Below are 84,619 nucleotides of genomic sequence, written 5' to 3'. Positions count from 1 at the left end.
ACATCGCGCTTGACGTAGAACTCCAGCGGCTTGCAGGCCAGACGCTCGCTGACATGCTCGCCGATGGCCACCAGCGCGCTGTTGCACTGCGGACAGTTGCAGTTGGCCGGCTCATGCCGGGTTTCTACACGCTCAAGATGCTCGGGTAACGGCTTGCGCCCGGCGTTTGCTGCACGCCGACGCTTCTGGGTCACCGCTGCGGTCTCGCCCTCGGCCTGGAGCGCGGCCAACTGCGCTTCCACTGCGGCGATATCGGCGGCCATGGTGTCTTCGAACAGCTGGCGCTGGTCCGGGTCCATGCGCTCGGTCTTGGCCGAGAATTGCAGCCGGCGCAGGCGGGCGATCTCGGCGGTGAGCGCGGCGATCTGCGCATCGCGCAGGGTGATGGTGCGTTCGCGCGTATCGATCAACGCCTGTTGACGTTCAATGGTGGTGTGCGCGGTCGCCAGCAAGGCGCGCAGCGCCTTGGGATCATCAATGGTATCGAGAGCGGACAGGTCCATGTCCGCCACGATGCCATGGGTTACAGCTGACGCACACCTGCCATTGGTGCAATGGACAAACGCTGCCAGTCCACGCCCACGCACAACCAGACCCATTGCTCAGCGCTCAAGGTCCACGCGGTATCGCCCACACGCGGCCAGATGAAGTGTCCCTGATGCAGCCGGCGCGCGCACAGCCAGACACCATGACGATCAACGCACAGCACCTTGAGGCGGCTACGCGCGCGATTGACGACGACGTAGGCCTCGCCCTCGGCCACGGGGCGATCCAGCACTGACTGCATCTGCAGCAACAGCCGATCCATGCCACAGCGCAGATCCACCGGGGCGGTGACAAGATGCCACGCCGACACGCTCAGCACGCACCAAGCTCGCGCAGCAGACGCGCAAGCCAGCTCGGATCGCCGGCCGCCACGCTGAGGCTGATGCCACCGGCGAGACGGATCTCCACGCTGGTCGTGGGGACGGCGGGGGTGATGTGCAGCGGTAGCGTGGCTGGAAGTGCTGCAGACGCTGCAAGTTTGCCGCGCCAGTAGGTGAAGCTGCTCAACGAGACGCCGTGCTCGCGGCACCACGCCGATGGCATGGCGCCGCTGGCGGACCAGGCAGCAATGCGGTGGGACCAATCATCGTGCTTTGAAGACATCAGGGAGATCCGTTGGGAAGAGCGCGATATCCCAACGGGCTGCTGGCTGCTTGTATAGGTGAGGTTGGCGGACGCTTACAATAGTTTTATATATTTGCGGGAGGGGAAATCGATCTGCGGGGTGATCTTCGTCGTCCCAAGACTCCTTCACTCTGCGGCCAGTCGTTCGAGTCATTGCGGTTGCACCAGCCGGCCCCCGCTGCCGCCTTGGATGTGGGGCGGCGGATCGTGCCGGTTGACTGGGCGGGGACTGCATCGATGACAGTTCCGGTGCGGAATCCGTGGGTGACACGCGGGCCTTGCAAATAGCAGTGGGCGTAGAATCGCCCCATGAGCAACACATCCCCCGACTACCCCACCCTCCAATCCATCGGCTGGCCCTGGCCTGGTCCTCCCGAGGAGGCCGCCTGGCAGGCGATCTTCGCTGCGCATCCGCAGGCATTGCCGGCGCGGGTGGTGGAGCAGCATCGCACCGGCTATGTGGTGGCCGATACGCCGGAGGCAAGCCTGAAGGCCGAGTCGTTGCCGGAGTGGCAGCGTCCGCGCTTTCCCAGCCATGAGCGGGCGGCGGTGGGCGATTGGGTGCTGATGGAGGGCAAGCGCATCGTGGCCTTGCTGCCGCGGCGCACCTCGATCAAGCGCGGGGCGGCCGGTGAGCATTACCACCAGCAGGTGATCGCGGCCAATATCGATACGGTGTTCATCGTGTGCGGGCTGGATGCGGACTTCAATCCGCGCCGCATCGAGCGTTATCTGCTGCTGGTGGGCGGCGGCGGTGCGCAGCCGGTGGTGGTGCTGACCAAGGCCGACCAGACCGAGTACGCCGAGGATGCGTTGGCGGTGCTGGAGGAGCTGGAGGCGCAGAACATTCCGTTGCGTGCGGTCAATGCGCGAGATCCGGCCAGCGTGGCGGCCTTGCGGCCGTGGCTGGGCGATGGGCGTACCGCGGTGCTGGTGGGCTCGTCCGGTGCGGGCAAGTCCACCTTGACCAATACCTTGCTGGGCACCGAGAAGATGAAGACCAACGCGGTGCGCGAGAACGATTCGCGTGGCCGGCATACCACCACGCATCGTGCGTTGATTCCGTTGCCCACCGGTGCCTGCCTGATCGATACACCCGGCATGCGCGAACTCAAGCCTACCGGCGAGGAAGATCTGGCCGAAGGCGGCTTCTCCGATGTGGAGGCGCTGGCGGCGCAATGCCGTTTCAACGACTGCGCGCATATCGCCGAGCCGGGATGCGCGGTGCAGGCGGCGATCGCAGCTGGCGAACTGGATCCGGAGCGAGTGGCCAACTACATGAAGCTGCGCGTGGAAGTGGCCAGCGCGGCGGAAAAACTCGCCATCCGCGTGGCGCAGAACACCCGTGGCAAGGGGTCGGGCAAGCGCCCGGCCAGCGTCGATCGCAGCGGGCGACGCTGAGCATGCCATTGCGCAAGGGTCCGCCGGAGATCGTCCACCACGCGGCGCTGGATGCGCGCCTGGTCAAGGCCGTGCGCGGTGTGCGCCTGCTCGCCCTGGCGAGCTGGCCGCGCGCGCTGCAGGAGCCGTTCCTGCAAAGCGTGGCACGCGGGCAGCCGGAGCTGCCGCAGGTGGAGTACCCGGTACTGGATTTTGCCGATACCCGGCGCGAGCTGTCCGCAATTGCGAAAGCGGCCGATCCACACCACCCGATCGGCGCCTACCTGATCGATTCCACCCATAGCTGGGATCTGGCCGCCGGCCTGCTGGAGTCGCTGGGGACCGCGGCGGTCAGCGATTATTCGGCGCAGTTGTTCGGCGTGCCCGACGACCCGATGCCGGGCAACGGCCCGAGCACGCGCGAGGCGGCGCGGCATTTCATCCAGATCGCGCAGGAGCTGGACCGCGAATTGCTCGCGCCGGAAAAGCAGGTGCCGGTGTCGGCCACCGCCTTGCGCATGCAGTTGCAGAACGACCTGGACGGCTTTTTCGAAGGGCGCGTCATCACCGTGACGCTGGATCCGGATCTGCTGGCCAAGGCGGCGGCCGGCGCGCACCGCATCCGCCTGCGCAGCGGGGCCACCTTCAGCGATTACGACCGCGCGCAGCTGTTCCATCATGAGGCGCTGGTGCATTCGCTCACCGCGCTCAACGGTCGCGCGCAGCTGCATCTGCCCAGCCTGGGGATTTCCTCGCCGCGCACCACCGCGACACAGGAAGGCTTGGCGACATTTGCCGAGCAGATCACCGGCAGCATCGATATCGAACGCATGAAGCGCATCAGTATGCGCATTGAGGCGATTGCGATGGCGCGGGCAGGCGCGAATTTCATAGAGGTGTTTCGCTACTTCACCAATGGCGGGCAGAACGCGGCGGAGAGTTTTTCCTCGGCGCAGCGGGTGTTTCGCGGGGTACCCACCCATGGCGGTGGTGCGTTCACCAAGGACACGGTGTACCTGCGCGGTTTGGTCGCGGTGCACACCTTCTTCCGGCATGCCCTGCAGCGCGACCAGTTGCAGCTGTGCCGCTATCTGTTCGCTGGCAAGATGGCCTTGGGCGATGTGGCGCGGTTTGCGCCACTGTTCGACAGCGGTGTGCTGGTGGCGCCACGCTGGCTGCCGCCGTGGGTGAGCCGGGTCAGCGGGCTGGCCGGCATGCTGGCGTTTTCGTTGTTCGCCAATCGCATCCGCATGGACCAACTGCAGCCGCCAGCGATCAATGTGTGAACTGTGCGACGCAGTGGCCTCTTCGCAATGATGGAGCGACTACATCCATGAACACATTCGATGCTCACCACGCGCTCTACACGATGCTGCAACGGGCAGAACTGCACACTGGCTGCCTCGCCCGAGATGGGCAACAACGCGAGGCAATGCGATGAAGATCCTGATGGTGCTCACGTCCCACGATACGCTGGGCGACACCGGTAAGAAGACCGGCTTCTGGCTGGAAGAGTTTGCCGCGCCGTATTACGTGTTCAAGGACGCTGGTGCCGACATCACCCTGGTCTCGCCCAAAGGCGGCCAGCCGCCGCTGGACCCGAAGAGCGACGAACCCGATGCGCAAACCGAGGCGACCAAGCGCTTCAAGCAGGACAGTGCCGCGCAACAGGCCCTGGCTAGCACGCATCGTCTTGCCGACGTAAAGGCCGACGACTTCGATGCGGTGTTCTACCCGGGTGGCCACGGTCCGTTGTGGGATCTGGCCGAAGACGCGCACTCGATCGCGCTGATCGAAGCCTTTGCCAAGGCCGACAAACCGCATGGTTTGGTCTGCCATGCGCCGGGCGCACTGCGTCGGGTCAAGGGCAGCGACGGCAAGCCGCTGGTCAATGGCCGCCGCGTCACCGGTTTCACCAATGGTGAGGAAGAGGGCGTGGGCCTGACCAAGATCGTGCCGTTCCTGGTGGAAGACGTGCTGACCGAACTCGGCGGGCGCTACGAGAAAGGTGCCGATTGGGGTGAACATGTGGTCGCCGATGGCACGCTGGTGACCGGGCAGAATCCGGCGTCGTCGGAGAAGACCGCGCAGACCCTGCTGGAACTGCTGAAGCGCTGAGTCGCCGGCCGACGTGCGGTTTTGCAGCAGCGGTGGCGAAAGATGCATCGCTGCTGCCACGTGCACAGCGCAGTCTTGGGACAGCGCAGTCTTCGGTATGCCGCCTGCGTTGGGGTATGCCGCTCGAGTGGAAATGCGTGCGAAGCCCCTCTCCCATCGGGAGAGGGGTTGGGGTGAGGGTACGGCCGATGCACCAGCCAAGCCGCCGCACCCACATCGATCAATCAATACGTTCCAACCAGCGCACGGCATACCCCGGCAGTACAAGGCGCATGTCATCGCCCAGTGGTGCTGCAGCCGATTCGCTTCGATCTCCCAACACTCGCCAACGGCCGTTGACCTTGCCCGCAAGCTCCGCGTGCAGCGGTCGATCACTGAAGTTGTGGAGGGCGAGAAAGCTCTCGCCACGCGTCAGTGCAAACAACTGCGCATCAGCCAACCGGATGCTGCCCAGTGATTGATCTGCAGCAAGCACTAGTAGCGCTGCACGTTGCCGAATCAACGCGTGCAGCCGCTGATAGATCTGTCCACTCACACTGTCACGATCATGCCGTTGCGCCGCGCGTTGCCAGTCCATGACCGGCCGATGCAGCCAGCGGCCCTCGTGCCGGCGTTCGGCATCGCGGCGGTAACGGGTGTCGTTGGGCAAGCCGAGTTCGTCGCCCATGTAGATCAGCGGGATACCGGGCATCGCCAGGGCGAGCGCGTAGAGCAGCACCAGCCGGTCCACTGCCAGCGCCAGCGCTGTCGCATCTGCGCTTTCAATGGCCGCCTGGATGCCGGTCAGCGCCGCGGCCATGCCGTTGGTGCCATGCACGCCGTCGCCGCTGCTCTGGAAGGGTTCGCCGCGCGCGTAGCTGCCAGGCACCTCGTTGGCATAGAAGCGCGCGACATCGCGTAGTGCGAAGGGCGGCTGTGCGGCATTGCCTGCCGCTTCGTGCTGCAACACGTTCCAACCGATGTCGTCGTGACAACGCACATAGCTCAGCCACGCGCAGTTGGCCGGCAGCGGTGGGCTGGTGCTGATGACGTGATGCAGGAGATCACCGCGTTGCAGTGCCAATGCCGACCAGCCAGCCGCCATCAGCGTGCTGTGGTAGGCCAGGTGACATTCATGGCCCTGGTCGGCGCCGCTGCCGAAGTACGGTGGCAGTTCGGCCATCGGCACGATGGCTTCGGCCTTCATCGCCACCGCCGGCGCCACGATATCGGCCACCGCACGCAGCGCGACCAGGAGGGTGTGGGCCTCGGGCTGGTTCATGCAATTGGTGCCGGGGCGCTTCCACAGGTAGGCGGTGGAATCCAGGCGGAAGGCTTCCACGCCCAGGTTGGCCAGCTGCAGCAGTGCCAGCGCCATCTCGCCGAACACCGCCGGGTTGCTCCAATTCAGATCCCACTGATAGGGATAGAACGTGGTCCACATCCACTGCCCGGTGGCCTCCATCCAGGTGAAGTTGCCCGGTGCGGTCTTCGGAAAGACCTGCACCAGCGTGCAGTCGTACTGGTCGGGAAGCTGGCGGTCGGCAAAGTGGTGGTAGTAGTCGAGGTAACGCGTGTCGCCGGCCCGTGCGGCGCGGGCCCAGGCATGGTCGTCGGCAGTATGGTTGAGGACGAAGTCCGCACACAGGCTGATGCCGGCCTCGCGCAGCCGTGTGGTGAGCGCGACCAGATCGTCGTTGCTGCCGAGGCTGGGGTCGACCTGGCCGTAGTCGCTGACGGCAAAGCCGCCATCGTTGTCGCCGGCGCGTGCGCGCAGAAACGGTAGCAGGTGCAGGTAGCGCACGCCTAGCTCCTGCAGGTAAGGCACGCGTTCGGCCACGCCCTGCAGCGTGCCGGCAAAACGGTCCACGTAGGCGCTGTAGCCCAGCATGTGCTGCTCGCCGAACCAGCCCGGTTTGCGCGTTGCGTCCAGCTGTTGCAGCGCCTGCGGACGCTGCTGCGCACTGCGGCCAAGCGCAGCCAGCCAGTGTGTGAGCCATTGCGCGTAGTCGCTGCGCTCGCCATACAGCGTGTGCAGCGCCGCCAGCAGGCGCGTTGCGTGGCGATCGAAGCGCGCCAGCAGCGCGCCTGCCTGCGCTGCATCCAGCGACGCGGCAAATGCCGCGCGCCATGAGGTGAGATCGTTGGGGGAGGTGCTCATTGGCAGCGGCCGGGCAGCGCCCGGCACGGGGTCCTTAGAAGTCGTAACGCAGGCTGATGCTGGTGGTACGGCCGGCGATCGAGCGCGCGCGGATGATGCCGTTGGCCGGAATCGTGGCTTCTTCGGCTTCGGTCAGGCCAAAGGTGTTGAACAGGTTGTTGACATTGAGCGCCACGGTGAGCGCGTCGGTCACGCGGTAGTCGCCGAACAGGTTCACCTGCGTATAGCCCGGCATCTTCAACTGGTTGGAATCCTGGGTGTAGGCGTCGGTGGTACCGATCAGGTTCACGCCGAACTGGTAGCCGTCGCCGCGGTAGCTGGGCGTGAGCTGCCACACCACATCGGCTTGGCGACGCGGCACATTGCCGGTGTTTTCCGGGGTGATCTGGTCGCGGGAGATTTCTGCATCGGTCCAGGTCAGGCCGCCGTTGACGGTGAAGCCTTCGTAGCGGTAGCTGGCTTCCAGCTCCACGCCGTGTGCTTGGTAGCTCCGGTTGAAGAAGCGCTGGCTGGTGACTTCGAAGTTTTGCTCCTGGGTACGTGCGGAGAACGCGGTGGCGAACAGGCTCAATCCATCGCGGCGCCACTTCAGGCCGGCTTCGGCCTGGCGTACCACGTTGACGCCTTCATCGGACGATACCGAGCCGTCGTCGCGCACCACGCCGAACAACAACCGGTCTGCGTTGGCGCGTGCGCCGCGGCTGATGCGTGCAAATGCGCCCAGGTCGTCGTTGATCAGGTAATTGGTGCCCAGCGAATACGACAGGTAGTTCCAGTCGTAGTCCACCGGCCGTGCGTTGACGGTGTCCACGGTGGCCACGCGTTGTTCCACCGGCTGGATGACGCCATCGCCGTTGACGTCCAGGTTTTGTGCAATGGCGGTGCCGTTGTAGCTGCCGCGCGCATCGCCCATGTCGTAACGCAGGCTGCCGTCGATGCTGAACTTGCCGCTGTCGAAGGTCAGTGCCACATATGGTGCATTGACGTCGTAGCGCACGTCGTAGCTGCGGGTGATGCAGCAGTCGCCCCAGAACGGTGTGCCATAGGCGTACAGGCCGTTCTGCGAGCGCGACACGCCGCCGGCGTCGACCACGTTGAGCAGGCGCGAATCGCGGCCCAGGCTCTGCACGTAGGAGTTCCAGGTCCAGTCCATATCGATGGTCTGGCGCGAGCTGTAGTAGCCGGCGCGCAGGTTGAGGGTGCGGCCGTCGCCACCGAACTCGCGCGAGACACTGAGGTCGTTGGTGACGTTACCCAGGTCGTTGATGGCGACATTGAACAGATGGGTGCGGATGGCGTTGCCGGTGTAGGCCTGGCCGGCATTGGGGCCACCAGCTTCCACCAGCTGCGCGCCGGCGCCGCCGATGGACGATGCCAGCGATGCGGCATCGGTGACTTCGGCCGGGAACGGGCTGACGAAGCGGCCGCTATTGTCGGCGACGCGGAATTTCTCGCTCAGGTTCCAGCCGTTGCCCAGGTCGAACCAGGCTTCGGCACCGATGGTGCGCGAGATCGGATGCATGCCATCGCCCAGGTCGGTGCGGCGTGCCCGGTTGTTGCCGTCCAGCCCCACATCAGTGCGGAAATTGCGGCTGTACAGGGTGTCGTTGCCGGGATCGAAGCCGGGGAAACCACCCAGGTCCGGCGCGCCATCGCGGCCGCGCACGGAGGTGGGCACCGGCAGGTAGCCGGCGGCGCGGTCGTTGAGGTATTTGCCGTACAGGCGTACGTAGCCGTTGTCGAACAGGCGGGTGAGGTTGGCCTTGAGCTGGCCACCCTTGTCGGTGGTGTAGCCGGCATCGCGCACGCCATCGCCCTGGCGGAAGAAGCCGCCGATGTTGAACTGCCACTGCTCGGCAAACGGCGCGCCGTAATTGAAGTCGATGCGGGTGTTGTCGTAGTCCAGGCCGCGACTGATGCCGACGCTGCCGCCTTCGGTGTCGCCGGTCTTGCTGATGAAGTTGATGATGCCGCCGGGCGCATTGCTGGTGAACGTCGAGGCCGAGCCGCCACGAATCGCCTCGATGCGGTCCAGGGTGAAATCCGAGCGCAGGAAGATGTCGGCGTTGCCGAAGGCGATGTCGCCGAACTCCATCACCGGCAGGCCGTCTTCCTGCAATTGCAGGAACTTGGCACCGCCGGATGCGACGGGGAGGCCGCGCACGGCGATGTTGGCATTGCCTTCGCCGCCGCTGGACTCGGAGCGGATGCCTGGGATGTTGCGGAAGATTTCGGCGGTGCTGCGCGGCGCCGACTGTTCGATGGCCTCGGCGCCGACGGTGCTGACCGAGACGCTGGATTTCAACTTGGTGGTGGCTGTTGAGGTGCCGGTGACGAACACCGCGTCCAGATTGACCGCAGCACTGTCGGCAGCAGGCGGTGTGGCGGGCGGGGCGGCGGGCGTGTTCTGTGCCAGCGCGGCGGGCGCGCACAAGCAGGAGGCGACCGCGCAGGCCAGGGCATGCAGGCGCAGGGTATGCAAGGTGGACATCGCGATTCTCTCTCTCACAAGTTGTGGTCTGCCGACGCCTGCAGCGTCCCCTCCCAGGGGCTGGTCGTGTGGCCTGCAGTGCGAGCACAGTAGTACGCCGGACTACAATCGATTGCAATCCTGCAATGCAGCATTGAAAGGCATTTTTACAGTGTCCATTAAATCCGTAAGATCTGTTGCAATGCAGCGTTACAATCGATTGTATAAGCCGCAGGGTACAGTACGCTGTGGCCATCGGGTGCCGCACCGATGCCCAGGGTTCTACATGTCGTCGACCGCGTCTCCGTTCTCCTTCGCGCGCATCCTGGCACTCAATGCCGGCTTCTTCGGCGTGCAGTACAGCTTCGGGCTGCAGCAGAGCAACATGAGCCCGATCTACAACTACCTGGGCGCCGACCACGCCAGCCTGCCCTACCTGTGGCTGGCCGGGCCGATCACCGGGCTGGTGTTGCAGCCGTTCGTGGGCGCCTGGAGCGACCGCTCGGTGACCCGCTGGGGCCGGCGCATGCCGTACATGGTGCTGGGCGCGTTGGTGTGCAGCCTGTGCCTGCTGGCGATGCCGTTCAGTACCGCGCTGTGGATGGCGGTATGCCTGCTCTGGGTGCTGGATGCGGCCAACAACGTGGCGATGGAGCCTTACCGTGCGTTGGTCAGCGACGTGCTGGCGCCGCCGCAGCGGCCGTTGGGCTATCTCACCCAGAGTGCGTTCACCGGGCTGGCGCAGACGCTGGCGTATCTCACTCCGCCCGTGCTGGTGTGGATGGGCATGAACCAGGACGCCGCCAATGCGCACCATATTCCGTACGTCACCATCGCCGCGTTCGTGATCGGCGCGGGGTTCTCAGCCGCCTCCATCCTGCTCACCGCGCGCAGCGTGCGCGAGCCGGTCATCCCGCCGGCCGAGATTGCGCGCATGCGCGAGCGCGGTGCCGGCCTGGGTGCGGTGGTGCGCGAGATCGGCGGTGCGTTGCGCGACATGCCGCCGACCATGCGCCAGCTGGCGCCGGTGATGCTGTTCCAGTGGTATGCGATCTTCTGCTACTGGCAATACATCGTGCTGTCGCTGTCGACCACCTTGTTCGGTACCACCGACGCCAGCTCGCACGGTTTCCGTGAGGCGGGCCTGGTCAACGGGCAGATCGGTGGTTTCTACAATTTCGTCGCGTTCCTGGCGGCCTTTGCGATGGTGCCAGTGGTCCGCCGTTTCGGTCCCAAGGTCACGCATGCCGCGTGCCTGCTGGCGGCAGGCATCGGCATGTGGATGCTGCCGGGCATCGAAAACCGCTGGCTCCTGCTGCTGCCGATGATCGGCATTGGCCTTGCCTGGGCCAGCATGATGGGCAACCCCTACCTGATGCTGGCCGACAGCCTTCCACCCGAGCGCACCGGCGTGTACATGGGTCTGTTCAATCTGTTCATCGTGCTGCCGATGCTGATCCAGATCGTCACCCTGCCGCTGTATTACGACCGGTTATTGCACGGCGACCCACGTAATGTGATCCGCCTGGCTGGGGCGCTGATGCTGGCCGCGGCGGTGGCGATGCTGTGCGTGCGCATCCGCAAGTCGAAAGTGATCTTGGCAGACTCGTAGGAATACCTGGCTGACATCGCCGGCTGCCGAAGATGCGAGACGTGCATGCCTGCCGGGTTGCCTGGGTTGGCGAATACGGTGGACCGACTGGCCGCCCGTCCCCCTCATCCGCCCTTCGGGCACCTTCTCCCGCAGGCGGGAGAAGGAAGCGGGCTGCCGGCTGGTATCTCCGAAGCCGCGATCCGCAATCCGCAATCCGCAATCCCAATCAGCAATCAGCAATCAGCAATCAGCAATCAGCAATCAGCAATCCGATTTCCAATTCCCGATTCCCGATTCCCGATTCCCGATTCCCGATTCCAGCCTCACGCCGACTCGCGCACCACCAGCTTCACCGGCATTTCAACCGATTCCACTGCTTCGCCTGCGATCAGCGCCAACAGTCGGTCTACCAGCAGGCGCGCGGCCAGGCTCAGATCCTGCCGCACCGTGGTCAGCGGCGGCTGGCTGTAGGCGGCCAGCGGGATGTCGTCGAAGCCCACCAGCGAGATGTCCTGCGGCACGCGGTGGCCGGCCTCGACCAGGGCGCGGATGGCGCCCACGGCAATCACGTCGGAAGCGGCGAACAGGCCATCCGGCGGGTCGGTCTTCTTGAGCATGGCGCGGGTGAGGCGGTAGGCATCTTCGCTGACGAAATGGCTGCGCGCATGCAGCCGGGTGTCGAACTCCAGCCCATGCTGTTCCAGCGCATGACGGTAGCCGGCAAAGCGCGGCGCCACCTCGGGCAGCTGGTCATCGCCAAGGAAGGCGATGCGCTGGCGGCCGCTGGCGATCAGGTGTTCGGTGGCAAGGGCGCCGCCCTGGAAGTTGTCGCTGCCTACGCTGATGTACGACTGCCCATCGATGCGGCTGCCCCACACCGCCATCGGCAGGCCGTCGCGTGCGGCCTGGTCCAGCGCGGTGTGTTCGGAACTTTGCCCCAGCACGATCACCCCATCGGAGCGGTTGCCGCGTGCGAGCTGTTCCACCCAGCCATCCTGGTGCCGGTCCAGCTTGGATAGCAGCATGCTGTAGCCGCGGCCGGTGAGTTCTTCGGCCAGCAGCGCCAGCATGGTCATCAGGAACGGATCGGACAGCGGTTGATCCAGCGCATGCATCAGCGGCACCGCCACGCTTACCGTGTTGGAGCGCTTGGCACGTAGGCTGCGCGCGACCGGGTCGACCTGGTAGCCGGCATCGGCGGCGATCTGCTTGATGTAGGCGCGGGTCCGCTCGGCCACCACCGGGCTGCCGGCCAAGGCACGCGACACGGTGGACTCGGACACACCCGCCATGCGCGCGATGTCGGCCATCTGCGGGCGTGCATTGGGCGGGGTGCGTTCTGAAGGTTTGGCCATGGCAGCGCACTGCGGAAAAGCCAGAGTGTAATCAGTTCGCATTGCAGGCGGGTCGTTCGCGCAGTGGCGGCCGCTTGTGCGCGCGGGCAGGGCGCATACGCGCCCGGATCTTCTAGCCGTGTGGACGCTGCCGTAGATCGAGCGCCGGAGGTGCGGGGCAGGCGGGCAGCGGAACCTGCAGCCGTGCGCGGCGAGAGCGTGCTGTGCGTGCAGCGCAACGGCCGTGGGTCGCGCGCCCGCTCAACCCATGTAGAGGCCGCCGTTGACCGCGTAGTCGGCACCGGTGACATAGGCCGCATCGTCAGACGCCAGCCAGGCGCACAGGCCGGCCACTTCCGAGGGCTTGCCCAGGCGGCGTACCGGCACCGAGGTGGCCAGGCGGTCGAGCACATCCGGTGGAAAGCTGCTGATCGAGGCGCTGGCGATATAGCCGGGCGAAATGGTGTTGACGGTGACCCCGCGCGAGGCGACTTCCTGCGCCAGTGCGCGGCTGAAGCCATGCATGGCCGCCTTGGCGGTGGCAAAATTGATCTGCCCGATCTGGCCCTTGTGCGCGCTGACCGAACCGATGTTGACGATGCGCCCCCACCCGCGCGAGGTCATGCCGTCGACCACCTGCTTGGTGATGTTGAACAGCGAATGCAGGTTGCTGGCGATCACCGCATTCCAGTCGTCGCGGCTCATCTGACGGAACAAGGTGTCGCGGCTACCGCCGGCGTTATTGACCAGCACATCGATCTCGCCCACTTCGGCCTTGACCTTGGCGAATGCGGCGACGGTGGAATCCCAATCGGCGGCATTGCCCTCGGACGCCACGAAATCAAAGCCCTGCTCGCGCTGCTCGCGCAGCCAGGCTGATTTGCGCGGCGAATTGGGGCCGCAACCGGCCACCACGGTATGCCCGCTGCGCGCCAGCTTCTGGCAGATCGCGGTACCGACACTGCCCATGCCGCTGGTGACGTATGCAATGCGGAGAGTCATTTGTTTTAACTCCTTCGGAGTTTGGGAATGGGGAATCGGGAGTGGGGAATCGGTAGAGCAAGAGCCGCTTTTGCGGTTTCTTTTCTTCTACGTGGAAGTCAAGAATCGAAACGGCCGCACGGCGCCGCTCTTACGATTCCCGATTCCCGACTCGCCATTCCCGGCAGCGGTCAGCGCGCCAACGGGAAGAGACCAAACACCAACCCGCCGCCCAGCATCAGCAGCGAGATCAGCACCGCCCACTTCAGCGTGAAGCGTTGGTGGTCGGCGAAATCCACCTTGGCCAGGCCGACCAACAAGTAGGTCGATGGCACCAGGGGGCTGAGCAGATGCACCGGCTGGCCGGCCAGCGAGGCGCGCGCCATTTCCACCGGGGTGATGCCGTAGTGGCCGGCGGCTTCGGACAGGATGGGCAGCACGCCGAAATAGAACGCGTCGTTGGACATGAAGAACGTAAACGGCATGCTGACGATGGCGGTGATGACTGCCAGGTACGGCCCCCAGCTATCGGGAATCACCGCCAGGAAGCTGCGCGACATGGCCTCCACCATGCCGGTGTTGGACAGGATGCCGGTGAAGATGCCGGCGGCAAAAATCAGCGACACAACCGACAGCACGTTGCCGGCATGGTTGACCAAGCGACGGCGTTGTTCGGCCAGATTGGGATAGTTAATCATCAGCGCCAGCGCAAAGCCGATCATGAACAACACCGGCATCGGCAGCACGCCCACCACCAGTGCGGCCATCAACGCCAGGGTCAGCACCAGGTTCACCCACAGCAGCTTGGGGCGCTTGATGTCGTCGGTGTCTTCCACGCGCGGCAATGCGTCGTTGTCATCGGGCAGGCTGGTCTCCAGCCAATTGCCATCGGCCGGTAGGCGCACCACGCCCAGGCGTCGGCGCTCGCGCATGCCCAGCCACCACGCCAGCACAAGGATGCCGGCAATGGCCAACAGCATGGCCGGCACCAGCGGCACGAACACATCGGCCGGATCCACGTGCAGGGCGGTGGCGGCGCGCGCGGTGGGGCCACCCCATGGGGTCAGGTTCATCACGCCACCAGCGAGGATGGTCACGCAGGTCATGTTGAGCGCGTTCATGCCCAGGCGCTGGTACAGCGGCAGCATCGCCGAGACGGTAATCATGTAGGTGGTGGAGCCGTCACCGTCCAGCGAGATCAGCATCGCCAGGATCGCCGTGCCCATCACAATCTTAAGCGGGTCGCCTTTGACCAGGCGCAGGATGCGCCCGACCAGCGGGTCGAACAGGCCGGCATCGATCATCACTCCGAAGTAGAGGATGGCGAACATCAGCATCACGCCGGTGGGCGCGATCTTCTTGATGCCGTCGAGCATCATCTCGTTGATGCCGGTACCGAAGCCGCCCAGCAACGCGAACACGATCGGCACCGTAATCAGCGCCACCAAGGGCGACAGCCGCTTGCTCATGATGAGGTACATGAAGGTCATCACCATTCCGAAACCGAGCGCGGTCAGCATGCGGGCGAATCCTTTGGGGCGTGCAACAGGGGAGGATGAAACCCATCGAAGCGCGGGGCGCGCGGCGATGGCGAGACGGATGGATAGGTGCGCAGGGCAGTACGCGTGCGTCTGCGTGTTGAAGACGCATCGCCTCGCCGCAGGAGCGGCGTCGTGGCCGCATGAACATGCGCCATGCAGCTGTTACGTTGACCGTTGGCGCGACAGTGCGGTGCATCAGAAGTCGTACTGGAAGCGGCCGGTCACCGCCAGCGTGTGGTCCACCACCGCATCCATGGTGCGATCGCGGTTGCGGCTGTCGATGACGTTGAGCATCACGCGCAGGTTCGGCTTGAAATACCAGTTGCCGCCCAGCGTCCACGATTGCGTGCTGGCATCGATGAAGTTGGGCTGGCCATCCATGTGCTGGTCGCCGCGCATGTAGTCGTAACGCAAGGCCAGTTCGAACGCGCCACGGCGATGATTGGGCGTGGCGATGCGGCTGAAGCGGCCGGTCTTGCGGTCGTAGCCGCGCGATTCGCCGGTGACGAACCAGCTGACCAGGCCATAGCTGGCCAGCACCTTGGCATGCTGGCTGCCATCGTCGAGCAGGCCGCCGCTGAATTCGCTCTGCCACGACCATGGGCCGAGCACTTCGGCATATTCCAGCGACCACTTGTCGAAATCGGTATCGCGGCCATCGGCAAACCGCGCCAGGGTGATGCGGCTGTTGTTGGCCAGATCGTTTTCCGGCCGCGGGCGGATCAGCAGCGGTGCGGTGCCGGCGCTGCCGGGACGCGCGTAGCGCTCGTGCGCCAGGGAGACACCCAGATGGCGCAGGCGCGCCTGGCCCATTTCCGGTGCGAAGGTCAGGCGCGTGCCCAGTGCGCCACCCTTGGTGGCCGAGTTGTCGATGCTTTCCAGGCTGTAGAGCGCCGTGGACCAGGTGGCATCCGGGCGATTGGCCTGCCAGGAGATCGCCTTGCGGTAGATCGGCGCCAGCGTGGTGGCCGCATAGCCGCGTTCCAGGAACGGACCGTAGTTGGAGCCGGTGCGGTCGTCCAGCGAGAAGTACTGCTTGAACTGCCCCACGGTCAGCGTGCCGGCCGCGAACTTCTTGGCGAGATAGACATCGCGCGCCAGGATGCCGCGGCTTCCGGGTTCGTACTGCAGGCCGGCGAATTCTGCTTCGGCCTTGTAGTTGAAGCCGTAGAACTTGCCGGCCACATCCAGCCAGGCACGGCGGACCTGGGTGTCGTTGCGCTCGGGTGCACCGCGTTCGTCGTTATCGAATACGGTGAAATCCCAATGGAGACGCCCACCCAGTTCGGCAGTGACCGGCCCTTCGTCATCGGCCGCATGTGCCGCCGGTGCCAGGCAGAGTGCAGCACAGACAGTGAAGGCACGCAGGCGCAAGGTGTCGTTGCTCACAGACTCTCCAGGGACATGTGTGGATCACGTTCAGCGATTTACCGCACAGACCGCCGCGGCGCGTTGGCAGCAGCCTAGTCCCGGGAAGCTGTCATGGACCTGTCGTTGGGGGGGAATGGGGAATCGGGAATGGGGAATCGCAAGAGCGGGATTGGGGCAGCGGAATTGTCGGGGCGTAGAAGCTTTTATTCGCCGGGCCTGTTACCTTCCGGCCGCGACCCATCGCCGTTCCGATTCCCCATTCCCGATTCCCCATTCATGCGCCTGCTGCTAGTCGAAGACAATGCCGACCTCGCCGATGCCATCGTGCGGCGGATGCGTCGTAGCGGGCATGCGGTGGATTGGCAGGCGGATGGGTTGGCCGCGGCGAGCGTGTTGCGGTATCAGAGCTTCGATCTGGTGGTGCTGGATATCGGCCTGCCAAAACTCGACGGATTGCGCGTGCTGGCCGGGATGCGCGAGCGTGGCGACTCCACGCCGGTGCTGATGCTGACCGCGCGCGATGGCATCGAAGACCGTGTGCAGGCGCTGGATGTCGGCGCTGATGATTACCTGGGCAAGCCGTTCGATTTCCGCGAGTTCGAAGCGCGCTGCCGCGTGCTGCTACGGCGTAATCGCGGCCAAGCCAGCGAGGTGGTGCAGATCGGCGGATTCGTGTTCGATAACGCCGCACACACGTTGATGCTCGACGGCACGCCGATCGAATTGCCCAACCGCGAATACCGCTTGCTGGAAATCCTGATCGGGCGCTTGGGCCAGGTAGTGGGCAAGGACGAGATCGGCAACGGCCTGTTCGGTTTTGACGACGATGCCGGGCCGAACGCGATCGAGCTGTATGTCGGCCGCCTGCGGCGCAAGCTGGCAAGCGCGCCGCTGCGCATCGTCACCGTGCGTGGCGCCGGCTACAAGCTGGAAGCAGCCGACCCGCATGCACCGGTGGAGCCGGGTAGCGATGGCTGAGCCGCTGATGGTGGCGCCGTCGATCCGGCGCACCTTGCTGCTGTACCTGGGCAGCCTGTCGCTGCTGGGCGCGGTGGTGCTGTTCTTTGCCGCGCGCGACTACGGCGAGCGCGCGGCCAATCGTTCCTATGACCACCTGCTGGTGTCCTCGGCACTGTCCATCGTCGACAGCGTGGCATTGGTCGGCGGCCACTGGCAGGTGGATCTGCCGTATGCCTCGTTGGACCTGCTCGGCATGGCGCCGGAAGATCGCGTGTTCTATCGCGTCTTCGACGCGCAGGGCCGCACCATCACCGGCGAGGACAGCTTGCCGATGCCGGCGCAGGTACCCAGCGATAAGCGGCCGGTGTTGTTCGATGCGCAGTACAGCGGCGAGCCGGTGCGCTTTGCGGTGGTGATGAATCGGGTGGCTTCGGCTTCCGAGCAGGGCGAGGTGCGCGTGCAGGTCGGCCAGACCCGGCGTGCGCGCGATGCGGTGGCGCGCGATGTGGTGCTCAATGCCTTGATCGCGATCGGGGTGTTGTCACTGCTGGCGCTGGGCCTGGTGTGGTTGGGCGTGTACCGCGCGTTGCGGCCGTTGCAGCGGATCGAGCGCGATCTGTCGCGGCGCGAGCCGTCCGACCTCAAGCCCCTGAGCGTGCCGGCACCGCAGGAAATGCAGCTGATGGTGACCGCGCTCAATCGCTTCATGGCACGGCTGTCGTCCAGCAACGAGACCTTGCGTGCGTTCATGGCCGAAGCCGCGCACCAGATGCGCACGCCGCTGGCCGCCTTGCGTGCGCAGGCGCAGCTGGCCATGGACGACGACGACCCGCGCGAGATGCAGCGCAGCCTGGCCGCGATCGAGCGCAATGCCAGCCACATGAGCCGCTTGCTCAACCAGTTGCTCAGCGATGCCAGCGTGATCCATCGCGCCAACCTGCAGCGCTTCGCCACCGTGGATCTGGCCGAAGTACTGCACCAGGCGCTGCACGAGGCCTTGCCGCGCAGCGAGGGCGCACCGCGCGTGCAACTGGCCATCGACCCGCAACCGGCGCTGTTGCGCGGCGATGCGCTGCTGCTACGCGAAGCGCTCAAGAACCTGATCGACAACGCCTGCAAGTACGGCGCTGGCGCACCGCTGCAGGTGGCACTGACCAGCGACGGATATCAGCACGTGCTCACCATCGCCGACCATGGCCCCGGCATCCCGGCCGCCGAAGCCGAGCGTGTGTTCGAGCGGTTCGTGCGCGGTCCGGATGCACCTGCCGGCGGCGCCGGGCTGGGACTGGCCATCGTCAAGCGCGTGGTGCAGGCGCATGGCGGACGCATCGATCTGGCCAACCGGATCGGCGGCGGCCTGATCGCCTCGCTGCATTTCCCTGGAGGAACCGCATGATGCGTGCGGCATGGCTACTGGTGTTATTGCTGCTGCAAGGTGTTGCCGCTGCGGCGCCGGGCGAAGTGCGGCGGTTTCCGGCACGCGGTGCCGCACAGGCGCAGCTGCGCGTGCAGGGCTCCACCGACCTGGAGGTGTTTGCGGCGGTGATCCAGGACTACCAGCGCCTGCATCCCACCACCGAAGTGGTGTACGAGGACGTGATTGCCTGGGACATCTACGATCACTACCTGCACCCGGGCGGAAACGCGATCCAGGCGGACATGCTGATCAGTGCCAGCATGGATCTGCAGACCAAGCTGGTGAACGATGGCCACGCATTGGCGCACCGTTCTGCGCAGACCGAGGCATTGCCGGCCTGGGCGCAATGGCGGCACGAAGTGTTTGGCATCAGCTACGAGCCGGTCGCCATCGTTTACAATACGCGCAAGCTCGATCCCGCGCGGGTGCCGCGCACACGGCGGCAGTTGCTGGCATTGCTGCGCGCAGCCGACGCGCCATTGCGCGGCAAGGTGGGTACCTACGATGTGGGGCGCAGTGGCGTGGGCTATTTGTTCGCCACCCAGGACGGCCAGGTGGGCAGCATTGCCGGCGCGCTGCTGGCCGCGCTGGGGGCGAACCAGGTCAGGCTGGAAGAGCGCACCGGCACCTTGCTTGATCTCGTCAGCCGCGGCGAGTTGTTGCTGGCCTACAACGTGCTCGGGTCTTACGCACAGGCGCGCATCGATGCCGGCGCGCCGCTGGGGATCGTGCAGCCGCAGGACTACACGCTGGTGGCGCTGCGCACCGCGGTGATTCCCAGGACCGCACCGCACGCGCCGGAGGCGCGCAGGTTCCTCGATTATCTGCTGTCGCCGCGCGGCCAGCAGGTGCTGTCGCGCGAAGCGCGGCTGATGCCGATCCTGCCCGCCGCCGGCGGTCGTGGTGGTTCGGCGCAACCGCCGTTCCGGCCGATTCCGCTTGGCCCTGGCCTGCTGGTGTATCTGGATAAGCTCAAGCGCCGTCAGTTCCTGGAAGCCTGGCTGGCCAGTACGGCGCCACCGCGCTAGCGCAGGCGGCAACCTCGTGCTGCAATGGTGATCGAGGCGAGCGGCAATGTGCGCCGCCGCGCGATGTCCGGCGCTGCATGCGGGTGTGTTCTGGCGGTGTCCGCGCGCGCTCCCGTCGCCTGCGTGCATGCAGGGGCAAGCGTCGGTGCGGCACAGTGAGGCGTCGCTGTGCCAGACTTGGCGCATGGCCGATCCCACCATTCTCGTCGCCGACGACCACCCGTTGTTTCGTGCCGCCGTGATCCATGTGCTGCGGCAGACCCTCCCGCAGGCCGAGGTGGTGGAGGCCTCCAGTGCCGCCACGCTGAGTGCGATGCTGTGTGCGCATCCGCACGCCGAGCTGGTGCTGCTGGACTTGGCCATGCCGGGTGCGCGCGGGTTTTCGGCGCTGCTGCACGTGCGCGGCGAACACCCGGACATTCCGGTGGTGGTGATCTCCTCCAACGATCACCCGCGGGTGATCCGGCGGGCGCAGCAATTCGGCGCGGCCGGCTTCATTCCCAAATCCACTCCGGCCGAAACCATCGGCACGGCGGTCGCCAGCGTGCTCGACGGATGCACCTGGTTTCCACCGATGACCGCCGAACGCTCGGAGGCCGATGCGCAACTGGCCTCCAAGCTGGCGCAATTGACTCCGCAACAGTTCCGCGTGCTGCTGAGCCTGGCCGACGGCTTGCTCAACAAGCAGATCGCGCACGAGCTGGGGCTGGCCGAAAACACCGTGAAGGTGCACGTGACCGCCATCTTGAAGAAGCTCGACTGCTACAGCCGCACCCAGGCTGCCGTGCTGGTCAAGGCCTTGGAGCCGGAAGGCGAGGGCTGAGGCAGCTTGCCGGGCGGCCGGCGCCGGGTGCCTCCGGTACGCTGTTTGGCCGCACCTGGCACACACGCAGGCTGGCGCAATGCCACCACCACTGCCCCGTGGGAGCTGCGGTCAGCCCCGCCGCAACAGCATCTGAGTGACCAGTGCGCGCAGCGCCGGCGGTCGCACCGGCTTGGACAAAAAGCCCCAGCCGGCTTCGCGCGCATGGTCGCGCAATGCGGAGCTGGGTTCGGCGGTGACCAGGATCACGCGCGGCTCGCGTTGCCAGTGCCCGACCAGTTGGGGCAGCAGCATCGGGCCGTAGTGGGCGCCCATGCGCACGTCCAGTAGCAGCAGTTCAGGGGCCTCGCCGGCGGTGGCGGTGGCCAGCGCAGCGTCCGGGCCGCCCACGAAATCCACCCGGCATTCCCAGCGCTCCAGCAAGGCGCGCGTGGCCTCGCACACGCGCGGGTCGTCGTCTACGCACCACACCCGGCAGCCGTGCAGGATGGGGTCGTTGCCGGGTTCGGCAAGCATGCTGGTTGGCGGCAGCTGCTGGGCGATGGCGGCGCGTTCGCCCAACGGCAGGGTGACCGAAAACACGCTGCCGCGACCGAGTGTGGAGCGCAGGCCGATGCGGTGCCCCAGCAGCCGGCCGATGCGTTCGACGATCGCCAGGCCCAGGCCGGCGCCGCGATCGTTGGCCACGCCATCGTCCAGGCGGCGGAACTCCTCGAAAATTTCGTGCTGCAAGGCCTCCGGGATGCCTGGCCCCTGGTCGTGGACTTCGATACGCACGCCGTTGCCGTGCCTGCGGCATCCGATCAGCACACGTCCGCGCGGGGTGTAGCGGATCGCGTTGGACAGGAAATTCTGCAGGATGCGGCGCAACAGGGTTTCATCGCTCAACACCACTGCCGAGGTCGCTACCCATTCCAGGGTCAGGCCGCGGTCTCCGGCCAGAATGCCGAATTCGCGCGCCAGGGTTTCCAGCAGCGGGGCGAGTGCGAAGTGGTGCACCTGCGTCTTCAGGCTGCCGGCTTCCAGGCGCGAGATGTCGAGCAGGCTGTTGAGGATGGCATCCTGGGCGGCCAGCGCGCCGTCGATGTTGTCGACCACGCGCACGCTGCCGGCCTCGCGCAGCTGCCCACGCAGCACCGAGACGAACATGCGCGCGGCGTTGAGCGGTTGCAGCAGATCGTGCACCGCCGAGGCAACGAAGCGCGTCTTGTAGCGATTGGCGCTTTCGGCTTCGCGCTTGGCCGCAGCCAGGTCACGGGTGCGCTCGGCCACGCGGTGCTCCAGCGCATCGGCCAGCGAGCGCAGTTCGCGTGCGGCGTTCTTGTAGCTGGTGATGTCGGCGTAGCTGGTGACAAACCCGCCGTCGGGCAGCGGATTGCCGCGGATTTCCAGCACCGTGCCGTCTTCTTTCTCGCTCTCGCGCATATGCGGCCTGCCGCTGCGCAGGTGATTGAGGCGTCGCTCGATGGCCGCTTCGATCGGCCCCGGTCCGAGCAGTCCACGGCGGGCGTTGTAGCGGAACAGGTCCTCGATCGGGCGGCCGATCTGGAGCAGTTCCGACGGGAAACGGAACAGTTCCACATAGCGCGAATTCCAGGCGACCAGGGTGAGCGCAGCGTCGATCACCACCACGCCCTGCGGCAGGTGTTCCAGGCTGCGGCTCAGGCCGGCATTGGCCTGCTGCGCGGCAGTGACCACGCCGTCCTGGGCGGTGCGCAATTCTTCGGCATGCTGTTGCAGCACTGCTTCCAGCTCATGCCGACTGCGCTGGCGCAGCGCCGAGAGCCGCCGCCGCTGTTGCACGAACAGCCACAGCAACGCCAACGCCAGCCAGGCCCCGGCGGCGGCGATCGCGGCAGCGCGACCGGCCGCGCCGCTGGTGCGGGTGTCATGCAGCAGATGCAGGTTCCAGCCGCTCTCCGGCACTTCCAGGGTCTGCCACAGCACGGGCGCTTCCAGCAGCGGGTCGCGCACATCCACCAGCATGCCGCCATCGCCGGTCTGCTCGATCAGGCGCCTGCGCAGCGGCAGCAGGCCCTGGTTGGCGTACTGGCGCGTGCTGCGCAGTTCGCTGCGGTCACGCGGGCTCAGTGGTGCCAGCATGCGGTAGCGCCAGTGGGGGCGACTGGCCAGGAACACCACGTCATGCGTATCGGAGGCCAGCACGATGTCCGGCGTCTGCAGCCACTCGCGCTCCAGCGCGGCCAGCGCAATCTTGATGACCACCACGCCCTGCACCTGGCCGGCGTTGTCGACGATGGCCTGCGACAGGAAATAGCCCGGCTCGCTGGTGGTCATGCCGATGCCGTAGAAGTTGCCGCTGCCATTGGCCAGCGCCTGCTGGTAATAAGGCCGGAATGCGTAGTCCACCCCCACGTTGCTGCGCGCCGCGCGCCAGTTGCTTGCCGCCAGCGCGATGCCGTTGCGGTCGATCAAGGTCAGCGTGGACGACTGGGTGACATTGTTGGCGCGTTCGAGCTTGCGATTGAGCTGCTCCACCTGCGCGGGCGATAACGGTCCCGACACCGCCGCGCGCAGCTGTGCATCCAGCGCCAGGATCTGCGGCAGGGTGCGGTAGCGATCCACCCGTTGCTGCAGTGCCTGCGCATACAGGCCCAGCTGGCGGCGCACCGCAGTGCTTTCCTCGCGCAGCGCGCTCTGCTGCACGAAGTGCCCGGCCGCGAGCATGGCCACGACCATGCCCCCCAGCACGATGACCAGTGTGAGCAGCAGACGGCGGCGTTGCGAGGCGTACATGGCGGTAAGTATGGCCGAGGCATGCCGCAAACGACGACGGCCGCACCTGGGCAGGGGCGGCCGTGTCGGAAACATCTTCAGCGCGGCGAGACCGCGCCGGCGATCGGATAGGCGCCACCAGCAACCAGGCGGTCTGCGGCGGACGCCTCGGTGCTTGCTAGAAATTCACCTGTGCCCGCAGCTCCATCACCTTCGGAGTCACATGCACGCCGTTGCGCGAGGCATCCACCCAGCTGTAGTTGGCCTGGAACTTGAAATGGCTGGTGAGGTACCAGTTGGCGCCGATGGTGGTGTCGTGCTGACGCCCGCCATGGACGTTGTTGTCTTCCAGGTTCAGGCGGCTGTAACGGGCGGTGAGTTCCACCGCACCATAGCGATGCGTCGGCTTGAGGTTGCCCGGCACGCCGCCGGCATAGCTGCGCGATTCGCCGGTGAGCGACCAGGTGCCGTAGACGTACTGGCCCTGCGCGATGAAATGCGGCAGGCCCCGATTACGCGCCACTTCGGCACGCAAGGCCTCGCTCTGCAGCGAGAACGGGCCATGGATCCAGACCGCTTCCAGGCCGGTGCGGATCACATGGTCCACGTCCAGGATGGTGCCGGTGTCGATCAGCCGGACGTCGGTCAGGCCGGCTTCCGGGCGGGCACGCAAGCGCACGCTGGGGCCGAATGCGACACCACGGCCATCGGTGAAGCCGCGCGGGTTCTCCGTCGAACCGGCGATGCCCAGGTGCAGCACGTCACCATCGGCCTTGCGCGGGGTCCAGACCGCATGCACGGCCTGGGTGGTGCCAGGGTTATCGCCTTGCAGGTCCTGGCCGCCGTAGGCGCCGGCCTGCAACAGGTACTGCGGGCGTTCCAGCGTCCATTCCACGCCGGTCCGGCGGCCCTGGAACACGGCCTGCACCGGCAGGCCCAGTTCCATGAAGCTGCCCGCCCGCGAACTCTGCACCGCTTCCAGGCCCACCGGTACCTTCATGTAGCCCAGACGCACGCGGCCATAATCCTGGCCCAGCAGCGCCTTGGTCTCGAAGCGGAAGAACACGTCCAGCCATAACTTGGCTTCGAAATCGAAATTCACCGAGGCATCGTAGATGCCCTTCTTCCTCACGCTGGCACCGAATTCCTTGCGGCGGAAATCGGTGCGGTCTTCCAGGCGGTCGTCGCCGGAGAAGTTGTTGTCGTCATACTGGTAGTTGCCGGACACTGAGAGTTCGGTGCCATCACCGAAGGCGTACTGGGTCGGCCAGTTGTCGATGGAAGTGGCCGCATTGGCAGCGGCAGGGGCGATGGCGAACGCCACGGCCAGAACGAGCGGATTGAGGCGCATAGGAATGATCTTCGGCAATGGAATGGGGCCGGGGCGTCCTGCCATGGCCGGCGCGGTGAATGATTTCAGCAAACGCGCAGGGCCGATGGGTAACCACGCGGAATCGGTGTCTGCGTTAAATGCAATTAACGGCCTACTGCCGCCAGGCTGAAGTGCCGTAGCAGTCGGCGGGCGGGCGCTGCGTAGTACCAATGGGTTATCGGTTACGCCCACAGCGTGCGGCCAGAATGCCCGCATCGGGTGCCTGCCAGGCACCTTCCCGTTCTCCCGGAGTGGTGTCATGCACATCAGCAAGCCTGCCGGCCCGTTGCCGGCGTCCGTGCCGTTCTACCGCCAGCTGTACTTCCAGGTGGTGGTGGCGATCGTCCTTGGCGCCTTGTTGGGGCATTTCGAACCGGCCTTCGCCGAAAGCCTCAAGCCATTGGGCGATGCCTTCATCAAGCTGGTGAAGATGATTATCGCCCCGGTAATCTTCCTGACCATCGTCACCGGCATCGCCGGTATGACCCATCTCAAGACGGTCGGCCGGGTCTTCGCCAAGGCGATGATCTATTTCCTGTTCTTTTCCACGCTGGCACTGGTGGTGGGCATGGTGGTGGCGCATGTGGTGCAGCCGGGCGCCGGCATGAACATCAATCCGGCCGAGCTGGATCAAAGCGCGGTCAACACCTACGTGCAGAAGTCGCACGAGTTGAGCCTGGTCGGCTTCCTGATGGACATCATTCCGGCCACGCTGATCAGCGCGTTCGTCGATGGCAACATCCTGCAGGTGCTGTTCGTGGCGGTGTTGTTCGGCATTGCGCTGGCCCTGGTGGGCGAGCGGGGCCGCCCGGTGCTGAGCTTCCTGGAGGCGCTGACCGCGCCGGTGTTCCGCCTGGTGCACATCCTGATGAAGGCCGCGCCGATCGGTGCGTTCGGTGCGATTGCCTTCACAATCGGCAAGTATGGGGTGGAATCGCTGGTCAACCTGGCCTGGCTGGTGGGTTCGTTTTACCTGACCTCGCTGTTCTTCGTGCTGGTGATCCTGGGTCTGGTGTGCCGGTTTTGCGGGTTTTCGGTGCTCAAGTTGATTCGTTACCTCAAGGCCGAACTGTTGCTGGTACTGGGCACTTCGTCGTCGGAATCGGCACTGCCCTCGCTGATGGAAAAGATGGAAAAGGCCGGCTGCGAAAAGTCGGTGGTGGGCCTGGTGGTGCCGACCGGCTACTCGTTCAACCTGGATGGCACCAACATCTACATGACCCTGGCGGCGCTATTCATCGCCCAGGCCACCAACGTGGACCTGACCCTGGGCCAGCAGATCACCCTGCTGGCGGTGGCGATGCTCAGCTCCAAAGGTGCCGCCGGCGTGACCGGTGCCGGTTTCATCACCCTGGCCGCCACGCTGTCGGTGGTGCCGGACGTACCGGTGGCGGGCATGGCGCTGATCCTGGGCGTGGACCGTTTCATGAGCGAATGCCGCTCGCTGACCAACTTCATCGGCAACGCGGTGGCCACGGTGGTGGTGTCGCGCTGGGAAAATGCGCTGGACCGCGACCAGCTCAAGCAGGTGCTGGATGGCGGCTCGCCGCCGCTGCAGGCACCACCAGCGGCGACCGACGTGGTCGCCCCGGCCAGCGCACGCTGAGGTTTCCTACGGCCCTGTTCTCCGTCGGCGTTGCCGGCGGGGTGCAGGGCCGTTTCGCGTTGACCCGCTAGCGGATCGCCCCGTGCGCTGCGTTGCAGCATTCGATCTCCCTGCCGTGCTGACAGCTGCGCGACAGGCCCTTGTTCAGGCAGGAGGGTAGAATCCAGTCCTCCTGCGCCCTCGAGACCCACACAGCCGATGTCCACCGACGACTTCAAACAGGCCGCCCTCGACTATCACCGCCAGCAGCCGGCCGGCAAGATCAAAGTCACCGCGACCAAGCCGATGCTGACCCAGCGCGACCTGTCGCTGGCGTATTCGCCCGGCGTGGCGTTTGCCTGCGAGGCCATCGTCGAGGACGCCACCCAGGCCAGCGAGCTCACCGCCCGCGGCAACCTGGTGGCGGTCATCACCAACGGCACCGCCGTGCTGGGCCTGGGCAACATCGGCCCGCTGGCCTCCAAGCCGGTGATGGAAGGCAAGGGCGTGCTGTTCCAAAAGTTCGCCGGCATCGACGTGTTCGATATCGAAATCAACGAAAGCGACCCGGACAAGCTGGTGGACATCATCGCCAGCCTGGAGCCGACCTTTGGCGGCATCAACCTGGAAGACATCAAGGCGCCGGAATGCTTCATCGTCGAGCGCAAGCTGCGCGAGCGCATGAACATCCCGGTGTTCCATGACGACCAGCACGGCACCGCGATCATCGTCGGTGCCGCCGTGCTCAATGCGCTGGTGGTCACCGGCAAGAAGATCGAAGAGGTCAAGCTGGCCACCACCGGCATGGGCGCGGCGGGCATCTCCTGCGTCAACATGCTGGTCTCGCTGGGCCTGAAGCCGGAGAACATCCTGGCGCTGGACCGCGACGGGGTGATCCACACCGGCCGCACCGATCTGGACCCGGACAAGCAGCGTTACGCGCGCGATACCGACAAGCGCACCCTGGACGAGATCGTCGAAGGCGCCGACATCTTCCTGGGCCTGTCGGCTGCGGGCATCCTCAAGCCGGAAATGGTCGCCAGCATGGCGCGCCAGCCGGTGATCTTCGCGTTGGCCAATCCCAACCCGGAAATCACCCCGGAAGCGGCCAAGGCGGTACGCCCGGATTGCATCATCGGCACCGGCCGGTCGGACTACCCGAACCAGATCAACAACGTGCTGTGCTTCCCGTACCTGTTCCGTGGCGCGCTGGACGCCGGTGCCACTGGCATCAACGAGGAGATGAAGATCGCCTGCGTCAAGGCGATCGCCGCGATGGCGCGACGCGAAGCCTCCGACCTGGGCGCCGCCTACGGTGGCGAGACCCCGAGCTTCGGCCCGGAGTACCTGATTCCGCGTCCACTGGATCCGCGCCTGCTGGTCGAGCTGTCCTCGGCGGTGGCGCAGGCAGCAATGGATTCGGGCGTGGCCACCCGCCCGATCACCGACATGGAGGCCTACCGCGACCAGTTGAGCCAGTTCGTCTACCGCACCAGCCTGATGATGAAGCCGGTGTACGACCGTGCGCGTGCCGACAAGCAGCGCGTGGTGTATGCCGAGGGCGAGGAAGAAGTGGTGCTGCGCGCGGTGCAGAACGTGGTCGATGAAGGCCTGGCCTTCCCGATCCTGATCGGCCGCCCGGACGTCATCGAGGCACGTATCGAACGGATGGGCCTGCGCCTGACCGCTGGCGTGGACTTCGAGATCACCAACATCCTCGACGACCCCCGCTTCAACGATTACTGGCAGTACTACCACGCGCTCACCGAGCGCCGTGGCGTGACCGTCACCGCGGCCAAGGAGCTGATGCGCTCGCGTCCGACCCTGATCGCCGCCGTGATGGTGGCGCGTGGCGAAGCCGATGCGATGCTGTCGGGCGTGGTCGGCCGCTTCCACAAGAAGCTGGGTTACGCGCGCAGCGTGATCCCGCTGGAGCCGCGCGTCAGCTCCACCTCGGCGATGACCGGCGTCATCAATCAACTGGGCGTGTTCTTCTTCCTGGACACGCATGTCCAGGAAGACCCCACCGTGGAGCAGGTGGTGGAGGCCACGTTGCAGGCGGCGTACCGTCTCAAGCTGTTCGGCATCGAACCCAACATCGCGTTGCTGTCGCACTCCAACTTCGGCAGCCACGACTCGCGTGACGCGCTGAAGATGCGCCAGGTGCGCGAAGCGCTGCTCAAGCGCAAGCCTGAGCTCAACATCGACGGCGAGATGCAGGGCGACACCGCCTGGGACGAGGCGTTGCGCAAGCAGATCATGCCCAACAGCACACTCAAAGGGCGCGCGAACCTGTTCGTGTTGCCGAACCTGGAAGCGGCCAACATCGCCTACAACCTGGTGCGCGTGTTCACCGACGGCGTGGCGATCGGCCCGATCCTGATGGGGATCTCCAAGCCGGTGCACATCCTCACCACCAGCGCCACCTCGCGCCGGGTGATGAACATGACCGCGATCGCCGCGGTGGATGCGCAGATCCGCAGGCAGCGCGACGCGGAAAAAGCGGCTGCCGACAGGAGTGGCGCCTGAGCCAGGTCTCGGTCAAATTTTCGCGGGCACGCCATAAGTTTTTTGCAGATGGCTTTCTCATGATCGGCTGCTGATCGCGGAGTGCAGCCGGCGGATGTCGTGAAGCCGACGGCGCAGTGTGTGATTTTGGCGATGGCCTTGGCAGGGGCGAAGTTTCCCTGCCAAGGTCGCCGCAATGGTGGACTCGGCAAAAGTGCTCGATTGCCGCCCAATCATGGCGGTCAGCTCGGTGGCTGCCGTGGTGGGGCTGGCTTGTGCATCGAATGCTACGGTCAGCCCCGGTTTTGGATGAGGCGCGTTGGTGACGGTCCTCAGGACTATGTAGTCTCCATTAGAATCCGTCCTCAGGACGGATTCTAATGGAGACTGCTGGAAGGTGTCAACGGTGGCCATTTACGAAACTGCAATCACGGAGTACCATCCACGTCCTTAGGACGTGGATGGTACTCCGTGAAACAAAGCTCAACATCTCGCGAAGCCCTGAGTTCCCTCGCCAGGGCGATCCAGCAACGGCTGGCGACTTGGGAGCGGCCTGTCGTGACAGGATACGAACTGGGTGTTTTGGCCGCGACTCATGCTGCAACCCATCCCATTCCGTTGTCTTTGTACATGGAATTGGTTCATTTGCTGACGTCCTTCGGGTTGATTGCACCGGCGAAGGGGTTCAAGTCGGGTACGGTTTTTCATCTTTTTGGTCGAAACAAGCCGGCGCCCATGGAGGTCGCTTGCTCGGTGGACCCGTTTGCGTACGTGAGTCATCTCAGTGCCATGGAGTATCACGGCATCACAGACCGGTTTGCCAAGGTGCTATACCTGTCCACACCCCCTGCCCAGGAATGGAAAGAGCAAGCGGACGTGCGCATGGAGAAAGGCCTGAAACAACTCAAGGATGGCTACCTTGCTTCCAGGCTGCCCGCATTGAGATTTCAGAAATTCGAGCGTATCGATGGAGTACGGGTTGAGTTGATGCGGCGCTCGCATCGCGGAGCCTTCAAGACCATCAAGTCTCCGTCCATCCGCGTGGCAATGATAGGGCGAACGTTCTTGGACATGCTGCGCGAGCCGGATTCGTGCGGAGGCATGTTGCATGTCGTTGATACCTATCGTGAGTACGCTGGCAGGTATTTCAGGCTCATTCTTGATGAAGTGAGCAAGCACGGAACACTGATTGAGAAAGCGCGGGCCGGCTACTTGCTGGAAACGCTATGCCATAGGTCCGACCCCGTGATTGATGCCTGGGCTTCCCGGGTTCAGCGGGGTGGCTCCCGGAAGCTGGACCCACAAGCAGAATACGCCCCTTTCTTTTCGGAGCGTTGGGCGCTGTCAGTCAATGTTCCTGCGCTGGAAGCGGCGTCGCTGGGATCGGATACGCTATGAATGAAGTGGAAATCGATGCGTGGGTTGCGCAGGCGCCGCAGGGGCAGCAAGGCTTCAGGGAGGCAGTGCACACGGTTCTGGACAGCATCGGTCATTCCCAGAATTTGAGTGCCAGGATGGTGATGAAGGGAGGGTTGCTGCTGGCCATCCGGTACGACAGCTCCCGCTATACCCGCGACCTGGACTTTTCCACCAGGGACAGCTACACGGCGGAAAGCGCTCACGCGATTCTGGAAGAGTTGGCGGAGTGCCTGGTTTCCGCAGAAGACCGTTTGCCGTATGCAACGGCATGTCGTCTTCAGTCCCACAAGATTCAGCCAAAGGGCGAATGCAAGTCGCATCAGAATCTGGCCCTGAAAATCGGTTTTGCCGATCGAGGCAATGCGGCGGCCATGGCCCGCTTGAAGGCGGGGGCATCGCCACAGGTGGTGGAAATCGACTACAGCTTCAATGAGGCGGTCTTCGATGTGGAAGTGCTGGAACTGGATGGGGGAGCGACCATTCATTCCTATACGCTGAACAATGTGCTGGCCGAGAAGTTGCGCGCTCTGCTTCAGCAACCCCTTCGAAAACGAAACCGTCGACAGGATGTCTACGACATCTGGTTGTTGCTGGAGTCGGGTCCTGTGCTCGTCGCTGAAGCGCGTGCCAGGATTCATGAAATCCTGATGGCATCGTGTCGCTCGAAAGATATCGTCCCGAGTATCGACTCCATGCAAGCTGATGCGGTGGTCTCCATGGCCCGCATCGGCTACCGGGACCTGGCCTCCGACGTTACAGGTGACCTTCCACCATTCGACGATGCGATGGGTCGGGTGGTGACGCTGTATCGCAGCTTGCCGTGGTGAGCCGGGATGAACGAAAGGAAGAATGTGCACGCGGGGATTGCGTGACTGGCAAAAGGCCGGCGCACTGGGGTGCGGGTGCCGCCGGGCACGACAGTTCGTTGGCAGTTGCTGTCGGCAGTCGCAGTGCCGCTGTGCGACGCGCAGGCTGACAAGGCGGGCGTCTTGGCACATGTCAGCGCATGGAGACGAGGGGGTCAGCGGCGCGGGCAGCAGCCAAGCGATGGCCGCTGCTAGAATACGGGCATCCGTTTTTTTCCGACCCGCACCGCCATGAGCCAGACCGCCACCGCGCCCGCCAATGCCGAGAAGCGTTACACCGTGCACCGCAGCGATCTGCCGCTGTGCTGCCCGACGCCGCAGATGGCGCTGTGGAACTCGCATCCGCGGGTGTACCTGCCGATCGAGGATGCGCCCAACGGCGAAGCCAAGTGCCCGTACTGCGGTTCGCTGTTCGTGCTGGCCGACTGATCCTGGCCGGATGCACCGCCTGACCGTGGTGCAATTGCTGCCGGCGCTGCAATCCGGTGGCGTGGAGCGCTCCACGCTGGAAGTCGCCGCGGCACTGGTGCGTGCCGGCCATCGCGCCGTGGTGGTGTCGGCCGGCGGCCGGCTGGTGCAGCCGTTGCTGGACGCCGGTGGCGAGCACCTCACCCTGGAGATCGGCCGCAAGTCGTTGCTGACGCTGCGGCATGTGGTTGGCCTGCGCCGGCTGTTTGCCGAATTGGGTGCCGATATCGTGCACGCACGCTCGCGGCTGCCGGCCTGGCTGGGCTGGTACGCGCTGCGTGGGATGCCTGCGGCGACGCGTCCGCGCCTGGTCACCACCGTGCACGGGCTCAATTCGCCCAGCCGCTACAGCGCGGTGATGACCTATGGCGAGCGGGTCATCTGCGTGTCGCGCACGGTGCGCGATTACGTATGCACGCATTATCCGCAGACCGACCCTGGCCGTCTGCGCACGATTGCGCGCGGCGTGGATGTGGCGCAGTTCCCGCGCCGTTCGCGCCCGGACCGGGATGCGCGCGCCTGGGTGCAGACATTCCTGCCCGGCCTGCCGGCCGAGGCGCCCCTGCTGTTGCTGCCTGGCCGCGGTACCCGCCTGAAAGGGCATGCCGACGGCCTGCAGCTGCTGGCCGATGTCCGCGCTGCCGGCGTGCCGGCCTGGCTATGGCTGCCCGGGGCGCGCGAGCCCGGACGCGAGGCGTATCTGCGCGAACTGGAGGCCGAGGCGGCCCGGTTGGGGGTGGCCGAGGCGGTCGCGTTCACCGAGCCGACGGCGCGCATCGCCGACGCCTACGCCGCCAGCGATCTGGTGCTGCAGCTCTCGCGCAAGCCGGAAGCCTTCGGTCGCACCGTGGTCGAAGCGCTGTCGGTGGGGCGGCCGGTGCTGGGCTGGTCTCATGGCGGGGTGGGTGAACTGCTGGCCGAGCTGCAGCCCGGCGGCGCGGTCACGCCCTTCGATAGGCAGGCGCTGCGGGCACAGGCGCTGGTCTTGTTGCAATGCGCGCCCGTACCACCGGCGGTGATCCCCTATACGTTGCAGGCCATGCAATCGGCCACCTTGAAGGTCTATGACGAACTCCGCCGCTGACGCCCTGGCGCCCCCGCCCAGCCTGACTCCCGATGCCGGCCGCTGGGCACCCGTGTGGGTGATCCTGTTCGTTGCGCTGTGGCCTACGCCGGGTCTGGCCGAAACCGTGCTGTCGCTGGGCGCACTGTTGGCGGCCTATCGCTTGTTGCACGCGCGCTTTCGGGGTGGCACCGGATTGCTCAGTGGCGCGGCCTGGGCGCTGACCAGCGTCCTGTTCTTCGCCTATTGGCTACCGCAGCTGGTGTCGGCCTTCGATGCGCTGGATGCCGGCCGTGCGCTGCGCAAGTCGGCCACCGATCTGCGTTATCTGCCTTTCATGTGGTTGTGCGCGATCGCGGTGGCCAATCCACAGCGCCGCCGCCGCACCTTTACCGGCCTGGCGGTGATCGGTGCGGTGTGGACATTCGATGGCTTATTACAGGCGGTGTCCGGCAGCAGCCCGCTGTTCTTCGGGTTGGACCAGCTCAAGCAGCTCATCAGCGGCCACGAGCTGTGCACGGCGCGGGAGCTGGCGTTGGTGGACCGTCTCAGTGGCGTGCTGGGGCCGTGCAACCTCAAGTTCGGGCAGACCCTGGCCAGCCTGTCGCCGTTCTTGCTGCTGGCGCTGGGACGACGCCACGTCTGGGCCTGGGCGGGTGCGGCAGCCGCGGTGGGCGTGGTGCTGGTGCTGGCCGGTTCGCGTGCCTCGTGGATCACCTACGCGGTGATCGTGCTGCTGTCCGGCTGGCAATTGCTGGGCTGCCGCCGGTTGTTGGCGGTGGCCGTGGCGGGCGTGCTGTTGGCCGGCGCAGTGGTGGTGGTGGCGCCGCAGGCGCGCGAGCGCATCCAGCGCACCGCCCTGGCGTTTGGCAATGGCGGTCAGGGTGTGGATCAGGCCTTGTCCGGGCGCGGCCAGATCTGGGGCGCGGCGCTGTGCATGATTCTCGAACATCCAGTCAACGGCGTCGGCGCGCGCGGTTTCCGCCAGGCCTATCCGGCCTGCAACCCGGCCCCTGCCCAAGCGCCGGCATGGGGCGAGGGGCCGGCCCTGCATGCGCATCAGATCGTGCTGGAAATCCTGGCCGAAACCGGGCTGATCGGGCTGCTGCTGTGGCTGGCCGGTGCCGCGCAGGCGTGGCGCGCGTGGCGTTATTCGAACGCTGCTGCGCGCGAGCAGGCGCGCCCGGCGATGATCGCGCTGGTGGCCACGGTGTTCCCGTTCAACACGCACCTGGCGTTCTATTCCAGCTTCTGGGGCGGGCTGTTCCTGATGCTGGCCGGGTTGTATGCCGGCGCGTTGCTCAATGACGATGGCGAACCGTCGCCGCGCTGAGTAACGGCGCTATCAGCGCCGGCCCGTGCAGCGGCGTCATTGATAGAACGCGCTACGCCCGCCCGGTTGGCGCTTGAAGCGGCGATGGATCCACAGGTATTGATCCGGTGCTTCGCGCACCATGTCCTCGATCGCGGCGTTGACCTCGGTGGTGTCGGCGATGACATCCTCCGAGGGAATGCCCACCAGCGGCGGCGCGATCTTGAGGATGTAGCGGCCGCCTTCGCGGCGATGGAAGTACGGCACCACCGCGCAGCCGGTCAGCCGCGCCAGCTGATGGGTGGCGGTGATGGTGGACGCCGGATGGCCGAAGAACGGCACGAACACGGTGTCCTTGCCGCGCATGTCCTGGTCCGGTGCGTACCACAGCAAACCGCCGCGCTTGAGATGCTTGATGGTGGCGCGCAGGTCTTCGTTGGCAAACATGTGCGTGGCATAGCGCAGGCGGCCACGCTTGACCGCCCATTCGAACACCGGGTTGCGGTGCTTGCGGTACATGCCGGCCAGCGGGACATGGTCGCACAACAGGCGCCCGCAAATCTCCAGCGTCATGAAGTGGCCGGATACCAGCAGCACGCCGCGCTTTTGTTCCTGTAGCCGCTGCAGATGCTCCAGGCCTTCGATCTGCACACCCGGGCGAATGGCGTCGATGCTGCCCCACCAGGCGCGCGCAAATTCGAACAGGCCCACGCCCAGCGCATCGAAGCTGTCGCGCAACAGTCGTGCCCGCCAGGCATCGTCCTGCTCGGGAAAGCACAGCTTGAGGTTGACCTCGGCCGCACGCCGGCGCGTGCCGGCCAGGCGCATCGCGATCCAGCCCACGCCGCGGCCCAGCGGACGCTGCAGCGTCCAGGGCAGCCGCCCGGCCAGCACCATCACCGTCAGGCCGAGGTACATGGGCCAGTGCCTGGGATTGCGCAGGGAGGGGCGGGCGGCGAGATGGGTGGATTCGGACATGCGTCGATTCTAAGGGATCGTGCCCGGCCGATCGCGCGCGGTTGCGCGCACATGCGCAGGCTGCAGCGCTCCCGTATCCTGCATGCATGCGGAAAGACCCGATCGAATGGCTGTTGCGTGGGCTGTACTCGGCGCTGTTGTACCTGTTGCTGCCGATCACGGTGTACCACCTGGTGTGGCGCGGGTTCCGCGTGCGCGAATACTTCAATCGCTGGAACGAGCGCTACGCGTCCTACACGCACGCGCGTGGTCGCCCGCGCGTGTGGCTGCATGCGGTGTCGGTGGGGGAGGTCAATGCGGCCGCGCCATTGGTCAATGCCTTGCGTGCGCAGCGGCCGGATATCCGCTGGGTCATCACCACCATCACGCCCACTGGCTCCGAGCGCGTGCGCGCGGTGTGGGGCGATGCGGTGGATCATGTGTATCTGCCGTACGACGTGCCCGGCAGCGTGGGCCGGTTCCTGGAGCATTTCCGTCCGCGCCTTGCGCTGATCCTGGAAACCGAGTTGTGGCCGAACATGTTGTTCGGTTGCCGCGATCGCGCGATCCCGTTGTACATCCTCAATGCGCGGCTGTCGGCGCGCTCGCTGCGTGGTTACCGCGTGCTGGCCCCGTTGATCGCCCGCGCGTTGCGCACGGTGACCTGCGTGGCGGCGCAATCGCAGGACGATGCGGAACGTTTCCTCACCCTGGGCGCGCGGCCGGAGCAGGTGGTGGCGCTGGGTAACCTGAAGTTCGATATCGCCGCGCCATCCCAGTTGCAGGCGCTGGTGGCGCAGTTCCGCGCGCAGGTGCCAGCCACGCGCCCGGTGTGGATCGCTGCCAGCACGCACGAAGGCGAGGAAGCGGCGGTGCTGGATATCCATGCGCGGTTGCTGGCCCAGTTTCCCGATCTGTTGCTGTTGTGGGCGCCGCGTCATCCGGAGCGCTTTGCCAAGGTGGAGGCGCTGGCGCGCGAACGCGGCTGGCGCGTGAGTACGCGCAAGGCGCAGCAATGGCCACAGGCGCGCGATGCGGTGTTCGTCATCGATACTCTGGGTGAGTTGATGAGTTTCTATGCCTGCGCGCAGGTGGCCTTCGTCGGCGGCAGCCTGCAGCCGGTCGGCGGGCACAATCTGCTGGAACCTGCAGCGGTGGGCACGCCGGCGGTGACCGGCCCGCATCTGCATAACTTCTCGGAAATCTCGCGCCGCATGCGCGAGGCCGACGCGGTGGCCATCTGCGAGGATGCCGATGGCGTGTATCGCGATCTGGCGCGGTTGCTTGGCGACCCTGCGCAACGCGCAGCGATGGCGGCGGCGGGGTTGGCACTGGTCGCCAACGGCAAGGGGGCGGTGGCGCGAACGCTGGTGCAGATTGCGCCGGATCTGCCGCCGGTCGCCGGCAACGTCGCGCTCTGATGAGTAGCGCGGCCTGGAGCGGTCGTTCGCGTCCACGCGCCTGCCATGGGATGCACCGCCCGTCACCAGGGAGGCAGGGCTGAAGGCAGGTCGCTCCGCGCGTCGGCGTGCCGGGCCATGGCACGCTGCCTGTGCTTCGCGCTGTGGTGCCCACGCACGAAAAAGGCGGGCTTGCGCCCGCCTATACAATCTCCTGCGTGCGGCCTTACTGCAGCGAACCGCTACTGCGCAGCCCGGCTTCGGCATCCTTCGACAGCAGACGATTGACGTCCTGCAGGTCGGAGATGTCCAGCTTGCCGATGGCCTGGCCCAGCAGCAGGCGGCTCTGCAGGAAGTTGTAGCGTGCCTGTGCGTAGTTCACCTGCGCCTGGAACAGCGTGCGCTGGTTCTGCACCAGATCCAGCACGGTGCGGGTGCCCACTTCCAGGCCGACTTGCGACGCGTCGTAGGCGGCCTGCGCCGAGACCACGGCCAGGCGGCGTGCTTCCACCTCGCTGATGCCGGCGACCACGTTCTGGTAGGCATTGCGGGTGTTGCGGTCCAGCGCGCGCTTCTGCTGCTCGTAGGTGTCCTGTTGCACATCGCGGCGCGCCAGCGCCTGACGTACGGCCGATTGCGTGGCGCCGCCGGCGAAAATCGGGACGGAGACAGTGAAACCGATGGAATCGGTGTCGATGTCGCGGCCCTGCGTGGTGAATACGCCGCTTTCGGCGGCGCCAGTGCCCCAGCTGTTGCTACGCCCCACGTTACCGTTCAGGCTGATGGTCGGCAGGTGGCCCGCCCGCGCGGCGTTGACCTGCGCCTCGGCGGCGCTCACCTGCAGCTGCTGTGCCTTCAGCTCCGGGTTGTCGGCGACGGCGGCGGAGACCAGTTGATCGACATTGCCGTAGGCGGCCGGCACTTCGGGCCGGAAGTCTTCCGGCAGCGCACGCAAGGCCTGCACCGGCTGGCCGGTGAGTTCGGTCAGTGCCTGGTAGTAGTCCTTCAACAGGTTGCGCGCGTTGATGGTGTCCGCGCGCGCCTGATCGTACTGGGCACGGGCTTCATGCACGTCGGTGATCGGCGCCAGGCCAACCTCCAGGCGCTTGTCGGCAAAGTCGAACTGCTTCTTGGCAGCCGCTTCGTTGGTCTCTGCGGCGGCCAGCGATTCGATGCCCACCAGGACCTGGAAATACGCTGCCGACGTGCGGGTAATCAGGTCGTTGTTGGCCGATGCCAGGGTGAAATCCGCTGCCTTGGCAATCTCGCGCTGCGCACGCAAGGTGGCGAACTGCGACCAGTTGAAGATGGTCTGGCTGGCCTGGATCTGCTGCGAGCGCGAAGAGGTGGTGATGCGGCCATCCACGCGCTCGATCTCGCGATGCGCCTTGTTGTAATCGGCCTGCCCGTTGAGCTGCGGCAACAACGCCGCGCGCGCCTGCACCTGCCCCTCCCGATTGATCAGCCGGGTCGACTCGGCCGCAGCCAGTTGCGGGTCGCCGTTGCGGGCCATTTCGTAGACCTGCAGCAGATCGGTGGCGTGTGCAGCCATCGGTGACAGGGCGGCGGCCAGGGCCAGGGCGAGGGATCGGCGGATCATCGGGAAGCGTCCTTGGGAATCAGAAGTGGAATCGGGGCGTCGGTGCGGCGCCCTGGAGATAGGCGAGGTCGGTTTCGAACAACGATTCGATACGCGGGGCGTTGACCTCGCCACGGACCAGGACCGCTTCCATCACCGGAGCGTGACCGCGCACCACGAACAGCCGGCCATTCGGGCGCAGCCATTGCAGCCACTGGACGGGCAGCGTATCGACCGCGCCGGTGACGCAGATGGCATCGAAGCGGCGCTCGCTCTGCCAGCCGAACACGTCAGCGGTCTCGATGCGCACATTGCTGCCGAGGCCGGCGTGATCGAGATTGGCGCGTGCCGCCATGGCCAGCGCCGGATCGATCTCCAGGCTGAGCACTTCGCGGGTCAACGCGGCCAGGCAGGCGGTTGAAAAGCCGCTGCCGGTGCCGATTTCCAGCAGGTCTTCGCCCGGCTGCAGGTCCAAGGCTTGCAGCATGCGGCCTTCGACCACCGGCTTCATCATCTTGTGGCCGGCCGACAGCGGAATTTCCACATCGACATAAGCCAGGGTCTTGTAGGCCTCCGGTACGAAGGCTTCGCGCGGCAGGCGCGCCAGCACGTCGAGCACGCGCAGATCCAGCACGTCCCACGGCCGGATCTGCTGTTCGACCATCTTTTCGCGGGCCTGGGTGAAATCGATCGTCATGGTGCGGTTATCCAACGCGGCGGGGCAGACATTTTACCGGTGCACGGGGCAGCTGGCGCATCTAGCATCGCCGCGCATCGAAGGCCGGCGCAGTGCCGGAAGTCATCGCGACCAAAGGGCATCGTCGATCAACGCGGCGCATAGGCCTTCAGGAAGAAATCCACGCTGGAGGCGATGTGCTCATCCACCTGTGCACGGCTGGGCTGGCCATGCAGGCCGCACATCATCAAGGCGTACAGCTCGCCCTTGAGCAGGCTGAAGAACTGCGAGGCCGCGCGCGGCAGATCGGGAATCTCCAATTGCCCGTCGGCCACCCGCGCGGCCAGGAACTCGGCCAGCGCCTGTTGGGTTCGCTTGGGGCCGGCATTCCAGAACATCTCGCGCACATGCGCATCGCCGGTGCCCGGCGCCATCATCATGCGGTGGGTGGAAATGGCCGACTCGGTGCTGACCATGGCAAAGAACGCATGTGCGATCTCAACCAGCTGATCGCGCAACGCACCCGTTGGCGCCTGATTGAACAGGTCGTCAGGCATCATCTGCTGGCACTGCGCGCGGATCGCCTCGGAGAACAGGCTTTCCTTGTCGCCGAAGTGGCTGTAGACGGTCAGTTTGGAGACCCCCGCCAGGGCGGCGATCCCATCCATGCTGACGCCGGCGTAGCCTTGGTCCATGAACAGCGCACGGGCGGCAGCGAGAATGGCAGCGCGCTTGCCAAGATCTTTGGGACGCCCCGGGCCGGTGTTGCGGGCCTTTGGCTTGAGGGGGGGCGGGCGGGGCATGCGCTCAATACTAGACCATCGGGTTCTATATTTATACTCGGCCGGCTGAACGCATCAGTGCCGCATGCGGGCGGTGTCGTGCGGCTGGAACGTGCGTTGACCCGGGCTGCGGGAATCGGGGTGTCGATCGCTGCCGCCAATGCCGAGATCGTGATGGCCTATCATGGTTTCATTCGAATGCTCCCGGTGTCATGGTTCGCCTGGCAGCTGTGGGGAATTTACCTAGGGCGGTGCAAAGGTCCCGGTGCTAGCGTGGCAGACCGCCTGCTGGCGCTCGCTGGAGAGCAACGCCATCGGGCATGGACGGAAGAGGGGACAGGTGGACAGGGACCGGGCGTATACGCAGGCAGCTTACGTTCGCGGCAGAGGCATGCCGCGTGCGGCGCGTGCGTGGGTCTGGGCCTTGTTGTGCTGCCTGCTGCCCGGGTGGCTGCCGGCCATCGCGCAGCCACCCCGGCACACCCCCTACCACACCGTCACGCGCTGGACCATGGAGGATGGGTTGCCGCACAACCTGGTGCATGCTGTGGCCCAGGGCGCGGACGGGCTGATCTGGGTCGGCACCTGGGAAGGCGTGGCGCGCTTCAACGGCCGCGACTTCACCGTCTACGATCGCCAGAACACGCCGGGGGTGGAGTTGGGTGGCGTGTTCGTGGTGGTGCGCGACGGCGCCGCCATGCTGTTCGGCACGGCTTTCGATGGGGTGTACCGCTATCAGGACGGCAACTGGCAACAGCTGGGCGGTGCCCCGGCCCGCCACCTGGCCGTCAGTGCGTTGTTGCGCGGCGCCGACGGCGCGTTGTGGGTTGGCACGCCGCAGACGCTGTACCGCATCGAGCCGGACGGGCGGCTGCTGGACATTGGCCGTCAGGCGGGCCTGCCACGCGCGCGGATCACCGCCTTGCAGGCCGACGCTGGGGGCGATCTATGGATCGGCACCGATGTGGGGTTGTACCGCCTGCCGGCAGCAGGCGGGGCAGCGGCTGCCTGGGGCAGGGCGCACGGCATGCAGGCGGCGTCGGTACGACGTCTGGCCAGCGACCGCGACGGCGGCTTGCTGGTTGCCGGCGACGACGGCGTGTGGTGGTGGGGGCGTGGCGGTGGCCTGCAGCGCTTCCGCCAGGGGCAGCGTGTGGACGCCCTGTTGCTGGACCGGCGCGGACAGCTGTGGATGAGCATGCCGACCGGCACGCTGGTGGTGCACAACCCAGCGGATGCGCGCGATGAACAGATCGCCGTCTCCGGTGTGGCCAGCCCGGCGTTGCTGGAAGATGCCGAAGGCCTGATCTGGGTTGGCAGCACCCATGGGCTGTTCCGGATTGCCGAGGGTGCCGCGTATGGCGTCACCCAGGCCGATGGGCTGGCGTCGGACTATGTGCGCTCGGTCCTGCAGACGGCGGACGGCACCGTGTGGGTGGGCAGCGCAGTGGGACTGGATCGCTGGCGCGACGGCCGCATCAGCCGGGTCGCGCTGCAGCCCGGTGTCGATGGGCGCGTGCCGGAGCAGTCGGTGCTGTCGCTGGCCGATGCGGGCGATGGCGGCGTCTGGGCCGGCACCTACAGCCAGGGCGTGGTACGCCTGGATGCGCAAGGCCTGGTGCGGTTGCGCATCGGCATGGCCGACGGCCTGCCGTCGTCGTCGGTGCGCGTGGTGCTGCCCGATGGCGAGGATCTGTGGATCGGCACCACCGGCGGCCTGTTGCGCTGGCGGCAGGGCACGCTGCGCCGGTACACCGCCGCCGACGGCGTGCCCGACGGCTCGGTGCAGGCGCTGTACCGCGATGCGCAAGGGGTGGTGTGGAGCGGTACCGATCGCGGCATGACCGCCCTGTCGCCCGATGGCAGCACCCGTGCGTGGCTGGGCGAGCAGGATTTCCCGGGACAGAACGCCTTCGATTTCCTGCGCGATGCCAACGGCGACCTGTGGATCGCCAGCGACCGCGGCCTGCTGCGTCTGCGCGCTGGGCGCTTCCGCGTGTACGACCATCGCGTCGGACTGCCTCGCGACAAGGTGTTCCGGGTGATCGACGATGGCCGTGGCTATCTATGGCTGTCCAGCAATCATGGTGTGTTCCGCATTGCACGCAGCGACTTCGACCAGATCGATGCCGGCACCCGCGACCAACTGAGCGTGGAAGTGGTGGATCGCAGCGATGGCATGCCCGGCAACCAGGGCAACGGCAGCAGTGCGCCGGCCGGCTGGTTGACGCACGCCGGGCAGCTGTTGTTCCCCACCGCTGCCGGCCTGGGGGTGATCGATCCGGCGCGGGTCGGCACCTTGCAAGGCCATCGCGTGCCGATCGTGTTCGAGCGCCTGCTGGTCGACGGCATGGTGCAGCCGCTGAGCGGGCCGCACCGGTTCGGCGCGGACACCCGGCGCATCGCGATCGGCTATGCCGGGTTGAATTTCCGTAGGCCGGACAAGGTGCGCTACCGCTACCGGTTGGAGGGATTCGATCCGGAGTGGGTGGATGCCGATGGCGCCACCGAGGCGGTGTACACCAACCTGCCGCCGGGGCGGTTCCGTTTCCGCGTGCAGGCGATGTCGTTGCCGGTGGATTGGCGGCAGACCGCCTTGCTTGGTGAATCCAGCCTGGCGCTGGCACTGGCCCCGCCATGGTGGCGCCGTGGCGAAGTGATCGCGCTGGGCCTGTTGCTGCTGGCTGGCCTGGTCTACGCATTCTATTTATGGCGCACGGCCAGTTACCGCCGTCGCCAACGCCAGCTCAATACCGTCATCGACCGGCGCACGCGCGAGTTGCGCGACAAGAACCTGGCCTTGCAACAAGCCAGCCAGGAGCGCGAAACGCTGGTGCGTCAACTGGAATACCGCGCCAGCCACGATGTGTTGACCGCATTGCCGAACCGTCGCGAAGCCGAGCGCGTAGTGCAGCAATGGTTCGACGAGGCACGCGCCGGTGGTGCGCCATTGGCGCTGGCGTTGATGGATATCGATCACTTCAAGCGCATCAACGACACGTATGGTCATGAGGTGGGTGATGCAGTGTTGTGCGCGGTAGCCGAGGTCCTGAGTGAACATGCGCAGGGACGTTGCTTTGCCGCGCGCCATGGCGGCGAGGAGTTCCTGCTGGCGGCGACCGGGCGCGATGCGGCACAGGCGCACACGCTGTTCGAAGGCATGCGGCAACGCTTGGCGACAATCGCGATCGATGTGGACGGCGGCAGCGTGCACTGCACGGCCAGCATTGGCATGGCGATGAGTGAGGAGGCGCCGACCCGGCGCGAACTGCTCGCCCTGGCCGATCGCCGTCTGTATCAGGCCAAACGGTTGGGGCGCGACCGGTTGGTGGGATAGTAAGGCCAGCTCATGGACGCTCGGCCTGCGCGCTCAGCAGGGCAACGAAGGCCTGCGCGGCACGCGACAAGGTGCGCCCACCATGGGTCACGCAGCCCAGTTCGCGCGACAGCACCACATCGGCCACCGGCAAGGCCACGACCTGATGGTCGATCATGCGCTCGGGCAGCACGCTCCAGGCCAGCCCCACCGACACCAGCATCTTGATCGTTTCCAGATAGTTGGTGGTCATGCGCAGGCGCGGCGCAAGCCCGTGTGCGGCGAGCAAGTCGGCAACGATGCGATGGGTGAAGGTGCCCGCATCCGGCAGTACCGCCGGATGCGCCACCACGTCCTCCAGCGCCACCGCGCGCATCGCGGCCAGCGGGTGGTCGGGGGCCACCACCACCTGCAGGCGGTCGTGCCAGATCCGCTGCGCACGCAGCGGGGCGCGGGTGTCCGGCGCCAGGGTGGTCACTGCCAGTTCCACTTCCCCGCGCAGCACCGCCGCGTAAGCCAACTCCGAATCCAGGAAGCGGATGTCCAGCGCCGCCTGCGGCTGCTGTGCGGCGAAGTTGCGTAGCACTGCAGGAAGCCGATGCAGGCCGACGTGGTGGCTGGTGGCTAGGCTGAGCCGTCCACCAACTGCCGCGCCCAGGTGTTCCAGCACGCGGCGGGCGTCTTCCAGTTCGGCAAGGACGCGCTGGGCGCGCGGCAATAGCGCCTGTCCGGCTTCGGTCAGTACCACCTGGCGGCCCAGGCGATCGAACAGCCGTGCCGACAACTGCGCTTCCAGCAGTGCGATGCGCTTGCTGACCGCCGGTTGGGTCAGGTGCAGCGACTCGGCGGCGGCCGAAAAGCTGCCGCTGTCGGCGATCGCCACGAAGGCAGCGAGGCTGGCAAGATCCATTGGCATTCCTAAAATTCATTCCTTGAATAAACAATATGAATTTGCGTTATCCAAGGCAAGCTCCTAGCATCGAAACCAGCCAGATGGGCCGCCGCCCCCGCCAACCGGAACCCCGCGATGACCGCCAAGACGCTGTATGACAAGTTGTGGGACATGCACGAGGTCGCCCGCCGCGACGACGGCTCGTCGCTGATCTACATCGACCGCCACATCCTGCATGAAGTGACCTCGCCGCAGGCCTTCGAGGGCTTGCGGCTGGCCGGACGCAAGCCGTGGCGCATCGACGCCAACATCGCGACCCCCGACCACAACGTGCCCACCACCCGTGCCGAGCGCCAGGGCGGGCTGGAGTCGATCTCCGACGAAGTCTCGCGGCTGCAGGTGCAGACACTGGATGAGAACTGCGACGATTTCGGCATCCTTGAGTTCAAGATGAACGACACCCGCCAGGGCATCGTGCATGTGGTGGGCCCCGAGCAGGGCGCCACGCTGCCGGGCATGACGGTGGTCTGTGGTGATTCGCACACCTCCACGCATGGCGCATTCGGCGCGTTGGCGCACGGCATCGGTACCTCCGAAGTGGAGCATGTGCTGGCCACGCAGTGCCTGATCGCCAAGAAGATGAAGAACCTGCAGGTGCGTGTCGAAGGCACGTTGCCGTTGGGCGTGACTGCCAAGGACATCGTGCTGGCGGTGATCGGCAGGATCGGCACCGCCGGCGGCAATGGCCACGCGCTGGAATTTGCCGGCAGCGCCATCGCCGACCTGTCGATGGAAGGCCGCATGACCATCTGCAACATGTCCATCGAGGCCGGCGCGCGCGTGGGCATGGTGGCGGTGGACGAAAAGACCATTGCCTACGTCAAGGGGCGCCCGTTCGCGCCCAAGGGCGCCGACTGGGAGGCGGCGGTGGCCTTGTGGCGCACCCTGGTCTCCGATCCCGACGCACGCTTCGATACGGTGGTGGAACTGCGTGCAGAAGACATCAAGCCGCAGGTCAGCTGGGGGACGTCGCCGGAGATGGTGCTGGCGGTGGACCAGCGCGTGCCGGACCCGGCGGCCGAGCAGGACCCGACCAAGCGCGATTCGATCGAACGCGCGCTCAAGTACATGGGCTTGCGGGCCAACCAGCCGATCACCGAGATCCGCCTGGATCGCGTGTTCATCGGCTCGTGCACCAACTCGCGCATCGAAGACCTGCGCGCGGCCGCCGCGGTGGCCAAGGGTCGCAAGGTGGCGGCCACCATCAAGCAGGCTCTGGTCGTCCCCGGCTCGGGACTGGTCAAGGCGCAGGCCGAAGCCGAAGGCCTGGACAAGGTGTTTCTGGACGCCGGCTTCGAATGGCGCGAGCCGGGCTGCTCGATGTGCCTGGCCATGAACCCGGACAAGCTGGGCAGCGGCGAACATTGCGCGTCCACCTCCAACCGCAATTTCGAAGGCCGTCAGGGCGCCGGTGGCCGCACCCACCTGGTCAGCCCGGCGATGGCGGCAGCAGCAGCGGTCAGCGGGCATTTTGTCGATGTGCGTGAACTGCAGGGAATCGAGAATCGGGAATAGGGAATCGCCACGTCCCGCTTCCCGCTCTGCCCATTCCCTATTCCCTATTCCCTATTCCCTATTCCCGGCCTCTCAATGACTCCTTTCACTCAACACACCGGACTGGTGGCGCCGCTGGATCGCGCCAACGTCGACACCGACCAGATCATTCCCAAGCAGTTTCTGAAGTCGATCAAGCGCACCGGCTTCGGGCCGAACCTGTTCGACGAATGGCGCTACCTGGATATCGGCGAGCCGGGGCGCGACAACAGCACGCGTCCGCTCAATCCTGAGTTCGTACTCAATTTCCCGCGTTACCAGGGCGCCAGCGTGCTGCTGGCACGCGAGAATTTCGGCTGCGGTTCCTCGCGCGAACATGCGCCTTGGGCACTGGACGAATACGGCTTTCGCGCGGTGATCGCGCCCAGTTTTGCCGACATCTTCTACAACAACAGCTTCAAGAACGGGTTGCTGCCAATTGTGCTGGCCGAGGCGGAGGTGAATGCCCTGTTCGAGCAGTGCCTGGCCACCGAAGGCTACCAACTCACCGTGGACCTGGATGCGCAGCGCGTGCGCCGGCCCGATGGTGTGGAGTATGCCTTCGAGGTCGATGCATTCCGCAAGCACTGCCTGCTCAACGGCCTGGACGACATCGGCCTGACCTTGCAGGACGCCGACGCGATCGGCCGGTTCGAGCAGGCCCATCGCGTGCGGCAGCCCTGGCTGTTCACCGCGCTACGCTGACCAGCACAGCCCATCGACACCCTGGCGCTGCGGCGCCGCCCCCCGAGGATTGCATGAGCAAGCAGATTCTGATTCTTCCCGGTGATGGCATCGGCCCGGAAATCATGGCCGAAGCAGTCAAGGTGCTGACGCGGATCGACGCCCAGCACGGTCTTGGCTACAGCCTGGTGTACGACGAACTCGGCGGCGCCGCCTACGACAAATATGGCAGCCCGTTGGCCGATGAAACGCTGGAGCGCGCGCGCGCCGCCGATGCAGTGCTGCTGGGCGCGGTAGGTGGCCCGCAGTGGGACACCATCGACCCGGCACTGCGCCCGGAGCGTGGCCTGCTCAAGATTCGCTCGCAGCTGGGCCTGTTCGCCAACCTGCGCCCGGCCTTGCTGTATCCGCAACTGGCCGAGGCATCCACGCTCAAGCCGGAGGTGGTTTCGGGTCTGGATCTGCTGATCCTGCGCGAGCTGACCGGCGGCATCTACTTCGGCCAGCCGCGCGGCAATCGCACCCTGGACAACGGCGAGCGCCAGGCCTACGACACCTTGCCATACAGCGAAAGCGAGATTCGCCGTATCGTCAAGGCCGGTTTCGAGATGGCGCGCCTGCGCGGCAAGAAGCTGTGCTCGGTCGACAAGGCCAACGTGCTGGCGTCGAGCCAGCTGTGGCGCGCGGTGGTGGAAGAGGTGGCCCGCGACTATCCGGACATCGCGCTATCGCACATGTACGTCGACAACGCCGCGATGCAGCTGGTGCGCGCGCCCAAGCAGTTCGACGTGATCGTGACCGACAACATGTTCGGCGACATCCTGTCCGACCAGGCCTCGATGCTCACCGGCTCCATCGGCATGCTGCCTTCGGCCTCGCTGGATGCCAATAGCAAGGGCATGTACGAGCCGTGCCATGGCTCGGCGCCGGATATCGCCGGCAAGGGCATCGCCAATCCGCTGGCCACCATCCTGTCGGTGGCAATGATGCTGCGCTACACCTTCGCCCAGGCCGCCGCCGCCGATGCGATCGAGCACGCAGTCGGCAAGGTGCTCGACCAGGGCCTGCGCACGGCCGATATCTGGTCGGAAGGCACCAATCAGGTGGGTACGGTGGCGATGGGCGATGCGGTGGTGGCTGCGCTGTAAGGATTTATCGTTTTGTCGAGTTGGCGGCCGCCATCGTTCCCCGGGCGATGGCCGCTTTCGCGTCTGCGTTGCTATCGATGCGCGCTGTCGCGCCCGACGGCGGGACACGCCGTAAATCCCATCTATGGAGGCTCGGTGGCGGCATCCATGCCGCCACACGGTCCCGCCGCCGGGCACGACAGCGCGCTCCCCGCTTGTGCCGCTGCCGATCGAAAAGCGTTACGTTGCTGAATGACGACGATTGCTGCTTCCGATGCTCTATCCACGTATCGACCAGCGGTACTGTCCGTTCTGCGTGGCGCGCAGCATCCAGGTGTTGCTCTTCTCTCCGCGCATCGGTGCAGTCGGAGGTGCTTGCGTGCGTGCCGGCGCGGGACCTTATGCGGCATGGATGCCGCATAAGAGCCTACATGGACGTACTTGCGGCGTGTCCCGCGCCGGCACGCGCGCAAGCGCCCTCGGGACCCGGAAACCAGAACGGCCAGCGGATCGCTCCATTGGCCGTCCAAGTTGCAACGTTCACGCCGCGCGCCTCGCGCCGCGTTACGCCACTGCCGCTGTCTTGCCGGCGACCACGCCACGCTCGCGCTGACGCAACAGACGATTGGCCACGTCCAGCCACGCCAACGCGCTGGCTTCGATGATGTCCTTGCTGGTGCCGGTGCCTTCGTATTCCACGCCGTCATGGCGCACGCTCAGGCTGGCTTCGCCGCGCGCGTCCGCACCGATGCCCACGCTGTGCACCTGGTAGCTGTCCAGTTCCAGCCGCACGCCGGTGGCTGAGGCCAGCGCGCCAAACAAGGCATCCACCGGACCGTTGCCCTGCGCGGTTTCGGCCACGCGGTTTCCTTCCGGATCGGACAGCTCCACCAGCGCATTGGCACGGCTGCCGACGTCGCTGATGGTCATCGACGCCAGGCGGTAGCCTTCCTGCACGGTGGCATCCTGCATCAGGGTCTGCAGGTCGGCATCGGTGACCACGCGTTGCTTTTCGCACAGGGCCTTGAATTGTTCGAAGACCAGCTTGACCTCTTCTTCTTCCAGCAGATACCCCAGTGCGCGCAGGCGCTGCTCGACCGCGGCGCGGCCGCTGTGGCGGCCCAGCACCATCTGCGAGGATTCCCAGCCCACGTCTTCCGGGCGCATGATTTCGTAGGTGCCGCGATGGCGCAGCATGCCGTGCTGATGGATGCCCGATTCGTGCGCGAATGCATTGCCGCCCACCACGGCCTTGTTGCGCTGCACCGGCATGCCGACCAGGCGCTGCAACAACTGCGAGGTGGAGACGATGCGGGGCGTGTTGATCGCCGAATCGAGGTTGTAGAACGCACCGCGCACCTTGAGTGCCATGGTGATTTCTTCCAGCGCGCAATTGCCGGCGCGCTCGCCGATGCCGTTGATGGTGCATTCCACCTGGCGCGCACCGCCTTCGATGGCGGCCAGCGAATTGGCGACCGCCAGGCCCAGATCGTTGTGGCAATGCGCGCTGAAGATCACCTTGTCGGCGCCTTCCACGCTGGCGATCAAGCGCGAGAACATGCCGCGGATTTCTTCCGGCGTGGTGAAGCCTACCGTGTCGGGCAGATTGATCGTGGTGGCACCGGCGGCGATTGCCACGCGCGTGACCTCGGCCAGAAAATCTTCCTCGGTGCGGGTCGCATCTTCGGCGGAGAATTCGATGTCGTCGATATAGCCGCGTGCCAGGCTTACATGCGTGTGCACCGACTCCAGCACCTGCTCGCGGCTCATGCGCAGCTTGTGCTCGCGATGCAGCGGGCTGGTGGACAGGAACACGTGCAGGCGCGGATTGGCCGCTGATTCCAGCGCCTTGGCCGAGGTTTCGATATCTGCCTGCAGGCAGCGCGACAGCACTGCCAGCGTGGGGCGGCGCAGCTCGCGTCCCATCATCGCCATCGCCTCGCGGTCGGAGTGCGAGCTTGCCGGGAAGCAGGTCTCGATGATGTCCACGCCGAGCTCATCCAGCGCGCGCGCCAGCACCAGCTTTTGCTGGGGCGTCATGCTGCAGCCGGGGGATTGCTCGCCGTCGCGCAGGGTGGTGTCGAAAATTCGGATACGCGGGGTCTGGTTGGATACGGTCGTGTTCACCAGGAAGACTCCTCTACGGCGATGGCGGTGACAGGCGTTGTAGCGACTGCGGATGGATGGGAAACAGCGGCGGCGTGGGGTGGTGGTTTGACGCTGCGTTCGTTGCGCAGCCGCTCGGTATTGCGACGGCGCGGTTTGCGTGGCGGACGCGGCCGCACTTCGGACAACAGCGTGGCCAGAACGGTGGCGTCGATATTACCGCCAGAGACCACCGCACATTTGCGTTTGCCCGCAACGCGGCGACCAGCGGCCAGGGCGAGGGCGCCGGCGCCCTCGGCGATGACGTGCTCTTCCAGTGCCAGGCGCACCAGGGTTTCGCGCAATTCGGCCTCGCGCACGATGACCACATCGTCGAGCAGGCTTGCGCACAGGCGGCGGGTGAGAAAACCGGGAATCTTGACCTTGACGCCATCGGCCAGCGTAGCCACCGGAGCGATCTCGCGCACATCGCCGCGTACAGCGCGGGCCATGGAGTCCACGCCTTCCACCTGCGCACCGATCACACGCACGCCCTGCGACTTCAATGCCAGCGCCACGCCGGAGGCCAGACCACCGCCACCGATCGGCACGATCACCACGTCCGGTGCATGCGCCGCCAACTCGATGCCCACGGTGCCTTGCCCTGCAATCACATCCGGGTCGTCGAAGGCGGACAGGAAGCGGTAGCCGTTCTGGTCGGCGAGCTCGCGAGCGAAGGCGAACGCTTCGTCGTAGCTGTTGCCATGCTGGCGCACGGTGGCGCCCCAGTGCGCCACGCCGGCGATCTTGGTCTGCGGTGCGCCGTGCGGCATTACCGTGATGGCCTGCACGCCGAGCCGGTACGCCGACCACGCCACGCCTTGCGCATGATTGCCGGCCGAGGCGCAGATCACCGGGCGTTCGTCGCCGCGTTCCAGGCCGGCCAGCAGTGCGTTCAACGCACCACGCACCTTGTAGGAACCGGTGCGTTGCAGGTTTTCCAGTTTCAACCACACACCGAAGCGCTCGGCGTAATGCAGCGGCGTGGGCGACAGATATTTGCGCAGGCGTGCCTGCGCGGCCAGCACGTCGGCCACGCTGACCGCCACGTCGGTAACGTCCGGCTCCTGCAGCGAGGGGCGGCCCGAATCAGGCATTGCGGCACACGCCTGAGCGATCCGGAAGAAGCGACCTCCGGACGGCGTGATGGTGATCGCGCGAGGTGTGTGCGTTCATGCGGCGGCCTCCACCGATTCCAGCGCGGTAATCGCAACGGATTCGCAGTCGTACACCTTCTGCAACTGCAGGCGCAGCGTTTCCGGCGGACGGCTGCTGTCCACATCCAGTTGCAGGTGCCAGCGGCCGGACCCATCCGGTTGTGCGGCGCCCTGGATGGCACAGAGACGGAAGCCGCGTCGCTCGGTCATGCCGATCACGCGCACCAAGGCGCCCTCGGCCGGCTTCAGCACCAGATCAAGCCGGTAACGCATGTGTCGTCTCCTTAGCCGCATGTGCGGGATTGCTGTCCAGCATGGTGCTGTTGGCGTTGTTGGGCGGCACCAGCGGCCAAACGTTGGCGCGTGCATCGATGGCGACATGCAGCAGCCCGGGACCAGGCTGGGCCAGTAGGTCGGCCAGTGCGGCGTCCACCTCGCCACGCGCGATGATGCGCCTGGCCGGGATGCCGAACACCTGCGCCAGCGCCGCAAAATCCGGGTTGTCGGACAGGTCGATCTCGCTGTAGCGCTCGGCAAAGAACAGCTCCTGCCACTGCCGCACCATGCCCAGCGAGCTGTTGTCCAGCAGCACGATCTTCACCGGCAGCTTGCAGCGCGCGATGGTCACCAGCTCCTGCACGTTCATCATGAAACTGCCGTCGCCGGAGACCAGTACCACGGTGCGATCAGGGCAGGCGAACTGCGCGCCCATCGCCGCCGGCAGGCCGAAGCCCATGGTGCCGAGTGCGCCGCTGGTGAGGTGGTTGCGTGGATCGTTGAAGCGGCAGTGCTGGGCCACCCACATCTGATGCTGGCCCACATCGCAGGCGATGATGGTGTCGGCCGGGGCCACTTCGCTCAGCCGCTTCAACAGGGCCGGCGCATAGATATCGGTCCCGGGCGCATCGTAGCGCGTACCGAATTTTTCGCGGTTGGCAAAACAGCGTGTGCGCCATGCCTGGCAGTTGGCCCGCGCGGCGCTCAGCGCCTTCAGGCTGACGCCAACATCGCCGGGCACCGCAACATCGGCGGTGCGCAACTTGGAAATTTCGTAGGCGTCGGCATCCAGATGGATGACGCGCGCGAACGGGGCGAACTCGCTCAGCTTGCCGGTGGCACGGTCGTCGAAGCGTGCGCCCACCACCACCAGCAGGTCGCACTCCTGGATGGCCATATTGGCTGCGCGCGTGCCATGCATGCCCAGCATGCCCAGGTAATCGGCATGCCCATGCGGCAGCGCACCCAGCCCGCGCAAGGTCAGCGCGGTCGGGATGCCGGTGACCTCGACGAAGCGCCGGAACGCTTCCACCGCACCGGCCAGCGCGATCCCGCCACCGCCGTACACCACCGGGCGTTCGGCGCTGGCAATGGCTGCCAGTGCCTCGGCCAAATTCGCGTCCGCCGGTGCCGGTGGCGGCAGCACCGCCGCTGGCACATGCTCTGGCAGATGCGCCGCATCGGCGAGCTGCACGTCCTTGGGCAGGTCGATCAACACCGGCCCGGGACGTCCTTCGCGTGCAATCCGGAACGCCTCGCGCACCATCTCCGGCAACTGGTCCACGCTGCGTACCAGGAAGCTGTGCTTGACGATCGGCATGGTCATGCCGAACACGTCCAGTTCCTGGAACGCGTCGGTGCCCAGCAGCGGCGTCGATACCTGGCCGGTCAGGCAGATCATCGGCACCGAGTCGAGCATCGCATCGGCGATACCGGTGACCAGGTTGGAGGCGCCCGGGCCGGAGGTGGCCACGCACACGCCGACCCGGCCGCTGGCACGGGCGTAGCCGTTGGCGGCCAGGGCAGCGCCCTGTTCGTGGCGCACCAGGATGTGCTTGAGCCTGGAATCCACCAGGGCGTCGTAGAACGGCATGATGGTGCCGCCCGGATAGCCGAACAGCGTTTCCACGCCCTCGGCTTCCAGGGCCTGCGTCAGCCAGCGCGCGCCATTGCGGGGCGTGCTGTGTGCGGAGGTGTTCATGCGTTGCGGACCTTCGGTGTTAAGCGGTGGGGGATGCGGCGGCAGTTACGCCGCTTGTTGGTTCGCTGGTGCGGCAGCGGCCTGCTGCTCACCGTTGAGCCATACCATCTTGGCGCGCAGCTTCTTGCCCACTTCTTCGATCGGATGTTCCAGATCGGCTTGTTTGAACTTGCTGTAGTTCGGCAACCCGGCTTCGTATTCGGCCACCCAGTTCTTGGTGAAGGTGCCGTTCTGGATGTCGGTCAGCACATCCTTCATGCGCGCCTTGGTGCTGGCGTCGATCACGCGCGGGCCGCTGACATAGTCGCCGTATTGTGCGGTTTCGGAGACGAATTCCAGCATGCGGGTGATGCCGCCTTCGTAGAACAGGTCCACGATCAACTTCAATTCGTGAAGGACTTCGTAGTACGCGATTTCCGGCTGGTAACCGGCTTCCACCAGCACCTCAAAGCCGGCCTGCACCAGCGAGGACGCACCGCCGCACAGCACCGCCTGCTCGCCGAACAGATCGGTCTCGGTCTCTTCCTTGAAGGTGGTCTTGATGATGTTGGCACGCGCGCCGCCCAAACCGCCGGCATAGGTCAGCGCGAACTGCTCGGCCTTTCCGCTGGTGTCCTGGTACACGGCGTAGATACACGGCACACCGCGGCCGATTTCGTATTCGCGACGCACCAGTGCGCCCGGACCCTTGGGCGCCACCAGCACCACGTCCAGATCGGCGCGCGGGGTAATCATGTCGAAGTGCACGTTCAGGCCATGCGCGAACAGCAGGCAGGCGCCCTGCTGCATGTTCGGCGCGATGACCTCTTCATAGAGCTTCTTCTGCACCATGTCCGGGGTCAGCACCGCGACCAGGTCGGCGGTTTTGACCGCGTCGGCCGGTGCCACCACGGTGAAGCCATCGGCCTGGGCCTTGGCCTCGGTGGGGCCGCCCGGACGCAGGCCAACGGTGACCTCGAAGCCGGAATCGCGCAGGTTCAGCGCATGTGCGCGGCCCTGGCTGCCGTAGCCGATGATCGCGATTTTCGGTTGGGTGTGCTTGCTCATGAAAAATCCTTGGGGGTTGGCAGTGGAAAAACGTATCAGCCGGCAGTGCGTGCACTGGACGGCTGAGCAACGGGGGAAGGCGCGCCGGGATTGCGCGGACAGCCATCGGCACCGGTACGCCCGGATGCGCCGGTATGACCTGTTGTCGTGATTGCAGCGAAATCGTTCATGTCATTCGAAACTTTTGGCGGTCCCTGAAACGCGAAACCCCGCGCCGTTGCCGGTGCGGGGTCTGATCGAAGCCTTGTGTGTCTGCTGCCTACACGAAGCCCCGTCCCGCACCGGTTGGCGAGGTAATAAGTACGAGCACAAGGAGCGCGGCTGCCGACGCGCCGAAGGGCGCGGACATCAAGGCGTTGGAGCTGGCGTGGCGGTGCGACATGGCCCTGAGATAACCATTGTCGGTAGCGAGGTGTCAACCCTTGCGATTGAAACTGGGGCGAAGGCCGTGCATGGCGCGCGCAAACCCGCGTGGCAGCAGCATGGTTTCCCCTGAAACTGGCGCAACCCAGGCAGCGGGGTCCCGGCCCGGGCCCGCTGTTGCGCGGGCGGCTGCCGGCACACGAGGTCGAGCGACCGCGACGGCGCAGGCCGCTGGTATGGTTGGCACCTCATCTGTCATGCCATGGGGAAGTGCTGTCATGCGTCGCGTACCTGTTCTGTTGCTGTCTGCCCTGGCGCTGGTGGCGCTGCCGCTTGGCGCCGCTGACCGGATCACCGGGCAGCCCTTCGCCACCCGCTCGGAAGTCATCGCGCCGCATGCCATGGCGGCCACCTCGCAGCCGTTGGCCACCCAGGTCGCGCTGGAGGTGATGAAGAACGGTGGCTCGGCGGTGGATGCGGCGATCGCCGCCAATGCGGCGCTGGGCCTGATGGAGCCCACCGGCAACGGGGTGGGCGGGGATCTGTTCGCGATCGTGTGGGACCCCAAGACCAGCAAGCTCTACGGCTACAACGGCTCGGGCCGTTCGCCCAAGTCGCTGACCCTGGCCGAGCTGCAGCGCCGTGGGCTGAAGGACATTCCGCCGACCGGCCCGTTGCCGGTATCGGTGCCGGGCGCGGTGGATGGCTGGTTCGCGCTGCACGAGCGCTTCGGCCGCAAGCCCATGGCGCAGAACCTGGCACCGGCGATCCGTTATGCCCGCGAAGGGCATCCGGTGGCCGAAACCATTGCCTATTACTGGGACCGCTCGGTGCCGCGGTTGCTGCAATATCCCGGGTTCAAGGAGCAGTTCACTATCGACGGGCGCGCCCCGCGCAAGGGCGAGCTGTGGAAGAACCCGAACCTGGCCAATACGCTGCAGCAGATCGCCGACGGCGGCCGCGATGCGTTCTACAAGGGCGCGATCGCGCGCACCATCGGCGCCTACTTCAAGGCCAACGGCGGGTATCTGAGCTACGAGGACATGGCCAGCCACCAGGGCGAATGGGTGGAGCCTGTCAGTACCAACTATCGCGGCTATGACGTGTGGGAATTGCCGCCCAACAGCCAGGGCATCGCCGCGCTGCAGATGCTCAACATCCTGGAGGGCTATGATTTCTCCAAGATTCCGTTCGGTTCGGCCGAACATGTGCACCTGTTCACCGAAGCCAAGAAGCTGGCCTTCGCCGATCGCGCGCGTTTCTATGCCGACCCCGCGTTCCAGCCGGCGCCGTTGACCCGCTTGCTTTCCAAGGACTATGCCGCCCAGCGGCGCGCGCTGATCTCGATGGAGACCGCGCTGAAGGAAGTGCAGCCTGGCACGCCCAAGCAATTGGAGGAGGGCGACACCATCTACATGACGGTGGCCGATGCCGACGGCATGATGGTGTCGTTGATCCAGTCCAACTACCGCGGCATGGGCAGCGGCATGGCCCCGCCGGGGTTGGGCTTCATCCTGCAGGACCGTGGCGAGATGTTCGTGCTGAATAAGGACCATCCCAACGGCTATGCGCCGGGCAAGCGGCCGTTCCAGACCATCATCCCGGCCTTCGTCACCAAGGACGGCAAACCGTGGCTGAGCTTCGGCGTGATGGGCGGGGCGATGCAGCCGCAGGGCCATGTGCAGATCGTGATGAATCTGGTGGACTTCCACATGAACCTGCAGGAAGCGGGCGATGCGCCCCGCATCCAGCACGAGGGGTCCACTGAACCGACCGGCCAGGCCACCGCGATGCGCGATGGTGGCGAGGTCAATCTGGAAACCGGCTACTCCTACGACACCATTCGTGCGCTGATGCGCAAGGGTCACCGAGTGATCTTCGCCGATGGCCCCTACGGCGGCTATCAGGCGATTGCGCGTGATGCGGCCAGCGGGGTGTATTACGGTGCTTCGGAAAGCCGCAAGGATGGCCAGGCGGCCGGCTACTGAGCGGGCCGCAGATGGGTGCGCCGTTTGACCGCAATCACGGCGCGCCGCCAACGACAGTGATGGACAGGACATTGCCATGAGTTCGATGCAACAGCCCGATTTGCCCTCGCAAATGCACGCAGCCCTGCTGCCCGATGCCCCGGTGGCCTTGCTGCGCCTGTCGGCCGAGGCCCGCGTGGTGGCCTGCAATCGCGCCGGCCTGGATGTGCTGGGCCAGACCGCCAGGGATCTGATCGGTGCGCCGGCCAGTGTGCTGTGGGGACTGGATGCCGCCAACCTGGTTGGCGACGAAGGCGTGTGGGCCGCTGCGGGCGACGACCCGGCCCGGCGCGTGCGCTATCTGCGCGACCACGCGCATGGCGGCTGGATGCTGTCGCTGCCGCATGTGGAAACCGCCGTGCTGCTGCGCGAGGCCACCCGCCTGGCCGAAGACAGCCGGCCGGTGCCGATTTCGCCGCTGTTGCAGCCGCTGGTGGCGCGCCTGCAGGCCGAGCACGAAGACCGCACGGTGCTGGAGCGCACTGCGCAGGCATTGGCTGGCTGCGAACTGGAACTACTGCTGCCCTCCGGCCTGGGAGAGACCGAGATGGGCCGCCGGCTGCAGGCCGGCTTCGGCAATCTGGCCGAAGCGATTCGCCAGGCAGTGGCGCTGTCGGTGCAGATTGCCGCCGAAGTGCCGCCGCTGGTGGCCGAGAACGATGAGATGGTGCGCCAGTCGCAGGCGCAGACCGACGCACTGGATGGGGCGCGGGACGCGGTGGGGCGGCTGTCGGCCAGCCTGCAGGACATCAATGCGGAACTGGCGCAGGTGATTGCGCTGGCCGCCAGCGCCGACGACAGCGCGCGCCAGGGTGTGGCCGCCGCGCACGCGCTGGGGCAGGCCATGCACGAGGTGGAGCGCCGGGCGGCACGCGCCGGCGAGGTCATCGAGGTGATCGACTCGGTGGCGTTCCAGACCAATATTCTCTCGATCAACGCCAGCATCGAGGCGGCGCATGCCGGCGAAGCCGGGCGCGGTTTTGCCGTGGTTGCCACCGAGATCCGCCGCTTGGCCGAACGTGCCGGTGCGGCGGCACGCGATGTGCGCGCGATCCTGGCCGAAACCAGCGCCGCAGTAGGCGAGGGCGCGGCTTCCGCACGCGGCACCGAAGCGGTGCTCGATGGCATCACCCGCGTGCTTGGCCAGGCCAGTACCGCGATGACCACGGTGGCCGGGCGCATCCAGGCGCAGGATGGCGAAATTCGCGGTATCGAGCAGGCGGTGGATGGCGTGGTCGCGCTGGGCCGCAGCAATCTGCAGCACGCCGCGCATGTGGCCGAACGCAGCGAAGCGCTGGAGCGCGGCACGGAAACCCTGCGCGATTGCGTGGGCCTGTTCCGGTTGCCGGCCGACCCGCTGCAGGTGCCGCGGCATGCCCGCGTCAAGGAGCTGGCGGTTGCCGCCGCAGGCAAGATCGGTACGGCGTTGGCGCAGGCCATCGCGCGCGGGCAGATCGACGAGGCCGCGCTGTTTGCGCGCACCTACCTGCCGATTCCCGGAGTGGAGCCGCCCAAGTTCAGTACCGACTTCGACGCGTTGTGCGACCAACTGCTGCCGGCTCTGCAGGAACCCTTGCTGGAGGCACACCCATGGATCGTCTTCGCGATCAGCGCCAATCCCGACGGCTATGTGCCCACCCATAACCTGCGCTTCACCCAGCCGCTGACCGGCGACCCCAAGCGCGATCTGGTGGGCAACCGCACCAAGCGCAAGTTCACCGACCGTGTTGGCCGCAGCGTCGGCGCACACACCGACCCGTACCGCCTGCAGGTCTATCGCCGCGACACCGGGCAGATCATGTTCGACCTGTCCGCGCCGATCTTCGTGGCGCGCAAGCACTGGGGCGGTCTGCGGGTGGGGTATACGCTGGAATGACCTCGCATGCGGGCGGGCCGGCATTGGGAGGCGGCGCGTTTCGTGTTCTAATTCGCGTCGAAGTGGGGGTACCGCGTCATTGCGCGGTTGAGATAGTCCCTTCGAACCTGATCCGGCTCATACCGGCGTAGGGAAGCTTCGTGAGATGCGATGGTCCGTGCCTGCATGGGGCCTGCGTATTGAGCGCCGCCGCTTCGTCCGCACTGCGACTCCGTCGCAGGGCCAGCGCCACCGGTGCTGGTCTTCCAGCACACAGGACGATGTCATGAACGCCGCGCCCACCGTTTTGCAGCAGCACGCCCAATCCCTGTCCGAGGCCGTGACCCAGCCGATTCCCGGCTCCCGCAAGAGCTTCGTGCAGGGCTCGCGCCCGGACCTGCGGGTGCCGATGCGCGAGATCGCATTGACCCGCACTCCGACCCTGTTCGGTGGCGAAGACAACCCGCCGCTCAGCGTCTACGACACTTCCGGCCCCTATACCGACCCGCAGGCGACGATCGATCTGGCCGCCGGCCTGGCGCCGTTGCGCGCGGACTGGATCGCCGAACGCGGCGATACCGTTGCACTGGAGCAGCTCAGTTCCAGCTTCGGACGCGGTCGCGAGCAGGACGCGCGGCTGGACGCGGTGCGCTTTGCCGCGCGGCGCCTGCCGCAGGTTGCGCGCGCTGGGGCCAACGTCACCCAGATGCATTACGCGCGCCGCGGCATCGTCACCCCGGAGATGGAGTTCGTGGCCATCCGCGAAAACCAGCGGTTGGAGGCGGTCGCCGATGCGGTGCTGCGTCAGCAGCATCCGGGCGAGCAGTTCGGCGCCGCGATCCAGCAGCGCATCACGCCGGATTTCGTGCGCGAGGAGATCGCCCGCGGTCGCGCGATCCTGCCCAACAACATCAACCACCCCGAGAGCGAGCCGATGATTATCGGCCGCAATTTCCTGACCAAGATCAACGCCAACATCGGCAGCAGCGCGGTGTCTTCCGGCATTGCCGAAGAGGTGGAAAAACTGGTGTGGGCGATCCGCTGGGGCGGCGACACGGTGATGGATCTGTCCACCGGCAAGCATATCCACGAGACCCGCGAATGGATCATCCGCAATTCGCCGGTGCCGATCGGCACGGTACCGATCTACCAGGCATTGGAAAAGGTCGACGGACGCGCCGAAGAACTCACCTGGGAGATCTTCCGCGACACCTTGATCGAACAGGCCGAACAAGGCGTGGACTATTTCACCATCCATGCCGGCGTGTTGCTGCGCTATGTGCCGCTGACCGCCAAGCGTCTCACCGGTATCGTGTCGCGCGGCGGTTCCATCCTGGCCAAATGGTGCCTGGCCCATCACAAGGAAAATTTCCTCTACACCCACTTCGAAGACATCTGCGAGATCATGAAGGCCTATGACGTGGCGTTCTCGCTCGGCGATGGCTTGCGTCCTGGCTGCATCGCCGATGCCAACGATGCGGCGCAGTTCGGTGAACTGGAGACGCTGGGCGAGCTGACCCGGCTTGCCTGGAAGCACGATGTGCAAACCATGATCGAGGGTCCGGGGCATGTGCCGATGCAGCTCATCAAGGAAAACATGGACAAGCAGCTGCGCGAATGCGGGGAGGCACCGTTCTATACGCTGGGGCCGCTGACCACCGATATCGCGCCCGGCTACGACCACATCACCAGCGCGATCGGCGCGGCCATGATCGGCTGGTACGGCACCGCGATGCTGTGCTACGTCACGCCCAAGGAGCACCTGGGCCTGCCCAACCGGCAGGATGTGCGCGACGGCATCATGGCCTACAAGATCGCCGCGCATGCCGCCGATCTTGCCAAGGGCCATCCAGGTGCGCAGGTGCGCGACAACGCACTGAGCAAGGCGCGCTTCGAGTTCCGCTGGGAAGACCAGTTCCATCTCGGCCTGGATCCGGAAAAGGCCAAGGAGTTTCATGACGAAACCCTGCCGAAGGACGCCCACAAGCTCGCGCATTTTTGTTCGATGTGCGGCCCGCACTTCTGTTCGATGAAGATCACCCAGGACGTACGCGATTACGCGGCCGAACACGGGATGGGTGAGGAGCGGGCACTGGCGGCCGGCATGGAAGAAAAGGCAGTGCAGTTCCTGGAGCAGGGGGCGCAGGTCTACCGCGCCTCGTAGGCTGCCAAGACCACGGAGCGGGTAGCCTGACAGGAAGAGTTCAGTTAGCTCCGGCGCAAGTCGCCGGGTGCTGCGCACCTGCCGCGCGGCAATCCGCCGGCAGGCAGCTACGGCCGATAAGGCTCTCGGGCTGCAGAGCTGAATCGCAGATAAAAAAAATCGCGCCAGAAGGCGCGAAGAGAACAGCATGGTTATTTGAATGCGTCGGCGAGAGAGAGAGAGCCTGACGTCGCCGCCGGTCATGGCTGGCAACGAGGCATAGGGTAAAATTTGCAACAAATGGATGCATGACGCAGTCGGTCGTGGTCCTTTGCTGAATTTGGCGTTTCGCGTCCCGGCGCGGTGCGTTCTTTGCCGTCTTTTGCGTGCGATGCGTTTCTTTGCCGATGAGTGTCCCTCCCGCTAATGCAATGCCCGCTGGCCGGTTGCGTGTCGGCCAGTGCGTGGTCGACGTCGCCTCGCGCGAAGTGCATGTGCCCGGCGCCCGGCGCGCACTACGCCTGGCACCGAAGTCGCTGGCGGTGCTGCTGACGCTGGCGCGTCAGCCGGGGCAGGTGGTCAGCCGCGAACAGCTGTTGGCCGAAGGGTGGCCGGACACCTTGCCCACCAACGACGTGGTGACCCAGGCGGTGACGCAGCTGCGCAAGGCGTTTGCCAGCCAGGGCAGCGAGCGTTCGCAGCATATCGAGACCATCGCCAAGACCGGCTACCGCCTGATCGCAGCAGTGGCGTGGGAGACGCACACGCCGGCGCTGCCATCGCCGCCGGCGGATTCACCACAGCCCGCGCCGCTTCTCGTGCACACCTCGCCTGCCGAGGCGCCGCCGACGACAGGCACCGCCGCCTCGGCACACGACGGTTCCGTGCCGTTACCGAGCGCGCCTGCTCCGGATGCATCGGTCGTCGTGCGGCGGCGCTGGATGGCCCTGGGGGTGGCGAGCCTGGCGCTGCTGGTGCTGGGTCTGGCGATGCAGGCGCTGTGGCCGGGTGCGCCGTTGGCCGAAACCGGCCCCGCATCGGCCACCGTGCCGGGCAGTCCCAAGCGGCCCTATCAGGTCATTACCGCCGGTGGCGGTTTCGACCTCACCCCCAGCCTGTCGCCGGATGGGTCGATGGTGGCCTATGCCTCGTTGACCGAGGGTCGCCTGAGCACCTCGATCCTCATCAAGCGCACCGATAGCGCCTACCCGCACGTGCTGCAAACACCTGCGGCGCGTGTTTCCGATCGGCTGCCGGCGTGGTCGCCGGACGGGCGGGACATCGCCTTCTCGCGGCAGTCGCCCGACGGCACCTGCCGGATCATGATCGCTGCCGCGGCCGGTACCGCAGCGGCGCGCGAAGTGGCGCGCTGCGACGGTGCGGACATGCTCAGTTTCACCTGGTCGCCGGATGGGCGCGCGCTGCTGTTCGGCAGCATGACCGGGGCACGGGCTTGGCCGCGTATCCGCCGCCTGGACCTGGATGGTGGTCAGTGGCAGCCCTTGAACTACAGTGCTAGCGCGAGCGATTTCGACTACGCGCCGCGCTACTCGCCCGACGGGCGCTGGATCGTGTTCCTGCGCAATCCGCAGCTGGGCGACCTGTGGCGGATTCCCGCGCAAGGTGGCACCGCCGAACGCTTGACCCACGACAACGCCGATATCCGCGGCTGGAGCTGGTTGCCGGACGGCAGTGCAGTGGTCTTCGGGCGCCGCGTGGACAGCGAGGCGCGGTTGTATCGGCTGGATCTGCACGATCACCGCCTGCACGACCTGGGTGTGGACGATGCGCAGGCGCCTGACGTGGCGGGCGGCCATCTGGTGTTCGTGCAACGCAGGCCGCAGTTCCGCCTCTACCAGGTCATCCACGACCCCATGAACGGGGGCTACATCCGACGTCGGTTATTTGCCTCCAGCGGGCGCGATGACCACCCGGTGATCGCGCCCGATGGCCGCCAGCTGGTGTTTGCGTCCAATCGCTCCGGCGCCTATGGGCTGTGGTGGGGCGATGTCACGCGGCCCGGCTCGGTGCGCCTGATCGAAGGCGTGCGGCCGGATGCGCGCCAGGCCGCCGACTGGTCGGCCGATGCGCGCAAGGTGCTGGTCAGCGGCAGCGATACGCAAGGGCACGCGGCCTTGTTCGAGGTGACGCCGGGAACAGGCAAGGTGGTGCGCCTGCCGGTGCCGCAGGCACGGCTGCTGCAGGCGCTCCATCTGCCCGATCCCGACCGTTTGCTGGTGGTTGCGGCGGGCGAGGATGGACACACCTTCGCCACCGTGTACGACAGGCGTAGCCAGCTGTGGCGCGCCCTGGCGTCGCTGCCGGATGTGTCACAAGTGCGTCTGGACCGCGTCAGCGGACAACTGCTGTTGACGCGGCTGAGCGGCGGCGGCCTGTGGCAGATCGCACCCTCGTTGGCGGCCGACACCTTGCAGGCCGTCGACCCGCAGCAACCCTCGCGCTGGCGTTACCGGGCCTGGGCGCCGGGCGTTGCCGGGCAGGTGCATTACTTGTTGTCCACCGACACCTGCGCCACCTACGACGCGGCGCTGCGCGTGGGCCATGGCCGGTGCCTGGACGCGACCAAGTTCGCCACCATCAATGGCTTCAGCGTGGACCAGCGCAGTGGTGCGTTGTATGTGGCCCTGGCCGAGGAAGACGGCAGTGCGATCGCCCACATGCCGCTGCCGGAGCGCCCTGGTGCCACGCTGGGCTTCATTTCCAACCTCTTGATGATGCTCAGGAAAATGGCCTCGTAAGTTCTTCGGAAAGGCTTCGTGGCGATTTCGGCACAGCTTCGTCGGAACGTCCTGACTGGCGCCGGATTCGGCAAAACACTGGGCGCTCTTTTGTACAGGGGGCCGCCAACATGCAACAAGTCATCCTCGCCGACCGCGGTCTGGCCGTGCTGCTGGACGCTGCCAGCGACGCGACCCCGACGACGTGTCTGGCGGTGTCGCGGCTGGGCAGCATCCGCACCGTCTCGGCCACCTTCACCTTGTGGGTGCAGCTGCGTGGACGCGCCTGGGTGGAGTCCAGGGAGGGACGCTTCCGGCTGCGTGCTGGCGACTGGATCGCCTTCGACAAGGACTCCCAACCCACCGTGCAGGCCGATCGTGGTGCGCTATGCGTTGGTGTCGGCCTGGATAGCGATAGCCTGCAAGCGCTGGCCGAACTGACCGATGCCACCCTTTATCCCGGACGCAGCCAGTTGACGCGCAGCGATCTGCGCATTGCACTGCGGCTGTGGCGCAACGCGGCCACGCGTAGCGACACTGCCTCGGCACGGCCGCTGCTGTTGCATCTGGCCGCCATGCAGCGCGGTTTCATTGCACAGGAACAGCGCTGCCCGGGGCGTTCGCGCAGCCGCCGTCGCCAGGTCTTCGGCCGCATGCAGCGCGCCCGGCTGTACCTGGAGGGCAACAGCGATCGGGTGGTCCGCATCAGTGAACTGGCGCAACTGACCAACTTCTCCAGTTGGTACGTCTCCAAGACCTTCCAGAGCCTGTACGAGGAAAGCCCGCAGGCCTTGTCGGCCCGCTTGCGCCTGGAGCGCGCCTCGGATTTGCTGCGTGACACCTCGATGATGATCGGCGAGGTCGCGGCCGCCAGCGGCTTCGATAACTGTTGCAGTTTCGCCCGCGCGTTCCGCGCACGCTTCGGCGTCTCTGCCTCCCATTACCGCGACCAGGCAAGCATTCCGCCAGAGTCGGCAAAGCCACGGAACGTGACCCGCAAAGCGACGGCGTTCACGCAACCGTAATTTGCACAGGGGCGCTTAACGCGCCACTAACGAACCCTGGAGAGATTGATGAACCTTCGCACTTCCGTAGTGCGGCTGGGCCTGTTGCCCGCCGGTATTGCGATCGCGTTGACGCCGGCGTTTGCCGCCAATGCACAAGAGCAGTCCGCCCCGTCGACCACGACGCTGGACCGCATCGAGATCACCGGCTCGCGCATCCGCTCGGTCGACGTGGAAACCGCCCAGCCGGTGTTCACCGTGTCCCAGCAGGACATCCAGAAGTCCGGTCTGGTGAGCGTTGGCGACATCCTCCAGAACCTGTCGATCGCCGGCACGCAGACCTACAGCAAGGCGGCGGTGCTGACCTCCAACGCGGAGCAGGGCGGCCAGTACGTCAACCTGTACAACCTGAATGAAAACCGCACCCTGGTGCTGGTGAATGGCAAGCGTTGGACCAGTAGCCTGAACGGCCTGACCGACATGTCCACCATCCCCAGCTCGCTGATCGAGCGCATCGAAGTCCTGAAGGACGGCGCCTCGGCGATCTATGGCTCCGATGCCGTGGCCGGTGTGGTCAACATCATCCTGCGCCAGAACTACGACGGTGCCGAAGCCTCGGCGTACTTCGGCCAGAACGGCCGTGGCGACGGTTCCAAGGAGCAGTACTCCTTCACCGCCGGCACCACCACCGATCGTTCCTCGCTGGTGTTCGGCGCCAACTACACCAACGAAGACCCGGTGTGGGCCAAGGATCGCGCGCTGACCCGCTATTCGGCCGGCCCGAACCATATCGAAGACGGCCTGAGCGCGACTGGCCCGTGGGGTCGTTTCACCTCCGGCGGCGAAACCTTCATCCTCAACCACACCGGTTCGTTCGACGGCCGTGGCGTGGGTGCCGATTCGCGCAATATCGCCAACTACCACAACGACATCACCACCGACGATTACTTCAACTCCGTCGACCAGATGATGTTGCAGCAGTCCAGCCGCAACAAGTCGATCTTCACCACCGGCAGCTACAACCTCACCGACAGCCTCACCTTCAAGTCGACGGCGATGTACTCCGAGCGCGACTCGAACCGCCAGATTGCCGGTTACCCGCTGCAGGCCGCTTCGCAGCCGCAGTTCCCGGTGGCGATCAGTGGCGCCAGCTACTACAACCCGATTGGCCAGGACATCACCAGCTGGTTCCGTCGTACGACCGAACTGCCGCGCACCACCGAAAGCAACGTCAAGAGCCTGCACTTCGATGCAGCGCTGGAAGGCGTGTTCGACGTTGGCAGCCATGGCTGGAACTGGGACGTGGGCTTCAACTACAACAAGTACGATGTAACGCAGGTGTCGCGCGGCAACATCAACCTGCTGGCGTTGCAGAAGGCGCTGGGCCCGTCGTTCCTCAATGCACAGGGTCAGGTGCAGTGCGGTACCGCAGCGGCTCCGATCGCGCTGGGCACCAGCAATGCGCTGGGTCAGTGCACCCCGTTCAACATCCTGGGTGGCCCGTCGGCCTCCACGCCGAACGCGCTGCAGTACATCAATGCGCTGGGCCAGTCCACGCAGCAAAGCCTGAGCAAGCAGTGGACCGCCAACATCACCGGCGGCCTGGTGGATCTGCCGGCCGGCGAGCTGGGCGTCGCCGCAGGCTTCGAACACCGCCAGATCAGCGGCTATGACTTCCCGGACCAGCTGTCCAGCGCCGGTTACACCACCGACCTCGCTGCGCAGGCCACCGAAGGTCGTTACCAGACCAACGAAGCCTATCTGGAACTGCTGATCCCGGTGCTGAAGGATCTGCCGGGCGCCAAGGAACTGTCGTTCGACGTGGCCGCGCGCTACAGCAACTACAGCCGCTTCGGCGACACCACCAACAGCAAGTTCAGCTTCACCTGGAAGCCGATCGACGACCTGCTGGTGCGCGGTACCTACGGCACCGGCTTCCGTGCGCCGACGCTGTCGGACACCTTCGGCGGCGGCTCGCAGACCTTCGACACCTTCACCGACCCGTGCGATGCCACCTTCGGTTCGCTGGGCAATGCGGGCGTGGCAGCACGTTGCGCGGGTCAAGTGCCGGCTGGCTTCCGCCAGACCGACACGGCCGGTAACCCGGTGACGCGTCGCGACGTGCAGGGCAACGCGCCGTTCAATTCCGGCGTGGGCAATGCGGAGTTGCAGCCGGAAAACAGCATCACCCGTACCGTGGGCATGGTGTACAGCCCGCAGTGGGTGCAGGGCCTGGACCTGTCGCTGGACTGGTACCGCATTTCGATCTCCAACATCATCACCGCGCTGACCGCCAATGATGTGTTGAACAATTGTTACCTCAATAATCTGGAAAACTACTGCGCAGACTTTGCGCGCGATGCGGTCACCGGCCAGGTCACCACGCTGAGCCGCGGCAACGTCAACCTGGGTCGCCTGGAAACCGAAGGCTACAACTTCGGCGTGCGCTACCGCATGCCGGAAACCGCCTACGGCAAGTTCGCCTTCAACCTGGACACCAACTACCTGGCGACCTACAAGTCGCAGGCCGAGTCTGGTGCAGACTGGGCCAATTCGGCCGGTTACTGGAACTTCCCGCGTGTGCGCGCCACCCTGGGTGTGGACTGGTCGCTGGGTTCGCTGTCGGCCAACTGGAACCTGCGCTACTACGGCGGCTTCCGTGACTACTGCTGGGATGCAGCGGCTGGCATCGAGTGCAACGATCCGACCTACCAGACCGCCAATCCGGGCTGGGGCGGCGGTACCGGCGCCAACAAGAAGGGCTCGATCTCCTACCAGGACGTGTCGGTTACCTGGCAGGCTCCGTGGGACGGCAGCGTGACCGTCGGCGCCCGCAACATCTGGAACAAGCAGCCGCCGGTGACCTACTCGATCACCAACAGCAGCACCGCAGCGATCGATCCGATGCTGGACTACGACCGCTTCCTGTTCGTGCAGTACAACCAGCGCTTCTGATGATCGAAGCGTCGTGACACAGACGCGGGCTGAATGCCTGATGCCAGTCAGTTAACGCTGACTGGCATTTTTTTTGTGTATTCACCAACGTGGTTCTCGAACACGCTGCGTCGGGCACGACGTGGCTGCAGCGCAACAACGCAACAACGCAAGACGACTTGAACACGAGGGAATGCAACGATTGCAATAGTGCAATGGTTGCACTAAAGTACGATCGTGCCGACGATCATCCGCCTACAGAACTGCACCATCACCATGTACGCCGCTGACCACCAGCCGCCACATTTCCATGTGCGCATGCGTGATGGCCGCGAGGCGCTTGTCATGATCGCCACCCTCAAGACCCTGACCAGCAGCCTCAAGGCGCGTGAACTGGCCGAGGCCCTGGAATGGGCTGCCGGCAACGTCCCTCTCCTCAATGCCAACTGGCAGGAGTTGAATCCGTGAACCAGCCGCAGTTTTTTATGACCCGTGCCACGCTGGCGGGTCGTGCCCGCCTCGCCCTTTCTTTTGCGGATGGGTTCGCCGCCGAGGTGGATCTCTCCAATGTGATCGACGCTCACCCCACCCTTGCCCTGCTGGCCGATCCTGACGTTTTCGCACAGGTCGGCCTGGACGAATGGAGCCGGGGCGTCACCTTCGCCGGTAACGATGCCTTGACCCTGGCGAGCGACAACCTGCGCGCAATGGCGATCGAGCAAGCCGGCCATTTTTCCCACTCGCAGGTCATCGCCTGGATGGAATCCCACCACCTGACACTGGACCAGGCCGCCGATGCGCTGGGTCTCAGTCGGCGGATGCTGGCTTACTACAGGAGCGGCGAGAAGCTGATCCCCAAGACGGTCGGCCTTGCCATGATCGGGTGGGAGCTGATCGACAGGACCGGCTCTGGCAGGGCCAACGAGGCGCTGGCTTACGCTCAGGTTGCCTAGCAGACTAGCCCAGACGTTCCTGCGCTGTTGCGAATCCGTGCAAAGACGTTCTTGTAGATCGCAACGGCTTCTCGCGCCTTGTGTCGTTTCAGTGGCAGAACGCGGTCAGCCGATCACGCTTCGGTAAGACCCAGCAGGGTATCGGCCTGTTCGCGCCAGGTGGGCAGGCGGGCGATCACGCCAACCTTTGACAGATACTCTTCGTCCACCATCTCGCCGCTGGCCAGTGCCGTGGCCACATGCACCGCGCCGGTGACCCAGAAGCTGCGCACGCTGGAGCGCTGCGGGTGGCGATGGAAGGCGACCGCTTCGATGATCGGCATCGGCAGGCCCCACAGGCCAAGCAGGTAGGCGCCGGCTTCGGTATGACCCAGGCGCTCGTCGCCGCCTTCCGGCAGTGGCTCGCGCTCGTCGCGCACACCCGGCAGCAGCAGGCCGATATCGGCCAGCAGTGCAGCGGTGGAACCCAGTTCCGCGCTGGTTGGCGGCAACACCTTGGCTGCCAGCCGCGAGGAGAGCAGGGAGCGGCGCTGCATCACGCTGCGCTCGGCCGGTGTCAGCGTCTGTATCGAGAAGACCTCGCTGACCAGCACTAGGTCGCGCAGCGTCGCCACGCCCAGGCGGGTGACCGCCGTGCGCAGGTCGGTGATGCTGCGCCCGCCGGAGAAGAACGCCGAGTTGCACAGCTGCAACACCTTGGCGGCGATGGCCGGGTCGCCCGCGATCAGCTTGGCGATATCGGCCGCATCGGCGCCATCCTGTTCTTCCAGCGCATGCATCAGGCTCAGGTATAGATGCGGTGGCGAAGGCAGTTTCTCGATCCGGCCAATGGCCGCGCGCAGGCGTGGGTTGCCTAGCAGATCGCGCAATTCTTCCAGGCTGGTGACCGCTTCGAGCAGCACCTCCGGTGCCAGCGGCATCGGCAGGAAGCGGTGTGCCACGCCGATGATGCGGGCGGGCGGCGTCCGCTGGCCGTCCTGGGCATCGATCAGCGCGATCCGGATCGTGTCCGGCCGCAGGGTGCGGATCTGCCCCAGCAAGGTGGCGGCCGTCAGGTCCGGCAGCACCGGCGCCACGATCACCGCATCGAAGGGCGACAGCGCGGCCGCGGCGATCGCCGAATTTCCATCGGCGACCCGCTGCGCCTGCCACTGCTCGCCGAGCTCGGCAACATAGTCGATCAGGTCGGACGGAAGGCTGGCTTCGTCCCCCACAAACAGAATACGCAAGACATTTCCCCAGATGTCACCGGTGACGGACACCGGTCATACGCAATTGGCAATGTACCTAATCTGCCGCCGGCGGTCATCGGGATCACGCCGGAAGCGTGATCCCGAGCGCCCCGCACTGCGCGGGGCCATTGCATGCCGAACCGCTCAGGCCACGTCGGAATTGAAGCGTTCCACCGATTCGACCAGGATGCGCTTGGCCTCGGCTGCACCGCCCCAGCCGTCTAGCTTGACCCACTTGCCCTTCTCCAGATCCTTGTAATGTTCGAAGAAGTGGCCGATACGCTCCATCCAGTGGCTGGACACCTGGTTGATGTCCTCGATGTGCGCGTAGCCGGAGAAGATCTTCTCGATCGGCACCGCCAGGATCTTTTCATCGCTGCCGGCTTCGTCGCTCATGCGCAGCACGCCCACCGGGCGGCAACGCACCACCGAGCCCGGCACCAGCGGCAGCGGCAGCACCACCAGCACGTCGGCCGGATCGCCGTCGCCGCACAAGGTGTTGGGCACATAGCCGTAGTTGCAGGGGTAGCGCATCGGGGTGGACAGGATGCGATCGACGAAGATCGCCCCGCTGGCCTTGTCCACTTCGTACTTGACTGGCTCGGAATCCTTGGGGATTTCGATGACGACGTTGATTTCTTCCGGCAGATTCTTGCCAGAGGTGACCAGTTCAAGACCCATGCGCGTAGCTCCGAGGCGTCAGCAGTGTGTGGAGCGCGATTCTACGCGTTCGGCTGTTGCGCTGCAGCGACCCTGAATGGGCGCAGATCCGATGGCCGGCCACGGCCTGACGGTGCGGCTGGCCGGACCCGCCCGATTGCGCCGCCCGCGCCGCCGCGCCAACCCGGAAGCGCCGCAGGCGCGGCTGGCCGGTCAGCCGCGCTAGAGCAAGGGCACCAGCAACAGCGCCACGATGTTGATGATCTTGATTAGCGGGTTGATCGCCGGGCCTGCGGTGTCCTTGTACGGGTCGCCGACGGTATCGCCGGTGATCGCCGCCTTGTGCGCCTCGCTGCCCTTGCCGCCGAAGTGGCCGTCTTCGATGTATTTCTTGGCGTTGTCCCAGGCACCACCGCCGGTGGTCATGGAAATGGCCAGGAACAGCCCGGTGACGATGGTGCCGATCAGCAGGCCGCCCAGTGCGCGCGGCCCCAGCAACACGCCCACCACGATCGGGACCACCACCGGCAGCAGCGAGGGCACGATCATTTCGCGGATCGCCGAGCGGGTCAGCATGTCCACCGCCCGGTCGTACTGCGGCTTGGCGGTGCCGGCCATGATGCCGGGGATCTCGCGGAACTGGCGGCGCACTTCTTCCACCACCGCGCCTGCCGCACGGCCCACCGCTTCCATCGCCATCGCCCCGAACAGATACGGAATCAGGCCGCCGATCAACAGGCCGATGATGACCGTGTGGTCGGACAGGTCGAAGGCAAACACCTGGCCGGGATGGGCGGCCTGCAGGTTGTGGGTGTAGTCGGCGAACAGCACCAGCGCGGCCAGCGCCGCCGATCCGATCGCATAGCCCTTGGTCACCGCCTTGGTGGTGTTGCCCACCGCATCCAGCGGGTCGGTGATGCTGCGCACTTCCGGTGGCAGCTCGGCCATCTCGGCGATGCCGCCGGCGTTGTCGGTGATGGGGCCGTAGGCGTCCAGCGCCACGATCATGCCGGCCATGGACAACATGGCGGTGGCGGCAATGGCGATGCCGTACAGGCCACCGAAGTGGAACGCGCTCCAGATCGCGGCACACACCGCAATCACCGGCAGCGCGGTGGATTTCATCGAAATTCCCAGCCCGGCGATGATGTTGGTGCCATGGCCGGTGGTACTGGCAGAGGCAACCTGTTGCACCGGCGCGTATTGGGTGCCGGTGTAGTACTCGGTGATCCAGACGATCAGGCCGGTCAGCACCAGGCCGATCACTGCGCACAGATACAGCGCGGTGGCGCCATGGCTGTTGTCGCGCATCAACACCTGGGTAATCGGCCAGTACGCCAGCGCCGCCAGGATGCCCGAGACGATCACCCCCTTGTAGAGGGCGCCCATGATCGAGCCGCCGGTCTTGACCTTGACGAAGACCGCGCCCACGATCGAGGCGATGATCGAAACCCCGCCCAGCACCAGCGGATACAGCACCGCATGCGGCCCCGTCTCGGCCAGGGTCAGGCTGCCGAGCAGCATCGTGGCGATCACGGTCACCGCGTAGGTTTCGAACAGGTCGGCCGCCATGCCGGCGCAATCGCCCACGTTGTCGCCCACGTTGTCGGCAATCACCGCCGGATTGCGAGGGTCGTCTTCGGGAATGCCCGCTTCCACCTTGCCCACCAGGTCCGCGCCCACATCCGCGCCCTTGGTGAAGATGCCGCCGCCCAGGCGCGCGAAGATCGAGATCAGCGACGACCCGAACGCCAGCCCCACCAGGGCATGCAGGTTCTGCTCCAGCGCCAGCCCCATGGCCTGCAGCACGGCGTAGTATCCGGCCACGCCGAGCAGCCCCAGGCCCACCACCAGCATGCCGGTGATCGCGCCACCGCGGAACGCCACGTCCATCGCCTTGCCGATGCCCTGGCGCGCGGCTTCGGCGGTACGCACGTTGGCCCGCACCGACACGTTCATGCCGATATACCCGGCCAGCCCGGACAGCACGGCGCCGAGCGCAAAACCAATCGCGGTGTACCAGCTGAGGAACAGCCCGACCAGCACGAACAGCACGCCGCCAACGATCGCAATGGAGAGGTATTGCCGGTTGAGATAGGCGCGCGCGCCCTCCTGGATCGCGGCGGCAATTTCCTGCATGCGGGCATTGCCGCTCGGCTGCGCGACCACCCAGCGCGCCAGGATCATCCCGTAGACGATTGCCACCACCGCACAACCCAGCGCAAGTACCAACCCGTAATGTTCCAGCATGACCCCTCCCAAAGAATGGATGTCATCCGGTCGGACGAACCAAGGGCGATGCACGACGAGTGGAGGCGATTACGGACTCGACGGCCGCAAGGGCCACAATGCGCGTCGCGATGTTCAATGGCCGGATCGCGGCCGAGTATGCGCCGCTGTTTGCAGGGGTGCCACCACAACGGCTTTGGCGTGTCGTTCAGTTGCTGCGTGACAGCCTGCGGCCACCACGATCCAGCCGATCCTAGGAAGTGACCATGTCCAACTACACCGCGTCCAGTTCCGCCACTGTGCTGCTCGCCATGCTTTTCGCTGGCAGCGCATTGGCTGCAGACCCCGCCCCGGAACTGAAGCCGCGTGCGCCCGGTACCGCGCAGGCGATCGGCGCCGTTCACACCTTGCGACAGATCCCGGAGGCCTGTGCGCGGATCGAGGGAGTGTTCACCGGAAATGCCGCGCAGCCGTACACGGTCTCAGTGGTGCGCAGCAGCCCCACCTGCCAGCCACGCGCACGCTTGGTGGACTACGCCGAGGCCGCGCCCAGCGTTGCGTCGGGCTGGATCTTCAACGACGTGATCCGCGTCCCCAGCGCGGCCTGCCCCAGCCAGCAGGCAGTGGTGCGCATCTGGCGCAAACCGGTGGACGCCAAGCCGCAGCTGGATGGGCAAGGCCAGTCGCGCATCTATCTGGAAGACGCCAAGCAGCAGGCGGCTGCGGGAAGAATCCCGCAGGTGCCGATGTTCGCTGCGCAGCAGGTCATGGAAGGCAAGGCCTGCCAGTGAGGAGTGTGAAGACCGCAGGCGTGGTGGAGCGACGCCTGCGCGCGCAAGGCTAGGCCACCAGTCCTGCTGGATAGATGACCGTCGGCATCATGCGAAGAGCGCCGGGAGGAACGCGATCCTCCCGGACGCGCAAAGGTCAGTTGCTTTGAGGAAAGCTAATCCCGGGCGATGCGCCACCGAAGGAAGTGCAGCTACCGAGTGTCAGGTTGTTCTGCTCAAACGTCTCGCCGGAATCGCCTATGCAGGCCGGCGCATTTGCCGTGCCGTCGTTTACGGCAACATTCACCGTCACGCGTGAGCCCCGGTTGAAAGATACAGTCTGCGTGCGTGCGCCATTTCCGAACACATTGAATTCGGACTTGCGCCAGATCTTGTTGATATGCACCGTGGAAGCGGCCTGGCTCACGCTGTAGGCACGCCCGTTGATCGAGAACGTTGCGGTGTCAACACCTCCTGAGGTCGCTGATCCGGTGAGTTTGACACTGCCGATGCCCGACACCGGCACCAGCGGTGCGCTCACCGAATCGCTGTTATGGACGCATGCGTTGCCATCGTAGGCATCCCAGCCAGATGGGCAACCGACGGCCTTATACTCCGCAGAACTCGTTGCATAGACCCAGCTTTCGATGAAGACGACCGGCTGGAAGCCATTGCTGGAGTCCCCATCAAAATCGCTGGAGTACACGTACTGCTGCCAGGTCTTGCACGAGGAAAAGCCGAATTGCGCGCAAGCGGCTGGATTACTGTCGTTGTCGGTGTTGATCTGCAGCGAGTACTGGACAACGCCGGTTGTGACGCCACTGACGCTTGGAAACGAACCGACCACCGAGCGGGTCGGCCTGCTTGAGAGCGCGGCATAATCGTTCCCGTTACCGACGACGAGCGCCTGATCGGCGGTGGCAGTGGTTCGACCGCTGCCATTTGCAGTGCGCTTTCGTCCTACGATCGCCTTCGGCGGTGGACCGCAACGCACCGCCTGCCAACCTTTGTCCGGGAACGTAGAGCGGAAGCAGCCCTCCATGTTGGGTGCCTCCTGCCTAAGCGTTGACTCCCACCCCGACATGGCTTCAACACGGCCCGCCTCACTCATTGCGGAGACAGCATCCACAACCCCTACGCTGGTAATGCTCCCAATGATGCATGCCCTAAACACATGCTTCGATTTGGATTTCATAACGTTTTATTCCCCATGAAGATCGAGTTAACGAGCATCCTTAGAGCGTCAAAAGTCACAGGGCTAGGAGCAGAAGGCGCAGCTTCGGTAGCGAAGTAATAACTTCATGCTGATCGCATACGGTGAGTGCCGTCACTAAGCTCGCCACCAAGATGGTGGGAACTCAAGGAGTGAGCTGTGCCGCCAGGGTTTCGGCATTTGATGCATATCGTCTGCCATTTTCGTGCGTTTCATCCTGGCGCGAGCCGTAGCGCCAAGTTGCAGGTAGCCCAATTGAACCGGCTGCCACTCCCGTGGCGCATCGATCTGGCAGCCATCTGTCGCCACATTCACGGCGATGCCGCGTTGGCATCAAGCTGCTGCTTCGATGCGGCGGCACGCCATCGTCTGCCTGTCCAGGTGCGGATGCGTCAACACCTGGAGCGCGGCGGCCTGGCTGGGCTCAGCCTTCCCAGGCCGGCAGTTTCTTCGCCACCGCCACGTTCTTCAGGCTGACGTATTTCGGTAGGCCATCGCTGCCGTAAGCCAGCGGTGCTTCGCCCTTGATCAGCGGTGCGAAGTAACGACGGGCGCGCTCGGTGATGCCGAAGCCGTCCTTGCGCAGGAAGCTGGGCGGCATCTTCTTTTCGTGGTTGGCCACCTTGTGCAGCGGAGCCGGTACGATCTTCCAGCGATATGGCGTATCGCTGACGCGTTCGATCACCGGGATCACCGCGTTCATGCCCTTGAGGGCGTACTGCACGGCCGCCTTGCCCACGGCCTGGGCCTGTTCCCAGTCGGTCTTGGACGCCAGGTGACGCGCGGAGCGCTGCAGGTAATCGGGCAGCGTCCAGTGGACCTTGTAGCCCAGCTCCTGTTTGACCTGTGCGGCGAGGAGCGCGGCGACGCCGCCGAGTTGCGCATGACCGAACGAATCGGCCGCGCCGCCGGCATCGGCGACGAAGCGGCCGTGTGCGTCCTGGATGCCTTCGCTGGCCACCACCACGCACCAGCCGACCTTCTCCACAATTTGTTTCACCTTGGCCAGGAACACTGCCTGGTCAAAGGCGCGCTCGGGCAGCAGGATGATCTGCGGTGCGTCGTCCGGTCCCTGGCCGGCCAGGCCCGCGGCGGCGGCCAGCCAGCCGGCGTGGCGGCCCATCGCCTCGTAGATGAAGACCTTGGTGGAGGTGTCGGCCATGGCGGCGACGTCCAGCGCGGCCTCACGCACCGACACGGCGGTGTACTTGGCGGCCGAACCGAAGCCGGGGCAGGTATCGGTCACTGCCAGGTCGTTGTCGATGGTCTTGGGCACGCCGATGCACTGCAGCGGGTAGCCATAGGCTTTGGCCAGCTGCGAGACCTTCCAGGCGGTATCGGCCGAATCGTTGCCGCCGTTGTAGAGGAACCAGCGCACGTCGTGCGCGCGCAGCACCTCCAGCAGGCGGTCGTACTTGGCGCGGTCGTCTTCCAGCGACTTGAGCTTGTAGCGGCACGAGCCGAATGCACCGCCGGGCGTCTGCGCCAGTGCGGCGATCGCGGCAGCTGATTCTTTGGAGGTGTCGATCAACTCCTCGCGTAATGCACCCAGGATGCCATTGCGCGCGGCCAGCACCTTGATCTTGCGCGCGCGCGCTTCGCCGATCACGCCGGCGGCAGTGGCATTGATGACGGCGGTGACGCCGCCGGACTGGGCATACAACAGATTGCCGGTGGTCATAGGGGACAGGCTCCTCACAGGGGCGATGGCGCAAGGGACAGTGCCGGGACATTCCCGGGATGCGGTAAGCTGCACGACCATACGGTCAGCGCTGGCGAAGACCTGAGTCTAACGCCGCCAACCGCAACGCGTTTTTCTTCGAAAGTGGAGTCCACTGATGCGATTGGTTCTGTTGGGACCGCCCGGTTCGGGCAAGGGCACCCAGGCTGCACGGCTCAAAGACAGCTTTGAGATCCCGCACATTTCCACCGGCGACCTGTTGCGCGCCGAAGTGGCCGCCGGCTCGCCGCTGGGTCTGAAGGCCAAGGAAGTCATGGCACGCGGCGACCTGGTGTCCGACGACATCCTGTTGGGTATGCTGGAAGCCCGCCTTGGCCAGGCCGATGTCGCCAAGGGCTTCATCCTGGACGGCTACCCGCGCAACGTGGCGCAGGCCGACGCGTTGGAGGAGTTGCTGGGCAAGATCGGTCAGCCGCTGGATGCGGTGGTGCAGCTGGACGTGGCCAGCGAACTGCTGGTCGAACGCATCGCCGGGCGCGCCAAGGCCGAAGGCCGCGAGGACGACAATCCGGATTCGGTCCGCAAGCGTCTGCAGGTCTACACCGATTCCACCGCACCGGTGATCGGCTTCTACGCGCAGCGCGGCAAGCTGGCGCGCGTGGACGGAGTGGGGGCGCTGGACGAGGTGCTGGAGCGGATCGGCACCGCACTCAAGCGTTGATCCCATCCGGGCCGGATCGAGCGCCGGCCCGGACGCCCGCTGCGGTGTACGGGCGTGGCGGCGCAGCGGCAAAGAAAAACCCCGGTCGTACAAGACGACCGGGGTCTAAATAACGCCAGTAATAGGCTTGCTCAGAGCCTCGACAGCATGAGCTCCCTGGGGATTTGGCCGCTTGGGGAGTGGACCAAAGGGTGCTGCGACTGGCGTTCAGCAGAGTGATGGATGTGACGCAGTTCGCATATCGGGAAATTCCTGACAGTACGGTAGGGTTTTTCTGACAGTGGCCCCGGCGAATGACCGGAAGGTCACGCCGCTGCGGTGATCGGCGACAATGTGCCGCATGAGCAAACTCCACATCCTCGGCATTGCCGGGACTTTCATGGGCGGTGTGGCCGCCCTGGCGCGTGAACTGGGCTGGCAGGTGGAAGGCAGCGACCAGGCCATCTACCCACCGATGTCCACCCAGCTGGAAACGCTCGGCATCGCGCTGGCGCAAGGCTACGTGCCGTCCAACATTTCGCCTGACGCCAGTGACGTGGTCATCGGCAACGCCTTGTCGCGTGGCAATCCGGCCGTGGAAGCGGTGCTCGATGCCGGCCGACGCTACACCTCCGGCGCCCAGTGGCTGGCCGAGCAGGTGTTGCCGGGCCGCGACACGCTGGCGGTGGCCGGCACGCACGGCAAGACCACCACCACCACCATCCTGAGCTATCTGCTCGAGGCGGCTGGCCGGGCGCCCGGCTTTTTGATCGGCGGGGTGGCCGAGGACTTCGGCGTTTCCGCACGGCTGGGCCAGGGCCGCGAATTCGTGGTGGAGGCCGACGAGTACGACACCGCGTTCTTCGACAAGCGCAGCAAGTTCGTGCACTACCGGCCGCTGGTGGCGATCCTCAACAATCTCGAATACGACCACGCCGATATCTTTCCCGACGTGGCCGCCATCCAGCGCCAGTTCCATCATCTGGTGCGCACGGTGCCGGCGCGTGGGCGATTGATCGTCAATGGCGAAGACGCGCGGCTGGCCGAGGTGCTGGCGATGGGCTGCTGGACACCGGTGGAGCGGTTCGGCTTCGATGCGCGGCTGGAATGGAGCGCGCGCCTGATCGCCGCCGACGGCAGCGTATTTGCCGTGGCCCATCGCGGTGTGGAGATCGGCCAGGTGCAGTGGCCGCTGGTGGGCCGGCACAACGTGCTCAACGGGCTGGCGGCATTGGCCGCAGTGCATGCGGTGGGCGTGGAGCCGGCGACGGTGATGCCGGCGCTGGCACGCTTCCAAAGCGTCAAACGGCGGCTGGAAGTGCTGGGCCAGGCGCGCGCCATCACCGTCTACGACGACTTCGCGCATCACCCCACCGCCATTGCAACCACGCTGCAGGGGCTGCGCGCCAAGGTGGGGGCGGCGCGCGTGGTGGTGGCGATGGAGCCGCGTAGCAACTCGATGCGCCTGGGCGCGCATGCGCAGGCGCTGGCGCCGTCGCTGCACGATGCCGATGCGGTGGTGTTCCTGCATCGGCCGGAACTGCCCTGGGATGCGGCGCCGATCATCGCGCAGATACGTGGCGATGCGCGCGTGGCACATGATGTCGATGCATTGCTGCACACCTTGGGCGAGCTGGCGCAGCCGGGCGACCATGTGGTGTTCATGTCCAACGGCGGCTTCGACGGCGCGCCGCGTCGCTTCCTGGCGCAGCTGTCCTGATGGCGCCGCTTCCCTCCACTGCCGACACCAGCGCACTGCCGCTGTTCCCCTTGCACAGCGTGCTGTTGCCGGGTGCGGCGATGGGCTTGCGCGTGTTCGAACGCCGCTATCTGGATCTGGTGCGCGACTGCGGCCGCAACGGCACCCGTTTCGGCGTGTGCCTGATCCTGGAGGGCAACGAAGTCGGCGTCCCGGCCACGCCGGCCGCGTTCGGTACCGAAGTGCGCATCGAGGATTTCGATGTGGGCGCCGACGGGGTGCTGGTGTTGCGCCTGCGCGGCATGCGCCGCTTCCATGTGCAGCGCTCGCGTATTCGCGACAACGGCCTTGTGGTGGGTGACGTCGCCTGGTGCGATCCCGATCCGGACGACGAGTTGCGGCCCGAACACGCGCTGCTGTCCACGGTGTTGGAGCGCATGCTGGAACAGGCCGGCGGCGAGTTCGCATCGGTCGGTCCGGGGCTGCTGGATCAGGCGGCATGGGTGGGATGGCGGCTGGCCGAACTGCTGCCGCTGACCGAACAACAGCGCCTGTCGCTGTTGCAGGTGGGCGATCCGCACCAACGGCTGGACAATGTGCTGGAATGGATGACCTGACCCGGCAATCCCGCCTTGCGGGTGCCCCATCACCACGCTTGCACCATGACAGCGGCAGACTGCGCGCGCATGAGTGCGCTGCGCAACGGCATCCGTGCAGGGGATGCGCGTCACGGCGACACCGAATCCTTCCCGATGGAGTGTGCTTTTGATTATCGACGTCAAGCCGCGCGTGGCCGATGTCATCAGCCAGGTCTGGCAGACCCTGGCGGTGTTGTTCGTCTGGGATGTGTTGATCACCATCATCTACTACGTGCTGCCATTCCGCGCGCCGGCATTGCCACTGACCATTTTCGGTTCGGCGTTGGCGTTGTTTCTCGGATTTCGCGCCAATTCCACCTATCAGCGCTGGTGGGAGGGGAGGGTGTTGTGGGGCCAGATGATTAATGCCTCGCGCAATCTGGCGCGCCTGAGCGTGAGCATCCTGTCGGCACCGGAGGCCGCCGCGCTGGGCCGCACGATCGCGCGGCGGCAGGTGGCCTACGTCAATGCCTTGCGCTGCCAGTTGCGTCGGCTGCCGGTGGCGATGGCGCTGGAATCGCACCTGGAGGCCGACGAAGCGGCGGCAGCGATGACGCGCACCAACGTGGCCAACGGGCTGCTCGACAGCACCGGCCGCGACGTGGAACAGGCACGGCGCGCCGGCTGGATCGACAGCATCCAGCAAGCCAGCGTCGAACGCATCCTGGTGGACATCGCCAATGCGCAAGGCGGCATGGAGCGGCTGAAGAACACACCGCTGCCGTACCAGTACCGCTTCTATCCCACGCTGTTCACCCGGCTGTTCTGCGCGGCGTTACCGATCGGGTTGGTGGAAACCCTGCAATACGCCACGCCGGTGGGATCGACGTTGGCCGGGTTGATGTTCCTGGCGGTTCTCAAGATCGGCGACGAATTGGTTGACCCGTTCGCCAATACCATCCATGACCTGCCGTTGGACAGCATGTGCCGCACGGTGGAGATCGATGCCCTGCAGGCCATTGGTGAAACCACGCCCGGGCCGGTCCAGCCGGTGGACGGCGTGCTGTGGTGAGATGCACCGCGCCTGGCGGCCGCCCACGGTGGCGACACGCGCTCAGGTCATCGGCGCGTCGGTAGCGACGCCGAACCTGCGGCATCGCGCTGCGGCTGGATCGGCGCTGCCGCATCGCCATGCATCACGGCACCGGGGGTACTGTCGATCAGGATCACCGGCACCTGCGAGCGTCCACGTTGCGCCACCCGATGCGGCAGCGCGCCGAGCGCATCGCGCAGCGCGTTCAGCGCCGGGTCCACGCCGCGCAGCGGATACCACAATCCGATCAGGCTGAAGTGGCGGCTGTAACGCAGGGTCTGCGTACTGCCTACCCATAAGGGTTCGGCGCCGGGCTGCAGGCGCGCTGCCGCCGGCCACAGCCGCAGCACATGCACATGCCCGGGTGCCGCATGACGCACCATCAGCAGCGCCTCGACCCGCGTGTCCAGGGTGGCGGGCAGGATCGGCACCTCGTCCGGGCGGCCGCCGACATCGAGCAGATGCAGCGCCTGTTCCCAGCCGGCCTGCGGTTGCGCCCGCCAGCCGCGCAATTCAAGTTGCCGCTGCAACGGCGCCAGCGGGCCGGCCAGCTGCACATCCAGCGGCCATCGCTGGTTATCGTCGAATTCGTTGCGGCGCGCCGGCAGCAACCGCCACTGGCTGTCCCACCAGTCGCTGGCGGGCAGGTCCATCAGCAGCGGCGGTGGCGGTTCGAACTTGGCCAGCTTGGCCTCCAGGTTGCGCGGGGCGAAGAAGATCGCGCAGCTCAGGAAGGCGCCGTAGAAGATCCACGCCACCGGCTTGACCCAGAACGCGCGCGTGGCGCGACGGCGATAGGCAATGCCCAGCACCAGCAGCCAGAACACGCCGAACAGCATCCCGCCGACCACGTCGCTGAGCCAGTGCGCACCCAGATACAGCCGTGCAAAACCGATCAACGACACCAGCGCACCGCTGACCAAGTACGGCCACACCCGGCGGCGGCCCGGCAGTTCGCGCGCGATCAACAGCGCAAAGAAGCCGAAGCCAATCGTTGCCATGGTGACCGCCACCGACGGAAACCCGAAACCGCTACTGGCCGCAGGCGGGCGCACCACCTGCACGGTGGCCCCCAGCAACTGGGTCAGGGCTAGGCCGAACGCCAGCGCGATCACCCAGTGCGTGACCGCCATCCAGCGCCGGCGCCATGCCAGGTAGCCCATCGCCGCGGCAATCGCTGGCAGCAGCACCTGCCAGTCGCCCAGCGAGGCCAGCGCCACCATCGGGTAATCGGCCAGCGGGTTGCGCAGCGCCAGCATCAGGTCGTGCACGGCCAAGTCCACGCGCAGCGGCTCGCCGTGCGCCAGCACCACCATCAGCAGCACGAACCAGCCCCAGCCGAGCAGCAACAGCATCAAGGCCATCATCGCCAGCGGCACCGATTCACGGCGGCGCGGGTCGAACACGCTGACCGACCAGTTGCCCAGCACCGGATGCCGATGCGACCACTCCAGCAACCGCGCCAGCAGCGCATCCAGGTGCCCGGCGGACCAGCGATACGAGTACAGCACCATTGCCCAGGCCAGCCCGATCACCGCCGCCAACAAGGCCACCACCACGAACAGGCGCCCGGCCACGGCGGCCACCGCGTCGTAGGCGGTGCCCAGCACCCAGCCCGGCACCAGGAACAGCAGTGCCCAGGAAATGCAGGCCAGCCCGCTGGCGATCAGGTAGCGCTTGAACGGCATGTGCGACATGCCGGCGATGGCCGGTACGAACGGCCGCACCGCACCCACATAGCGGGCGATCAGGATGCTCTTGAAGGCATTGCGCCGGAACAGCAGCTCGCCGCGTTCCAGCAATTGCGGATAACGCCGGAACGGCCAATAGGTGTGCAGCTGGTGGCCCCAGCGGTGGCCCACCCAGAAGCTCAGTGCATCGCCGACGAAGGCGCCCAGCGTGGCGCAGGCCACCGCGTATGGCCCGTTGATCTGGCCGAGCCCGATCAGCACGCCGATGGCGAACAGCAGCGGCAGCGCGGGCACGATGGCCCCCAGCACGATCACCGCATCACAGAATGCGATGGCAAAGATCACCACGCCAGCCAAGGTGGGGTGGTGTCCGATCCACTCCAGCGTGGCGTCGATCCATGAGTTCATTCCCGAATTATAGGTGGGCATGGCGACGACTGACTTGCGCCCTGCTCACATCTGGCGGTTTGCTTCACCTCAGGTTGCAACCGCCCCGGCGTTGCATGCCTTTGGCACAGCGGCGCCCGCATTGACGATGTGGCGATGCGCACCGCCCGTCTACAATGGGCGATGAGCGACGATCCCGCCGGCAACCTGCCGCTGAAGTCCGACACCTTCGGACGCATCCTGCTGGTCCGCGATGCCGGCCGCGTGTTCGTGCGGCGCGACCTGAGCGTGGCGCCGTGGCTGCTGCGCGGGGTGGCGTGGTGGCTGGCGCGGCGCGAAGCGCTGGCGCTGCGCCAGCTCGATGGCCTGCCGCACACGCCGCGCCTGCTGCAGTGGAACGGGCGTCATCTGGACCGCAGCTACCTGGCCGGCGAGGCGATGTACCAGCGCCCGCCGCGCGGCGATTTGGTCTACTTTCGGAGTGCGCGCAGGCTGCTGCAGCAGCTGCATCGGCGTGGCGTGGCGCACAACGATCTGGCCAAGGAAGCCAATTGGCTGGTGCAGGACGATGGCAGCCCGGCGGTGATCGATTTCCAGCTGGCGGTGCGTGGCCACCCACGCGCGCGCTGGATGCGTCTGCTTGCACGTGAGGACCTGCGCCACCTGCTCAAGCACAAGCGCATGTATTGCCCGGCCGCCATCACCCCGGTGGAACGCCGCGTGCTCAAGCGCCGCTCCTGGGTGCGCGAGCTGTGGTTCGCCACCGGCAAGCCGGTCTACCGTTTCGTGACCCGCCGCGTGCTGCACTGGGAAGACAACGAGGGGCAGGGGCCGAAGCCCTGAGTGGCTGGGATTGGTTGTTCGGGATTGGGGATTCGTTAAAGCGGATGGCTTGAGCGGTGGGTTGGTCGGTCAGAGCAATGTAGGAATAAGCGCTTGGCGCCGCACCTTCGCATACAGTGCTGCCAGCGACACCGGTAGACGCTGGGACAGCTTGCGTGCTGCCGCATGCAGCGAGGGACGCAGTCCCAGCGTGACCAACAGCATCAGCTTCACCACACTGGAAAACAGCCGCTCGCGTGGATATTGCCGTTGCCGATGCGCCTGGAACACCTCGTCCATCCAACTGGCCGGCAAGGCTTGATCCAGCGCTAGATGGGCCATCACCGCACCCAACACCACCGATCCGCCCAGCCTGAGCACGGCCGACTGGGCGCGCTATCCCACCGATGGGCAATGGCGGCGCACGCTGCAAAGCGGTGTGGTCGCAGACGCCGATAGCGCTGTGTATCGCACCGATATCGCCGCGCCAGCGCGCGCAGCGGAGCTGGATGCACAAGCGCAGCAAGTGATCGCCGGCAACATCGCCAACAGCCCCGGCGCGATTGCGGCGCGTTATGAACTGGCTTATCAGCGCAGCGGCTGGGCCGTGAATCAGCGCCGATGCATACCTGCCGAGAAACGCTGGCGATCTGATAGAAAGCAGCGGCATTTACCGACAAAATCGACGCAGCGCGCCGGTGCATCAATGCGATAACATCCCCGTTAGCCGCGACCAACGCAACATCTGCAAGGAAACGCATATGAGCGATGCCAAAGAATCCCGTTACGCCGCCCTGGCGCGCCGTGTGGTGGAGGCGCATGCAGCGCAACTGCTGCACGATGTGCAACGCATCAACGAACGCACGCTGCGTGAGCTTGGTCCATTGCCGCGTGGCGGACTGCCGGTGCAGGTCAAGCGCAAGCCCAAGCCAGCGCCGTGGGCGCAGCCGGTGCAACAGGCGTCAGCACTGGATGAGGGTGTGTCAGTGGCCCCGCATGCTTCTCTCCCCGATCCTGGCGATTCCGATATGTTCAAGTTCCGTAATCCGTTCAAGAAAAAACAGCGCGAACCGTGGCCGCTACGGTTTGATAGCTATTCGTTCGGGGCGCGCTGTTATCACACGTTGCGCTGCAGCATTACCTTTGCTCGACAGCAGCATTCGGTCAGCGACTTGAATAAGCCTTCAGGTGAGCCATACGCCCCCGATTGGAAAGATCACTGGACAGGTGGATTCGGCAGTACCGAAGAGTTCGAGACACGCGGGTTTCCTTCGACTGTGGATATCCGCTGGACGGCGATGGATGGCGTAGAGCGCTATGTCGAAGTCGATTTCGAAAAGATTTTCCCCGGGCATCTGATCCTGCACAACGTTCCGAAAGAAGATATCTTTGAGTATTGGGCGGCACACAAAAGGAAGATTGCAGTAATTCTTTTAGAGGTGAATGATCGCACGATCAATGTGTATATGAAGTCGTGGGTGCTCACCAACTGTCTGGAATCGCCAGATGACCCAAATATAAAAGTGAGCCGAGATGACCTGATCCTGGCCTGGACCAAGACCTACTGAGGGAGCGCTCGCCATGAACAAAAAGATCGTTCTGCAGCTGGGCGAAGATGGCCTACCGCTCGATGACGTGTCGCACTACGCAGCAACGCCGGAACAGCTGCGTACCTACGAACAAGCAGCTGAAGACCTCTCTCGGCTCAAGGTGCCGAAGCTATTGGATCGCGCCGACCCGCATTCGTATCTGATCGTTGGCCTGATGGATGGCACCGGCAATGATGTCTACAAGGACCCGCTGCATGCCACCAATGTTGCTAAGTTCCGTCAACAGCTTGAGGATATGGAAAAGGCGGGTGAGAAACGACTATACGTCGAATACATCGAAGGCGCCGGCACCCAGGAGAATCCGCTCGCGAAAGCGCTCGATGGCGCTACTGGGCGCACCAGCCTGTTCCGTGCAGAGGAAATGTATGAGCGGTTGAAGACACAATCACAGAAAATTTTCCAGGCGGATCCCGAAGCAAAAATCGCTTTTCATCTTGAGGGTTTCAGTCGTGGCGCCAGTCAAGTGCCACTACTTGCCCGAATGGTTGATGCAGGCGGTATTCCCGACGAGAAGAGTTTGACTCTGGCTCCAGATGCCAGCGGCAATCTGGTGGAGACCTACAGCCGCTACCACCAGCCCCCCGGTCTGACGCCGATGACGGTGGGCCTGTACGACCCGGTCGCCACTGGCTACATGGAGTTGTTCGACCGGCGCTTGCCGCCCTCGGTGGTGGGCGGTGTGCAGTTCAGTGCCAGCGAAGAGCGGCGTGGCTTGTTCAAGGCCGACCACAGCATCCCGCTTGGCGTCTCGGCCGATGGCCGTTTCGGGCATGTCGTGTTTGCCGCCGCGCATTCCGATATCGGCGGCAGCTACCTGCGCGATGGGCTGAGTATCCGTACGCTCAACCTGATGACCGACTATCACAATGGCTTGGTCAGCGAGCCGCTGTTTTATCGCCTGCCGGAGCCGACCGATCCGCGACTGAATGTGCTTCACCGCTCCGAAGAGGGCAACGCCCTGTTTCGTCTTGCCCCGAAGGCGGACCGCGCCACGCCCGATGGCCAGCTGCGCCAGCTTACCGCCGATTACGGGTATTACGTGCCGCCAGGCGAGCTGGCCAACATCCCCGTGCAAGCGCCAGAAGCGCTACGTGGCGAGTTGGCGCACATGCTCCAGAGCGCAGGGCCGTTTCAGCGGACCACGCTAATCAACACGGCGATCTCTACCGAGGGCGATACCTTTATCGCTCGGCTATCGCAGTCTGTGGATGCCGCAACGCTGGAAACCCGATCCTACTCGCCGGCCAT

Annotated in this window: 64 protein-coding genes, 2 pseudogenes and 1 riboswitch (1 of these 67 cut by a window edge); of the genes and pseudogenes, 38 read left to right on the top strand and 28 right to left on the bottom strand. The window is 65.6% G+C overall.

Going from position 1 to position 84,619, the window contains the following annotated elements; translation table 11 throughout:
* The 3 genes from XcuCFBP2542_RS05490 to tnpA form a co-directional block, all read right to left on the bottom strand.
* Positions 1 to 503, bottom strand: a 503-nt coding sequence (locus tag XcuCFBP2542_RS05490) for an IS66 family transposase (protein ID WP_211292980.1), incomplete at its 3' end; no start/stop codon positions are given.
* 20 nt (positions 504 to 523) lie between these two features.
* On the bottom strand, positions 524 to 856 hold the full coding sequence (gene tnpB, locus XcuCFBP2542_RS05485) for an IS66 family insertion sequence element accessory protein TnpB (RefSeq protein ID WP_276329806.1): 333 nt from the start codon (positions 854 to 856) through the stop codon (positions 524 to 526).
* Between the two features lie 2 nt (positions 857 to 858).
* Positions 859 to 1,149, bottom strand: a complete 291-nt coding sequence (tnpA, locus tag XcuCFBP2542_RS05480) for an IS66 family insertion sequence element accessory protein TnpA (RefSeq protein ID WP_146090301.1) — start codon at positions 1,147 to 1,149, stop codon at positions 859 to 861.
* Positions 1,150 to 1,479: 330 nt separating this feature from the next.
* Between tnpA and rsgA the strand changes: the two genes are divergently transcribed.
* The 3 genes from rsgA to XcuCFBP2542_RS05465 all read left to right on the top strand — a co-directional run bounded on the left by rsgA (position 1,480) and on the right by XcuCFBP2542_RS05465 (position 4,668).
* Positions 1,480 to 2,571, top strand: coding sequence for a ribosome small subunit-dependent GTPase A (gene rsgA, locus XcuCFBP2542_RS05475; protein ID WP_104602602.1), 1,092 nt, complete (start codon positions 1,480 to 1,482; stop codon positions 2,569 to 2,571).
* A gap of 2 nt (positions 2,572 to 2,573) precedes the next feature.
* Positions 2,574 to 3,836 (top strand): flavohemoglobin expression-modulating QEGLA motif protein, encoded by a 1,263-nt coding sequence (locus XcuCFBP2542_RS05470; protein ID WP_104602601.1) that lies wholly within the window; start codon positions 2,574 to 2,576, stop codon positions 3,834 to 3,836.
* Between the two features lie 151 nt (positions 3,837 to 3,987).
* Positions 3,988 to 4,668: a type 1 glutamine amidotransferase domain-containing protein gene (locus tag XcuCFBP2542_RS05465; protein WP_104602600.1), complete on the top strand. Its 681-nt coding sequence runs from the start codon at positions 3,988 to 3,990 to the stop codon at positions 4,666 to 4,668.
* Between the two features lie 220 nt (positions 4,669 to 4,888).
* Here the strand turns inward: XcuCFBP2542_RS05465 and XcuCFBP2542_RS05460 are convergent, their stop codons facing one another.
* Both XcuCFBP2542_RS05460 and XcuCFBP2542_RS05455 read right to left on the bottom strand, forming a co-directional pair.
* A complete protein-coding gene (locus XcuCFBP2542_RS05460; RefSeq protein WP_104602599.1) occupies positions 4,889 to 6,808 on the bottom strand; it encodes an alpha-amylase family protein in 1,920 nt (639 codons plus the stop codon).
* 34 nt (positions 6,809 to 6,842) lie between these two features.
* The gene (locus XcuCFBP2542_RS05455) at positions 6,843 to 9,299 is read right to left on the bottom strand and encodes a TonB-dependent receptor (RefSeq protein ID WP_170066954.1); all 2,457 of its coding nucleotides are present in this window, start codon (positions 9,297 to 9,299) and stop codon (positions 6,843 to 6,845) included.
* 265 nt (positions 9,300 to 9,564) lie between these two features.
* Between XcuCFBP2542_RS05455 and XcuCFBP2542_RS05450 the strand changes: the two genes are divergently transcribed.
* Positions 9,565 to 10,890 (top strand): MFS transporter, encoded by a 1,326-nt coding sequence (locus XcuCFBP2542_RS05450; RefSeq protein ID WP_104602597.1) that lies wholly within the window; start codon positions 9,565 to 9,567, stop codon positions 10,888 to 10,890.
* A 305-nt stretch (positions 10,891 to 11,195) separates the two neighbouring features.
* Here the strand turns inward: XcuCFBP2542_RS05450 and XcuCFBP2542_RS05445 are convergent, their stop codons facing one another.
* The 4 genes from XcuCFBP2542_RS05445 to XcuCFBP2542_RS05430 form a co-directional block, all read right to left on the bottom strand.
* On the bottom strand, positions 11,196 to 12,227 hold the full coding sequence (locus XcuCFBP2542_RS05445; protein ID WP_104602596.1) for a LacI family DNA-binding transcriptional regulator: 1,032 nt from the start codon (positions 12,225 to 12,227) through the stop codon (positions 11,196 to 11,198).
* Between the two features lie 240 nt (positions 12,228 to 12,467).
* Positions 12,468 to 13,208: an acetoacetyl-CoA reductase gene (gene phbB, locus XcuCFBP2542_RS05440; RefSeq protein WP_064510408.1), complete on the bottom strand. Its 741-nt coding sequence runs from the start codon at positions 13,206 to 13,208 to the stop codon at positions 12,468 to 12,470.
* 170 nt (positions 13,209 to 13,378) lie between these two features.
* Positions 13,379 to 14,707 carry a CitMHS family transporter gene (locus XcuCFBP2542_RS05435; RefSeq protein WP_104602595.1) on the bottom strand — a complete coding sequence of 443 codons (1,329 nt, stop codon included), beginning with the start codon at positions 14,705 to 14,707 and terminating at the stop codon, positions 13,379 to 13,381.
* A 216-nt stretch (positions 14,708 to 14,923) separates the two neighbouring features.
* Entirely contained in the window at positions 14,924 to 16,117 is a 1,194-nt protein-coding gene (locus XcuCFBP2542_RS05430; protein WP_104602594.1) for an OprO/OprP family phosphate-selective porin, read from the bottom strand.
* Between the two features lie 258 nt (positions 16,118 to 16,375).
* Between XcuCFBP2542_RS05430 and XcuCFBP2542_RS05425 the strand changes: the two genes are divergently transcribed.
* The 4 genes from XcuCFBP2542_RS05425 (at position 16,376) to XcuCFBP2542_RS05410 (ending at position 20,327) form a co-directional block, all read left to right on the top strand.
* A complete protein-coding gene (locus tag XcuCFBP2542_RS05425) occupies positions 16,376 to 17,077 on the top strand; it encodes a response regulator transcription factor (protein ID WP_104602593.1) in 702 nt (233 codons plus the stop codon).
* On the top strand, positions 17,070 to 18,455 hold the full coding sequence (locus XcuCFBP2542_RS05420) for a sensor histidine kinase (protein WP_104602592.1): 1,386 nt from the start codon (positions 17,070 to 17,072) through the stop codon (positions 18,453 to 18,455). The genes XcuCFBP2542_RS05425 and XcuCFBP2542_RS05420 overlap by 8 nt, the downstream gene beginning before the upstream one ends.
* The gene (locus tag XcuCFBP2542_RS05415; protein WP_104602615.1) at positions 18,455 to 19,504 is read left to right on the top strand and encodes an ABC transporter substrate-binding protein; all 1,050 of its coding nucleotides are present in this window, start codon (positions 18,455 to 18,457) and stop codon (positions 19,502 to 19,504) included. Before XcuCFBP2542_RS05420 ends, XcuCFBP2542_RS05415 begins: the two co-directional genes overlap by 1 nt.
* A gap of 184 nt (positions 19,505 to 19,688) precedes the next feature.
* The gene (locus XcuCFBP2542_RS05410; RefSeq protein WP_104602614.1) at positions 19,689 to 20,327 is read left to right on the top strand and encodes a response regulator; all 639 of its coding nucleotides are present in this window, start codon (positions 19,689 to 19,691) and stop codon (positions 20,325 to 20,327) included.
* A gap of 111 nt (positions 20,328 to 20,438) precedes the next feature.
* Here XcuCFBP2542_RS05410 and XcuCFBP2542_RS05405 read toward each other — a convergent pair whose 3' ends face one another.
* Together XcuCFBP2542_RS05405 and XcuCFBP2542_RS05400 are read right to left on the bottom strand one after the other, a co-directional pair.
* Positions 20,439 to 23,084, bottom strand: coding sequence for a hybrid sensor histidine kinase/response regulator (locus XcuCFBP2542_RS05405; RefSeq protein ID WP_104602591.1), 2,646 nt, complete (start codon positions 23,082 to 23,084; stop codon positions 20,439 to 20,441).
* 157 nt (positions 23,085 to 23,241) lie between these two features.
* Positions 23,242 to 24,414 (bottom strand): OprO/OprP family phosphate-selective porin, encoded by a 1,173-nt coding sequence (locus XcuCFBP2542_RS05400; RefSeq protein ID WP_104602590.1) that lies wholly within the window; start codon positions 24,412 to 24,414, stop codon positions 23,242 to 23,244.
* A 280-nt stretch (positions 24,415 to 24,694) separates the two neighbouring features.
* Between XcuCFBP2542_RS05400 and XcuCFBP2542_RS05395 the strand changes: the two genes are divergently transcribed.
* The 7 genes from XcuCFBP2542_RS05395 (at position 24,695) to XcuCFBP2542_RS05365 (ending at position 33,677) form a co-directional block, all read left to right on the top strand.
* Positions 24,695 to 26,041, top strand: a complete 1,347-nt coding sequence (locus tag XcuCFBP2542_RS05395) for a dicarboxylate/amino acid:cation symporter (protein ID WP_104602589.1) — start codon at positions 24,695 to 24,697, stop codon at positions 26,039 to 26,041.
* 198 nt (positions 26,042 to 26,239) lie between these two features.
* Positions 26,240 to 28,549 (top strand): NADP-dependent malic enzyme, encoded by a 2,310-nt coding sequence (locus XcuCFBP2542_RS05390; RefSeq protein ID WP_104602588.1) that lies wholly within the window; start codon positions 26,240 to 26,242, stop codon positions 28,547 to 28,549.
* A 450-nt stretch (positions 28,550 to 28,999) separates the two neighbouring features.
* Positions 29,000 to 29,926, top strand: a complete 927-nt coding sequence (locus XcuCFBP2542_RS05385) for a type IV toxin-antitoxin system AbiEi family antitoxin domain-containing protein (RefSeq protein ID WP_104602587.1) — start codon at positions 29,000 to 29,002, stop codon at positions 29,924 to 29,926.
* The gene (locus tag XcuCFBP2542_RS05380) at positions 29,923 to 30,774 is read left to right on the top strand and encodes a nucleotidyl transferase AbiEii/AbiGii toxin family protein (RefSeq protein ID WP_104602586.1); all 852 of its coding nucleotides are present in this window, start codon (positions 29,923 to 29,925) and stop codon (positions 30,772 to 30,774) included. Before XcuCFBP2542_RS05385 ends, XcuCFBP2542_RS05380 begins: the two co-directional genes overlap by 4 nt.
* A 270-nt stretch (positions 30,775 to 31,044) precedes the next feature.
* Positions 31,045 to 31,242 (top strand): zinc-finger domain-containing protein, encoded by a 198-nt coding sequence (locus XcuCFBP2542_RS05375; protein ID WP_104602585.1) that lies wholly within the window; start codon positions 31,045 to 31,047, stop codon positions 31,240 to 31,242.
* A gap of 10 nt (positions 31,243 to 31,252) precedes the next feature.
* Complete coding sequence (locus XcuCFBP2542_RS05370) at positions 31,253 to 32,365, top strand: glycosyltransferase (protein WP_104602584.1); 1,113 nt, start codon at positions 31,253 to 31,255, stop codon at positions 32,363 to 32,365.
* On the top strand, positions 32,346 to 33,677 hold the full coding sequence (locus XcuCFBP2542_RS05365) for an O-antigen ligase family protein (protein WP_104602583.1): 1,332 nt from the start codon (positions 32,346 to 32,348) through the stop codon (positions 33,675 to 33,677). The genes XcuCFBP2542_RS05370 and XcuCFBP2542_RS05365 overlap by 20 nt, the downstream gene beginning before the upstream one ends.
* Before the next feature lie 36 nt (positions 33,678 to 33,713).
* On the opposite strand, the gene XcuCFBP2542_RS05360 is transcribed toward XcuCFBP2542_RS05365, so the two are convergent.
* Positions 33,714 to 34,634 carry an LpxL/LpxP family Kdo(2)-lipid IV(A) lauroyl/palmitoleoyl acyltransferase gene (locus XcuCFBP2542_RS05360; protein ID WP_104602582.1) on the bottom strand — a complete coding sequence of 307 codons (921 nt, stop codon included), beginning with the start codon at positions 34,632 to 34,634 and terminating at the stop codon, positions 33,714 to 33,716.
* 86 nt (positions 34,635 to 34,720) lie between these two features.
* Between XcuCFBP2542_RS05360 and waaA the strand changes: the two genes are divergently transcribed.
* Positions 34,721 to 36,034, top strand: a complete 1,314-nt coding sequence (gene waaA / locus XcuCFBP2542_RS05355) for a lipid IV(A) 3-deoxy-D-manno-octulosonic acid transferase (RefSeq protein ID WP_104602581.1) — start codon at positions 34,721 to 34,723, stop codon at positions 36,032 to 36,034.
* Between the two features lie 205 nt (positions 36,035 to 36,239).
* Here waaA and XcuCFBP2542_RS05350 read toward each other — a convergent pair whose 3' ends face one another.
* The 3 genes from XcuCFBP2542_RS05350 to XcuCFBP2542_RS05340 form a co-directional block, all read right to left on the bottom strand.
* Complete coding sequence (locus XcuCFBP2542_RS05350; protein WP_104602580.1) at positions 36,240 to 37,613, bottom strand: TolC family outer membrane protein; 1,374 nt, start codon at positions 37,611 to 37,613, stop codon at positions 36,240 to 36,242.
* 19 nt (positions 37,614 to 37,632) lie between these two features.
* Positions 37,633 to 38,289 (bottom strand): protein-L-isoaspartate O-methyltransferase family protein, encoded by a 657-nt coding sequence (locus XcuCFBP2542_RS05345; protein ID WP_104602613.1) that lies wholly within the window; start codon positions 38,287 to 38,289, stop codon positions 37,633 to 37,635.
* 128 nt (positions 38,290 to 38,417) lie between these two features.
* Positions 38,418 to 39,071 (bottom strand): TetR/AcrR family transcriptional regulator, encoded by a 654-nt coding sequence (locus XcuCFBP2542_RS05340; protein WP_104602579.1) that lies wholly within the window; start codon positions 39,069 to 39,071, stop codon positions 38,418 to 38,420.
* A gap of 370 nt (positions 39,072 to 39,441) precedes the next feature.
* Here XcuCFBP2542_RS05340 and XcuCFBP2542_RS05335 point away from each other — a divergent pair, with 370 nt between their 5' ends.
* Positions 39,442 to 42,387, top strand: a complete 2,946-nt coding sequence (locus XcuCFBP2542_RS05335) for a ligand-binding sensor domain-containing diguanylate cyclase (RefSeq protein ID WP_104602578.1) — start codon at positions 39,442 to 39,444, stop codon at positions 42,385 to 42,387.
* 10 nt (positions 42,388 to 42,397) lie between these two features.
* Here XcuCFBP2542_RS05335 and XcuCFBP2542_RS05330 read toward each other — a convergent pair whose 3' ends face one another.
* The gene (locus XcuCFBP2542_RS05330; RefSeq protein ID WP_104602577.1) at positions 42,398 to 43,276 is read right to left on the bottom strand and encodes a LysR family transcriptional regulator; all 879 of its coding nucleotides are present in this window, start codon (positions 43,274 to 43,276) and stop codon (positions 42,398 to 42,400) included.
* A gap of 117 nt (positions 43,277 to 43,393) precedes the next feature.
* On the opposite strand from XcuCFBP2542_RS05330, the gene leuC reads away from it, so the two are divergent.
* The 3 genes from leuC to leuB all read left to right on the top strand — a co-directional run bounded on the left by leuC (position 43,394) and on the right by leuB (position 46,683).
* Complete coding sequence (gene leuC, locus XcuCFBP2542_RS05325) at positions 43,394 to 44,833, top strand: 3-isopropylmalate dehydratase large subunit (RefSeq protein WP_104602576.1); 1,440 nt, start codon at positions 43,394 to 43,396, stop codon at positions 44,831 to 44,833.
* A 75-nt stretch (positions 44,834 to 44,908) separates the two neighbouring features.
* A complete protein-coding gene (gene leuD, locus XcuCFBP2542_RS05320; RefSeq protein ID WP_104602575.1) occupies positions 44,909 to 45,556 on the top strand; it encodes a 3-isopropylmalate dehydratase small subunit in 648 nt (215 codons plus the stop codon).
* Between the two features lie 53 nt (positions 45,557 to 45,609).
* Positions 45,610 to 46,683, top strand: coding sequence for a 3-isopropylmalate dehydrogenase (leuB, locus tag XcuCFBP2542_RS05315; RefSeq protein WP_104602574.1), 1,074 nt, complete (start codon positions 45,610 to 45,612; stop codon positions 46,681 to 46,683).
* Between the two features lie 543 nt (positions 46,684 to 47,226).
* Here leuB and XcuCFBP2542_RS05305 read toward each other — a convergent pair.
* From XcuCFBP2542_RS05305 to ilvC, 5 genes are all read right to left on the bottom strand, one after another.
* Positions 47,227 to 48,789, bottom strand: a complete 1,563-nt coding sequence (locus tag XcuCFBP2542_RS05305; RefSeq protein ID WP_104602572.1) for a 2-isopropylmalate synthase — start codon at positions 48,787 to 48,789, stop codon at positions 47,227 to 47,229.
* Positions 48,786 to 49,856 carry a threonine dehydratase gene (locus tag XcuCFBP2542_RS05300; protein ID WP_249027612.1) on the bottom strand — a complete coding sequence of 357 codons (1,071 nt, stop codon included), beginning with the start codon at positions 49,854 to 49,856 and terminating at the stop codon, positions 48,786 to 48,788. The genes XcuCFBP2542_RS05305 and XcuCFBP2542_RS05300 overlap by 4 nt, the downstream gene beginning before the upstream one ends.
* 123 nt (positions 49,857 to 49,979) lie before the next feature.
* Positions 49,980 to 50,237 (bottom strand): ACT domain-containing protein, encoded by a 258-nt coding sequence (locus XcuCFBP2542_RS05295; protein WP_104602570.1) that lies wholly within the window; start codon positions 50,235 to 50,237, stop codon positions 49,980 to 49,982.
* Entirely contained in the window at positions 50,221 to 51,942 is a 1,722-nt protein-coding gene (ilvG, locus tag XcuCFBP2542_RS05290) for an acetolactate synthase 2 catalytic subunit (RefSeq protein WP_104602569.1), read from the bottom strand. Before ilvG ends, XcuCFBP2542_RS05295 begins: the two co-directional genes overlap by 17 nt.
* 45 nt (positions 51,943 to 51,987) lie before the next feature.
* Positions 51,988 to 52,989 (bottom strand): ketol-acid reductoisomerase, encoded by a 1,002-nt coding sequence (gene ilvC / locus XcuCFBP2542_RS05285; protein WP_104602568.1) that lies wholly within the window; start codon positions 52,987 to 52,989, stop codon positions 51,988 to 51,990.
* A 641-nt stretch (positions 52,990 to 53,630) separates the two neighbouring features.
* Here ilvC and ggt point away from each other — a divergent pair.
* From ggt to XcuCFBP2542_RS05245, 8 genes are all read left to right on the top strand, one after another.
* The gene (gene ggt, locus XcuCFBP2542_RS05280) at positions 53,631 to 55,340 is read left to right on the top strand and encodes a gamma-glutamyltransferase (protein WP_104602567.1); all 1,710 of its coding nucleotides are present in this window, start codon (positions 53,631 to 53,633) and stop codon (positions 55,338 to 55,340) included.
* Positions 55,341 to 55,416: 76 nt separating this feature from the next.
* Positions 55,417 to 57,255 carry a methyl-accepting chemotaxis protein gene (locus XcuCFBP2542_RS05275; protein WP_167526938.1) on the top strand — a complete coding sequence of 613 codons (1,839 nt, stop codon included), beginning with the start codon at positions 55,417 to 55,419 and terminating at the stop codon, positions 57,253 to 57,255.
* Between the two features lie 54 nt (positions 57,256 to 57,309).
* A riboswitch (TPP riboswitch) is annotated at positions 57,310 to 57,407 on the top strand.
* 113 nt (positions 57,408 to 57,520) lie between these two features.
* Complete coding sequence (gene thiC, locus XcuCFBP2542_RS05270) at positions 57,521 to 59,398, top strand: phosphomethylpyrimidine synthase ThiC (RefSeq protein ID WP_104602566.1); 1,878 nt, start codon at positions 57,521 to 57,523, stop codon at positions 59,396 to 59,398.
* Positions 59,399 to 59,808: 410 nt separating this feature from the next.
* A complete protein-coding gene (locus XcuCFBP2542_RS05265) occupies positions 59,809 to 62,136 on the top strand; it encodes a winged helix-turn-helix domain-containing protein (RefSeq protein ID WP_104602565.1) in 2,328 nt (775 codons plus the stop codon).
* A 110-nt stretch (positions 62,137 to 62,246) separates the two neighbouring features.
* The gene (locus tag XcuCFBP2542_RS05260) at positions 62,247 to 63,140 is read left to right on the top strand and encodes a helix-turn-helix transcriptional regulator (protein ID WP_104602564.1); all 894 of its coding nucleotides are present in this window, start codon (positions 62,247 to 62,249) and stop codon (positions 63,138 to 63,140) included.
* A gap of 48 nt (positions 63,141 to 63,188) precedes the next feature.
* Complete coding sequence (locus XcuCFBP2542_RS05255) at positions 63,189 to 66,074, top strand: TonB-dependent receptor plug domain-containing protein (RefSeq protein WP_170066953.1); 2,886 nt, start codon at positions 63,189 to 63,191, stop codon at positions 66,072 to 66,074.
* Positions 66,075 to 66,290: 216 nt separating this feature from the next.
* Positions 66,291 to 66,521: a DUF4160 domain-containing protein gene (locus tag XcuCFBP2542_RS05250; protein WP_208800393.1), complete on the top strand. Its 231-nt coding sequence runs from the start codon at positions 66,291 to 66,293 to the stop codon at positions 66,519 to 66,521.
* A complete protein-coding gene (locus XcuCFBP2542_RS05245) occupies positions 66,518 to 67,006 on the top strand; it encodes a DUF2442 domain-containing protein (protein WP_104602562.1) in 489 nt (162 codons plus the stop codon). The genes XcuCFBP2542_RS05250 and XcuCFBP2542_RS05245 overlap by 4 nt, the downstream gene beginning before the upstream one ends.
* A 113-nt stretch (positions 67,007 to 67,119) precedes the next feature.
* Here the strand turns inward: XcuCFBP2542_RS05245 and XcuCFBP2542_RS05240 are convergent, their stop codons facing one another.
* Together XcuCFBP2542_RS05240 and ppa are read right to left on the bottom strand one after the other, a co-directional pair.
* Positions 67,120 to 68,268 (bottom strand): HDOD domain-containing protein, encoded by a 1,149-nt coding sequence (locus tag XcuCFBP2542_RS05240; protein WP_167526936.1) that lies wholly within the window; start codon positions 68,266 to 68,268, stop codon positions 67,120 to 67,122.
* Positions 68,269 to 68,382: 114 nt separating this feature from the next.
* A complete protein-coding gene (ppa, locus tag XcuCFBP2542_RS05235) occupies positions 68,383 to 68,919 on the bottom strand; it encodes an inorganic diphosphatase (protein ID WP_104602561.1) in 537 nt (178 codons plus the stop codon).
* Between the two features lie 76 nt (positions 68,920 to 68,995).
* On the opposite strand from ppa, the gene XcuCFBP2542_RS20220 reads away from it, so the two are divergent.
* The gene (locus XcuCFBP2542_RS20220) at positions 68,996 to 69,124 is read left to right on the top strand and encodes a hypothetical protein (RefSeq protein WP_267313091.1); all 129 of its coding nucleotides are present in this window, start codon (positions 68,996 to 68,998) and stop codon (positions 69,122 to 69,124) included.
* On the opposite strand, the gene XcuCFBP2542_RS05230 is transcribed toward XcuCFBP2542_RS20220, so the two are convergent.
* Positions 69,121 to 71,148, bottom strand: coding sequence for a sodium-translocating pyrophosphatase (locus XcuCFBP2542_RS05230; protein WP_104602560.1), 2,028 nt, complete (start codon positions 71,146 to 71,148; stop codon positions 69,121 to 69,123). The two genes, XcuCFBP2542_RS20220 and XcuCFBP2542_RS05230, sit on opposite strands and share 4 nt — an antisense overlap.
* Positions 71,149 to 71,438: 290 nt before the next feature.
* Here XcuCFBP2542_RS05230 and XcuCFBP2542_RS05225 point away from each other — a divergent pair, with 290 nt between their 5' ends.
* Positions 71,439 to 71,918, top strand: coding sequence for a hypothetical protein (locus XcuCFBP2542_RS05225; protein WP_104602609.1), 480 nt, complete (start codon positions 71,439 to 71,441; stop codon positions 71,916 to 71,918).
* 136 nt (positions 71,919 to 72,054) lie between these two features.
* Here XcuCFBP2542_RS05225 and XcuCFBP2542_RS05220 read toward each other — a convergent pair whose 3' ends face one another.
* The gene (locus XcuCFBP2542_RS05220; RefSeq protein ID WP_274391969.1) at positions 72,055 to 73,092 is read right to left on the bottom strand and encodes a hypothetical protein; all 1,038 of its coding nucleotides are present in this window, start codon (positions 73,090 to 73,092) and stop codon (positions 72,055 to 72,057) included.
* A gap of 442 nt (positions 73,093 to 73,534) precedes the next feature.
* On the bottom strand, positions 73,535 to 74,791 hold the full coding sequence (locus XcuCFBP2542_RS05215) for a 6-phosphofructokinase (protein ID WP_104602558.1): 1,257 nt from the start codon (positions 74,789 to 74,791) through the stop codon (positions 73,535 to 73,537).
* Positions 74,792 to 74,948: 157 nt separating this feature from the next.
* Between XcuCFBP2542_RS05215 and XcuCFBP2542_RS05210 the strand changes: the two genes are divergently transcribed.
* The 4 genes from XcuCFBP2542_RS05210 (at position 74,949) to XcuCFBP2542_RS05195 (ending at position 78,840) form a co-directional block, all read left to right on the top strand.
* Positions 74,949 to 75,512: an adenylate kinase gene (locus tag XcuCFBP2542_RS05210; RefSeq protein WP_104602557.1), complete on the top strand. Its 564-nt coding sequence runs from the start codon at positions 74,949 to 74,951 to the stop codon at positions 75,510 to 75,512.
* Positions 75,513 to 75,852: 340 nt separating this feature from the next.
* The gene (gene mpl / locus XcuCFBP2542_RS05205) at positions 75,853 to 77,211 is read left to right on the top strand and encodes a UDP-N-acetylmuramate:L-alanyl-gamma-D-glutamyl-meso-diaminopimelate ligase (protein ID WP_104602556.1); all 1,359 of its coding nucleotides are present in this window, start codon (positions 75,853 to 75,855) and stop codon (positions 77,209 to 77,211) included.
* Positions 77,211 to 77,807, top strand: coding sequence for an LON peptidase substrate-binding domain-containing protein (locus XcuCFBP2542_RS05200; RefSeq protein WP_104602555.1), 597 nt, complete (start codon positions 77,211 to 77,213; stop codon positions 77,805 to 77,807). Before mpl ends, XcuCFBP2542_RS05200 begins: the two co-directional genes overlap by 1 nt.
* Before the next feature lie 148 nt (positions 77,808 to 77,955).
* Complete coding sequence (locus XcuCFBP2542_RS05195) at positions 77,956 to 78,840, top strand: bestrophin family protein (RefSeq protein ID WP_104602554.1); 885 nt, start codon at positions 77,956 to 77,958, stop codon at positions 78,838 to 78,840.
* A gap of 47 nt (positions 78,841 to 78,887) precedes the next feature.
* Here XcuCFBP2542_RS05195 and XcuCFBP2542_RS05190 read toward each other — a convergent pair whose 3' ends face one another.
* On the bottom strand, positions 78,888 to 80,960 hold the full coding sequence (locus XcuCFBP2542_RS05190; RefSeq protein ID WP_223214356.1) for a bifunctional DedA family/phosphatase PAP2 family protein: 2,073 nt from the start codon (positions 80,958 to 80,960) through the stop codon (positions 78,888 to 78,890).
* Between the two features lie 162 nt (positions 80,961 to 81,122).
* On the opposite strand from XcuCFBP2542_RS05190, the gene XcuCFBP2542_RS05185 reads away from it, so the two are divergent.
* Positions 81,123 to 81,782 carry a serine/threonine-protein kinase gene (locus XcuCFBP2542_RS05185; RefSeq protein ID WP_104602553.1) on the top strand — a complete coding sequence of 220 codons (660 nt, stop codon included), beginning with the start codon at positions 81,123 to 81,125 and terminating at the stop codon, positions 81,780 to 81,782.
* 96 nt (positions 81,783 to 81,878) lie between these two features.
* Here XcuCFBP2542_RS05185 and XcuCFBP2542_RS05180 read toward each other — a convergent pair.
* Positions 81,879 to 82,103: pseudogene (locus XcuCFBP2542_RS05180) on the bottom strand (hypothetical protein); the annotation flags it as partial.
* 121 nt (positions 82,104 to 82,224) lie between these two features.
* On the opposite strand from XcuCFBP2542_RS05180, the gene XcuCFBP2542_RS19305 reads away from it, so the two are divergent.
* The 3 genes and pseudogenes from XcuCFBP2542_RS19305 to XcuCFBP2542_RS05165 form a co-directional block, all read left to right on the top strand.
* Positions 82,225 to 82,476, top strand: a complete 252-nt coding sequence (locus XcuCFBP2542_RS19305; protein WP_146090299.1) for a hypothetical protein — start codon at positions 82,225 to 82,227, stop codon at positions 82,474 to 82,476.
* Between the two features lie 46 nt (positions 82,477 to 82,522).
* Positions 82,523 to 83,329 (top strand): hypothetical protein, encoded by an 807-nt coding sequence (locus tag XcuCFBP2542_RS05170; RefSeq protein WP_249027611.1) that lies wholly within the window; start codon positions 82,523 to 82,525, stop codon positions 83,327 to 83,329.
* A 13-nt stretch (positions 83,330 to 83,342) separates the two neighbouring features.
* Positions 83,343 to 84,619 (top strand): annotated as a pseudogene (locus XcuCFBP2542_RS05165) (phospholipase effector Tle1 domain-containing protein) (its annotated part continues 1,774 nt past the right edge of the window); the annotation flags it as partial.

Source organism: Xanthomonas cucurbitae, assembly GCF_002939885.1.
GTDB lineage: Bacteria > Pseudomonadota > Gammaproteobacteria > Xanthomonadales > Xanthomonadaceae > Xanthomonas > Xanthomonas cucurbitae.
This window is presented reverse-complemented; position numbering and strand designations above follow the sequence as displayed.

Coding starts and splice junctions, on each gene's coding strand:
- tnpA (WP_146090301.1), bottom strand. CDS start 1,149: ATGTCTTCAAAGCACGATGATTGGTCCCACCGCATTGCTGCCTGGTCC.
- rsgA (WP_104602602.1), top strand. CDS start 1,480: ATGAGCAACACATCCCCCGACTACCCCACCCTCCAATCCATCGGCTGG.
- XcuCFBP2542_RS05470 (WP_104602601.1), top strand. CDS start 2,574: ATGCCATTGCGCAAGGGTCCGCCGGAGATCGTCCACCACGCGGCGCTG.
- XcuCFBP2542_RS05465 (WP_104602600.1), top strand. CDS start 3,988: ATGAAGATCCTGATGGTGCTCACGTCCCACGATACGCTGGGCGACACC.
- XcuCFBP2542_RS05460 (WP_104602599.1), bottom strand. CDS start 6,808: ATGAGCACCTCCCCCAACGATCTCACCTCATGGCGCGCGGCATTTGCC.
- XcuCFBP2542_RS05455 (WP_170066954.1), bottom strand. CDS start 9,299: ATGTCCACCTTGCATACCCTGCGCCTGCATGCCCTGGCCTGCGCGGTC.
- XcuCFBP2542_RS05450 (WP_104602597.1), top strand. CDS start 9,565: ATGTCGTCGACCGCGTCTCCGTTCTCCTTCGCGCGCATCCTGGCACTC.
- XcuCFBP2542_RS05445 (WP_104602596.1), bottom strand. CDS start 12,227: ATGGCCAAACCTTCAGAACGCACCCCGCCCAATGCACGCCCGCAGATG.
- phbB (WP_064510408.1), bottom strand. CDS start 13,208: ATGACTCTCCGCATTGCATACGTCACCAGCGGCATGGGCAGTGTCGGT.
- XcuCFBP2542_RS05435 (WP_104602595.1), bottom strand. CDS start 14,707: ATGCTGACCGCGCTCGGTTTCGGAATGGTGATGACCTTCATGTACCTC.
- XcuCFBP2542_RS05425 (WP_104602593.1), top strand. CDS start 16,376: ATGCGCCTGCTGCTAGTCGAAGACAATGCCGACCTCGCCGATGCCATC.
- XcuCFBP2542_RS05420 (WP_104602592.1), top strand. CDS start 17,070: ATGGCTGAGCCGCTGATGGTGGCGCCGTCGATCCGGCGCACCTTGCTG.
- XcuCFBP2542_RS05415 (WP_104602615.1), top strand. CDS start 18,455: ATGCGTGCGGCATGGCTACTGGTGTTATTGCTGCTGCAAGGTGTTGCC.
- XcuCFBP2542_RS05410 (WP_104602614.1), top strand. CDS start 19,689: ATGGCCGATCCCACCATTCTCGTCGCCGACGACCACCCGTTGTTTCGT.
- XcuCFBP2542_RS05405 (WP_104602591.1), bottom strand. CDS start 23,084: ATGTACGCCTCGCAACGCCGCCGTCTGCTGCTCACACTGGTCATCGTG.
- XcuCFBP2542_RS05400 (WP_104602590.1), bottom strand. CDS start 24,414: ATGCGCCTCAATCCGCTCGTTCTGGCCGTGGCGTTCGCCATCGCCCCT.
- XcuCFBP2542_RS05395 (WP_104602589.1), top strand. CDS start 24,695: ATGCACATCAGCAAGCCTGCCGGCCCGTTGCCGGCGTCCGTGCCGTTC.
- XcuCFBP2542_RS05390 (WP_104602588.1), top strand. CDS start 26,240: ATGTCCACCGACGACTTCAAACAGGCCGCCCTCGACTATCACCGCCAG.
- XcuCFBP2542_RS05380 (WP_104602586.1), top strand. CDS start 29,923: ATGAATGAAGTGGAAATCGATGCGTGGGTTGCGCAGGCGCCGCAGGGG.
- XcuCFBP2542_RS05375 (WP_104602585.1), top strand. CDS start 31,045: ATGAGCCAGACCGCCACCGCGCCCGCCAATGCCGAGAAGCGTTACACC.
- XcuCFBP2542_RS05370 (WP_104602584.1), top strand. CDS start 31,253: ATGCACCGCCTGACCGTGGTGCAATTGCTGCCGGCGCTGCAATCCGGT.
- XcuCFBP2542_RS05365 (WP_104602583.1), top strand. CDS start 32,346: ATGACGAACTCCGCCGCTGACGCCCTGGCGCCCCCGCCCAGCCTGACT.
- XcuCFBP2542_RS05360 (WP_104602582.1), bottom strand. CDS start 34,634: ATGTCCGAATCCACCCATCTCGCCGCCCGCCCCTCCCTGCGCAATCCC.
- waaA (WP_104602581.1), top strand. CDS start 34,721: ATGCGGAAAGACCCGATCGAATGGCTGTTGCGTGGGCTGTACTCGGCG.
- XcuCFBP2542_RS05350 (WP_104602580.1), bottom strand. CDS start 37,613: ATGATCCGCCGATCCCTCGCCCTGGCCCTGGCCGCCGCCCTGTCACCG.
- XcuCFBP2542_RS05345 (WP_104602613.1), bottom strand. CDS start 38,289: ATGACGATCGATTTCACCCAGGCCCGCGAAAAGATGGTCGAACAGCAG.
- XcuCFBP2542_RS05340 (WP_104602579.1), bottom strand. CDS start 39,071: ATGCCCCGCCCGCCCCCCCTCAAGCCAAAGGCCCGCAACACCGGCCCG.
- XcuCFBP2542_RS05335 (WP_104602578.1), top strand. CDS start 39,442: ATGCCGCGTGCGGCGCGTGCGTGGGTCTGGGCCTTGTTGTGCTGCCTG.
- XcuCFBP2542_RS05330 (WP_104602577.1), bottom strand. CDS start 43,276: ATGGATCTTGCCAGCCTCGCTGCCTTCGTGGCGATCGCCGACAGCGGC.
- leuC (WP_104602576.1), top strand. CDS start 43,394: ATGACCGCCAAGACGCTGTATGACAAGTTGTGGGACATGCACGAGGTC.
- leuD (WP_104602575.1), top strand. CDS start 44,909: ATGACTCCTTTCACTCAACACACCGGACTGGTGGCGCCGCTGGATCGC.
- leuB (WP_104602574.1), top strand. CDS start 45,610: ATGAGCAAGCAGATTCTGATTCTTCCCGGTGATGGCATCGGCCCGGAA.
- XcuCFBP2542_RS05295 (WP_104602570.1), bottom strand. CDS start 50,237: ATGCGTTACCGGCTTGATCTGGTGCTGAAGCCGGCCGAGGGCGCCTTG.
- ilvG (WP_104602569.1), bottom strand. CDS start 51,942: ATGAACACCTCCGCACACAGCACGCCCCGCAATGGCGCGCGCTGGCTG.
- ilvC (WP_104602568.1), bottom strand. CDS start 52,989: ATGAGCAAGCACACCCAACCGAAAATCGCGATCATCGGCTACGGCAGC.
- ggt (WP_104602567.1), top strand. CDS start 53,631: ATGCGTCGCGTACCTGTTCTGTTGCTGTCTGCCCTGGCGCTGGTGGCG.
- XcuCFBP2542_RS05275 (WP_167526938.1), top strand. CDS start 55,417: ATGAGTTCGATGCAACAGCCCGATTTGCCCTCGCAAATGCACGCAGCC.
- thiC (WP_104602566.1), top strand. CDS start 57,521: ATGAACGCCGCGCCCACCGTTTTGCAGCAGCACGCCCAATCCCTGTCC.
- XcuCFBP2542_RS05265 (WP_104602565.1), top strand. CDS start 59,809: ATGCCCGCTGGCCGGTTGCGTGTCGGCCAGTGCGTGGTCGACGTCGCC.
- XcuCFBP2542_RS05260 (WP_104602564.1), top strand. CDS start 62,247: ATGCAACAAGTCATCCTCGCCGACCGCGGTCTGGCCGTGCTGCTGGAC.
- XcuCFBP2542_RS05255 (WP_170066953.1), top strand. CDS start 63,189: ATGAACCTTCGCACTTCCGTAGTGCGGCTGGGCCTGTTGCCCGCCGGT.
- ppa (WP_104602561.1), bottom strand. CDS start 68,919: ATGGGTCTTGAACTGGTCACCTCTGGCAAGAATCTGCCGGAAGAAATC.
- XcuCFBP2542_RS20220 (WP_267313091.1), top strand. CDS start 68,996: ATGGGCGCAGATCCGATGGCCGGCCACGGCCTGACGGTGCGGCTGGCC.
- XcuCFBP2542_RS05230 (WP_104602560.1), bottom strand. CDS start 71,148: ATGCTGGAACATTACGGGTTGGTACTTGCGCTGGGTTGTGCGGTGGTG.
- XcuCFBP2542_RS05225 (WP_104602609.1), top strand. CDS start 71,439: ATGCTTTTCGCTGGCAGCGCATTGGCTGCAGACCCCGCCCCGGAACTG.
- XcuCFBP2542_RS05220 (WP_274391969.1), bottom strand. CDS start 73,092: ATGAAATCCAAATCGAAGCATGTGTTTAGGGCATGCATCATTGGGAGC.
- XcuCFBP2542_RS05215 (WP_104602558.1), bottom strand. CDS start 74,791: ATGACCACCGGCAATCTGTTGTATGCCCAGTCCGGCGGCGTCACCGCC.
- XcuCFBP2542_RS05210 (WP_104602557.1), top strand. CDS start 74,949: ATGCGATTGGTTCTGTTGGGACCGCCCGGTTCGGGCAAGGGCACCCAG.
- mpl (WP_104602556.1), top strand. CDS start 75,853: ATGAGCAAACTCCACATCCTCGGCATTGCCGGGACTTTCATGGGCGGT.
- XcuCFBP2542_RS05200 (WP_104602555.1), top strand. CDS start 77,211: ATGGCGCCGCTTCCCTCCACTGCCGACACCAGCGCACTGCCGCTGTTC.
- XcuCFBP2542_RS05190 (WP_223214356.1), bottom strand. CDS start 80,960: ATGAACTCATGGATCGACGCCACGCTGGAGTGGATCGGACACCACCCC.
- XcuCFBP2542_RS05185 (WP_104602553.1), top strand. CDS start 81,123: ATGAGCGACGATCCCGCCGGCAACCTGCCGCTGAAGTCCGACACCTTC.
- XcuCFBP2542_RS05170 (WP_249027611.1), top strand. CDS start 82,523: ATGAGCGATGCCAAAGAATCCCGTTACGCCGCCCTGGCGCGCCGTGTG.